Source organism: Pseudomonas anguilliseptica, from assembly GCF_900105355.1.
In the GTDB taxonomy this organism is placed as follows: Bacteria; Pseudomonadota; Gammaproteobacteria; order Pseudomonadales; family Pseudomonadaceae; genus Aquipseudomonas; species Aquipseudomonas anguilliseptica.
The window spans coordinates 4,587,362-4,700,182 of sequence record NZ_FNSC01000001.1; the positions used below are offsets into that span (position 1 = coordinate 4,587,362).

Sequence of the window (112,821 nt, forward strand, 5' to 3'; positions counted from 1 at the left end):
TGGGCACACTTCACCTGGGTGAGCAGCGGTGTACTGAGCAGCTTTCAGCTTGCGCAGGGTTTCCGATACGTCACGGGCGATTTCGTTGGAGTGGATTTCAACGGTCTTGATCACGCCTTCCGGGTTGATCAGGAAGGTGCCACGCAGGGCCAGGCCTTCTTCTTCGATGTGCACGCCGAAAGCGCGAGTCAGAGCGTGGGTTGGATCACCCACCAGCGGGAACTGAGCCTTGCCTACAGCTGGCGAAGTTTCGTGCCAGACTTTGTGGGAGAAATGGGTGTCGGTGGTGACGATGTAAACTTCGGTGCCGGCATCGCGGAACGCAGCGTAGTTGTTGGCAGCGTCTTCGATCTCAGTCGGGCAGTTGAAGGTGAAAGCGGCTGGCATGAAGATCAGTACCGACCACTGGCCTTTCAGGGACTGCTCGGTCACTTCGATGAATTTGCCATTGTGGAAAGCGTTGGCCTTGAACGGTTGAACTTGGGTATTGATGAGATTCATCTCGGGTTCCTTGTTGAGGGTTAGAAATTTACAGGGCGCATCTTAGCGCCTTATGCAAAAAAAGCTTATTGATTGCCGCCATGATTCCGATTGAGTAAGCCAATCGACGCACCAGCACCAGAATCTGTTTACGATCTCGCGAGCTAGAGCCAGACAAGGCAAAAACAGCCGAGGAAGCGGAGTTTACTGGTGTAAATGAGCATTCCGAGGCTGTTTTTAACGCTGAATGGCCGACGCGCAGCAGATCGTAAACAGATTCAGTTCAAGGCTGGGTCTATGACCAGCACCAATTTGCCGTTGACCTGATTGCTCGCCAGCGCAGCAAAGGCGGCCTCGGCATCTTTGAGCGCATAAGCCTGCTGAAGTTGCGGTTTAAGGCGCCTTTCGGCGAAAAGCGGCCAGACAAACTGCTGCAGATCGCGCAACAGATCGGCCTTGAACTGCTCATCACGATTGCGCAGGGTCGAGCCAATCAGCGTAATACGCTTGCCCAATACCACCGCCAGATCGAACTCAGCCTTGCGCCCACCGAGCAAACCGATGTTCACCCTGCGACCATCCACAGCCAGCAGATCCAAGTTAAGCGCGGCGTAGTTGCCGCCCACAGGATCAAGAATCACATCGAACGGAGCAAAATCACGCAGCGCCTGCAGCTGTTCCTCACCGCGCAGCACACCGCCCTGAGCACCGAGACTTTCGCAGTAGGTCAGCCGTTCAGCTGAACCGACACTGACCCAGCACGGGCTGCCAAAGACTTTACATAATTGAATGGCCGCCGAACCCACGCCGCTGGCGCCGGCATGCAACAGCACCTTCTGCCCAGGCTTCAACGCAGCCAGCTGGAACAGATTGAGCCAGGCCGTGGCGCACACCTCGGGCAACGCCGCCGCTTCAGCCAGCGTCATGCCTTCGGGCACCGGCAAGGCGTGCCGCGCATCGACCACCACCTCCTCGGCCATACCGCCACCGCTGAGCAGCGCGCAAACCCGGTCGCCAACTTTCCAGTCACAACCGGCGCCCACTTCACTGACGATACCGGCGCACTCCAGCCCAAGCACCTCGCTGGCGCCAGGCGGCGGCGGGTAAAGCCCAGCCCGCTGCAACAAATCCGCACGATTCAACCCGGCAGCCGCTACACGGATGCGAATTTCCCCTACATCACAGGCCGGCGCTGGGTGTTGCGCCCATTCCACACGGCCTTCAACGCCTTGCAATGCCTTCACGCTGCCTCCATAGTGCATTTGAACCGAGCCCGGCGCTGACCACCGGGCTTTTGCATTGCGCCGATGGAACCTGGCGCCCTTAAAGACGGCCTAATATGCGTTATCAACTGCCCACACGTCGAATTAGCATGAAGCGATCCCTACTCAGCGTCACCCTCGCCTTTTCGTTTGCCCTGAGCGCCTTGCCGCTCGCGGCAAAAACCACCAGTGACGACTCCTGGGAATACCTGCAGCCTGATCGCGAGCAGGTCATCGCCAGCCTCAACGTCGTGGAATTATTGAAGCGCCATCACTACAACAAGCCGCCATTGAATGACGAGCGCTCGGAAAAGATCTATCAGGGCTACCTGAAGATGCTCGACCCCTCGCGCAGCTACTTTATTGCTTCCGATATCTCCGAGTTCGATCAATGGCGCACGCGCTTTGACGACCTGCTGAAAAACGGCGACCTGCAACCTGGCTTTGCCATCTATAAACGCCACCTGGAGCGTTTGCAGAGCCGCCTGCAGTTCACCCTGAACATGCTTGAAAAAGGTGTCGACAAGATTGACCTCGATAGCGACGAAAGCCTGCTGATCGACCGCGAGAACGCCCCCTGGGTCAAAGACCTTGCCGAGCTCGATGACCTGTGGCGCAAGCGTGTCAAAGACGAAGTCCTGCGCCTGAAAATCGCCGGCAAAGAGCCCAAGGCAATCCAGGAACTGCTGACCAAGCGCTACAACAACCAGCTCGCACGCCTCAAGCAGATCCGCGGCGAAGACGTGTTCCAGGCCTATATCAATGCCTTTGCCATGTCCTACGACCCACACACCACCTACCTGTCACCGGACAACGCAGAAAACTTCGACATCAATATGAGCCTGTCGCTCGAAGGTATTGGTGCCGTGCTGCAAAGCGACAACGAACACGTCAAGGTCGTACGCCTGGTGCCGGCTGGCCCGGCAGAAAAGAGCAAACAGATCTCCCCCGCCGACAAGATCATTGGTGTGGCCCAGGGCAGCAAGGAAATGGTCGACGTGATCGGCTGGCGCCTGGATGAGGTGGTCAAGCTGATTCGCGGGCCGAAAGGTTCAACTGTGCGGCTGGAAGTGATTCCAGCGAGCAATGCGCCAAACGATCAAACCAGCAAGGTGGTCTCCATCACCCGTGAAGCGGTCAAGCTGGAAGAGCAAGCCGCGAAGAAATCCATCCTCAATCTCAAGCACGACAACCGCGACTACAAGCTCGGGGTCATCGAGATTCCAGCCTTCTACTTGGATTTCAAGGCCTTCCGTGCCGGCGACCCGAACTACAAAAGCACCACCCGCGACGTCAAACGCCTGCTCAAAGAGCTGGAAAAAGAGAAAGTCGACGGCGTGGTCATCGACCTGCGCAACAACGGCGGCGGCTCGCTCCAGGAAGCCACCGAGCTGACCGGTCTGTTTATCGACCAAGGCCCTACCGTTCTGGTGCGCAACAGCGATGGCCGCGTCGATGTACTGGCCGACGAAAACACCGGCATCTACTACAAAGGCCCGCTGGCCGTGCTGGTCAATCGCCTGTCGGCCTCGGCTTCGGAAATATTCGCCGGCGCCATGCAGGACTATCACCGCGCGCTGATTCTCGGTGGCCAGACCTTCGGCAAAGGCACCGTGCAGACCATTCAACCGCTCAACCACGGTGAGCTGAAGCTGACCCTGGCCAAGTTCTATCGCGTCTCCGGGCAGAGCACCCAGCACCAGGGCGTGATTCCCGATATCCAGTATCCAGACATCATGGACACCAAGGAAATCGGCGAGAGCGCCCTGCCCGAGGCCCTGCCGTGGGACAGCATCAAGCCGGCGATCAAACCAGAGCTGGATCCGATCAAGCCGTTCCTTGCCGAACTGCAGAGCCGCTTCGAGAACCGCACCGCACAGAACCCGGACTTCACCTCCGCCCGTGAACGCCTGCAACTGGCGCAGAAGCTGATGGAAGAAAACACCGTCAGCCTCAACGAAACCAAGCGCCGTGCCCAGCAGACTGATATCGAAGGCCAGCAGTTGAGCATCGAGAACAGCCGCCGCAAAGCCAAAGGTGAAGCGCTGCTGAACAAGCTTAAGGAAGAAGACGAAGACGCCCTGCCGGCGGAAGATGAAAAAACCAAGCCGGAAGATGACGCCTACCTCGCCGAAAGCGGGCGCATTCTGCTCGATTACCTCGGCTTGAATACGCACCTGGCCAAGCAGTAAAACAGCGAGGGTCATCAAACTGTCGTGAAATGCGGGGACTGGTAGCAATGCCAGTCCCCGTTTTTTATGCACAGAGAGCCGCCATGATCGTCACCGAGCAGTTCAGCGCGTTGGACAGCATCCTCGCCAATGGCGACCTGCATAGTTTGTTTCAACCGATTTTTTCGCTCTCGGAGCGGCGCATTCTTGGCTACGAAGCCCTCAGCCGCGGCCCGTCCAACAGCGCCCTGCACTCGCCGATCAACCTGTTCGCCGTCGCCCGCAGCGCCGGCCGCCTGAGTGAACTGGAACTGCTCTGCCGCAAAAATGCCTGCCAGCGTTTCAGCCAGCTCAAGCTTGAAGGCAAGCTGTTTCTCAACGTCTCGCCAGACTCGCTGCTGGAGCCCAAGCACCAGCCGGGGCGCACCCTGCAACTGCTGCAAACCCTGGGCATTCCACCGAGCCAGGTGGTAATCGAGCTGACCGAGCAATCACCCACCGACGATTTTGCCCTGCTCGACACCGCCCTGCATCACTACCGAGCCATGGGCTTTTCCATCGCCCTGGATGACCTCGGCGCTGGCTATTCAAGCCTGCGTCTGTGGTCAGAACTGCGCCCGGATTACGTGAAGATCGACCGCCACTTTATCGACGGCATTCATAAGGATGCGGTCAAACGCGAGTTTGTCGGTTCGATTCTGAAAATGGCCAAGGCCTCGCGCGCCCAGGTAATCGCCGAAGGCATCGAACTGCCTGAAGAACTCGCCGTGCTCGCCGAGATGGGCGTCGACCTGCTGCAAGGCTATTTGCTCTGCCGGCCGCAGGAACAGCCGCCGCGTGACGCCATCAATCTGTTGCCCAGCGCCACAGCCAGCAGCCCGCTCAGCGAAGAGTCCAGCGATCTGCGTGGCCTGCTCAACCCGCAACGTGCAGTAGCCCTGAGCACCCCCACCAGCGAAGTGCTGGAGATGTTCCGCGCTCAGGCCAACCTGAACTCGCTGGCGGTGCTTAACGAGGCGCAGCAACCCGTCGGCATCGTGCATCGTCACTCACTGGCTGAAGCCCTACTCAAGCCTTTCGCCAACGAGCTGTTCTCCCGCAAACCGATCCGCCGCTTGATGAGCGATGACTACCTGGCGGTGGAATCCAGCCAGTCACTGCAGCAGGTCAGCCGCCTGCTCACCAGCCGCGCCCGCCAGCGTATCGAAGAAGATTTCATCATCATCGAGGATGGTGGTTATATCGGGCTCGGCCGGGTAATTGACGTGCTCAAGCTGATCACCGAGCTGAAGATCCAACAGGCCCGCTACGCCAACCCGCTGACCCTGCTACCGGGCAATGTGCCAATCCAGCAGTGCCTGACCCGCCTGCTGCAGCAGGGCCGCGAGGCCGTGGTCTGTTATGTGGATATCGACAACTTCAAACCGTTCAACGACATCTACGGCTACGCCAAAGGCGACGAAGTGCTTTTAAGCCTGGCGCAGTGCCTGAATGAGCGGGTCGACCCAACGCGGGACTTTGTCGGCCATATTGGCGGCGATGACTTTCTCTTGGTACTCGGTTCGCAGGACTGGCGCGCGCGACTCAATCGCTTGCTGGAAGACTTCCAGAGCCAGTGCCGACGCTTCTACCGTGAAGAAGACCTGCATGCAGGCTGCTTTGTCGCCCATGACCGTAGCGGTAAACGCCAGGAATATGCGCTGCTGTCCCTGTCACTCGGGGTGGTGCATGTACATCCCGAACAATGCGCACAACTGGATGCCAGCCTGCTGGCGGCTATGGCCTCAGAGGCCAAGCGGCACGCCAAGGCGGTGCCCGGTTACAGCCTGCATATCATCGACACCCAGGCGGATACGGCGGCCTGAAGGCGTAAGTTAAACGGCTGAGTCAGGGGCCGCTGAGGCGGCTGGAAAGCGCGGCAAAATGTTCCGCCTGCCGCGCATCGACGGCAACACCTACAGCACCACTGCGGTACAACTCAGCCAGGCGATAGGCAGCGGCTGGATGCCCTGCCTGCGCAGCCAACGCCCACCACTCTATGGCCTTCGGTGCATCGGCAGCGTGCTGAGCATCACCGGACAGACTTAACACACCAAGCTGGTAAGCGGCCCTGGCATCGCCGGCTTTGGCTGCCAAACCGAGTAAACGCCGCCCTTCATTGTGCGCGCCCAGACCCTGACCGCGAAACAGCAGGATATGCCCGTAGAAGCTTTGCGCCCGGGTATCACCCAGCGCGGCCATACGGGCGAACTGCCCTTCCAGCCAACGCCAGGCCTGCGGTTGCTTAACCAGCCAGGCCCAGTGGAACAAACGACGCGCCAGCAGGTAGCCGATACGCGCACGCAGCGCGCCGAACATCAGGCGTCTTCCGGGTAGCTGAACTCGAACACGCGGGCCACTTCGGCGGCATGCCAGGATGCCGCGGCAATGCCATCGGACGCACCACTGAAGCGCCCCAGGCGACTGACGCATTCGAAGAAGCCGGTACGCGGCAAACGGCTGGCGCCCTGGCTGATTACCAGCGCACTGCGCAGCGGACGCTCGGCACGCGCATCCAAGGCCGCCAGGTGCTCCAGCGCGGCGGCTAACGTCTGCATGGCAGGGCTAGGCAAGGCCAGGCGTTCGATCAAGGCTCGATAAGTCAGCAGATGACACTGACGCTGGGCATCTTCAAGCTCACCGAGCAACGCCTGCCAATGCTGCCGACTGATGCTTACGCTCAAGGCTGTGCCTCCCACCCATCGACCCCAAGATGCCAGGCCAGCGCGCGCTGGATGGCAGCATCCGGCTGGCGTTCGCCGCTCTCGATCATGCCCAGATAATGTGGGCTGATGCCAACATTACGTGCCAGTTGTTCGGCACTCATGCCCTTGGCTTCGCGCAGCGTCGCCAGTTGGCTCAGCGCCGGCTTGCTGGCATCCACCGCCACAGCGGCAACCTCAGGCGTGCGCCCTGCGGCCTGCAGCAAGGCTTGATACTGCGCCCAGGGCAGCACCGCATAGTCCGGCTGGCCATCGCGCTCGATCACGTGCACATTCATCTGTAAATCTCCATGCAGAGCACTTCCATCACTCTCAGCAACTCCAGAACAGACGGCCATCTTAACAGCCCAGCACGATAAAGCGCGTGATCTATACTGCCTCAAGGTTATCAAGCAGCAGTTAGGGGCAGGCTTTGCGCACACTGATAACAATGCTGTTAATTGGCTACAGCGGCTGGGCCTGCGCAGATGAGTTGCGCTGGGGCTTTGCCACGGCTGACGGTATGCCCTATGTCGATGTGCACGAGCAGCAATTACGCGGTGGGGTTATCTACAAACTGGGCCAGCTGGCCAGCCAGCAACTGGGCTATCAAGCTGCGTTTGTCGAAACCCCGAACAAGCGCATCGATGAATATATGCAGCGCGGCCGCATCCATGTGATCTGTAACAGCAACCCGCAATGGATAGACAAACCCGAGCGCTATCAGTGGTCCGTGCCCCTCTACAGCGAAGAGGACGTGCTGCTACTGCACCGTCAGCACGCCCCGATCAACAGCCTGCAAGAACTTCATGGCAAAACCCTTGGCACCCAGCTGGGTTATGTCTAAAAAAGCGAACTGATGGAGGCCTTCGCCAAGCAGCAGATCATTCGTCCAGATCTACGCGACCACGGAGCCGGGCTCAACCTGCTACGTAAACAGCGCCTGGATGCGATCATCGATATGCGCCGGCCACTGAACTTCCAGCTGGCCAAGCGTGTGGATGCGCCGCTGCAGATCAACCCCTGGGTAATTGATCGCTGCGACATGCACTGCACCTTCAGCCCGCAATTGCCGGTGAGTGCCGAACGACTGGACAAGACGCTGCAGCAATTACGCGACCAGGGTCTGATCGAGCAGATGCTCAACGACATCTGAAACTGCGCCGCGCTACTCCACACGCCCCTGCAGCGGCACGAGCGATTCATCCACATCGGGCAAACGCTCGACTGCCTGCAACACTTCGGGAGCCTGATCCGCTCGCCACTGCTGAAACGCCGCCAGCTCTTCCTGCTAAGTACGTAACACCCAAGCCAGCACAGCCAGATCATCAACCAGGCCAAATCCCAGTAACCAGTCAGGGATGGCATCCAGCGGCGTGACGAAGTACAGCAACGCTGCCACCACCGCCAGTAACGCCCGAGAATCGATTGCCCGATATTCACCGCGCCACCAGGCCAGACAAAGCGCCTGCAGCTGCTTCAGCTGATCGGCCAATCCAGCAGTTTTTCACGCTTTCGAGCGACCGATAACAGCAACGCCGGTAACCGTCCGGCCTTGAGGAAACACTTGGCCAAAAACTGGTAACGTGCGAAATTTTTCGGTGTTTTCATCGCCCTCTCCCGGCAACCCCGCGTGCCCGCTGGGCTGGCCATGGTTATCCACTAAAGCTGTGGATAACCTTGTGAACAGTTTCTCGATAACCCTGGCAAACGCCCAGCCCATGCGGCCTCGCCACAGATCGGACATTTTTTGCCCACACAACAAAACTTCATATAAATCAATAATTTAAAAATGGCAAAGGGTTTCTTCAAGAGAGTTACCCTAACCCGTCACGGCCAACTTGGGAAATGTGCATAACCGTAACACCACACGACCTACACAGGCTGTTTAAGACCCTCCAATCAGGCAAAAAGTGCCGATTGCGATCCGTAGAAACGACAACGCCCCGTCGAGACGGGGCGCTGCAGGAAACGCTAGAAATTACTCTTGAGTGGCTGCATCTTTGATCGCAATCAGCTCCAGATCAAACACCAGCACCGAATTGGCTGGAATCGCCGGAGTAGGGCTCTGCTCGCCGTAAGCCAACTCACTTGGGATGTACAGCTTGTACTTCTCGCCGACGTGCATCAACTGCAGACCCTCAACCCAGCCAGGGATCACGCCGTTAACCGGCAGATCAATCGGGCTACCGCGCTCAACCGAGCTGTCGAACACGCTGCCATCGGTCAGTTTGCCTTCGTAGTGAACAGTCACCACGTCAGTGGCTTTCGGCTGAGCGCCGTCGGCCTTCTTCACCACTTCGTACTGCAGGCCGGAAGCGGTGGTGGTCACGCCGTCACGCTTGGCGTTGTCTTCGAGGAACTTCTTGCCGGCTTTGGCCGACTCTTCGTTCAGCGCAACCATGCGCTCTTCGGCACGTTTCTGCAGGAAGGCAAAGGCTTCAATCAGCTCTTCGTCTTTCAGGCGCTGTTCTTTCTTGCCAATGGCGTCTTCGATGCCTTGAGCAACGGCGTTGGAATCCAGGTCATCCATACCTTCCTGAGCCAGGCTTTTGCCCATGTTCAGGCCGATACCGTAGGACGCTTTCTGTGCAGGGGTTTCTAGGGTGATTTCGCTGGTTTGCGAATCGCAACCTGCGAGAACCAAACCTACCAGGGCGACCGCCGCTGCTAAACGATGCTGTTTCATGCTTGTTCCTTGTCCGGTGTGCCCTAGGGCTAATGGTGTGAAAGCGCGAGCTTAGCAGGCTGTCGCGATCACTGACTACCGTGTTAGGAGGCAGAAAATGCGTATAAGTTCAGATGTTTAGCGGATTATTCAGAAAGGATTTTGCGAGGTATTGCGATGTGTCACAGAGGGGATGAAGCGAGGATAAAAATGGCGCAGCGGACGGGACTCGAACCCGCGACCCCCGGCGTGACAGGCCGGTATTCTAACCGACTGAACTACCGCTGCGCGTAACTTCAAAAAGCGAGTTGGTGGGTGATGACGGGATCGAACCGCCGACCCTCTGCTTGTAAGGCAGATGCTCTCCCAGCTGAGCTAATCACCCTTCACTCTCGAAGTGGGGCGCATTCTAGAGAGCGATCCGCACCTTGGCAAGCACTGTTTTGAAAATTTTTTATTGATGTAGCAAAGGCTTAGCGCAGACTTGGCCTCAGGCACCGCTCAAGGGAATAATGCGCCCCCAATGCAACGCACAGGTTGCCCAACGGGTCATAGCGCTGCGGCCAACCTGAAACAGCACCCGCATAGGGTACTGATGACTTGTGATACCTGCCGCTGCCGGCAGGTCTGTTAATGGAGATACACCCTCTTATGTGGTTTCGTAACCTGCTGGTCTATCGCCTCACCCAGGACATCCCGTTTGATGCCGAGGCACTCGAAACGGCCCTCTCAGCCAAACCGGCCCGCTCGTGCGCCAGCCAGGAGCTCAGCACCTATGGCTTTATCGCGCCCTTTGGCAAAGGCGGCGATGCGCCACTGGTGCATGTCAGTGGTGATTTCCTGCTGATCGCAGCACGCAAGGAAGAACGCATCCTGCCCGGCAGCGTGGTGCGCGATGCGCTGAAGGACAAGGTCGACGAGATCGAAGCCGAGCAGATGCGCAAGGTCTACAAGAAGGAGCGCGACCAACTCAAGGACGACATCGTGCAGACCTTCCTGCCACGCGCCTTTATCCGCAAATCCGCCACCTTTGCCGCCATCGCGCCGAAACAGGGTCTGATCCTGGTCGACTCGGCCAGCGCCAAGCGTGCTGAAGACCTGCTGTCGACCCTGCGTGAAGCCATCGGCTCGCTGCCGGTGCGCCCACTGACCGTGAAGATCGCACCAAGCGCGACCCTCACCGACTGGGTCAAGGTGCAGCAAGCAGCTCCGGACTTCCACGTGCTGGATGAGTGCGAACTGCGCGACACCCATGAAGATGGCGGCGTGGTGCGCTGCAAGCGCCAGGATCTGACCAGCGACGAGATCCAGTTGCACATGAGCGCGGGCAAGCAGGTCACCCAACTGTCCCTGGCCTGGCAGGACAAGCTGACCTTCGTGCTCGACGACAAACTGGTAGTCAAGCGCCTGCGCTTCGAAGACCTGCTACAGGATCAAGCCGAACAGGACGGTGGCGACGACGACCTCGGCCAGCAGGATGCCAGCTTCACCCTGATGATGCTGACCCTGGTGGACTTCCTCCCGGCTCTGTTCGAAGCCCTGGGCGGCGAAGAGATTCCGCAGGGGATCTAAACCATTGCACAGCCGCAGAGAAACAGACCACTGGTCCTCTGCGGCTTGCCCTACCCCTGCCAATGTGTAAAATACTGCACAGCGTGAGGACGACCTCACCACTCTACGAGTGATCACCACGGGACGGCCCCTCTATCTGTTTTGGAGGTTTGTATGTCCTGGTTCATTTTGCTGTTGGCCGGCCTGTTCGAAGTAGGCTGGGCTGTTGGCCTGAAATACACCGACGGCTTTACCCGCCCTCTCCCCACTCTACTGACTGTTGCGGCGATCATCGTCAGCCTGGCACTGCTTGGCCTGGCCATGAAGGAGTTACCGCTGGGCACCGCCTATGCGATCTGGACCGGTGTCGGCGCTGTAGGTACGGTGATTGCCGGCATCATGCTGTTTGGCGAGGCGGTGACGCTGCTGCGTATCGCCAGCGTGGCACTGATCGTTTGCGGCCTGATCGGGCTAAAACTCAGCCACTAGCCACTCAAAACGCACAAAAAAGCCCGCCAATTGGCGGGCTTTTTCATCTCTGCGGTTTAACGCAGCTCACCTCGCAACTCAGCCACCTGAGCCTGCAGCAACTCACGCTTGGCCAACTCGGGCGCTACCGGCGTACCGGCCACCAGAGTGATACGTGACCACAGGCGCTTGAACAAGCCCTTGTGCGGATCGCGACTAAAGAAGCTACCCCACAAGCCCTGCAGCGCCATGGGAATCACCGGTACCGGGTTGGCCTCGACGATGCGCTCAATGCCGTTCTTGAACTCATTCAGTTCGCCATCGGTGGTCAGTTTTCCCTCAGGGAAGATGCACACCACTTCGCCGTTACGCAGGTATTCGGCGATTTTTTTGAACGCGGCGTCGTAGATCAGCAGGTCTTCGTTGCGCCCAGCAATCGGCACGGTGCCAGCGGTGCGGAAGATAAAGTTGAGCACCGGCAGGTTGTAGATCTTGTAATACATAACAAAGCGTACCGGCCGGCGTACCGCACCACCGATCAGCAGCGCATCGACAAACGACACGTGGTTGCACACCAGCACCGCCGCACCCTCATCAGGAATCGCCTCCAGCCCCTTGTGCTCCACCCGGTACATCGAGTGACTGAGCAGCCAGATCATAAAGCGCATGCTGAATTCGGGAACGATCTTGAAGATGTAGCTGTTGACCGCGATGTTCATCAGCGAAATGGTCAGGAACAGCTGCGGAATCGACAATTCGGCAACGCTGAGAAACAGGATCGAGACAATTGCCGAAATCACCATAAACAGCGCATTGAGAATGTTGTTGGCGGCAATCACCCGTGCCCGCTCATGCTCCACCGTGCGCGACTGGATCAACGCATACAGCGGCACGATGTAGAAACCACCAAACAGACCAATACCGAGAATCGAGCCGAGAATCCACCAAGCCTGGCTATAGCTCAGCACAGACAGCCAGTCGTGGTTTTCTGCGACCTCAGGGAAGCCACCGGAGAACCACCAGAGCATGATGCCGAACAGGGTCAGGCCGATCGAGCCGAACGGCACCAGGCCGATTTCCACCTTGTGTCCACTCATGCGCTCACAGAGCATCGAGCCCAGTGCGATACCGACCGAGAACACAGTAAGAATCAGCGTTACCACGCTTTCATCGCCGTACAACCACTCTTTGGCATAGGCCGGAATCTGCGTCAGGTACACTGCACCGAGAAACCAGAACCAGGAGTTACCCACCAGCGAGCGCGACACGGCTGGGCGCTGGCCCAGACCGAGCTTCATGATCAGCCAGGACTGACGCAGGATGTTCCAATCCAGCTTGAGCTGCGGCATGGCCGCCGACGCCACGGGAATGCCGCGGCTGGCCAGATAGCCAAACACTGCCACCAGCACCACACAGGCAGCGACGATATGCGCATAACCGCTGCTGGCCATGATGATGCCCGCACCAATGGTGCCGGCAAGGATGGCCAGGAAGGTGCCCATCTCGACCAGTGCGTTGCCGCCCACCAGCTCCTGTTCTTCAAGGTGCTGCGGCAAAATCGAATACTTCACCGGGCCGAACAACGCCGACTGCGTGCCCATGGCAAACAGCACCGCGAGCATCATGGGCAGGTTGCCGAGCAACACGCCGACAGCACCGAGCAGCATGATCACGATTTCGGCGAACTTGGTCTTGCGGATCAGCGAATCCTTGGCGAACTTCTCACCAAACTGGCCGCCGAGGGCAGAGAACAGGAAAAACGGCAGGATAAACAACAGCGCACAGAGGTTGATCAGCAAGGCCTTGTCAGCCCCGGAACTGATCTTAAACAAAATGGCGAGAATCAGTGATTGCTTGAAGATGTTGTCGTTGAAAGCACCCAACAGCTGGGTGATAAAAAACGGCAAAAAACGCTTTTTACCCAGCGATGCGAATTGTGATTGTTCGGTCATCGTCCGTGTACCTGTCTGCAGTGGCCAAGCGGGTTGTCAGGCATTTGACTGCAAGAACACCTCACAAAGCCACAGCGAAACCTGCCTTTTGCTGCATTTTCTACAAATCCAGGCGGCAAAAAACCTGCTTACAGGGGCAACTGACCCAACAACCAACGCACGATAAAAAACACCAGCAGGCCGCCGCCGATGGTAGCCAGCAGATGCCGGGTCAGCGCGGCGATGGCAATAGTCGCCAACCCTGCCAACAGGTAGGCATTGTCCAGACTGAACGCCCAGTGCTGGCCATCGGGAATCAGCATGCCCGGTACTACGATGGCGCTCAGCACAGCGGTCGGCACGTAATGCAGGCCCTGGCGCACCAACGGCGGGAAGCGCAGATCGGGAAAGGCAAACAGGCTGTAGCGAATCGCAAAGGTGATCAGCGCCATACCAAGAATTAGCAACCAGATAGCCATCACGCACCCTCCCCGACAGTCACCGGCATTGTGCGTTGCTCCAACCATACGCCGACCGCAATGCCACTCAGCGCAGCCGCCATTAGCCCCAATTTATAGGGCCAGGCATGGCACAGCAGCGCCACCGCACCGGCTACCAAAGCGGCAGCAATCTGCGGCTGGTTGCGCAGCGCCGGCACCACAATGCCGATAAAGGTCGCCAGCATTGCGAAGTCCAGCCCCCAACCCGCGAGGTTCGGCACGCTCTGGCCAAACAACGCACCGACCAGCGAGCTGGACACCCAGGACAGGTATAACGCCAATGCCACGCCGGCGTGATACCACTGGCCGTGTTCGGTCATGCCCCGCGCCAGATACCGGCGCTGCACCACGGCAAAGGTTTCATCGGTCAGGCCGAACGCCAACGGCACCCGCCAGCGCTGCGGCAGCTTGCCGACATAAGGCTGCAGCGCCGCGCAGTAGAGCACATGGCGCAGATTGACCACCAAGGTGGTGAGCAGAATCACCACCGCGCCGCTGCCCAGGGTCAGCAGGCTGATGGCAATAAACTGCGCTGAGCCGGCATACACCAGCAGGGACATACCCAGCGCCTGCCCCAGACTCAGCCCGGCCAGGCTGGCCAACGCGCCATAGATCAGACCAAACGGCAGAATGCCGACAATCATCGGAATACTGTCGCGAACTCCATAGATAAACTGCTGTAAACGGCTCATGCGCCCTCCTTCGCTACATAGCCTGACGCATCGCTGCCGCGGCGTCTTGAACAATCTTGCGCAGCATTGCGCCGTAGACTGACCTGCCGCAATACAGCCCAACACCCACTGGCTAGACTGCCAGCATTGCCCGCCCAGGATCGACTCATGCCGGAAGCCCTCGACACCCTGCTGAACTTCGCCAGCGCCCTGGCCGCAGGCCTGCTGATTGGTGCCGAGCGCGGCTGGCAGGGACGCAATACCGAGGACACCCAGCTGGTCGCAGGGATTCGCACCTTTGCCCTGAGCAGCTTGCTCGGCGCCTTTGCCATGCTGCTCGGTGAGCATTTCGGGGTTATCGCCTGGGCGGTGATCTTCAGCGGTTTCGCCCTGCTGGTGGTGGCCTCCTACTTTGGCGAACTGCAACGCCTGGGTGATATGGGACTGACCAGCGAGGTGGCGCTGCTGATCACTTTCCTGCTCGGCAGCCTGGCCATGGCCGGTTATGCCGGGCTGGCGGCGGCCGGCGCGGTGGCGGTTGCACTGCTACTAAGCCTCAAGCAGTCGCTACACGGTGCCCTGCAGCGACTCAGCGAGGCGGAACTGTCAGGCGCACTGAAGCTGCTATTTATTTCCCTGGTGCTGCTGCCGGCGCTGCCCAACCAAGGCTACGGTCCGTGGCAGGCCTTCAACCCCTACGCCATCTGGTGGATGGTGGTGCTGATCGCCAGCATTGGCTTTGCCGCCTATGTGGCGATTCGCCTGATAGGCATGCGTCATGGCCTGCTGATTACCGCATTGCTCGGCGGCATGGTGTCGTCCACGGCGATGACCGTCACCCTGGCGCGCCTGGCCTCGGGACGAAATCTGCAAGCGATTCTGGCCTGCGGCCTGCTCGCCGCCTCGGCACTGATGTTTCCGCGGGTACTGCTGGAGGTCGGCCTGGTCAACGCCAGCCTGTTGCCACAGCTGGTCTGGCCGCTGGGCATCGCCACTCTGGTGTATGCCGCTGGCGCGCTGCTGTACTTCCGCCGCGCCGGCACGGAAAACGAAGAGCAAGCCGAACCGCCACTGAAAAACCCCTTTGAACTGGGCCCGGCGCTGCGCTTTGCCGCGTTACTGGCGTTGATTCTATTGATGGTCGAAGCCGCACAACACTGGCTGGGTGATGTCGGCGTTTATCTGGTGGCATGGCTTTCGGGGCTGGCCGATGTGGATGCCATTACCCTATCGCTGGCGCGCAGCGCCAAGGGTGAACTGGATGCCCAGGTCGCCGTGCAGGGAATTTTTCTCGCAGCGCTGAGTAACAGCCTGGTCAAAGGCTTTCTGGTCGCCCTGATCGGTGGCCGCAAGCTGGCATTGATGACCCTGCCGGTGATGGCTGCCGGCCTGCTGGTCGGCGCGGCGGTTTTACTGCTGCTTTGAAGAGTCGGCGCGCAGAAAACCTTCCAGCAACTTATGCACCCGCTCGCTCAACTCGCGATTGGCCGCCTCGGGCAGACTGCGCGCCAGCTCGGCCACGACGACCTGCTCCACCAAGGGGCGCAGTTGCAGCAACTGCGCGCTGAGCCGCTCAAGATCAGCGGCATGCGGCAAATCACTGTGCAGCAGCGGGTTAACCAGCTGCTGGGTAATCACCGTGACAATGCCCATGGCCACTTGTTGCACCTGCCCGCGAATGGCTGCCAGCTCATCGAGTAGCGCCGGCAAAGGAATACCGGCGCGGTACAACTCAAGCCCTGCGGCAAACAGTTTGGGGCTGGGTACGCGCAGATGGTCGCCGGCAAACTCCAGCAGACCGAGGGCCAGGGCCCGCTCAATGACCTGGTCATCCAGCACCTCACCGAATAACGCCTGCAGCTGCGCAAATGACAGCTGCTCGGCCTGCTCCGGCTGCCCAGGCCCTTGGATGGCCTGCTCCAGCCCCAGCACATGGGCCAAGTCGCGACCCTGAGCCCAGGCTTCGAACAGCTCGCGAATACTGGCGATGCTGTAACCACGTTCCAGCAACTGGCCGATCAGCTTCAGCCGCGCCAGGTGCTCGCCGTTGTAGATCCCCAGCCGGCCTCGCCGCTCCGGCGGCGGCAATAGTCCCTGATCCTGATAAGCGCGCACATTACGCACGCTGGTCTGCGCGGCCTGGGCCAGATCATCGACGCGATATTCGACGGACACCGCCTCCACCACAGGGGCGGCGCTGCCTAATAAACGCTGGAGAAAAGCAGAGGCTGTTTGCATGGCGGCGATCATAGCCGCACGAGCAACCGGCCAACAACCGCCCCAACCAAGGGCTGGACTTGCCCTACCCAACGGCTCAATCGACCCTGCACAACCCGCGCAAAGCCCTGTTGCAGAAGGCTTTCAGCTATCTAAGTAACACCGTAACAGGACCTTCAATGAGTTCAGCCGATGACTAGGCAGAGACGTCCCGAGCGTCCAACAATAACCGTGACATCAAATGATGTAACGATCGCCCAGACAATTCGGAGACGCTGCATGCCCATCGACCTCGCCGTTATCACCCTGCATTACTCACTAACCCCCGTTCTGCATCAAGCAACCGTATGAACGCGCCAGCAGTGCTGCCAGATAAAGAGCTGCAGGCCGAACAGCTGTGGGTTCATGGCGATGGTGTACAGCTGGCGGCCTATCGCTGGGGTAATCCGAACGGCCCGACCCTGCTGCTGGTGCACGGCTACCCGGATAACCATGAAATCTGGCTGCCATTGGTACGCGAGCTGGCCGCCGACTATCAGATCATTGCCTACGACGTGCGCGGCTTTGGCGCCTCGGATACTCCACGCAAGCGCCTGGACTATCACCTGGCAAAGCTGGCCAATGATCTGGAAGCGGTGATCAAGGCCCTTAGTCCCGAGCAACCGGTGCATCTGGCGGCTCATGATTGGGGATCGATTCAAGCCTGGGAAGCAGTCACCGAACCACGCACGCAACCTCTGCTGGCCTCCTACACCAGCATCTCCGGACCTTGCCTAGACCATGTCGGCCACTGGATGCGCGACAAACTCAAGCAGAAGACTCCGCGCGCACTGCTGCAGGTGTTCGGCCAACTGCTCAGCTCCTGGTACATCGCCCTGTTTCACACGCCATTACTGCCCGAGCTGACCTGGCGCATGGGACTGGACCGCGCCTGGCCGGGCCTGCTGCGTAAGATCGAAGGCCTGCGCAATATGCCGATCAGCAGCAGCCAACGCTCGGACGGTGTGCACGGGGTCAAGCTGTATCGCGCCAACTTTATCCGCAGCCTGTTCACGCCACGCCTGCGTCATACCCAGGTGCCTGTGCAACTGATCGTGCCGACCCGCGACCGCTTCGTCCGCCCGCAACTGTTCGACCAGTTGCAGCATTGGGCGCCCAGGCTACAGCAGCGCGAGGCACATGCCGGGCATTGGCAACTGCTGGCTGAGCCACAACAGCTGGCCAAGTGGCTGCGTGAGTTCACCACCCATATCCACAGCGAGGCTGGCAGCACCGAGCCTGCCAGCCAGAACCTGGCAGGACGATAAGGAGAATCGAGATGAGCGAACAGCACCGCCTGGAACAACGCAAAGTACGCTTCGACTTTGCCAACACGCCACTGCACTGGGTGCCGAACGAGCCGGAAGCCTCGCACATCATGAACAGCCTGCACCTGATCCTGCCGGCAGGAGAATTCTGGTTCTGCCGGGTCTACAACAAGGCCCTACCACTGGTAACCGACCCACAGTTGCGCGAGAACGTACAAGGCTTCGTCAAACAGGAGGCGCAACATGCCCACGCCCACGACAGCGCACTGACGCCCTACCTGCTGCGCAATGGCATTGATCCGACGCCCTTTTCCAGACCAATCCACTGGCTATTCGAGCGTGTGCTGTGCGACTTTCCCCTCGGCAACAACGCCATCAGCCGCGCCCTGCAGCCCTGGTGGCTGCGTCAGCGGGTCGGCCTGATCGCCGCAGTGGAGCACTTCACCTGCGTGCTGGGCGACTGGATCATCACCACCCGCAGCCTCGGCCATGCTGACCCGGTAATGCTCGACCTGCTGCGCTGGCACGGCGCCGAAGAAGTCGAGCACCGCAGCGTGGCCCACGATCTACACGTACATATTGGCGGCAGCCTGCTGATGCGCTGGGTGTATATGCTGATTGCCACGCCGGCGCTGATCTTTCTGTTCAGCAGCGGAATGAAAATCATGATGCACCAGGACCCGGTCACCCGTTACCGGCCAGGCTTTCTACGCCTGTGGTACCACCTGGGCAAGCGTGGTCTGTTGCCGCGCATGGGTAGCATCGGCCGTTCGGTGGTGCGCTATTTCAACCCCAGCTATCACCCGCGCAGCGAAGGCGATATCCGCGTGGCGCTGGATTACCTGGCTAACTCACCGGCGGCGCAACGCGCGGCAGCTGAACAAGCCCAGGTCAGGGCCTGACAACTCGCCAACGAACAGAAGAGCGCTCTACTCGGCCGCCTCATCCTCCAGCACCCTCATCCCGGCCGCCTGCTCGAGTAGTTCGGCAGGCAGGCTTTTGCTGGCGCGGGCGCCGAGCAGCTTGAGGTTTTCCACCCGACTGATGATATTGCCGCGCCCCTCGCAGAGCTTGTTGCGTGCGCCGGCATAGGCTTTGTCCAGCTGCTGCAGGCGCGCACCCATTTCATCCAGATCCTGAATAAAGGCGACGAATTTGTCGTACAGCGCACCCGCGCGCTCGGCAATCTCGCGGGCGTTCTGGCTCTGCCGCTCCTGCCGCCACAGGCTGTCGATCACCCGCAAGGTGGCCAGCAACGTGGTCGGGCTGACGATGACGATATGTTGATCAAAGGCCTCCTGAAACAAGCCAGGGGCGGCTTGCAACGCCGCCGCAAAGGCCGCTTCGATCGGCACAAAGAGCAGGACAAAATCCAGGCTGTGCAGGCCTTCCAGGCGCTGGTAGTCCTTGAGCGACAAGCCCTTCAAGTGACTGCGCAGCGACAGCACATGCTGCTTGAGCGACAGCTGCCGGCTGGCGTCGTCCTCTGCGGCAATATATTGCTGGTACGCGGTAAGGCTGACCTTGGCGTCCACCACCACCTGCTTGTCGCCCGGCAGCTGGATCAGCACATCCGGCTGGAAGCGTTCACCGTCGGCGCTCTTCAGGCTGACCTGGGTCTGGTACTCACGCCCCTTCTCCAGGCCGGCGTGCTCCAGCACCCGCTCCAGCACCAGCTCGCCCCAGTTGCCCTGGGTTTTCTGGCCTTTGAGAGCACGGGTCAGGCTGGTCGCCTCATCGCCCAAACGCTGGTTGAGTTGCTGCAGACGCTCCAGCTCTTTGCCCAGAGAAAAGCGCTCACGGGCTTCCTGCTGATAGCTTTCCTCCACGCGCTTTTCGAAAGACTGAATGCGTTCCTTGAGCGGGTCAAGCAACTGACCGAGCTGCTGCTGGCTGGTTTCGGCAAAGCGCTGCTCGCGCTCATCAAAGATTTTCCCGGCCAGTTCGGCAAATTGCGCGCGCAGTTCATCGCGCGAGCCTTGCAGGTCGCTCAGGCGCTGTTGATGGCTATCCTGCTGTTCTTTGAGTTCGGCGCTGAGGGCCGCCCGCTGAGCATCCAGGCGGCGGATTTCAGACTCCTGCTGTTCGCGCTGGCGAGCCCAGGCCTGGGCTGCTTCGCGGGCAATCTGGCGCTCCTGTTGCAGCAAGTCGGCCTCACGGCGCAACGCCGCCAACTCGGCCTGCTGATCAGCCTTGATCTCGCTGATCTCGGCGACTTCCTCGCGGCAATCATCCAGCTGCGCCGCGAGGCCGGTCTGCGCTAGCTGCGCATTACTCAAGCGTTCCTGTAGCAGGCTGAATTCCAGCTGCTGACTGGCCAAACGGCGTTGCAGCGACCAGGCCATATAGAGAAGAGGAAGTGCTGCGGCGGCAAAACCGAGCAGCGCAGGTGCCAACGCGACGGACAGATCGATAGGCATAAGCAACTCCGCAGAAAAGTACTGGCAGTATAACCAGTGTTCTTACAAAGCGGCCCATTGCGTCAGAGCCTGCTCAAAGTATCGCGAGCGAGTGTCATGCAAGGCGCTACGTTAGTAACAGCCCCCGGCTGGTCAAGCAGACGAGAAACGTAGCGTAGCGGAGTAACAGCCAACGGCTGGTCCTTAGGGTGAGCGCAGCGAATCAAGCGAAGTGTACTTTTGTACATGAGCATTACTCGTTTCACTCGCCCTTCGGGTCGCCTGAAGCGCGTTAACCGCAGCGGCTTACCGAGCCTGTTTAACGCGCCAGGGCCGACGCGCAGCAGACTTTGAGTTGGCTCTAAAGCTGTTTAAGCAGTTGCTGCGCCTCTGGCGAACCCTGCCCCGCTGCCAGCTCCAGCCAGTGGCGGGCCTGCTGCGGTTCATTGTTGCGCGGCTGACTATAGAGTTGGCCGAGCTCCAGCTGGCCCCCCATATCACCGGCGCGGGCGGCCTGGCGCAGCAGTTCAAAACCGATGCGCCGATCACGTGGGTTGCCGCAATCACGGCAGAGCATTTGCCCAAGCCGACTCTGTGCCTGCACTACGCCCTGCAAGGCAGGTTGCTTGAGCAGGTGGCCAGCAAAGCGTTTGACGCTGGGGGCATGACCGAGTCGAGGGCTGCCCAGTAGCCAGAGTGCCACACGGGTGGGCAGGCGAGGAGCAGTGGTTGCAGCGATAGGTAGTCGAGTGATTGCGCGAGGCATAAAAAGCAGCGGTAGCCGGAAAGGCGCGCAACTCTACTCCTTTTTTCGCCAAGGTAAAGCCTTGCAAAAAAGCCTCAGACGGCGACCTAGAGCAAGCGCTCGGGTTAATCCACAGAAGCTGTGGATAACTTCGTGGATAACATGGGAGCAAGCGGCCTCAGCGCCTATGGTGTGGGGCCCAAGGTCAAACTGGTGATTTTTTCACCAGCGCAAAAAATCCATATATTTCATTGACTTATAAAATCAATAAAAAGAATCAAGGGTTTACGTCAAGCACTGCATCCTGCTTGACAAGGCGCATCGCAATTGTGCACAAGTCGCTGCGTCACGCCGTCGCACTGCCCTTTTTCAGGGCAAAGCGCCCTGAAAAAGCCGCACTGTATAGGGTCTGATGCCGTTTCGCTCGCGGCTGCGCCGGTGCCTGTTTTAGCACGAGGCAAGGCACGAGACACGAGGCTTGGTTGTTCCAAATGAGTGTCGAGAAACGCAGTATCGCGCTAAAACAGGCTCGGCCCCTATGCCGGGCGCGGTAGGCGGCCATCCACCTGATAGGCATCCAGGCGAAAGACTCTAGGGGTGTCCGGAACCTGGGCATTCTTGAAGGCGACATAGTCGTCGGTGGTCTCGCACAGCCAGCTCAGCAGGTTACGCGGGCGCTTTTCTGCCAGCGCGCCTGGAACGAATAGCGCAACGTTGTTGCCCTTCTGCGGGCAGCGCGCCGAACGGTACTCGAACGCCTCAACCCCCGCCCCGCGCATGGCTGCACCCAATGCCTGGCAATGCTCATAAGCGCTGGCATGACAGAGTTCGGCCTGGAAATCCGCAAACGGCGGATGCTGCAACTGAATGCCGCGCTCAACCTGATAGCGCGCCTCGAAGGTGCAATGCTCGGAAAGGATGCGCCCACTGGGGGGCGCGATGCTCATGCCATCCCAGAGCAGAAAGCGGTAATACGCCGCCTCGGCCATGGCGGTGTCGATGCGCAGCGCGCCATAGAACAGGCTCGGCTCGTGCACCGAACCAAAGCGCGAGCCCCAGCGCAGCGGCGGATAACGGAACGGGGTTTTCAGCAGGTAATGCAGCGGCTCGGCATTCTGCGGCAGCGGCGGTTTGCTGGTTTCCAGCAACTCCTCAAGCAACGCCTGTTCGGCAAGGGTATCGACCAATTGCAAAGTGGCGACCTGGGCCTGACTCTCGACCAGACGCACCAGGCGCCCACGCAGCGGTTTGATCTGAGCCGGGCCTTGGCAGTGTTGCCAGATATCCATGGTGGCGTTGTCCTTAACTTTTATTATTGTTGCTACTGCGTTTCAAGCTTGCTGTTTTGAAGCTGTTTAGGGCCTCGCGAGCTAGAGTCCTGTTTTTAACGCTGCAGGGCCAACGCGCAGCAGGTCATAAACAGGTTCTAGCCTTTGCCACGAATCGCATCGAGATACTCCACCACCCTTACCAACCCCTGCACCTGCATCATCAGGGATAAGGGCGGCGCATCCAGATGGCGGTTGTCGGTGCGCAGAAAATGCTGCATATCCAGCAAATTGCCGCCAAACAGGGCAAACAGCGAGCGGTATACACGGACCAGCAACAAGGCCAATTCACCGGTTTTGCTGTGCACGCGCAGGCCACCCTCAGCCCAACGCGAGATCGCTGTGCGGTGTACACCAATGATGTCCGCCAGTTCCTGCTGGGTCAGGCCCAGCTGTTCACGGGTATTGAGCAGCGCTTTGGCCAGCACCGCATCGGCGTCGGCAACCGGTCGAATCAATGCGCTCATCACGGCCTCCTACTTTCATAATGTCTGTTTACAGCAAAAATACCACTAAATGCTGCAATTACACAGAACAGAATAACCTCTGATTGGCAGCCTGCCAGACATGGGTTAACGTCCAGCCACGCAACTCCCTCACTATGGATCAGTGCTTATGCCCAGCCGGCGCACCTGGCTGCGACTTATCAGTTGCCTGATTTTACTGCTCGTCCTGCTCAGCGCTTATGGCTACCTGAGCCTGAGCCGCCTGCTCGAACGCGAGCAGATCGAGAACTTCGAGTGGCGAGGCCTAGGCCTATCCACCCAGGGTATCCAGCTTGACCAGCTCAGCCTGCAGCACCCCAGCGGCGTAGTGCAGCTGCAACAGCTGCAATTGCGCTGGAGTGGATTCAGTCTGGCGCTGCCCTTCTGGCAGCAGGTACAGATCACCGGCCTGCAACTGAATCTGCCCTCTCAACCCGAGCCAACAACTGACGACAGCACGGATTTTGCGTTTCCACTGGAGCAACTCGCCGCAGTTATCAGCTTATTGCCGCAACACCTGCAGGTCGATGCACTGCAGATCGAGCTACCTTGCGCCGAAACACGCTGCCAACTGCTGGGCGATCTGCTGCTGTTTAAAGACGCTGCACAGCTTGATGCTCAGCTCAATTTGCAACATCAACAGGACCAACTGAGCTGGCACGCGCAATTGCAGGGCGACGCCACAACAGCAGCGCTGCAGCTGAGCCTGGCGATCAATCAGCAAGCGCAACTGCAGCTCAGCAGCAGCCTGCAACAGAGCGGCACCGGACAACTCTGGCAAGGTGACTTCAGCGGCGACTTGCAGCAAAGCGCGGTGCTGCAAAGCTGGCTAGGCCAGTGGCTACCCAGTGCCGCAGGCACACTGCCTGAGGCTCCGACGGCAGCGCAGCTGAAGGCAAGCTGGCAATTGCAGCTTGCCCCTGGCCCCCTTAATTTGGCGCAGCTGCAGCAGGCCAGCGGCCAGTTGCAAGCCAGCGCCAAGCTGCCTGAGCCCTGGCCAATTCCCGCTCTCGGTCAATTGCAGGGCAGCTTCGATTTGTCCGCCCAGGCGCTGGATGGCCAGTGGCTGGCCGATAGCCTGAACGCCGACCTCAACCTCAAGCAGATTGCCAATGACCTTATCAGCGACGTACCGGCAGAGCTGTATCCCGAAACGCTGCAGCTGACGATCCAGGCCACTGAAACGCCCAACAACCTGGCTGCACAGCTGGTTGATCGCGCCCTGCCCCTGCAACTGCTGTTAAAGGGCCAGGGGCGCAGCCAATTTGAACTGCAGGGTACGCTGGCCCTGGCCAATGGTTTGCCCTGGGCCTTGCAGCTGCTGGACGGCAGCCTTAACGCGTCCACCCCAGCATTTCAGCTGGAGGGCTGGAAGATCGGCGCGCTGCAGACGCAGTTGCAACTCGACGCCTATCTGGATCCGCAGCAGTTGCATCTCGCCCTTGGCAAAGGCGCACAGCTCAGCCTGCAACATCTGCGCAGTACGGATGTGCAGGCCCAGCAACTCAAAGCCAGCAGCAGTGGACTGCAACTGCAGGCCCAACTGGCAGCAGGCGAGCTGCTCGACTGGCAGCTAGAAGGTCCTCTCGATTTCAGTGCACAACTGCAACATGAGCAATTGCAGCCCCAGCACTGGTACTGGCAAGGCCCTTTGACCGCCAACCCACTGCAGGCGGAGCTGGACGGCACACTGCGCAACGATGCCGGGCTGCAACTCAAGCTGCAGGCGCAATACTACAGCGCCAAGGGCCTGAGCCTGCAAGCGCAACTGGCGGAACTGTTTCTGCGCAGCGGCAACCCGTTAAAAGACAGCTTCACGGCATGGCCAGCCCTACTGGATCTGAACAACGGGCGCCTGAATGCCAACGCCAGCCTGACCCTGGCCAGCGATCAACAGCTGCCCACGGTCAAACTCGACCTCACCGGCAAGGGCCTGGGCGGGATTTATGACCGCACCACGCTGGAGGGTTTGGACAGCCGTATCAGTGTGCGAGTCGACCCCAAACAGCTGCAGCTTGAATTGAGCGAGCTGCGCCTGGCTCAGGCCAACCCCGGTATACCGCTAGGCCCGGTGCAGCTCAGCGGCAGCTACAGCGCCGCGTTGCAAACACCGACCCGAAGCCAGCTGAAGCTGCACCAGGCCGAAGCAGCGCTGATGGGCGGCACGTTAGAACTGGCAGCCGGACAATGGAGCCTGGCCGCCGAGCCGATGCTGTTTCCCATACAGGTGCAGGGCCTGGAACTTGAGCAGCTGTTTATCCTCTACCCCACAGAGGGGCTGGCAGGCACCGGCACCCTCGATGGTCGTCTGCCGCTGCAGATCAGTAGCCAGGGTGTGACCATCGAACAAGGCCAGCTGACAGCACGCGAACCCGGTGGGCGTTTGCAATTTCACTCCGAACGTATCCGCGCCTTGGGCCGCAGCAACCAGGCGATGCAGCTGGTGACTCAATCGCTGGAGGATTTTCGCTTTACGACTCTGAGCAGCCAGGTCAACTACGATCAGCAAGGCAAGTTGGCGCTGGCCATGCGCCTGGAGGGACAAAACCCGGCCATCGAACAGGGCCGACCGATCCACTTCAATATCAACCTGGAAGAAGATATCCCTACTCTGCTGGCCAGCCTGCAACTGACCGACAAAGTCAGCGATATCATCAGGCAGCGCGTGCAACAGCGTATGCTGGAACGCAATGCCAACACGGCCCCGACAGAGCGATGATCAAGGAGAAGCGCCATGCGCTTGCGTAGTTGTTTCGCCGTCCTGCTACTGGGGCTGCTCAGTACGGCCTGCACCCCGACCGTACAGCTGGCGATGCCCAATGAGCCGATCAACATCAACCTGAATGTAAAGATCGAGCACGAAATCTATATCAAGGTGGATAAAGCCCTGGACAGCATGTTCAGCGAATCCAGCGGATTGTTCTAAGGAGCCCGAGCATGAACCTCTATAAACGCCTTGCCAGCCTGTTACTGCTGCTCAGCCTGAGCCTGCCGGCCGTAGCCCTGAACCTTAACGAAGCCATGTCCGCCCTGGGCGACGCAAAAGCCAGCGGCCAGTTGGGCGAAATGCCCAATGGCTATCTCGGCGTGGTGAGTAACGCTGGCCAGGCCGCCGAAATCGCCCAGTTAATCAACCAGGCGCGCCGTACCGAATACCAGAAGCTGGCGGCGCAGAACGGCATCCAGCTCAGCGATGTGGAAGCGATTGCCGGGCAGAAAGCCATCGACAAGACACCGGCAGGGCAATACATCCAGCTTGAAGGTAAGTGGCAGCGCAAATAACTTCGTCAGCGAGCCTAGCCAAGGGTCCGGGAGGGGCTCAGTTACCTCCCTGACCCCTTGGCCAGTTCAACCTGCAGCCAATCGACAAAAACCTGCGTCAGGCGCTTGCGCTCAGGCAGCACCAGGTAATAGCCCATCGTTGAATGCGCGACTTCATCGCCCAGACGGCACAGCAGGTTCTGCGTCAGCAGTTCATCGACCAGATGGCGCCAGCCGATGGCCACACCCTGCCCGGCGATGGCCGCCTGGATCAGCAGCGTGTAGTTATCGAAACGCAGGCTGCCGGGGCTGGGTGTTTGCTGCAGGCCGAAAGCGCGAAACAGCTCGGCCCAGTCGAACCAGCGCGAGCGGTTTTCCGGGCGCAGGTGCAACAGCGGCAGACTGGCCAGCGCAGTAGCCGGCAGCGGTAATTCACGGCCCTTGAGCAGCTGCGGGCTGCACACCGGGAACACCTCTTCGCGAAACATCAGCTGCGCCTCGGCATGCTTGAAGCGCCCATCGCCGAAGTTGATCGCCACATCGATCTCCGCCGGCAACGTGCCCTGATCACGCTCGCTGGTAATCAGGCTGACATCCACCTCCGGGTGCAACTGGTGGAAGCGCTGCAAGCGCGGCATCAACCAGTAGGCGGCAAAAGCAAAGTCAGTGGCCACCTGCAACACCTCATGCTGCTGTTGCGCGATGACCGCCAGCAGCCCGGCATCCAGACTCTGCAGGCCGTCCTGCACGTAATTCAGCAACAGCTCGCCGGCATCGGTGAGGGCAATGCCCCGACACACCCGGTCGAACAGGCGCGTGGCCAGCTGCTGCTCCAGCCGTTTGATCTGCTGGCTGATCGCCGGCTGGCTGGTGCCCAGCTCGCTGGCGGCGGCGGTAAAGCTCAGCTGGCGGGCAGCGGACTCGAATACCCGCAGCACATCCAGCGACACCCCATCGATGCGTTCAAACATAAGCTCAGGTTATCCAATGCATCTGCTGGCAGCAGGTTTACCCAGCTTTTGCTAAGCCGGATGATCGAGCCAGCACTGTCGCATAAATCTTTTATATGGAATACCGGCTGCCATGAAACGCCCGGATATCCTCTTTATCATGGCCGCGCCGATTCTGCCGCTGCACGATGCCGCCTCACCAATCCAGATGCCCAACCTGATGCGCCTGGCCGCCGACGCCGTGGTGTTCGATGCCGCCTACTGCAACAGCCCGCTGTGCGCGCCGTCGCGCTTTACCCTGGTCAGCGGCCAGCTGCCCTCGAAGATCGGCGCTTACGACAACGCTGCCGACTTCCCCGCCGATGTACCGGCCTACGCCCATTACCTGCGCCGCCTGGGCTATCGCACCGCGCTGTCGGGCAAGATGCATTTCTGCGGCCCGGACCAGCTGCATGGTTATGAAGAGCGCCTGACCAGCGACATCTACCCCGCCGACTACGGCTGGGCGGTGAACTGGGATGAGCCGGACGTGCGCGCCAGCTGGTACCACAACATGTCGTCGGTGCTACAGGCCGGGCCGTGCGTGCGCACCAACCAGCTGGACTTCGATGAAGAGGTGGTGTTCAAGGCCCAGCAGTATCTGTATGACCACGTGCGTGGCGACGGCGAGCAGCCCTTCTGCCTGACCGTGTCGATGACTCACCCGCATGACCCCTACACCATCCCAGCCGAGTTCTGGGAGCTCTACCGCGACGAGGACATCCCGCTGCCGCGCCAGCACATCGAGCAGGCCGAGCAAGATCCGCACTCGCAACGCCTGATGAAAGTCATCGATCTGTGGGACAAGCCGCTGCCCGAGCAGAAGATCAAGGACGCACGCCGCGCCTACTTCGGTGCCTGCAGCTACATCGACAGCAACATCGGCAAGCTGCTGAAAACCCTCAAGGACTGCAACCTGAGCGACAGCACCATCATCGTGTTCTCCGGCGACCACGGCGACATGCTGGGTGAGCGCGGCCTCTGGTACAAAATGCACTGGTTTGAAATGGCCGCCCGCGTGCCGCTGCTGGTGCATGCGCCCACGCAGTTTGCTGCGCGCCGGGTAAGCCAGAACGTCTCGACCATGGACCTGCTGCCGACCCTGGTAGAACTGGCCGGCGGCACGCTGCAAGCCGACCTGCCGCTGGATGGCCGCTCGCTACTGGCGAACCTCGAAGGTCACCAGGGGCATGATGAAGTGATTGGCGAATACATGGCCGAAGGCACCATCAGCCCGCTAATGATGATTCGCCGCGGCGAGTGGAAGTTTATCTACTCCGAAATTGATCCCCTGCTGCTGTTCAACCTGCGCCACGACCCGCAAGAGCGCGAAAACCTGGCTGAGTCCGCCGAGCACCAAAGCCTGCTGGCCGACTTTATCAACCGGACCCAGGCGCGCTGGGACATGCCAGCCATTCATCAGGCCACTCTGGCCAGTCAACGCCGTCGACGTTTTGTCGCCAACGCCCTGACCCAGGGCCGCCTGACCAGCTGGGACCACCAGCCAATGGTCGACGCCAGCCAACAGTACATGCGCAACCACATTGATCTCGACGACCTCGAACGTCGCGCCCGCTTTCCGCAACCCTGATTGCAAGCCACTGCCGCGTTGAAAAACTAATAACTAAAGAGAGGGGCATGCCATGCACAGATTCAGCACAGCACTTATCGGCGGCCTGTTACTGGCCGCCGGCAGCCACGCCTTCGCCGAAGACGCCAGTTGCGCCACAGTGAAACTCGGCGATCCGGGTTGGAGTGATATTGCCGTAACCAATGGCATCGCCAGCTTCCTGCTCGACGGCCTGGGCTACAAGGCTCAGCCGCAGACCCTGGCCGTACCGATCATTTTCGCCGGGCTGCAGAAAGGTCAGGTGGATGTGCTCCTCGGCAACTGGATGCCCGCGCAGCAGAGCAACTACGACAAGTTCGTGACCACCGGTGAAGTCGAGCAGGTGGTGGAAAACCTCAGCGGCACCGAGTACACCCTGGCCGTTCCCACTTACGCCTATGAGGCGGGGGTGAAGACCTTTGCCGACCTCAACCAGCATGCCGACAAGTTCAGCCGCAAGATCTACGGCATCGGTTCCGGCGCACCGGCCAACGAATCCATCCAGAAGATGATCGCCGCCGACGAATTCGGCCTCAAGGACTGGAGCCTGGTCGAATCCAGTGAACAGGCCATGTTGGTGCAGGTTGGCCGCGCAGTGAAACGCGAGCAATTTGTGGTGTTCCTCGGCTGGACCCCGCACCCGATGAACGTGCAATACGACATGCGCTACCTCAAGGGTGGCGAGAAGTACTTCGGTGCCAGCGGCAGCGTTAACACCCTGGCTCGCAAAGGCTATGCCGCGCAGTGCCCGAATGTCGGCAAGCTGCTGAACAACCTGAAGTTCACCCAGGAGATGGAGAACGCCATCATGGATCAGGTGCTGAGCAAACAGGCCAGCAACGATGAGGCGATCAAGGCCTGGCTCAAGGTCAATCCCGCGGTGGTTGCCGGCCGGCTTGAGGGCGTCACCAGCCGCACTGGCGGTGATGCTCTGGCCGCTGTTAACGCCAAGCTTTGAACCGGCCGACTTGATGCCCTAAAGTAGGCGGGCCGCTGCTGTGCAGCGGCCTTGTCCATCGCCCGCACAAGAAGCACACGCATGCCCTTGCTCCGCCTTCAGACCCTGTTGCCCTTTCTGCGCTGGCTGCCGCATTGCAGCAAACACAGCCTCGGTAAAGACCTGTTGGTGGGACTCAACGGTGCCATCCTGGCGCTGCCGCAATCTATCGCCTACGCCCTGATCGCCGGGCTGCCGCCGCAATATGGCTTGTACGCGGCCATCGTGCCGGTGCTGATTGCCTGCCTGTGGGGGTCCTCCAGTTTTCTGATCTGCGCCCCCACCGCCGCGATTTCCATCGTGCTGTTCAGCAGTGTCAGTCCGATGGCGACAACGGGCAGCGACCACTTTATTGCCCTGATTCTGCTGCTGACCCTGCTGGCCGGTGTGTGCCAATGGCTGCTCGGCCTGCTGCGCTTCGGCGCGCTGGTGAATTTCGTCTCACATTCGGTGGTGCTCGGCTTCACCCTGGGCGCCGCACTGGTGATCGGCATCGGTCAGTTACCTAACCTGCTCGGTCTCACCGTCACCAGCCAGGCCACCGCACTGACAAGCCTGCTCAGCCTCGGCGAGCACCTGGCCGAGAGTGACTGGCGCACCCTGGCCGTGGCAGTGTTCACCTTAAGCATCAGCCTGATAAGCAAGCGTTTATGGCCGCGCGCCCCGGCGTTGCTTATCGGTATCGTCGCAGCCAGCCTGCTGGTTATGGCCTGGCCGGAGCAGCTGGGTGGAATCGCATTAGTCAGCAGCTTCGAAGGCAGCCTGCCGCCCTTCGCCCTACTGGAGTTCAACCTCACCCATATCCTGCAACTGTTGCCCGCCGCCGCGGCCTGCGGTTTGCTCGGCCTGGTCACCAGCCTGTCGATTGCCAGCGCCCTGGCGGATAAATCCCAGCAGCGGTTCGATGCCAATCAGGAAGTCCGCGCCCAGGGCCTGTCGAATATCGTCGGCCCCTGGTTCAGCGGTTCGCTGTCGGCCGGCTCCTTCACCCGCTCGGCGCTCAACCAGCAAGCCGGCGCCTGCTCGCCCATGGCCGGGGTGTTCTCTGTCCTGCTGGTGGCGTTGTTCGCCCTGTATGGCAGCAGCCTGTTTGCCTATGTACCAATTCCCGCCATGGCGGCGAGCATTCTGCTGATCTGCTGGGGGCTGTTCGACCTCAACGCCGTCAAGGCCCTGAGGCGCGTGAGCCGCAGCGAGTTTCTGGTGATGCTGCTAACCGTGCTGGCAACCCTGGTGATGGAGCTGCAAAGCGCCATCTACGCCGGCGTGCTGGCCTCCCTGATCGTCTACCTCAAACGCACCTCCCAACCGTGCGTGCGTCAGTGGCAGGACGGTGAGCAGGAATGGCTGTGTATCGAAGGTTCGATCTTCTTCGGCGCTTGCCACTACCTGCAGCAACGCCTGCAACACAGTTGCGCCCCCTGGGTGATGATCGATGCGCGGCATATCAACTTTATCGACTACGCCGGCGTCACCATGCTGCACCAGGAAGCGCGCCGTCTGCGCAGCCAGCAGCGGCATCTGGTGCTGCACCACGCACGGCCACAGGTGATCGATGAAATCCACAAGCTGGAAGGCGCAGAGCGCTGCCCGGTGCAGTTCGCCAGCTAATCGGCAGTCAGCGCCAGTAAAATATCGGCATACAGGTGCAGTTGAGCCCCAGGGCTTCATCCTGTTCGAGGTCGCGGCAGCCCAGGTCAAGTCGCGCTGAATGCACGCCCACTAGCCCGGCACGTTTTGACAGACGGACCTGAGTACAATTCCGTTCTGACCGCGCAACTGGCCCAGACCAGCAATCTCAGGAGCGCCACGCATAAGCAGCCCCGTTGCCGAAACCATCCAGAAAAACTGGCGCAAACTGACAACCTGATGCAGCAGCGCTATGACATGCCCCGCGAGGAAGCCAGCAAACAGGTTGTGAGTCTCTTCGAAAGGCACCGCACCAGCCGGCGCCACGCCGCCTCACTTCAGGCGGTAACGCGCCAACTCAGCCGGCGTCAGCACGCGCATGCGCTGTGGCTCGGTGCTGTGGATCGCCTCAAGTAGCTCGGGCGGTATCTGCATTTCTTTAAAGTAAGCTGCCTGAGTCGCTCTGCTCGGTGCAAAGGCGGACGCCGAATGCACCGAATCACTGCCCGCATAATACGGCCGGTGAATGCCCACATGGACGAAGATACCTGTTACCGAGCAATCGCGCATAATTTGCAGCATTGGGTGCATGCTTCGACAACCCCGGCCTGCCCTACCCACCCGTACGTAACGCCGCTACCACCTGCCCAAGTGAGAATTTCCGTGGCCCCGATGTTCGAAATCCAGCACCACACTCCTGAAATCTACCGCCAGCAAACCCGCCGCAGCACCCTGACTATCGCGGCGATCTTTGTCACCCTGGCCATGCTGCTATCGAGCAGCGCCGTGCTGCTGTTCGGCACCCCAGGCGGCGACAACTTCCGCTGGAACCTCGGCGGAGTTATCGCCGCACTAGTGCTGACTGTAGCCCTGGTGCGCGTGCTGCTATGGCCACAGCCCTTTATGGCCGCCGCCGTGTACGGCTGGCGCCTGAAACGCAGCCTGATGCGCGTGACCAATCTGATGCACCACGTCAAAGCCGGTGTCGCTGCCTGCGACCCAGCTGCCATGCAGCTACTGCGTTTCTACCATCTGGGCCTGACCCAGATGCACCAACTGGATGGCAACTCCAGCGCACTCAGTGAAGCGGTGGCGGAAATCAATCGGCACAAGGAGCGCATGGAAGAGCTGGGCATGAAGACCGATCAACCGCGACTCGATGCGGACTGGCTTGCAGCTGTGAAAAAGATCCAGCCCCTGCCCCGTTAACCTGGCTAGCGCGAAGATGAACGAGCATCTCTGGTCAACGCTTTAGGCTGTGAACGCGAATGAACAGCTATAAATCCACTAACGGTTACATGCAGCAGTTTCTTTTAGCCACAGGTGGGGCAAGCAGTCCATGCCAGAGATCCTTACGAGCACGGATACTTGCACAGACATCGGGCTGCACACCTTGCCCGCACTGAGGTCGTAGTTTGCCTTCTTGATAAAGGTAATTGGCGCGAGGGCTAGTTGACCTACTGAACAACCGCGCCACACAAATTTGAGAGATGGCCAATGAAACCATTCAAGACGCCCACAACACATGGCTACCTCATCCAGTCCTGGCAACGTGCATGGCGCAACCTGAACCTACCGGCCCCGGCCGGTTTGTTCGAGCGGCTGCTGGCTGCTTATAACGAGCCGCATCGCCACTACCACACGCAACAACACCTCGTGGAATGCCTCGAACATTTCGACGCAGCGCTCGCCTTTGCGAGCGAGCCCGGTGAAGTTGAAATCGCGCTGTGGTTTCACGATGCAATCTACATACTGCGCGGAGCAGACAATGAACTGCGCAGCGCCGACTGGGCCATGCAGGAATTAGCGGCCAGCGGAGCCACAACGCAGGTTCAAGCGCGGGTGCATAACCTGATCATGACCACCCTCCATAACGCCATACCCAGCGATGCCGACCAGCAACTTCTCGTCGATATCGACCTGGCCATCCTCGGTGCCGCGCCTGCGCGCTTCAGCGAATACGACCGCCAGGTACGCGCCGAATACAGCTGGGTACCTGGTCTGCTGTACCGCATCAAACGCAAGGCAGTGCTCAAGCATTTCCTCACACGCGACCACCTCTACAACACAAGCCACTTCCGGAATCAATACGAACAACAGGCCAAGGCCAACCTGCAGACGGCGATTGGCTAGCACAGCCCAATGCTTACGCCCACCGCCCTGCTCCCACACAGCAAACAAGTAAACCCTGGCCGATGGGGAACAGCATAAAAATGACGGACTTGGAGAGTTTTTAGGACTGTTGTGAGTTAGTGAGGTGTTTGGCACTGGGAAGGAAACCGGTGGGATGAGCCGGGACGATGCGGGATAGGCTGGGAAAGCCAAGCCCGGTGCGGGGTTCCGGGTAGGCCCTGGTTAGTGCCAAAGGCGTGCAAAGCCATCGAAACGCGAAAACCTAAAATAGCCCACCCGTTCATCGAACAGGTCGACCATTTGCTTGATGTGGGTGAAGTAGCGGGAGAGCTTGGTCGCTTCTATACGCTCGTAGCCTGAGCGACTTTGCGTGATTCGGAATGCTGGTGCGTCGGACTTCTCGATAGCCTGGACGAGTGACTCAATTTGAAGGGCAATGTCGGATTGGGAGAGGTGGGTGTAGGTCTTACGATTGCTCATGGTGGGTACCTGGTTGATTGACTCACACCTAGTGGCCTGTCTGGTTAATCCAATAACTCATTCCGAATTACAGCCAGCTTTGCTCGATGCACGGAGCTGATAATCGACTCAGCCGTTTTGCTCCAGCGGAACGGCTTAGCCGAATGTTCGTTATGAGCCTCAATGAAGCGACGTATCGCCGCTCTCAGGTCAGCCACGCTGCTGAAGGCATCACGATAAAGCGCCCGTCTTTCCAGTTGCGCAAACCAGCCCTCCACGGCGTTCAGCCACGAGGCGCTGGTCGGTGTGAAGTGCAGCTTGAAACGGGGATGCTTCTCCAGCCATTCCCTGACGGCAGCGGTCTTGTGAGTCGAGCTGTTGTCCAGAATTACATGCAGGTCCAGCTCGGCGGGAGTGCTGCGGTCGATCTGTCGAAGGAACTCCAAAAACTCCTTGGCCCTGTGCCGCTGGGTGATACGGCCGATGACCTTACCCGTCAGGATGTCAAAGGCTGCGTACAGACTGGCCGTACCGTGGCGCTTATAGTCATGCGTCCGCCGCTCAATCTGCCCGGGCTTGAGCGGCAGCATGGGCTGTGTGCGGTCCAGCGCCTGGATCTGTGTTTTTTCGTCAACAGATAGCACCAGGGCGTTGTCGGGCGGATTCAAATAGAGCCCGACGACATCGACCACTTTGTCTGCAAAGTGCGGGTCGTTACTGATCTTGAAGGTTTTCAACCGGTGCGGCTTGAGGTCGGCAGCAGCCCACACCTGTGCGACCTGCCAGATGCTGACCCCAGCGTACTTGGCCATCAACCGTAGGCTCCAGTGGGTAGCTTCGCGCGGGACTCGCTGGGTCGTCAGCGTCAGGATTTCCTTGATCTTCGCTTCGTTGAGCTTGCGAGGCGCTCCACTGCGCCGCAGGTCACTCAGCCCCTCCAGACCGGTCTCCTGGTAGCGTTTACGCCATTTGAAGACCACTGGCGCAGAGACTTGCAGCTGCTCGCTGATCTCCTTGGGCGTGAGACCGTTGGCCAGCAGCAACAGAATTCTGGCCCGCTGGCCGATGCTCTGAGGCAGCGATCCCATGCGTAACCAGCCTTGCAGCATGTCGGCATCACTGGGACTCAAGAAGAATGGGGCTGCTGGCCGGGCCATATGGGAGCTCAATTCATGACGATAGAGCGCGCAGTATACTGGCCCGGCATTGGATTAACGAATTTTACAGACAGCTCACTAGTACGTGATGTGGATTTTTAACCGTTCTCCTTTTCCTCTGCTGGTAGTCCATGCTGAGGGATAGCGATGATGATTGCTATTATGAAGGTAGAACAGATAGTTAATAGCTATATCAATAGATGCAGCTTTACTCACTTCCGACTATCTCGGCGAGACAGGGCAATGGGGAGCAAGATTGCCAAGCCTATCGAGAGATTTTCCGCATCGCTTCTTGGGAGAGTTAGCTGAGAAACCGACCTCTAAATGCACAAGCGACATTACCAGTCGAAGCTAGTCATAGCGCATGATTATCAGTCCTATCCAGCCATACTTTGGACTATGACGCCGTGGTCGCAAGGAAAAATACTCAGTAACCGACTTCTTTCTGATGCTGAAAGGCCAGTACATAAACAGCGTCATCCGCCCGCTCATGCCGATAGAGCGCAACATAACCCGAATCACCGAACTCGATTATCAGCTCACGCAGTTCCGGCAGTTCTGGGAATGGGCGACCTACTTCCGGACCTTCTTCCAGTCGAGCGAGTTGTCGCTCAATCGCCTGGGCAGCACGCCGAGCTACCTGCGGACCTTTCTCGACAAGAAACTGACGGCAACGCTCCAGCCCGTGCGCAGCGCCTTCAGTGATAATCAATCGTGGCACTTGGGAAGCTCCGCCTCAGCATCGGTGCCCCAGGTATTTAGCCAGGTCCGAGTCTCTTGGCCGGTCAGATGCCGCCCCGTTTCCTGATACGCTGCCCACGACGCCAAGGCTTCCTGTTTAAAGCCCTCGCGGGCCTCTTCGCGCTCGACATACTGCGCTATCGCTTCGCGCATAATCCAGTGGGACGAACGTTGACGCAGTCCAGCCAGATGCTGAATGCGGTTTTTCAGCTCGTCATCAATCTTGATAGAAGTGGCCATAGCCGAACCCTCGTTATCTAAAGGTATTACCTTTTGATAATCTATCAGGTACCCAACACATCTGTCCATGCACCCAGGAGCGGATAATGTCACGCAGCACTGACATGGGGGGGACAAGTGGGGGGACAGATATTTATTTAAAAAATAAATATAAATAAATCAGTTGCTTACTAAGCAAAAAACACCGGCCACAAGCCAGTTTTTTATTATCCTGTGAAAAGCCTACTGCCCCTTGAACAGCACCCGCGGTTTGGTTCGTAGCGGGTCGAGCAAACCCGACAGGCCGTTATGGTCGATCTCCTGCATCAGCGCCAGCAGCCGACCGATTTCCCCCTGGGGGAAACCTTCACGGGCAAACCAGTTGAGGTAATTACCCGGCAGATCGGCGAGCAAACGGCCTTTGTGTTTGCCGAAAGGCATCTCACGGGTTACCAGCAACAGCAGATCTTCAGGTTTCATCGCAGGCTCGGCAGGGTTCAGCAATCAGGCACGGATTATGCCGTTCGGCCCGGGGCCAGGCCAAGGTGAGAAAACTCGGGTAAGCTGCGCGACCCTGTTTATCGACCCAAGGTTTGTCCCCGCATGATTATCAAGGCACTGCGCATCGGCCTCGGCCAGTTGATCATCTTCCTCGACTGGATAAGCCGTCCGGCCAAGCTCAAACGCACTCCTGAAGCTCAAGCTGCGGTCGAGCAAAGCGCCAGCAACCTCGCGCTGTACCAGTTCCACGCCTGCCCGTTCTGCGTAAAAACCCGCCGCACCCTGCACAAGCTGAATGTGCCAGTGGCCCTGCGCGACGCGAAGAACGACGCCCAGGCGCGTAGCGAGCTGGAACAGCAAGGCGGCAAGATCAAGGTGCCGTGCCTGCGCATCGAAGAAAACGGCCAGAGCACCTGGCTGTACGAGTCCAAGGCGATCATCGCTTATCTCGACGAGCGCTTCGCTGCTGCCTGATCAGGCAATCGGGGCCGCCTAGCGGCCCCAACACCTCAAGGCTGTACAGCCTGCAACTCGCTCGCGACAAACTGGCTGCCCTGTTGCTGCGCAACAAAACTCACTTTGTCACCCACCTTAAGCCCCTCCAGTTGAGCAGCGTCCTGCACCTGAAACACCATGGTCATCGGCGGCATGCCGAGATTGGCCAAGGGCCCGTGGCGCAGGGTGATTTTCTGGTTGGCTGCATCGATCTTGCGCACCTCGCCCTGACTTGTGGCCGTAGCGCTGCTGGTGGCCGGCGCGGCGCTGTGCTGGCTGGCTGGCAAATGCGGAGCTGGCCAGCGCGTAGGCCAAGGCGATAACACTCAGTAAATTTTTCATGGTCGATCCTCTTGCTTTAGTAAGGGGTTAGTTGGCCAACACACGAATGCGGCCAACCATGCCAGCCTGGTAATGGCCGGCGATCAGGCAGGCGAAGTCGAAGTCGCCGGCGCGGTTGAAAGTCCAGATGATCTCGCCACGCTGCCCCGGCCCGATATGGGCCATATAGGGCTCGTCATGCTGCATACCGGGAAATTTGGCCATCATCGCCGCGTGCGCATCCAGATCCGCCTGAGTACCCAGAACGAACTCATGCAGCAACTTGCCCTGGTTACGGTGCACAAAGCGGATGGTCTCGCCCTGTTTGATCTCCAACTGATCGGGGCTAAAACGCATCTGGTCGCTCATGCCTATTTCGATAGTGCGGCTGACCTGCTCAAGGTCACCGGCAATACCCCAGGGTTTCTGCTCTTTGACTACGGCAGCGCTGTGCTGCGCAGCGTGTTGTTCGCTATGGCCCAGCGCTGAGCCGCTAAGCAGCATGCCCGCCAGGGCGAATGCCAACGGCAAATAAGCTGTCTGTTGCATGGGTCTACCTCCTCAATGGCCAGCATGGCCGCTAGGTTTACGCACTTGCACTTCGACCGACTCGCCAGGCGGTTGCTTAAGCGGCATCGACTGCCCGCCGGCCTCGCTCGAACGCGCCGGTTTGGCCAGCTCCCCTTTCCACTCATAGGCCACAGTGCCGGCCGGGTGTTTGAACCAGCCCGGGTCGCGGTAATCGCCGGGCGCTTGATCCTTACGCACCTTGAGCACGGTAAACATGCCGCCCATTTCCACGGAGCCGAAGGGGCCGTCGCCGGTCATCATCGGCGCGGTGTTGTCCGGCAGGGGCATCTGCATTTCCGCCATATCGGCCATGCCGCGTTCACCCATGACCATATAGTCAGGGATCAGCTTGGCGACCTTGCGCGTCATCTCGCGGTGATCGACGCCAATCAGAGTCGGCACGTCATGGCCCATGGCGTTCATGGTGTGGTGGCTCTTGTGACAGTGGAAAGCCCAGTCGCCCTCCTCGTCAGCAAGGAATTCGACCTGACGCATCTGCCCCACCGCAATATCCGTGGTCACCTCCGGCCAGCGCGAGCCCAGCGGCGTCGGCCCGCCATCGGTGCCGGTCACTTCGAACTCATGGCCATGCAGATGGATCGGGTGGTTGGTCATGGTCAGGTTGCCGACGCGCAGGCGCACCTTGTCGTTATGCCGCACCACTAACGGGTCGATGCCAGGGAAGATGCGGCTGTTGAAGGTCCACAAGTTAAAGTCGAGCATGGTCATTATTTTCGGCGTGGCCGCCCCAGGATCGATGTCATAGGCGTTAAGCAAGAAACAGAAATCTCGATCCACTTCGCTGATCAGCGGGTGATGCGCCTTAGGGTGGGTGACCCAAAAGCCCATCATGCCCATAGCCATCTGGGTCATCTCGTCAGCATGCGGGTGGTACATAAAGGTGCCGGGACGGCGCGCGACAAATTCGTAGACAAAGGTCTTGCCTACCGGAATCGCCGGCTGGTTCAGCCCGGCAACGCCATCCATGCCATTGGGCAAACGCTGGCCGTGCCAATGGATGCTGGTATGTTCGGGCAGTTTATTGGTGACGAAGATGCGCACCCGATCGCCCTCTACCACTTCGATGGTCGGCCCCGGCGACTGGCCGTTATAGCCCCACAAATGGGCCTTGTAGCCTGGCGCCAGTTCGCGCACCACTGGTTCGGCCACCAGGTGGAACTCTTTTACGCCGTTGTTCATCCGCCACGGCAGGGTCCAGCCATTGAGCGTCACCACGGGGTTATAGGGCCGGCCGTTGTGCGGTTGCAGCGGCGGCTGGGTATCGGCGCTGCCCTGGGTCACCGCCTCTGGCACGCCGGCCAGGGAGACCCGGCTGACCGCCGAGGTGGCGACAGCTGCAGTAATCGCGCTGGCACCGAGAAAGAAATCACGTCGTGAAACCATGGGGAATAGTCCTTAATCAGTGCCCGGCGGGCTCGTCAGTGGCGGCCATAGCCGGAGTGCTCGGTGACAGGCTGGGCGCGCCCAACAGGGCCATATCCAGATCCGCCTTGGCGATCCAGAAGTCGCGTTGCGCCTGCAGGTAACCGTCGACCGCGAGAATTTGCTTGCGGGCATCGGCTAGCAGCTCAAAGGTGCTGATAAACATGCCGTTGTATTGCAGAACATTTTCCTCGGCGATCCGCGCCCGCAGCGGTAGCACCTCATCACGGTAATGCCGGGCGATATCATGGCTGGCCTGGTAACCCAGGTAGGCCTCGCGTACCTGGGAGCGCGCGTTGATTGCCGTGGCGGCCGCACGGTTAAGCATCTGCCGGTATTGCGCCTCGGCTTTAGCCACCTTGGCCCCGCTCCAGTCGAACAACGGCAACTCCACGCTGATCTCATAACCGCGCTGGGTCGGCTCTTCATTGGAGCGGTTATTCGCCACGCCCAGCTCCAGCACATTGATAAAGCGCGTGGTCTTGCTCAACCCGAGGTTCTTCGCCAGGCGTTCGGCGTCCAGACGCATGACTTGGATATCAAGGCGCTGCGCCATAGCCATGCGTTCGACATCCGGCAACTGCTCAGGCTTAGCTGGCAACTCAGGCAGACGCTCGGGCAGGCTGAAGTCGATCTGCTCACCCCACAGCCCAAGTAGACGCGTCAGTTGCTCACGACTCTGCACGCGGGCTTGTTGCGCACGGATCAGGTTGAGCCCGGCATCGGCATAGAAGCTCTGCTCCTGGGCACGCTGCAAGGTGCTGTAGTTGCCCACTGCGGCCAACCGCCGGGCCAGCTCAGCCGACACCTCAGCCGCCTGCATAACCTGCTGCATATAAACCAGGCTTTCCTGCGCCGTCACCGCACGGTACCAAGCCTTGCGTGTCTGGCTGGCCAACTCGAATAACGCCAGGCTGGTCTGCCGCTGCACTTGCTCGAAGCGCTTAGCCTCAATACCCGAGGTCAGCGGCATGGCGATCAGCCGCGCCAGGTTGATATGCAGGCCACGCTCGTACTCCACCTCGCTGCCCTTCTCCATACGACCGAAGGAAAAGCCAGGGTTGGGGATACGCCCGGCCTGCACACGCTCGGCTTCGCTGATACCCAGCGCATCGAAGCTTGCCTGCAAGTCGCGGTTATTCAGCAAGGCAACCTGCACGGCGGCATCCACCGTCAGCGGCTCGGCCAGCAACTCGGCGACCCGCTCGGCCACCTGACTACGCTGCTCCGGGGTTTTCACCCAGGTCACCTGTTTGTCCAACTGCGCCTGGCTGGCCTGCTCGACCTGAGTAAAACCGCCATCCTGGCTAAAGCTGGCGCAGCCGCTCAGTAGCACAACCAACACGCCAAGCCCGACGCGGTTCGTCATGCCACTCGTTTTAGTGATGGCCATGGTGCGCCTCCATTGGCTTGCTCAGCGGCTCAGCGGGCTGCTGCGCCGGGGTTACCTGGGTATCGGTCTCCTGGGCATACGGTTCCTGAGCATAGGTGCGCCAGCCGCCGATCCGGCCGACCAAATCATTGGCCTCGCGCCAGTCGTACGGCGGCTGCTCAGTAAAACCCTGATAGGCCTTAAGCGGCGATTGATAGTGCAGAGCCGGCGTAGCGGCCTGGGCGTCCAGCGGGTCGGGCGACTCGGCCCAGCTGCCGGCCGGCAGCAACCATGCCAAGCAGATAAACGCCTGCCGGCGGGCAAAGAAAAAACGCATCATCGAAGAGTCTCGCGTGCAGCGGCGTTGCCTGCACTGCGCAGGTACACACCGACTATAGCTAAATACGCGTTAAGCGGGCCTGGGCAACAACAGCGCCAGGTGCGTCACGCACGGTTTGGCTTAAGCGAGAAACAGGCGTGGGGGTCTTTCGGGGGTTTCGGCGATAAAGCCGACAAACTGATCCAGTCGCGCCAAGGACAGCTCGACCGCTTGCAGTGGGGAATTGCTGACAACCACCGTGCTCAGGGCCACCGCACCAACACAAAAGGCACAGAGGCTGCATAGGCTGTTATCGGCGGTAGACACGGACTTGCTGGAAGTGTCGCTGGCGTGATGTTCGCCATGGGCAGATGCCTTCGCAGGCTCAGCAATGACCATCGCGCCCGGATGATGCGCCGCCATTTGCGGATCAACCTGGGCCATCGCCCCGCTCTGCTGGGTTACCGCGCATAACTGCATGCTGATGGCGGCCATGCTCTGCGCCGGGAGGGCGAGCATTAGCATCCAGATCAGAGCGGTACGCAGGGTTTTACGCATGGTGCGAGTTTGTCTTCAGCACAGTTGATGGGTCGGATTATCCACCCAATGCATCATTTGTCTATGCCTGAGATGGGCAAACGCCCGCACAGCTGGCTATGATCGGGCCATGACCAGCACACCACCGCTGCGCCAACCCTGCCCTCCCGGCGCCTGCGACTGCGGCCGCGAGCGACTGCTGGAAAATCCCAGCAGCGATATGCGCATCCTGCTGCTCACCCGCAGCGAGGAAAAACGTCTGCTAGAAAGGCTGGAAAACCTTGATAGCCTGGCGGACCTGGAAAAGCTGCAGCGACGCATCTATGAGCAGCTCGGTGTGCGCGTCACCGTCGCCCCCGGCTTTAATGAGGTGCGCAGCATGCGCGGCATCGCCATCCAGATTGATGAACTGCCGGGGCTGTGCCGCAAAACCCGTCAGGCCATTCCTACCGCCATCCGCCGCGGCTTGGAAAAGCGTCCGCAGATTGCCTACGACCTGCTTAACGCCCATGACCTGTTTCGCGATATTTAAGGCGCTGGGTGAGAGGGTCGTGAACTGGTAAACAGGGCTAAACGCAGGTGACCTCATGTGCCGAAAACCGCGCGGTTGACAGGCTGGTAAAAATCAGCAGAATCGCCGCCCCTTTTCCACGGATGGAAGTCCTTCGTGCAACGGATTGTGATTTTGGGCAATGCTGGCAGCGGCAAGTCCACTCTGGCTCGCTCCTTGAGCAAATGCCTCAGTTTGCCCGTAGTGCATCTGGACACACTGTTCTGGGAGCCTGGCTGGGTCGAACCAGACGCGGCGCAGTTCCGTGAAAGGGTCCGCGAGGCGCTCACAACTGATGCCTGGATCTGTGAAGGCAACTACGCCCGACGCACCTTCGACCTGCGCTTGCCCAGCGCCGATCTGATTATCTGGCTTGATACGCCGCGCCTGACCTGTCTGAGGCGCGTCATCGTTCGTAGCGCATTGAACCGACCCCGCCCTGACCTTCCAGCAGGCTGTAGAGAAAAACTAGACCGGGCATTTCTGGATTTTCTTAAATTCGTTTGGCAGTTCGACCATGGCTACCGCCAAGGTATCGACGCAGTGCGCATGGCCATAGGGCCGACGGTGCCTACAGTGCATTTACGAGGCGTTCGACAGATTGCCGCCTTCCTTGATCGGCTGCCCGTAACACCTGCAACCCGGCCCAGCTCGATCAATTGACGACCAGAAGAAAGGGATTATTACTCGTGGCAAAACACTTCATTCGCCCGCTCGCGCTGTGCATTTTTCATCATCGGGGGAAAATACTGGTCAACCAATTCAACGATGCCGATGAGAACCGGACGCTTTTTCGTCCCATTGGCGGCGGCATTGAATTCGGCGAAAGGAGCCACGACGCCATCGTCCGCGAAGTACAGAAAGAACTGGGCCGCTCGATCAGCGATATTCGCCTGATTGGCACGCTGGAAAGCATCTTCACCTACGCAGGCAAGCCAGGGCACGAGATTGTCCAGGTCTACGATGCACGGTTTGACGACGCAGAGGTCTATGAACAACCCTGGCTAGACGGCCATGAAAGCGATGGCGCGCCGTTCAGGGCCTCGTGGCACTCCAGCGCCAGCTTCACCCCGGCATCACCTCTGGTACCGGAAGGGCTCTACGACCTGCTCAAGCGAGCATCGCTGTTGTGACAGCCCATCGGTAGCCGGGGCTGACCGTATGCCAATTAAGACAATGTTGGCATACGGCGCAATTTTCAAACTCAAGGGTCAGGCACATGGCATTCCGGGTAGCGAAAGCCTCCATTACTACCGCCCTGATGGAGGCTGGCTTGGAAGATGCTCGTGGCCCCAACCTGCTTGCGACCAAAGCATGCCCTGTGGTTGTGCGGATGATTGACGGCTTGGAGTACCTGTTGGTGTTCAAGCATCCGCTAGCGGGTTACCAACTGGTGAAGGGCACCATTGAATGGGCTGAGCGGCCTGCCCATGCAGCCGTGCGCGAGCTTGCTGAAGAATCGGGCATTTGCAATGCTCAGGCAGTAAGGGATCTAGGCAGCTGGAATGCCGGGTACGAGCAACAGATCTGGTCGTTTCAGCTTTGTGAGGTCGCAGAGTCGCTACCCCACCAGTGGCGCTTCAACACAGATGATGATGGCGGACATGTCTTTGAGTTCTTCTGGCATCCGTTGAGTGCTGATTTTCCCACGCCTTGTCACAGGCTATTTCAGGCAGCCTGGGCACAGATCAGAAAGCGGCTTTACGCCACGAACGCGGACACACATAAGCCCTTACAGATGCTCACAGCAGCTCATCGCTCTACCCAAAAACCGACCTGACTCACTACACCCACAACCTGCTGCGCGATGCATAGCACGAGTTACTGAGGCTGCTTGAGCCGTGGACAATTGGGGCACAACTCCACCCCTGGCAACACGTAGCGGATGCAGCACAAACGGCGCTGCCGCCAGGGCCGTATCTGGCCATCGGCGTGCTCGATATCGATATAGCGGATTGGCGCATACAGCGGGTTGCGCGAACCATCCGGGCGTTGCGCGGCGCTCAGTAGGCGCTGGCCATCGAGCAATAACTCTGCTTGCTCGCTGCGTTTTTGCAGTTGTCCAAGCCAGGCCTCGAAGTAGTTACCAGCATTGCTCCAGAGTACCTTCGCCGACACTCCGGTATGAGCGCAGAGCGCCTGGATAAAGGGCTGCAGATTGTCATCAAGCAGATGGGCGAAACGCTCAAAGGGATTTTGCGGCGGCGGCAACTGCTCGCAAGGCCCAGGCAACTTAAACACCAGCGGCAAGCCTTCGTCATCAACGATGATCGCCAACTGCTCCATCCGCAGCGGCATGCGCTGGTTCAGCAGCAGCGCCGCACTGATTACCGGCGGAAACAGGCGCATAAAGTACTGATTGGCCCAGATCGACGCCAAGCCGCGCTGGTCGGCCGTCGCGAATTGCGGACGGAAGCGCGCCATCAAGGTACTCAGCGTCTGCGGCTGGAGAAATTGCGCGCCACTGATGGCCTCGCGCGGATCATCCGCCGCCACAAAAACATTGCGGTAACGTGTCAGATCACCGCTGAACAGCATGGCCAGCCCGGACAACATCTCTTCTTCCACGGAGGTATCCGTTGAGGTCGCTAGAGCAGCGGTTGCAGGCAAAATCGGCGCCTCAGCAGCAGCGTTCTTCCTAGAAATATCCTTGCCGTGCAATGCCGTCATCCGTCAAAAGAACCAATAATAACGCTAACGATTAGCGTTTGCGAAATACTGATTCATTACTTAAGATGCAGCCCGCGCCCAATCTAGGGATGGTCTGAAGTAGCCATGTATTTCTGGCTGACTTCAGCCCCCGCCGATTTTGAAAGCGGCAAATCGATCAAAAACGATCAGATTACCCATTCATTTCTGTGTTTTTAGCCGCCGCGAGTAGCTCGCGGCAGCCATTTCCCGCATTACAGGCGCACCTCTCCTGCATTGGTCAGTAAATGTCGGCGTGCCATCCACAGGTTCGACAGCGCGAACAGCGTCATCAGTTGCGCCGTGTTCTTGGCCAAGCCACGGAAGCGTGTCTTTACATAACTGAACTGACGCTTGATCACCCGGAACGGGTGCTCAACCTTGGCGCGCACCTGGGCCTTGGCCTTCTCGATCTTGCGTTTGGCTTTGTACAGCGGGCTGCTCTTACCCAGCTTCTTATAGGTGCTGCGGCGGGCAGCAACCTGCCAGATCACCTCGCGCCCATCATGTTCGGGGCGCTTTTCGACGCCGGTATAACCCGCATCGGCGCGCACCACGTTTTCCTCGCCGTGCAGCAACTTGTCGACCTGAGTGACATCCGCCACGTTGGCCGCCGTGCCTACCACGCTGTGTACCAGCCCCGACTCGTCATCCACGCCAATGTGCGCCTTCATGCCGAAGTAGTATTGGTTGCCCTTCTTGGCCTGGTGCATCTCTGGGTCGCGTTTGCCGTCCTTGTTCTTGGTCGAACTCGGCGCATTGATCAGCGTGGCATCGACGATGGTGCCTTGGCGCAACGACAGGCCACGGTCGCCAAGATAGCCATTGATGACGGCCAGGATGCCGGCAGCCAACTCATGTTTCTCCAGCAGACGACGGAAGTTGAGGATGGTGGTTTCGTCGGGGATACGTTCCAGACTCAGCCCGGCGAACTGCCGCAGGATAGTGGTCTCGTACAGCGCTTCTTCCATCGCCGGGTCGCTGTAGCCGAACCAGTTCTGCATCAGGTGCACACGTAGCATCGCCATCAGCGGATAGGCCGGCCGACCGCCTTCACCCTTGGGGTAATACGGTTCGATCAGTGCGATCAAACCCTTCCACGGCACCACCCGATCCATCTCGATCAGGAACAACTCTTTGCGGGTCTGCTTGCGTTTGCCGGCGTACTCGGCATCGGCGAAGGTCATTTGCTTCATCGGAAAACTCGGCGGGTGGCGTCCGGGCATTTTGCCAAAATCAGGAAGTCTTATTCAGAGTTTCCCTAGAGCGGTTATGCACATGGATGATGTTGGACAGTCGAAAGCAGCCGTGCATCTGGCGATGCTGATAAACCTGCTTTCCATCGGCAGCCTGATGATGGTGATGCCCCTGAGTCCAGATCTGGTTCGTCACCTCGGCATGCAGGCCAGCCATGTCGGCTATATCAGTGGCGGCGCCACGCTCGCCTCTGCCCTGAGCATGGCTCTGGCGGCGCCCTGGCTGGATCGCCTGCCGCGCAAGCAGGCGCTGGTAATCCTTCTGACCCTGCGTTTCGCCCTGCTGATGGCCTGTGCCCTGACCAGCAGCGCCGAGCAGCTGATTCTGCTGTTTGTACTCTCCGGTTTGGTTGCCGGGCCCATGGGCGCGCTGCTGATGGCAAGCATGCTCGACATCATCCCGCCGGCCGAACGCGGGAGAAAACTCGCCTATATCGGCATGGGCTTTTCTCTGGCAGCCATTGTGGTGGTACCCCTGGCTCTGGAGCTGGCGCTGCGTTGGAGTTGGCAAGCGCCCTTTATCGTCTTCGGCGGCCTGGGCCTGGCGCTGGCGTTGCTGTGTCACCTGCTGCTACACGTTCAGACCAGCGCTTCGCGGCCCAGCGGCTCGGTATTGCCACTGCTGAAATCGCAGCTGTGCTTAGGTGCACTGGCGATCACCGCGCTACAGATATTCGGCCACTTTCTGCTGGTGCCGCATTTTTCCAACTACTTCCAGTTCAACCTGAATTTCCCCCGCGAGCAGATCGGCCTGCTGTTTCTCTGCGGCGGCCTGGCCAGCCTCGCGGCCATGCGCCTGGGCGGTATCTGGATTGATCGAGGCCAGGCGCTGACGGTGATTCTGCTCAGCAGCTTCGGTCTGGCACTGACCACGCTGTTGGGTTTCGCCGCGCCGATTGGCCTGTCGATTTACCTGGTCTTCGTGCTGTTTATGGCCGCCAGCGCGGTGCGCACCAACAGCAGCATGACCATTGCCGCCGCGATCCCGCCGCCGCACCAGCGCGCCGCATTTATGGCGTTTCAGGGCACCGTCAGCAACGTCGCAGCCGGGCTCGGCAGCCTGTTTTCGGCGCTCTACCTGAGCACCGGCGCAGACAACCAGCTTCAAGGCTTCAACCAATTAAGCGGCTTTTATGTGGTCGTCGGAATACTCACGGGGGTGGGTATGTGGTTGCTCCAACGCGGTATCCGGCGACGCGACGCCGCCAGCCACGCCGCAGGCATAACAACACAGGCGGGCTGAAACCGCCGATCACCAGTGATCAGCTGCAAACGCGTCAACACCTACTCAAATGGAACCTGTCATGTCTTTTGTCAGAAACATCAATCACCGTCGCGCCATCTCGGTGGGCGTACTGGGTGGCCTGCTGCCTTTCGCGGCGCTGGCCGACAACAGCGTCACCCTGGAAGACAGCATCGTCACCGCCTCGCAGACCGCGCACAGTCAGCTCAGCGCCCCGGCCAGCGTGTCAGTCGTGACCCGCGCCGAACTCGACAAAATGCCGGTTTACGATCTGGCCGACGCGGTCAAACGCCTGCCCGGCGTACATATCAATACCTCCTCGGCCTATGGCCGCAAGGAGATCAAACTGCGCGGCATGGATTCGGACTACACCCTGCTGCTGGTCAACGGCCGCCGTATTAACTCGCGCGACGCCCTGACCTCCAATTACGCCAACGATTTCGATTTGTCCTCGATCCCCATGGCAGCGGTTGAGCGCATCGAAGTGATCCGTGGCCCGATGTCTTCGCTGTATGGCGCCGATGCCCTGGGCGGCGTGGTCAACGTGATCCTGCGTCAGCCAACCAGCAGCACCAAAGCTGGCGTAGCCGCCAGCTATGAGAGCCCCCGCAAGGGCGATGAAGGTGACAGCCTTAAGACCAGTGGCTACCTCAGCGGTGCACTGATCGAAAACACCTTGCTCGGCAACCTGATACTCGAGTCCACCGACCAGGAAGCCTGGCAGTCCGAACAACTCACCCTGAGAGGCACCGATGCTGCGGAAAAACGCCGAGGCAACAATATCTTGGGTTCTCTCAGCTGGCTGATCAACGAACAGCAAAGCATTGATCTGGACATCAGTCACCGCGAAGAAGCACGCAAAGCGCGTTGGAACAACTACGGTGCATTGATCACCAATATCCAAGACATGGATCGCACCACACTCGGCCTGGCCCACAACGGTAATTGGGACAGCTTCAACTCCCGTGTGCGCTACTACTACGAAAAGGTCGAGCTGACCGACGATTCAGAGATCATGACCGCGCTGCGCAAACGCGTCGGTGAGGTGGAGCAGAACAACCACACCGTCGACGGGCAGATTTCCACCACCCTCGGTAGCCACCTGCTGACCGCCGGTAGCGAGCTGCGCCGTACCACCCTGGAGCATAACCAGAACCTCGGCAAGGAAACCGAAGTCGATCAGAAGGCCATCTACCTGCAGGATGAATTCTCCCTCGGCGCACTCGATATCACCCTTGGCGCACGCTGGGATGACCATGAAGTGTTCGGCGGCGCATTCAGCCCGCGCCTCTACGGCATCTACAACCTGACTGATAACTGGGTACTCAAGGGCGGCGCCGGCAAGGCGTTCAAAGCGCCAGACATCACCCAATCCGACGAAAGCTACAGCGTGCTGGCCTGCCGGGGCATGTGCCAAATCGTCGGTAATCCGGACCTGAAACCGGAAACCTCGCTCAGCTATGAGCTGGGCACCCTGTATCAGAATGAGCGCCTGCAAGCCGGCATCATGTTCTTCAACAACGAGATTGAAGACATGATCGTCAGCGATAGCTGGCGCGCCGGGTATCGTCCTAAGGTGATGACCTACACCAACGTCAGCAAAGCGCGCGTACAAGGCTACGAATTACAAGGCCGCTACGCCTTCACCGACACCGTGGCCGCACGTGCTAATTACACCTACTCCGACGCCGAAGATCGCGATACCGGCAAGCCGCTCAACTACAGTCCGCAGCACATCGCCAATATCGGCTTCGACTGGCAGGCATTACCAAAACCGGGTCTGAATCTGGACTACCAGTACACCGGCAGCCAGATGCTGGTCGTACCAGCCAAATCGGCCAGCTTCGAATCGGGCGCTTACTCCACCCTCAGTCTGGGCAGCAACTTCCAGGCAACCAAAGAACTCACTCTCAAAGCTGGTCTGAACAACCTGACCAACACCAAGCGTGATGACGTCGCTCAGTCCATCGACCACATTTTGATGGGCCGCACCGTCTACGTAGGCTTCAGCTACGACCTGTAACACCCGTACCCCGGCGGCACCTGTCGCCGGGGTTATCCGAATTCTGTCCAGTAGAACCATGAGCCAAACAACCCGTACCCTCCGCATCCAGCAACGCCACGTCCTGTTCGCCGGTAGCCTGTTGCTGCTCGGCCTGCTGGCGCTATCCCTGGCCACCGGTGCAGGACAATACGGCGCTGCGGATGTGCTCGGTTTTCTACTGGGCAACCCCAGCAGCCTGGCCGATGACAAACTAGCCATGGTGGTTAACAGCCTGCGCCTGCCACGCACTCTCGCTGCACTGCTGGTCGGCGCCAGCCTGGCGTTGGCCGCCACCCTGCTGCAAAGCGCCACCCGTAACCCATTGGCCGAACCTGGCCTGCTCGGCGTCAATGCCGGCGCGGTGCTCGGCCTGGTGGTCGGGCTGATCTACTTTGGCGTCGAGTCGACCCATGGCTACCTGCTCTGGGCCGGTGCCGGCGCGCTGCTGGGCAACCTGCTGGTGCTCGGCATCGGCGTCATGCTCGGCCAGGCCAGCCCGCTCAAACTAATCCTCGCCGGTATGGCGCTGGCGGCGGTATTTGGCGGCATCGCCAACTTTCTGCTGCTCTCCACTCGGGTGGCGCTGGAGCAGTTCCGCTACTGGAACCTCGGCTCATTGTCGGCCTCCGAGCTGTCTGCAGTGACCACAGTCAGCCCGCTGGCACTGCTCGGCTTGGTGCTCGCCGCCCTGCTCTGCCGGCAACTGACGCTGATGCAGATGGGCGACAGTCAGGCCCGCGCCCTGGGTATCTCGACTACCTGGGTGCGCGTTGGCGTGCTGCTCGCCGCCACCCTGCTGACCGCCTGCGCCATCGCCCTGGCCGGGCCAATCGGCTTTGTCGGTTTCCTCGCTGCCTACTGCGCCCGTCTGCTGGAACCGGTAGCGCTGCTACGCCAGCTGCTGTTCTCCAGCCTGTTTGGCATGCTGTTTCTGCTCGCCGCTGACATCCTCGCACGCTGGCTGGTGCAACCCTATGAGCTGCCTGTCGGCACTTTGCTGGCTGCGCTCGGTGCGCCGGCTTTGATCGCCATCGTTCTGCGTGGCGGCTTCCGTTCTCTATTGGCGGTGAAATAAACATGCCTAGCCATCAACCCTCCGGGCTCTGGCATCTGCGTCTGGGCCCACTCAATTTACTGTTGCACCGGCGCACCTGGCTGCTCAGCCTGCTGGTGCTGGCGGTGCTACTGACGCTAGTGATCGTGGCCATCAGCCTCGGCTCCGGGCGCATGGGAGTGTTCGATGTACTGGCCACGCTCAGCGGCCAGGGCAGCAAGCTCGACGACATCATGGTGTTCAAGATCCGCATGCCACGGGTCGCCGCGGTGGTGGTCGCAGGGCTGGCCATGGGCATGGCTGGTTGCCTGATTCAGACCCTGGTACGCAACCGCCTGGCCACCCCGGATATGGTCGGGGTCAACGAAGGCGCATCGCTGGCGGTGATCGGCTTTGCCCTCTACCTGACCCTTGGCAGCTGGCCCTGGTGGGCCTCGCCGCTGGGTGCGGCGCTGGCCGCTGTGGCGTTATTTGTTCTGTGCCGCCGTCCAGGTGAGCAAGGCTATCTGTTTATTGTGATCGGCATCGCCCTGTCGGAACTGCTCGGGGCCGTTGGCGATTTCATGATGGCCACTCAGCCGCTGGTACATCTGGGCAGCATCTACCTGTGGACCATGGGCCACTTCGCCGGGGCCAGCTACAGCACGGTCGCGCCAATTGCGCTGATTCTGCTCGCACTCTGCCCTCTACTGGCCTGGCTTAACCGCCCGCTGGCGCTGCTGCGCTTCGGCGAGGCGACGGCGCAGAACCTCGGCATCAAGGTCGCGGCGCTGCAACTGGCAGTGCTTGGCGTGGCGATTCTGGTGGCGGCGCTGGGCACCGCCATCGGCGGCCCGGTGATCTTTATCGCCATGGCCGCACCGATCATCGCCTCCTGGCTGGCCCGCGATCACCTCGCGCCGATCTGGCTGGCAGCGTTATGTGGCGCAGTGCTGCTGGTGGGCAGCGACACCCTGGTACGCCTGCTGGCGCAGCCCGAAGAAATTCCCACCGGGATCATGACCCGCCTGCTCGGCGGCGTTCTGTTGCTGATCCTGTTGCTCAAAGACCGCAAAGGCTCCGATTGATGACCCTGTTGTCGCCACCTGCGCAACTGCGCACGCACAACCTGAGCTTTGCCTACCAGGCCAAGCGCGTGTTGCAGGGCATATCGTTCGAGCTACCCAAAGGCAAGCTGATCGGCATTGTCGGGCCCAATGGCAGCGGCAAATCCACCCTGCTCAAGCTACTGGCGCGACAACTGCCATTGCAGGATGGCCAGATCGAACTCAATGGCACGCCGCTGCAGCGCTACGGGATGAAGGCCCTGGCCCGCGAGCTGGCCTTTCTCCCGCAGCGCCCGGTAATGGCCGAAGGCATTCGCGTCGAGCAGCTGGTGCAATACGGCCGCCATCCGCACCAGGGCTGGTTCAACCAGTGGAGCGCGGAAGATGCCTTGCAAGTCGCCCGTGCTCGCGACGCCATGCAACTGCAGGACATCTGGCAACAGGTCGCCTCCTCGCTGTCCGGTGGCCAGGCCCAACGCGCCTGGCTGGGCATGATCCTGGCGCAGAACACCGACCTAGTGCTGCTCGATGAACCTACCAGCGCCCTGGATATCGGCCACCAGGCCGAAGTCATGGAGGCGGTGCTGAATATTGTCGGCGAGGGCCGCACCGTGCTGATCGTGATTCACGACCTGGGCGTGGCCGCGCGCTACTGCGATGAAATCATCGCCCTGGATAACGGCCGCATCGCCGCTATAGGCCCGGCCCGTGAGGTGATCAACAAGGCCCTGATCGACCAACTCTATGACACCGACGTGGACATCCTTGCGGCGCCCGATGACGGCGCCCCGGTGGTGGTGCCGCGCCGGCGCAAACCCATCCACTCTGCACAGGACTAACCCGATGACTACTGTATTGCGCTGGAGCCTGCCCCTGCTGCTGGTCAGCCAACTGCTGAGCACGGCCGCCGTGGCCGACACCCGTCAGGTCGAAGACGCCTTCGGTAACCCGGTCACCGTGCCCAGCTCGCCGCAACGGGTAATTGCCTTGAGCGAATTGGATCTGGATGCGGCGCTGGCCCTGGGCATCACCCCGGTTGGAACGATTAACGGCCGTGGCCAGGCAGCGCCGCCGCGCTACCTCGACAGTAAAGCCCTGGCCGGGATCAAGGTGGTCGGCGATATCGACAACCCGAATCTGGAAACCCTGCTGGAACTGGAGCCCGACCTGATCCTTACCGGCCCGGTAAAACCCGAGCAACTGGCAATCCTCAATGAGATTGCCCCCACGGTGATCACCTTCGCCTGGGCCAAGCCCTGGCAGGAAAGCCTGCAACGCACCGCCAATGCACTCAACCAGAGCGCTGCCGCCGATGCGCTGCTGGCACGCTACAACGCCCGCGCCGCTGAAGCCCGCGAACGCTTGAAGGCTCACCAGGGCGAGACCTTCAGCATTGTGCGCTGGAACCCCAAAGGCCCGTCCTACATGTTCAAGGATGCCTTCGCCAGCAGCGTGATCAGCGACGTCGGCCTGGTTCGCCCGGGCTACCAGCAGGACCCCGGCCACACCCACTCCATGGCCCTGAGCCTGGAGTCGCTGCAACTGCTGGACGCCGACTGGCTGGTGATCGGCACCCTGAGCACCAGCGGTGAAGCCGTGGAAGCCCTGCAACAGGCCGAACATACTCCGGCGTTCAAGCAACTCTCGGCGATCCAGGGCAAACGCTTTGGCGCAGTCGATGGTTCGCTATGGACCTCGCTCGGCGGCCCACAGGCCGCCTTGCAGGTGATTGCCGATATCGAACAGCTGCTCAGCAAAGCCGACGCTCAGCCGCTGAAGAACTGAACGAATGTCTGTAGGTCGGCGCTGAGCGCAGCGAAGCCCAACGCGCCATGACGCGTTGGGCTTCGTCGCGTTGCTCCTCAACCCAACCTGCAACTATTCCGGAGCCGGCAAACGCTTGCGATCGAGCTTGCCACTGGCGGTTTTCGGCAAACTATCGAGCAGTAGGATGCGCCCGGGGATCATGTAGTGCGGCAGCCGCTGCTGCAGCGCGCGGCGAATGCTCATACGGCCCAAACCAGCGTCCTCGCGCAGTTCCACGTACGCCACCAGACACGCCTCATCGCCGCTGCCATGCAGGCGCACCGCCGCATCCTGCACGCCGTCGATACGCCTTAGACAGACTTCGATCTCGCCCAACTCGATGCGAAAGCCGCGCAGTTTGATCTGCTCGTCACGCCGCCCCAGATAGCGGTAGGCGTCTTCACCGACCCGCTGCACGCGGTCACCGGTGCGATACAGCTGGCGGCCTTGCCAGCTAATAAAGCTCTGTGCAGTCAGGTCATCACGCGCCCAGTAGCCGCTGGCCAACGACGGCCCTTCGATGCACAGCTCGCCCTCGCCGCCGATAGGTAACGCCTCGCCTGCCTCATCCAGCACCCAGTGGCGGTAGCCATCGAGGGACTGGTGCAGCAGCACGCCCTGCTCGCCGAGCGGCAATTGCACCTGCGCCATCAGCGACCAGACCGTGGCTTCGGTGGGGCCATAGCAATTCCACAGTTGGCCAACCAATGGCACCAGGCGCTCGGCCAGAGGCGCATCCAGCGCCTCGCCGCCGCACAACGCAGTCAGCCCGGCGCGGCCTGGCCAGCCGGCCTTGAGCAGCATGCGCCAGAATGCCGGGGTGGCCTGCAGGGTGTTGATTTCCGGATGCTCGGCCAAGAGCCTGAGCAGCGCATCCGGGTCCTTGTGCGCCGAATTGCCGACCACTTCCAGTGCGCCCCCGCCCCATAGCGGGCCGAGCATTTCCAGCTGGGAGATATCGAAGGCCGGGGTAGTGATAAACAACCAGCGGGTGGCGCTACCCAACTGCAGTCGGCGGCTGGCGGCGCTGAGGAAATTGGCCAGGGCGCGGCGGCTGATCACCACACCTTTGGGCCGCCCGGTGGAGCCCGAGGTAAACATCATATAAGCCGGCTGTTGCTCATCCAGCGCCGGCCAGCTTAGCTCGCCGCCCTCACCTTCGCGCAGGTGCAGGCTCGGCATGGCAAAGCTGCCCAGGCCCTCGGCATCCTGCAGCACCAGCGCCAGTTCGGCGTCGTCGGCAATGCCCTGCAAGCGCTCGAGGGGGAACTCCGGATCCAGCGGCACAAAGCACAACCCGTTATGCAGACAGGCCAGCGTCGCCGCCAACAGATCGGCGAGCGTTGCAAGTACAGGCCGACCCGCGCGCCAGGCGGCACGCCCCGCGCCGTCAGTTGCGCGGCAATCGCCGCCGTACGCGCGGCCAGGCGCGCGTAGCTGTAACGCTGGCCTGCCCAGCCCAGCGCCATGGCATCCGCCTGTTCGGCGAATACCTGCGCCAGGTGCGGACCCAGCAGTGGCACGCCGAGGTTGTGTTGCATCACCGTCATTGCTGTACCTCCATAGCCAACCTGGCCAATTCACCCAGGTGCTGACGTAGGCGCTGCAGCAACTGCTCGCTGAGATCACCACGCAGGCAGCCGATCTGCCGCAGGGTCAGGCGGCCATCAAAGATCCCGCCGTGCAGGCTGATCAGCTCTGCCGAACGATTGTCCGCCGCACTCGGCCGCCCCGGCGCGATGGGCAACGGCTGCCAATCACCCTGGCCACTGCGCGCGCTGCCCAGGTAGTTCAACGCCACCGGTGGCAGCGGCAAGGGGTTGGGTTCCGTCAGGCTGGCGCGCAGCGGCATATAACCGACGCCGTTGTCCGGCACCTGGCGCAGCTGTTCGGCGCACTGCGCAATCAGCTGCGCCCAGTCCGCCTGATCATCCAGCACCAGCGGGTACATGCTGGTAAACCAGCCCAGCGTGCGGCTGACATCCAGGCTCGGGTCAATCGCCTCGCGGCCATGGCCTTCCAGCAGAATCCACTGGCGCTGACCGAGGCCCATCTCGCTCAGCGTGCGGTTCAAGGCGGCCAACAGCAGGCTGCGCATCTCGCGGGCAAATACCTGAGTAGCGTGCTGGCTCAGTTGCTGGGTCAGCACTGGTTCCAGCTCGAGCAGATGCACCTGGGTCGGCTCGGCGCTGACCCATTCAGGCGCGATTCGGTAATCCATCGCAGCCATGCGTTCGCGCCAGAAGCGCAGCTGCGCACCGGCTTGCAACACATAGGCGGTCAGGCCCTGGCCCCATTGCCGGTAGCTGCTGGTCTTGGCCGGCAGCGCTTCGCCACGGTGCAACCGCGCCAGGTCATCGGCGAGAATGCGCCAGGACACCGCATCGACCACCAGGTGATGGCAGGCGATAAACAGTGCGCGGCCCTGCGGCAGGTTCTCCACCAGCCCCCAGCAGAGCGTGCGCCCCAGCATCGGCTCGAAGTGGCTTTGCAACTTGGTTAAGGCTAATTGCAAACCCGTTTCGCCCAGCTCGCGGTAGTCCAGTAATGCGGGTGAGCCCAGCGGCAGGTTCTCTAGATAACGCTGGCCACTTTCCGTTACCGCCAGGCGCAAGGCATCGTGATGCTGCAGCAGCTGTTGCAGATAGCTGCGTAACTGCGGTGCGCCAACGTCCTCGGGCAAGCGCAGCAGCACGCCCTGGTTCCAGTGCTGTGGGGTGGCCAGCGGCTGCTCGTAGAACCAGCGTTGAATCGGCTGCAAGGGAAACTCACCGATCAGCACGCCCTGCTCGGCCTGCACCGCGATATCTTTGCGCTTGCTGCCCAGCACCCGGCACAGGCGGCGCACGGTCTTGGCCTCGAACACTTCCTTGACCGAGCAGGCATAACCGGCATCGCGCAGGCGTGTGGTCAGCTGGATACTCAGGATCGAATCGCCGCCGAGCTGGAAGAAGTCGCTCTGCACACCGAGCGGCTGATTCAGCACGGCCTGCCAGATGGCGAGGATCTCGGCCTCGAGCGGGTTGGCTGGCGGCGTATGCTCGCCGCCAGCCGCCAGATCGATCTTCGGCAGTTGACGCAGGTCGAGCTTGCCATTGGGCGTCAGCGGCATCTGTTCAAGCAGCACCAGGCTGCTCGGCACCATATATTCCGGCAGGCGCTGCGCCACATCATGCAGGATCGCCTCGACCGCAGGCTGAGCTGCACCGGGCTTGAGCGCCGCGTAGGCGACCAGGGCCTGGCGCTGGCCATCGCGCAGCACCAGCACCTTGACCTGTTGCAACTCCGGGCAGCTAAGGCTCAGCTGGGTTTCGATCTCCCCCGGCTCAATGCGGTAGCCGCGCAGCTTGATCTGCTCATCCAGCCGACCGAGGTATTCATAGTCACCATTACCCAACAACCGCGCACGGTCGCCACTGTGGTACAGACGCAGCGTCACGCCGGCCACGCAGTGTTCGCGGAACACCGCCGCCGTGCGCTCAGGCTGATTCAGATAGCCGCGCGCCAGGCCGAGGCCGGCCAGACACAGCTCGCCCGGTACCCCGACCGGACAGAGGTTGCCCAACTCATCGAGGATCAGCGCCTGCATGCCGTCGATCGGCGAGCCGATGCTCAAACTGCTACCTGGCTCTAAGTGTTTGCATAACGCGGTCACCGTGGTCTCAGTCGGCCCGTACATATTGATCAGGCGTACCCTCCCGGCCCAACGTTCGACCAACCCAGCCGGACAGGCCTCACCGCCAAAGCCAATCGCCTGCACAGTCGGCAGCGCAGAGTCCGGCAAGGTGGCGAGCAAGGCGGTGGGGAAAATCATATGGCTGCTGGCGCTGCGCTCAATCTGCTCGACTAGATCTTCATCCGGCTCCCCCCAAACCAGACTCGCACCCTGGGTCAGCGGTAGCAGCGCACACATATTGCCGGCGTCGAAGGACAGCGACATGCAGTTGAACATGCGTGCCTCGCAGCTCAGTTGCAGGCGCTGGGCATGGTCCTGCAGCAGGTTGACCAGGCTACCCTGCTCGACCATCACGCCCTTGGGCAGGCCGCTAGAACCGGAGGTGTAGATCACCTGGGCAAGCTGCTGCGGATCATGGCCGAGCGCCGGGGTGGTCGGCAGCATGCCGTCCAGTTGCGCCTGCAGGCTGGCATCCTGCAGATCGACCCAGCGCACGCCAGTGTTCAATGCAAATGGCGGCTCGCCCTGGCCGACGATCAACTCGATGCCGGCATCGCCGAGGATGTGTTGCAAGCGTTCACGCGGGTAGGCCGGGTCCAGCGGCACGTAGGCGGCGTTGATTTTCCAGATGGCCATCACTGCCACGGCGAAGGCATTCTCGCGGCGCGCCAGGACGCCTAGCAGCGCACCCGGGCCGCAGCCCTGGCTAAGCAGCCAGTGCGCCAGGCGATTGGCTCGCGCATCCAGCTCGGCATAACTGACAGCGCTATGGCCAACACCCAGGGCCGGGCGCTGCGGATGCAGCCGCGCCATATCCTCGAACAGGCCCAGCGCCGTACGCCGGTTGGGATACTCACGGGGCAGCGCGGCCAGGCGCGCGGCGGTTTGCTGCACCAGTGGCTGATCGAGCAGTGGCAACGCCCAGATATCCATCTCGGGTTGTTCGACCACGGCCTCTAGCAGCAACAACAGGCGTTCGGCATAGCGTTCGATCGTGGCGTGCTCGAACAGCGCCGTGGCGTACAGCCAGTCAACCCGCACCGAGTCCATCAATTCGGTGACCTTGACCGAGATATCGGTCTTGGCCGGCAGCACCGGCGAGGTTTCCTCGACCGCCTGGCAACCGGGAATCAGGTCGTTGAAATCGACCCGCGCCTGGTACACCAGCATGATCTGGAAGATCGGGTTGATCGCCGTGTGGCGATCCATGCCGAGTGCCTCGCTAAGCGCCTCGAAGCGGTACAGCTGATGGTCGAAGGCTTCCAGGTCGTCCTTGCGGCAAGCCTGCAGGTAATCGCTAAAACTCTGCCGTTCGGGCAGCTGGGTGCGCAGCACCAGGGTGTTGACGAAAAAGCCCACCAGCCCTTCGATATCCGGGCGCTCGCGGTAGGCCAGCGGCGTGCCAATAACGATGTCGCGCTCGCCGCCATGTCGCGCCAACAGCAGCGCAAACACAGCATGCAGACCGATAAAGGGCGACGTGTTGTGCTGCTGGCAGAGCTGCTTGAAACGCTCCCACAACGCGTTGTCGATAGTCGAAAACACCAGCTCGCCACCACTGGCCTGATGCGCCGGGCGCGGTTTGTCCAGTGGCAGGCTGTGCACATCGGCGATGCCGCGCAGGCGCTCGACCCAGAAGGGTTTGAACTGCTCATGGTAATCACGGAACAGCGGCGAGTTGAACCAGCTGGCGTAGTCGATGTAGTTCAGCGCCGGCGCTTGCCAGTTCAATGGCTGGCGATTCTGGAAGGCCAGAAACGCGGTTTTGAGGTCGGCAAACATGTTCTTCACCGACCAGCCGTCGGAGATGATGTGGTGCTGGGTGATCAGCAGCACGTGCTCACGCGCACCGAGGCGCAGCAGGTGTACACGGGTCAGCTCACCCGTGGTGAGGTCGAAGGGCCGGTTGATTTCCTCGCGCACCCGTTGTGCCACCTGAGCTTCACGGGCTGGGAACTCGAGTGCGGACAAATCCTCGACGTCCAGTTGCAGCGGCCGCTGCAGCAAAATCTGCTGCTCGCCACGGCCCTCGGCATTACGCACAAAGCGCGTGCGCAGGCTGCCGTGACGCTGCGCCAGCGCATCGAAGGCGAACGCCAGCGCCGGCACATCCAGCTCGCCGCTCAGGCGGAAATACACCGGCATGTTGTACAGGTGCGAGCTTTCTTCGTACTGCTCGATAAACCACAAACCGCTCTGCGACGACGACAGCGGGCCGCTCTCGGCGTGTTGCGCCTGGATCGGCGCGGCAAAGGCGTTGGCGGCCGCCAGGCAGGTGATGATGGCGTCGCGGTTGGCGCGAATCTGCTGGCCCAACTCCGGGGTGATAGCGTCCTTGCTCGACTGGGAAACCAGCTGGCCCTGGGCATTCAGACTCAGCTGCACGCCCTGGCGGGCCAGCTGGTTCAGCAGGCCGATGATATTAGTGCTCATGCGTATCCTCTCAGTCGGTCAGGCTTGCGCCGCCGTCAAACCACGATGTCTTGCAGGGTGATGTGGCTGGCCAGACTGGAGGCCAGGAACAGCACGACGCTGGCGACCTCCGCCGGGGTGGCGATCTTCTGCAGCGGGATGCCCAGCTTGAACTGCTCGGGAAAGCCGGCGATGGTGCGCGTCGCTGCATCGGCGCTGTGCCACATGCCGCGCTGCATTGGCGTGTCGGTGGAGCCCGGTGACACCAGGTTGCAGCGCACGCCATGGGTCGCCAGCTCCAGGCCGGCAGTACGGATCAGGCTGCTCAGGGCTGCCTTGGACGCGCTGTAGGCGGCCATCTGCATGCGCGGCACATGCGCCGCGTTGCTGCTTACCGCCACTACTGCGCCACGCCGCCAGGCCTTGAAGCGCGGCATCAGCTGGCGCAGCAAATAGAACGGTCCGGAAACATTCACCCGCAGGCAGGCATCCCAGTCCTCCAGCGCCAGCTCCTCGATCGGTGCCAGACGCAGCACGCCGGCGACACTGGCCAGCACATCGATCACCCCATGGGCACCCAGTAACTCGTGGCAGGCCTGCTGCACCGCCTGGGCATCGCCGATATCCAGTACATAGCGGGTAAAGCCGTAATCCTGCTCGGGGAAGCTCAGGTCGAAGCCGATCACCTGCCCGCCCAACTGGGCAACCCCCTCCGCCACACTGCGGCCAATGCCCTGGCCGGCACCGGTGACCCAGATGGTCTGACCGCTGAAATCCATTTGTCTGTTTATTGGCATGACGCTTCCTTACCAGACCTGTTCCACCTGCGCTTCACTCTGCAGCACGCGGCTGTCGAGGAAGTGGCAGAAGTCCGCCAGACGCGGGTGATCGAAGACATCGGAAACCTTCACCGCCGTGCCGAACTCACTGGCCAGACGGTTGACGATCTGGATGGTCTGCAGCGACTGGCCGCCCAGTTCGAAGAAGTTGTCAGCGGCCTGAATCGCACTGACGCCGAGAATTTGCTGCCAGATGCTGCGCACCCGTTGCTGGGTCTCATCGTCCAGCGCCTGCTCGCGCGAGCCTTGCAGGTACTCAGTGTGCAGGCGCTTGCGGTCGAGCTTGTTGCTGGCGGTGCGCGGCAACGCCGGGTAGTGCCGGTAGTCGGTCGGCACCATGGCCGCTGGCAGCAGCTTGCTCAGCTCCTGGCGAATGCCGCGCAGGTCATCCCGCGGGCCACTGATAAAGGCCACCAGCCGACGCAGCCCGCCACCCAGTTCCAGGCCCTGTACGCAGGCCTCATCGACACCGCTCAAGGCCAGCAGACGCGACTCGACTTCGCCGGGCTGGATGCGATAACCGCTGATCTTGAATTCGTTGTCCAGACGGCCGAGGTAAACCAGCCGGGCACCCTCCACGCGCACCCGATCACCGGTGCGATAGACCGGCGTCTGCTGCGCGCCGATCAGCAGGCTGGCAAAGGCTTGCGAATCACTGCCCAGGTAGCCGTTGGCCAATTGCGCACCGCACAGCACCAGCTCGCCCTCCTCGGCCGGACGTTCGCCACGACCCAGCACCAGCGCCGTTACGCCGCCTAGCGGCTGACCGATTGGCAGGCTATCGCCGCCAGGTGCGAGGTTTTGCAGGTCGCAGGTGCTCGCCACCACCGTGGTTTCGGTTGGGCCATAGGTGTTGATCAGGCGAATCGCTGGCGGGGCCATGCGCTGCCAGGCCGTCAGTTGTTCGGGATAGACCGCCTCGCCGCCGATGATCACGCTCTTCAGCCCACTCGGCACCTGCACCAGGCCAGCACGCAGGGCCACCACCCATTCGTTCCAGAACGCGGTCGGCAGGTCGAGCACGCTGATTGCCAGTTGCTCGAGACCTTCGACAAAGGCGCTGATCGATTCCAGCAGCGCATCGGTACGCAGCACCAAGGTTGCGCCTGCGCTGAGGCTGACAAACACCTCCTCGATACTGGCGTCGAAGTTGAACGGGGCGAACTGCAGCATGCGATCGCTGGCAGCCACGCCATAGCGCAGGCGCGCCGCCTGGATAAAGTGATCCAGCGCGCGGTGGCTGATTTCCACACCCTTGGGCGTACCGGTGGAGCCGGAGGTGAACATCAGGTAGGCCGCGGCCTCGGCCTGACGTGGTGCGCAGAGGCGCGTGGCGCTGTGCAGCACGCCCGCCAGTTCGATCGGACCACTGTAGCTATCGGCCAGGCGATGGCGGAACGCCGCTTCAGTGACCACCAGTGCCAGCTGCGCGGTGGCGCAGATCAGCCGCTGACGCTCGCCAGGCTGCTCCGGATCGAGCGGCACATACACCGCACCGGCCAACAGCACGCCGAGCTGCACGACAATCGCCTCGGGGCTGCGGCTGAGCATCACCCCAACCCGCTCGCCCGGTTGCACGCCACGTTCACTCAAGGCAGCGGCGATGGTTTCGGCCTGTGCCTGCAACTCACCGTAAGTAAGCCTGCGCTCGCCCTGGCACAGCGCCAGGTGCTGTGGCTGGCGTTCGGCCTGGGCGCGAATGGCCAGCAGCACGCTGCCGACCTCGGCCATGGCGGTCTGCTCGGCGATCGGCGCGCTGAGCAAATGTTGCGCGCGGTACTGCGCGCTCCAGGCGCTGAGCAACTCATCACGCGGCTGTTGCGGGGCCTGCAACCAGGCAGCCAGCAGGCTGAACAACTCCTCCTGCAGCGCGCGCACCTGCGCCTGGCTGTAGCACGCCGGGTTGGCGTCGTAATCCAGCAGCGGCACACCATCAGCCCCCAGGTGCACTTCCAGGGTCAGATCTTCCACCGGGCCGGCGCTCAGGCTCAAGGTTCGCGCCGGGCAGTCGCCAAAGGTCTGCGGCCGGTCGAACGGCATGATATTGATCAGCGGGCCGAACAGGCGCTGCTCGCCGCCGACCCGGCCGAGGTCGCGACGCAGCGATTCGTAGCGGTAATGCTGATGCTTGCGGCTGCTGCGACGCAGCTTGCCGATGCTCTGCGCGGCCTCAAGCAGGTTGGCCTGATCGCTTAGATCGAGGCACAGCGGCGCGATGTTCATCTGCATGCAGGGCACGTTGAAGGAGGCCGAACCCATACGGTTCATCACCATCAACCCGAGCACCTGAGCGGCGCTGCCGCTGACCTGACGCAGCTGCGCCGATAACGCGGCCAACAGCAGATCCGGCCAGCCAATTTTATTGGCCTCGGCCAGTTGATTCAGCGCCTGCCACAGCGCCGGCGGGAACGCCGCCGAATGACGAAGGAAGGTCGCCGAAATAGGCGCGACACGCTCGCTAAAGCTGACTGCCTCAGGCAACGCACCGAGCTGTTCACGCCAGTAGTCGCGAGCCGCAGCCGTGCGCCCCTGGTTTTCACGCTCGGCGTCTTCGGCAAGTACTACGGCGTAGTCACCGAACTCGCAAGGTGCGGCCGGTTCACCGCGCGTTGCCGCGCCATACAACTGTGCAACGCGCTGATAGAGCAGGTTGCTGCCATAACCATCGAGGGCGATGTGGTGAATGCAGCCGTAGAGAAAATCCACCTGCTCGCCCTGCAGCAGAGTGAAGCGGCAGGGCAGCTCGCATTCCAGATCGAACGGCTGGCGAATCTCGCTCATGCCCCACTGCTGCACCCAGGCCTGAGCATCGACCCCGACCGGTATTTTCACCTGCGCCACGCTGAGCGGCAGCTCGGCAGGGTTGAACCACAGCTGCTCGCCATCGACCACGAAATGCCCGGACAGCGCTTCGCACTCGCTGACCGCCTGGCGCAACGCGGCGAGCAGCGGCGGCGCCTGGATCTTGCCGGCGAAGGCAATGCATTCGGCGGTGTTGAACATGGCACGGTCTTCATTCAGCACATAGCCGTGCCACAGGCCCTGCTGGGCGACACCTGGCGACCTCATGCGGCACCGCCATGCTGTTCGATCAGGCTCCACCAGCCGTTCAGCGTCGGCGTCTTGGCCAGGTCGGTAAAGCTCAGTTCCAGGCCTTGCGCGCGCCACTCGCTGAGCAGCGCCATCACCTGGATCGAGTCCAGACCGTAATCCATCAGGTTCTCGTCGGGGTCGAAAGGTTCGTCCAGCTCATCCAGCAAGCTCAGCAACCGCGCCTGCAAGGCGGCGCGGGTCCAGGCCGGTGCGGTGGCGCGGCCCAGGCCGAGTACGTCGGCACAGCCAATCACCTGGCCGCAGCGGGTAGCTACATAGTTAAGCGCCATCTGGTGGTCGGCCTGATTGAAGTCGGCCACGCCATCGGCCAGCAGGAACGGCTGGATGTCGCGCATAAAGGCGTCGCAGGCGGTCATCAGGCAGCCGATATGGGCGTAGATCCCGCCAATGATCAGTTGATCGCGACCCAGCTCAGTCATCATGTGCTCCAGCGGCGAGCGCTGAAAGGCGCTGTAGCGCCACTTCACCAACACCGTGTCGTCGGGCTCCGGGGCCAGCCCTGCGATGATCGCCTGACGCTCGGGATGCTGGGTAATGCCCGGGCCCCACATATCGTTAAGTAGGGCGCGCTCGGCATCGCTTTGCACACCCGGCTGTGCGGTATAAACCACCGGAATACCCAGCGCCTTGCACTGCATACGTACAGCGGCGAGGCGCTCAACCAGGGCACTGACAAAGGCGCTGTCGGCCTCCCAGAAGTCGGCGAAGTACGCCTGCATATCGTGAATCAACAGCACCGCACGGGCTGGATCAAGGGTCCACTTGACCTTGTTCGGCGTCCATTCGCTGGGGGGGTTGGTAGGGCTGCAGAGCCGGAATAGCCATGAAAATAAAATCCTTATGCAATAGAAGTCAGGTGCGCGGCGATACGCTGGCGCAAACGGGTCTTGTCGACCTTGCCGACGGCGGTCATGGGCAGCTGGTCGAGTTGCTCGAAACGGTCGGGCAGCTTGTAATCAGCCACACCCAAGCCGCGCAGAAATTTGCGCAGAGCGATGCTCTTGAGCGCCGGGTCACGGCTGACCACGAAGGCGCAGCTCTTCTCGCCCAGGGCCGTGTCAGGCATGGCCACCAGCGCCGCGTGGGTGATCGCGGGATGGGCCATCAGCAGGTTCTCGACCTCTTCGGCGGCGATCTTTTCGCCGCCGCGGTTGATCTGATCCTTAATCCGCCCGACCACCTCCAGGTAGCCATCGGCGCGCAGTCGCACCAGATCGCCGGAGCGATAAAAGCCCTCGGCATCGAAGGCCTGGGCGTTGTGCGCCGGGCTCTGGAAGTAACCGCGAATGGTGTAGGGACCACGGGTCAGCAGCGCACCGACCTCGCCAACCGCCACCGGTTTGTCGTCACGGTCGAGCACGCGCACTTCATCCGCAGGGCTCATCGGGCAACCCTGAGTGCCGTAGACATGCGCCTCGTCATCGTCGAGGCGGGTGTAATTGACCAAGCCTTCGGCCATACCGAACACCTGCTGCAAGCGGCAGCCAAGCTCGTTGCCGATGCGCCGTGCCTGCGCTTCGGGCAAGCGCGCGCCGCCGACCTGCAACAGCTGCAGGCTGGCCAGCTCCGCCCTGTGTTCGCTTGCGGTCTGCAGCCACAGCGACAGTGCTGGCGGCACCAGCGCACTGACATTCACCTGATGGCGGGCGATCAACGGAAAGCAGGTCGCCGGCCCCGGGTCGGCAGCCAGCACCACGCAGCCACCAGCATGGAACACCCCCAATGCGCCGGGCGAACTCAAGGGAAAGTTATGCGCCGCCGGCAGCGCGCAGAGGTAGCGTGTGTCACGGTCGAAATCACAGACCTCGACGCTGCGGCGCACGCTGTAGGCGTAATCGTCATGGGTGCGCGGAATCAGCTTCGGCGTACCGGTGCTGCCGCCAGACAGCTGGAAGAACGCCACCTGATCGGCTGGCGTCGGCGCATAGGCACGCTGCGCGGCGGCCGGCTGCAGCCAGGCGTTTAGTGACCGCGCAGGATCGGCATCGCCCTCGAGCAGCAGCGTATCTAGTTCAGGGATAACGGCCTGCAACTCATCGAGAAAACTATCATCGACAAACAGCGGATGCTGACGGCTGCCAATAAATAGCCGTGGACGCACCTGCCCGGCGTAGGCCATTAGCTCCAGGCGGCTATGGCTGAACAACGCGTTGACCGGCGCAATTCCCGCCTTGAGCAGGGCAAAGAAGACGATATAGAACTCAGCCTGATTACCCAGCTGGACCAACGCCCGATCACCCGGAGCGAAGCCCTGATTGGCCAAATGCTGAGCCAGATGAGCGGCCTGCGCATCCACGTCGGCGTAGCTCAGCTGGCGATCACCACAAATCAGCGCAATGGCTTCGGGCTGCGTCTGCGCCTGAGCTTCAAGCAGTTGTGTCAGCGGCTCACCGCGCCAATAACCGGCCTGGCGATAGCGCGCGGCAAATTCCGCTGGCCAGGGCGTGAACGGCACCAGACTCATAGCGCCTCCCGTTCCAGGCCGAATGCCGAGAGCATGGTGCCGAGCTTGTTGCCGGTTTCCTGCCACTCCGATTCCGGGCAAGACGCGGTAACCAGCCCCGCGCCGGCAAACAGACGGACCCGTGTGTGCTCGACGATTCCGCAACGGATCACCACCGCCCACTCGCCGTTGCCATCGGCATCACTCCAACCGACGATGCCGCCAAACACGCCGCGGTCGAACGGCTCCAGTTCGGCGATCAGACGTTTGGCCGCAGCCGTCGGAAAGCCGCACAGCGCCGGCGTCGGATGCAGCCGGCAAGCCAGGCTCAAGGCGGAAGCAGGCGTATCCAGCTCGCCAGCGATCTGCGTCGACAGGTGCCAGAGTCGCGCGGTCTGCAGCAGCGATGGCGCATCGGCCATGCTCAGGCTGCGGCACAGCGGGCGCAACTGGCGATCCAGCTCCTGGATCACCAGACGATGCTCATGCAGGTCCTTGGCCGATTGCAGCAGCGCCTGCGCCACCTGATTGTCGGCAGCCGGGTCAGCCAGCCGTTTGGCCGAACCTGCCAGCGGATTGGAGGTAAAGTGCCGCCCCTGCTGACGCAGCAACAGCTCAGGACTTGCGCCGATCAGTACACCGCCACCCGGCAAGTCCATGGAAAAGTGGTAGGCCTCGGGGTTCTGCTGACGCAACCCCTGGAATACCGTGGCGGCGCAGGGTGCGTTGTCGAACTCGAGCTGCAACAAGCGCGACAGCACCACCTTACTCACCTGACCGCCACGCAATACGTCTACCGCACGGCCGACAGCCTGTTTGAAGCCAGCTTGGTCCGGCTGCTCGATACATTGCCGGGCCTTGCCGCAGGGCAAACCGCAAACCCGGGTCGGCGGCGCGACTGGCAACAGGCGCGAAACATGGCGCGGGACAAACAGACTGGACGGCTGCTGCTTGTCGAAGGGAATCACCCCGACCACCATTGGCTGGCTCAAGCCAGCCACCTTGGCCTCGGTAAAGGCCGCCTCTACCGCCCGTTCAACGCCGTGGCCATCCTCACCAGCCGGTGTCTCGATGGCCTTGAAACAACCGCCGGCCTCAACCCCGCCTTCGGGTGAATAGAACCTATAAGTGGGTGCATAGATATCGCCCCACGGGGAGCCCCCCACGAGCGACACGCGTCAATGCATTCACTCCAACCTCCACATTTAACGCTAATATGAACAATTAGCATTTATAGAAAGGAGGCAAAACTAACCACTCGCAGAAGTTGCGTCAATTTATTTCTAAGGCTCTAGCACGAGGGGTACTGAGACGAAATGATTGGATTTGCAGCCATCCGCAGCGAACCTGCAGCTCGCGCGCGGCTTTGGTCGACAAGTGCAGCGATCCCGTCTGAGCGAATGAGCAAAGGTGATATTGCCAATCTGCCAACGACATCGCAGCGCTGACACAGGTCGGGAACTTCTACTTACCCCGCCCTGCCAGGATGCGCGTTGCCCCCTGGGTTTTCTGGCAGTACCAGAACACCCGGCTGACACCACGGGTGACGGCCACATAGGCCAGGCGCAGGCTTTCATCCTGCATGGCCTGGTCGTAGCTGTTGCTGAAAAAGCCCGAGTAGGCGTACAGCGCATTACGCAGCGGATGTGCTTCTGGCGGGTGACAGTCGTCGAGGATGATCGCCACTTCGGCCTGCAGGCCTTTGGCGCGGTGAATGGTGTAAGCCTTGACCGGCAGTTTCTTGTCCAGCTGCGCGGAGATGGCTTGCAACGGCTCATTACGCCGACTGAGCAGCAGCACGGCATTGCGTTCACGGCTGTTGCGCTCGGCGGCGTACGCGTACTGCTCGCGGATCTGCTTGAGCAGCTCCGGCAAACGCGCCTTACTGTCGAAACGCTGAATCAGGCGCACGCCATGCTCGCCCGGCTGCGTGATCTTGATGGCCTGGCTGGCTTTGGCCTGCTTGTGCTGCACGTCGCCCAGCAGCGTTTCGGCGTCACGGATAATCGGTTCAATCGAGCGGTAGTTATTGGCCAGGGTCAGCACTGCGCTGTGCTTTGCCCGTCCCTTGCCCGGAAAGTGTCGGTCGAAGTCGATAAACAGTTCCGGCGAGCTACCGCGCCAGCCGTAGATCGACTGCCAGTCATCGCCGATCGCCATCAGACTGACCGCAGCCCCCTGACCGGCCAGCGTGCGCTGCACGGCCTGTAGCCACTGCACGATCTGCGGCGAGATGTCCTGAAATTCGTCGATGAGCAGATGGCTAAATGGCGCCAGCAATTGTGGCGAAACACTCTGCTCACCGGCATTTAGCTGCGCCGTCAGCCGAGTAAAGGCGGCGTTAAACGTCAGCAGCCCCTGCTCTTGCAAGGCACGCTGGAAATAGGGCCAGAACAGCAGCAACGCTTCAAGGAACTCACGCACGGGCGCCGCAGTGTCGAGGCGTTGCGGTTGCATCGTCGACAGCTCAATGCCGATGCTCTCGGCAAATCCGGCCTGGGCGTAGAAGGCTTCATACAGCGGCACGCCGCTGAACTCGCCTACAAGTTTGAACAGATCAAGCGGGGCCTTGGGCAGGCGCTTAGCAGTGTCGGACGGTGGCGGCAGCTGCAGCAGGCTATGCACCTTTTGCCGAAACACCAGCTGCTCGGCATAGCACTGCTGGTAGGCCTACTTGAGCAGACGCTGCTGGGCAGGTCGCAGTCGCCCGGCGCTCAGCGGGTTATCCAGTTCGCGACTCGCCGCCTGCGGGTCATCCAGCTGTTCGAACCTGCGCGGATTGTTCAGCACGCTCTTGGCCACGCCGCCCATGGCCGCATGGAAGGTGCGCACGCACTGGCGCGCCTGCGCGGCATCGAAGGGGTAGTTGAAGAAGCCCAATACCTTGAGCAGCTGCTCGCGCAGCTCGGCGCAGGACGCATTGGTAAAGGAAATCACCGTCAGCTGTTCGGGCTTGATGCCCAGGTGGCAGAGCATAAACGCCACCCGCAGTACCAACGTGGTGGATTTGCCCGAGCCGGCCCCGGCGAAGATGCGCGTCAGCGGATGATGGCTGAGAATCATCGCCCACTGCTCATCCGATGGCGCACTGAGCAACCCAGCCGTCACAGCCCGCGCCACCTGCTCACGCATGGCCTGGGCTTGTGCGGCCTCGACCGTCAGCATGGCCGGACCGTAAATACCTTGAGTGCGCGGTTTAGCGGGCCGCTTCGTGTTAGCCGACGGGCCCTTGGCAGGCGCTTTTTTCGCCCGAGGTGCTGGCTTGTTTAGCTGCGCAGCCGCATTACGCTCGGCGCGCAGGTAGGCTGTGGTATGGGGGAAATAACGCGCCAGAGCGGCGGATAAGAGCCGCTTGTAACGTTGAACAGCAGATGGCATTCGCGACCCAGGCAGAAGATAGATCGTTGAATGATAAGTGCTTTTTACGGCGAGCTGGCGGCTGAGCGGTGAGAAAGCGCAACGCCTCTCACCGCTCAGTCCACCCGACGGGCTGTCAGTCAAGCATGCCGATATAGCGAGGGTGGCTGGCAACCCGTGCCAGCCAGGTGCGGATAGCCGGATATGGAGCCAAATCGAAGCCGCCTTCGTCCGCCACGTGGGTGTATGCATACAGCGCAATATCGGCAATCGAGAAGTTCTCCCCGACCAGATACGGCGTGCGCTGCAGCTGCTTCTCCATCACCTTGAGCGCCTTGTGCCCGCGCACATGGCACTCCTCGTACTCGCTGCAGCGCGCTTCAGGCAGGCCCTGGTAAAGCTGGATAAAACGCGCCACCGCGACATAAGGCTCGTGGCTGTATTGCTCGAAGAACTGCCACTGCAGCACCTGGGTGCGCAGGCGCGGCTCACTGGGCAGAAACGCGCTGCTGTCGGCGAGGAAGTTGAGGATGGCATTGGACTCCCACAGGCAGGTGCCGTCTTCCAGCTCCAATACCGGGATCTTGCCGTTGGGGTTCTTGGTCAGAAAGGCGTCGCTCTGGGTCTCGCCCTTGAGGATATCAATCGGGATCCACTCATAGGGCTGATCCAGCAGGTGCAGCATCAGCTTGACCTTGTAGCAGTTGCCCGAGCGATAATCGCCATAAACCTTGTACATATCCCCTCCTCCTAACCTGCTTAAACGCGTGGACTAGCTTGCTTGCGCCTGACGAATCACCTCGGCCAGACGCTTGAGACCTTCGCTCAGGCGCTCCGGTGCGACGTGGCTGAAGTTAAGCCGCAAATGCCCTGGATTGGCGTCCGGGTCGATAAAGAACGGCTCGCCCGGCATAAAGGCGACGTTCTGCGCCAGCGCTGGCGCCAGCAACGTGCGCGTATCCAGCGGCTGCTTGAGGGTCAACCAGAAGAACAAACCACCCTGGGGCACCTGCCAGTCGGCCAGGTCACTGAAATGCTCTTCCAGCACCGCTTGCATGGCATCACGACGGATGCGATAGAAGTCGCGCAGCTCGGCCAGGTGGCCGCGGTATTTCTCGCTGCCCAGCCACTGCAGGGCCTGCCACTGGCCAATGCGATTGGTGTGCAGGTCCGCTGACTGTTTGAGACGCAGCAGGTAAGGAAACAGATCCGGAGTGGCGATCAGATAGCCAACTCGCAAGCCCGGAAGCAGGGTTTTTGACACAGTGCCGGTGTAGATCCAGCTGGCCTTTTGCAGGCGGCTGACAATCGGCGTGGCGCTGCCATCATCGAATACCAGCTCGCGATAAGGTTCGTCTTCGATCAGGGTCACACCGAACTCGTCCAACAATGCCGCTACTGCATCGCGCTTGGCTTCGCTGTAACGCACCGCCGAGGGGTTCTGGAAGGTCGGGATCAGGTAGGCAAAAGCCGGCTTGTGGTTCTGCAGACGCTGACGCAGGGCATCAATCTGCGGGCCGTCAGCTTCCTGCGGCACGGCGATGCAATCAGCGCCGAACAGCTGGAAGGCCTGTAGCGCGGCCAGGTAGGTCGGCGCCTCCAGCAGCACCTCGGTGCCCGGATCGATAAACAGCTTGCTGGCCAAGTCCAGCGTCTGCTGCGAGCCGCTGACGATCAGCACCTGGCTGGCATCGCACGGCACGCCCAGAGTACGGGCCTCGGCAGCTATCGCCTCACGCAACGCCGGCTCGCCTTCGCTCATGCCGTACTGGCCCATGCTCGCCGGCATCTCGGCCCACTCGACCTTCGGCAACATCGGCTCGGCCGGCAGGCCACCAGCAAACGACATCACTTCCGGACGCTGCGCCGCAGCAAGGATTTCACGGATCAGGGAGCTTTTCAGGCGGGCAACACGTTCGGAGAAGGCCATGGATATCACCAGTAGCAAAGGCAAATAAAAATAGGTCAAACTGTTTGACTGAAATTCTGTTTGCCTGAAACTACGACGATCAACCCGAATACGTCAATAGGCTTGACCTTAATGCTTGACCTCAAGAACACAACCACCCAGCAAACCGCCATGGAAGCCTTCTTCTTCGGCTACCAGGCGTTTACCGCCAAGGCTGATGAAATGCTGGCGCGCCGGGGGCTGTCACGGGTGCACCACCGCATTCTGTTTTTTATCGCCAAATACCCAGGGCTGAGCATGAAAGAGCTACTCGGATATCTGGGTGTAAGCAAGCAGGCGCTCAACACCCCACTGCGCCAACTACTGGAAATGAACCTGGTGCAGAGCCTTGCCGCCGAAGACGACAAGCGTAAACGCCTGCTCGGCTTTACTGCCGAAGGCGCAAAGCTGGAACAGGCCCTGCGCCGTGAACAGGCCAAGCTGCTGCAGCGAGCGTTCAGCGAAGCCGGGGAAACCGCCGTCAGCGGTTGGTTACAGGTCAACCAAACCCTGCACAACAGTGCAAGTGAAGGCTGACAGAGCGCTCCCGACAAAACTGTACTGACGCTACGATCGAGCCACCTAAAACTGTACTGCTCATTGCCAGCATTGCTGTACCGCGACGCTTTGAGCATCTGCCCCTAGGCTGAGCAGCACTGTCCCTGAGTGCTGCGCCATGACCACCGAACTGCTGCTCGCCTTTATTGCCTTTGCCTTTGTCACCTCGGTAACGCCGGGGCCGAACAACACCATGCTGCTCGCCTCCGGGGCAAATTTCGGCCTGCGCCGAACCCTGCCGCACATGCTGGGTATCAGCCTGGGACTGATGCTACTGGTTCTATCGGTCGGTCTGGGGCTCGGTCAGCTGTTCGAACAGGTGCCACTGCTTTATACCGTGCTGCGTTATGTGGGCGCGGCGTATCTGCTCTACTTGGCCTGGAAGATCGCCAAAGCCGGCGCACCAAACGGCCAGGCCTCAGCCAGCGGTAAACCTTTTAGTTTTCTGCAAGCTGCTGCCTTCCAGTGGGTCAATCCGAAGGCTTGGATCATGGCGATCGGTGCGATCACCACCTACACACCGCAGGAAAATTTCGTGACCAATGTGCTGCTGATTTCAGCGCTGTTTGCCTTGGTCAATTGCCCGACGATGAGTGTCTGGACTGTCGTCGGTAGCCTGTTGCGCAACTGGCTGCAGGATGCACGTCGCTTGCGCGTGTTTAATATCGGTATGGCCCTGCTGCTGGTCGCCTCGCTCTACCCCATCTTCGCCGACACCGAACTGCTCTGATGCACGATCTGCCGCAAACCCGCCTACGGCCGCTGGCTGACACCTCGACCTCGGCGGTAGTCGCCGGCTTTATCGCCATGCTCACCGGCTACACCAGCTCGCTGGTGCTGATGTTCCAGGCTGGCCAGGCCGCCGGGCTGACTAACGGACAGATTTCCTCGTGGATCTGGGCGCTGTCGATTGGCATGGCGCTCTGCTGTATCGGTCTGTCGCTGCGCTACCGTGCGCCGATCATGATCGCCTGGTCCACCCCCGGCGCAGCCCTGCTGATCACCAGCCTGCCTGACGTGCCCTACAGCGAGGCAATTGGTGCCTATATCTTCGCCTCGGGGCTGATTGTGCTGATCGGTTTGACCGGCACCTTCGACCGCATCATGCGCCGCATCCCCGCCTCCATCGCCGCCGCGCTACTGGCCGGTGTGCTGTTCAAGATTGGCCTGGAAATCTGCGTAGCTGCCGAGCAGCAACCGGTGCTGGTGGTGGCCATGCTGCTGGCTTACCTGTTTGGTAAACGCCTGCTGCCGCGCTATGCCGTATTGGCGGCACTGATTGTCGGCAGCGTGCTGGCTGCGCTCTTCGGCCTGCTCAACTTCGAGCATTTCGAGCTGCAACTGGCGGTACCGGAATGGACCACGCCAAGTTTCTCCCTGGCGGCAGCCATCAGCATCGGCATCCCGCTGTTTATCGTCGCCATGGCCTCACAGAACCTGCCGGGCATGGCCGTGCTGCGCGCCAACGGTTATGACGTGCCTGCCAGCCCGCTGCTCACCAGCACCGGACTGACGTCCATGCTGCTGGCCCCTTTCGGCAGCCACGGCATCCATATGGCGGCCATCAGCGCAGCGATCTGCGCCGGCCCAGAAGCCCACGAAGACCCGAAAAAACGCTACACCGCCGCCATCTGGTGCGGCGTGTTCTACGGCATCGCCGGCATCTTCGGCGCAACCCTCGCGGCGCTATTTACCGCGCTACCCAAGGCTTTGATCCTGTCCATCGCTGCGCTTGCCCTGTTCGCCTCGATCATCGGCGGCCTAACCCAGGCCATGAGTGAGCCGAAAGAACGCGAAGCGGCGCTGATCACTTTTCTGGTGACGGCTTCGGGCATGACCCTATTCTCGGTCGGTTCGGCGTTCTGGGGGATTGTTGCGGGGCTGCTAACCCTGGCGATTCTTAATTGGGGGAAGCGGGACGCGTAGGTTGGCGCTGAGCGCAGCGAAGCCCAACAGGCGATGTGTGACTCGTTGGGCTTCGTCGCGTTGCTCCTCAACCCAACCTACCCAATTAATTAATAATGATCATGGATGGCAGCCCACAAAAAACGGGCGTATGCACAACGCATAAGCCCGTTTTTGTTACGGCCGGCGGAATCAGCCGCGCTGACGCTTCGGCAGCACGTCCTTGAGCTTGACGTGCATGCCGCGCAGGGTTTTCTCGGTGCTTTCCCAATCGATGCAGGCATCGGTGATCGACACGCCGTATTTGAGCTGGCTAAGGTCCTTGGGAATCGACTGGTTGCCCCAGCCCAGGTGGCTTTCCACCATCAGGCCGACAATCGACTGGTTACCCTCGAGAATCTGGTTGGCAACGTTGTCCATCACCAGCGGTTGCAGGGCCGGGTCCTTGTTGGAGTTGGCGTGGCTGCAATCGACCATGATGTTCGGGCGGATTCCGGCTTTGGTCAGTTCCTGCTCACAAACGGCAACACTCACCGAGTCGTAGTTCGGCTTGCCGTTGCCACCGCGCAGCACCACGTGACCGTAGGCATTGCCTTTGGTGGTGACGATGGACACGCCACCTTCCTGGTTGATGCCGAGGAAACGGTGCGGACTGGAGACCGACTGCAGGGCGTTGATCGCCACGGTCAGACCACCGTCGGTACCGTTCTTGAAGCCCACAGCCGAAGACAGGCCCGAGGCCATCTCGCGGTGAGTCTGTGATTCGGTGGTACGCGCACCAATGGCCGACCAGCTGATCAGGTCCTGCAGGTACTGCGGTGAAATCGGATCGAGGGCTTCAGTGGCAGTCGGCAGGCCCATTTCAGCCAGGTCACGCAGCAACTGACGACCGATGTGCAGACCGTCCTGGATCTTGAACGAGTCATCCATAAACGGGTCGTTGATCAGGCCTTTCCAGCCAACGGTTGTACGCGGCTTCTCGAAATACACCCGCATGACCAGATACAGGCTGTCCGACAGTTCGGCAGCCAGCGCTTTGAGGCGCTCGGCATACTCGTGGGCGGCCTTGATATCGTGGATCGAGCACGGGCCAACCACCACGAACAGGCGGTGATCCTTGCCATCGAGAATATTGCGGATTACCTCACGACCACTGGCAACCGTGCGCAGGGCAGCTTCGGTCAGCGGAATTTCACGCTTGAGCCGTGCGGGGGTGATCAGGGTTTCGTTGGAGGCAACGTTCAGGTCATCAATCGGTAAATCAGCCATCGTGCTATTCATCAGTCAGAGTCATCAGGTCACGGGGGCCGGCCGCCAGCGATCCCCGTGTGGCGGAGCACAGCAATATGAGCACAGCGGGGAAGCCGAACCTTAGCGCGTATAGGCCTGGCTCGACAATGGGCTAGGCGGCTTAGCCACGCCACTTGGACGATTCAACTAATTCAGGCTGGCGCGGGAAAACTCGGCAGCATGCTGGCTGATCCACTCCTGCGCCACCGTTTCGATCGGCAAACTGCAGCCCAGCTCCTGCTCGCGCTGATGGCGATAATGTTCGATCTGACAGACCTGCTCGACCATGCGTGCGCGAAACAGCGTGTCCTCATCAACAAAGGCGATACCCACCAGGTATTTGTCTTCCTGCTTGCGACACCAGGCCACCAGGCCCGGATAACACGCATGCTCGCCGAACAGCGGGATGCGTAACTCGATGGCTGTGCCTCGGCGAAAAGCGCGGTTGGAGTTGCAAGCCACACCGCCGAGGCTGATATTGTTGAGCCGCTCTTTGGGTACAAATGCCTGTTTGCGCAACACTAATTCAACCGGCATATCACTGGGATGACGCAGAAAGTGACGCATCTATGACCACCTCGGATGCCATCAATTTGATACCACATTGGCCAGTATAGTGACTGAACTGGAACTGACCGATTTAGATGCAGATCGCCATCTACTCGACTTGCCTGGCACTTCACTGCTGATATTTACCAGCATAGGTTGTGCCAGTTGCCGTTGGGCGCGACGTGAGCTGCCTAATTCGCCGCTGCCGATACAGCGCCTGGCCTGGGTCGACGCGGCCAACAGCGGCGGTTTAGTGACGCGTTATGAGGTATTTCATCTACCCGCGTTATTCGTGGTTCAGGATGGCCAATTTTATGGCGCATTGCAGAGCAGCCTGCATCCCGCCGCACTTATTCAGGCGCTGGAAACTGCCCTGTCGCGCCCCGCAGAGGAATTACCCTGATGAATGCAGCACCCCGTATCGGCATTATCGGCTCCGGCGCGATTGGCGGCTTTTATGGCCTGATGCTGGCCCGCGCCGGCTTTGATGTGCACTTTCTGCTGCGCAGCGAATTCACCGCAGTCACCAGCCAGGGCCTGCAGGTCAATAGCACCCTGCACGGCAAGCTGCACCTGCAACCGGTGCAGGCTTACCAGTCGGTTGCCGATATGCCACCGTGCGACTGGTTGCTGATTGGCGCCAAGACCACCAGCAATATCGAACTGGCTCCGCTGATCAGCCAAGCCGCAGCGCCAGGCGCCAAGGTGGTGCTGATGCAGAACGGCCTGGCCGTGGAAGACGAACTGCGACCGCTGCTGCCGGACTCACTGCACCTGCTCGGCGGCCTCTGTTATATCTGCGCCCATCGCAGCGCGCCGGGAGTGATCGAGCACCAGGCCCTGGGTAACGTCAACCTGGGCTATCACTCAGGACCGGCGAGCGATGCCGAGAGCCGTCAGCAGATCCTCGAACAAGGTTGCGCGCTGTTTCAGGCAGCGGGACTGGACTCCATCGCCATGGCTGAGCTGAACCAGGCGCGCTGGCAGAAGCTGGTATGGAACGTGCCCTACAATGGCCTGGCCGTGCTGCTGAACAGCGCCACCACGGCGCTGATGGGTAACGCTGACAGCCGCGCGCTGATTGAGGCGATCATGCAGGAAGTGGTGGATGCTGCCGGCGCCTGTGGCTATCAGTTACCCGCAGGCTTTGCCGGCAAGCTGCTAGCGGCCACCGACCGCATGCCGAATTATCTACCCAGCATGTACCACGACCATGCCCTGCAGCGCCCGCTCGAACTGCACGCCATCTACGCCGCGCCATTAGCCGCTGCGGCCCAGGCCGGCTGCGCCATGCCGCGTACCGAAATGCTTTATCAGACCCTGCGTTTTTTCGAACAACGCGCGTAATAGGAAACCGTCATGAGCAAGGGATTAGGCGACAAACTGGTGCTGGCGATTTCCTCGCGGGCGCTGTTCGACCTGCGCGACAGCCACCAGATTTATGAAAGCCAGGGCGTCGAGGCCTATCGCCAATACCAGATCGAGCATGAGGACGAAATCCTCCCCCCTGGCGATGCCTTTCCCCTGGTCGAGAAGCTGCTGCAGATCAACACCACCCTCAAGCAGCAGCGCGTTGAAGTGATTTTGGTCTCACGCAACAGCGCCGACACAGGCCTGCGCGCGTTCAACTCAATCCAGCACTACGGCCTGGGCATCTCCCGCGCGGCCTTTGTCGGCGGGCGCAGCCCCGATCCGTATTTGGCTGCATTTGGCTGTCACCTGTTTCTCTCCACTCACGCCGAAGATGTGCGCAGCGCGCTGCGGGCCGGCTTCGGTGCGGCGACCATCCTCTCCGGCGGCGCACGGCGAGCGGCAAGTAACGAGCTGCGTATTGCTTTCGACGGCGATGCCGTGCTGTTTTCCGATGAATCCGAGCGGGTCTATCAGCAGGCCGGCCTGGAAGCCTTTCAGAGCCATGAGCGGCAGTCGGCCCGCGAGCTGCTCGGCGGCGGCCCATTCAAACCCTTCCTCGCCGCCCTGCACCGCTTGCAACAGGAGTTTCCCGAAGAGCAGTGCCCTATTCGTACCGCACTGGTGACCGCACGCTCGGCGCCGGCCCATGAGCGAGTGATTCGCACACTGCGCGAGTGGAATATCCGCCTGGATGAGTCGTTCTTCCTCGGTGGTCTGGAAAAATCCGCAATTCTGGAAACCTTCGGCGCCGACGTATTTTTCGACGACCAAACCGGCCACTGCGAAAAAGCCAACAAGGTCGTACCCACCGGCCATGTGCCACACGGCATCAGCAACGAACCGCAGCTCTAATCCCCCGCGCGAGGGCGCTCAACCGCCCTCGCCGCTTAGCCCCCTATCTCCCTGCGTTATAACCATTCGTCCTCAAAACTTCGGCTTTCTTTGACTTATCGATGGCGCTGCTAAGCTCAGATCAGGCCCGCCAGTCAGGCAGTCAAGGAGGCCGCATGATTCGCTCGATTCTCTATGCCACTGATCTAGGCCTGTACGCCCCCTACATTCTGCAACACGCTCTGGCGCTCACCCGTTCCTTCAATGCCAGCCTGTATGTGGTGCACGCGGTGGAACCCATGGGCCTGTTTGCCGAGTCGGTGCTGCAAACCTATCTGGATGAAGAACGCCTCAAGGACCTGCGTGCCAACGGCCTGAGCACGGTGATGGCGAGCATCGAGCAGCGGGGGCTGGAGGGCTTTCGCGATGAGATCGGCGAAGCGCTGCATGATCTGGAGTTGATCAAGGCGGTACGCGTGGTACAGGGCGATCCACCGCTGGTGATACTCGATGAGGCGCAGCAACTCGGCGTGGATTTGCTGGTCCTAGGTAGCCACAGCCACGGCACCGATATGGATATTCCACTGGGGCGTACCGCCTCGCGCCTGGTGCAGTTGTCCGAAGTACCGGTGTACCTGGTGCCAATGCTTCAACACCGCAGCCGCGGTGACCTTTAAACAAGCGCTGCACTTTCTAATTTTTGGTCTAGATTTAATGCTTCAATCATCATTATGGTTATATAAAACGCCGGTAACCTGAACGGCTGTCTTTTTGCTTTGAGGGATTTCTATGAAGCTTCAGCAACTGCGCTACATCTGGGAAGTCGCGCATCACGACCTCAACGTTTCTGCCACGGCACAAAGCCTCTACACCTCGCAGCCCGGCATCAGCAAACAGATCCGCCTACTCGAAGACGAACTGGGGGTTGAAGTATTCGCCCGCAGCGGTAAGCACCTGACCCGCATCACCCCGGCCGGCGAGCGCATCATCAACACCGCCGGGGAAATCCTGCGCAAGGTCGAAAGCATCAAGCAGATCGCCCAGGAATTTTCCAACGAGAAGAAAGGCACCCTGTCGATTGCCACCACCCACACCCAGGCGCGTTATGCCCTGCCGCCGGTGATCAGTGCGTTCATCAAGCAATACCCGGACGTAGCCCTGCACATGCACCAGGGCACGCCGATGCAGATCGCCGAAATGGCCGCCGATGGCACCGTCGACTTCGCCATCGCCACCGAAGGTCTGGAGCTGTTCAACGATCTGATCATGATGCCCTGCTACCGCTGGAACCGCTGCGTAGTTGTGCCTCAGGGCCACCCGCTGACCAAACTGCCGAAGCTGACCCTGGAAGCCCTGGCCGAATACGCCATCGTTACCTACGTATTCGGCTTTACCGGCCGCTCAAAACTCGACGAGGCCTTCAGCCACCGCGACCTGACGCCGAAAGTGGTGTTTACCGCCGCCGACGCCGACGTGATCAAGACTTACGTACGCCTGGGTCTGGGCGTGGGCATCGTGGCCAAGATGGCGGTCGACCCCAAACTCGATCCGGATCTGGTGGTGCTGGATGCCGGCGAGCTGTTCGAAGCCAGCGTGACCAAAATCGGCTTCCGGCGCGGCATCTTCCTGCGCGGCTTTATGTGCGACTTTATCGAGAAGTTCGCCCCGCACCTGACCCGCGACATGATGGCCAAGGCCGTGCAATGCCACAGCAAGGTCGAGCTGGAAGAACTGTTCGAAGGCGTTGAACTGCCGCTGCACTGATCCAACCAGAAGACATAAAAAAGCCCGTCCAAGTGACGGGCTTTTTTATGGCCTGCCATCCATGGCGGCCACCCTACGGGCCATCGCTACGCGATGTTAAAAATGACTCCCGGTCATTTTTTATGCTCGGATATGCCTATTCGGTCGCCTTTAGCTCTTTGCCATGGGCGAAGTTCACCCACCAGCCAAAGGCCGCGGCGGTAAAGAACATGATGATGCTGTAGATCGCCGCCGGAATGGACATGGTCGCGTTGTTCAGCAGCATCGGGCTGAGTGCCAGGGCAATCGCCAGGGTGCCGTTGTGGATGCCAATTTCCATGCCGATGGCAATCGACTGGCGCTGGCTCAGCTTGCACAGGCGCGGCACCCAGTAGCCTACCGCCAGACTGATCAAGTTGAAGGCGAGCGCCGCCCCACCCACCAGCGGTGCGTAATCGACGAAGGTCTGCCAATCCTTGACCACCGCCAGGATGATGACCAACAGAAACAACGCGGAGATGATCTTTACCGGCTTTTCCATACGTGCGGCAAAGCCAGGGAAGCGGCTGCGTATCCAGATGCCGATGGCCACCGGGCCAAGCACGATGACAAACACCTGCACCACCTTGGTGAACTGCAACGGCAAGACCTGATCGCCTTCCATAAAGTAGGCCAGAGACAGGTTGACGATCAGCGGCATGGTCAGCACCGCAATCACCGAATTGACCGCCGTCAGGGTGATATTCAGCGCCACATCACCATGCGCCAAGTGGCTGTAGAGATTGGCCGTGGTGCCGCCAGGCGAGGCGGCCAGGAGCATCAGACCAACCGCAAGCGCCGGAGCCAGACCAAAGGCCTTGGCCAGGAAGAAACACACCAGTGGCAGCAGCAACAACTGGCAAGCCAGGCCGATCAGCACTGGTTTAGGGAATTTCACCACCCGGGCAAAATCCGCCAGGGTCAGCGACAAACCCAGGCCAAGCATGATGATGCCCAGAGCAATGGGCAGGAACAGAGTCAATAACGGATCAGCAGTCACGGCTTTTTACTCCTTGATCAAAGCGCAGGGCGATCTTGAACAGCGGCGTAGAACACTGCAGTGACTTTAGTGGCCAATCGTGTGAAAGAAATGGCGAGCTATAAAAAAAGCGCCCATATGGGCGCCTTTTTATTACTGAAGGAAATCAGATGGCGGTGGCGCCGCCATCTACCGCCAGCGCCTGGCCGGTGGTGAAGGCCGCGTTGTCACAGCACAGGTACAGTACAGCGGCGGCGATTTCCTCGACCTTGCCGATACGCCCGACCGGATGCATGCCGGCGACAAACTCGGCCTTCTTCGGATCAGACTCGGCGGCGCGGCGCCACATATCGGTGTCGATCACCGCCGGGCACACCGCGTTGACCCGCACCTTCTTCTTCGCATACTCGACTGCAGCCGACTTGGTCAGGCCGATCACGGCATGCTTGGACGCGGCATAGATACTCATCTTCGGCGCAGCGCCCAGGCCCGCCACCGACGCGGTGTTGACGATGGCGCCGCCACCTTGAGCCAGCAACAGCGGGATCTGGTGCTTCATGCACAGCCACACGCCTTTGACATTGACGCCCATGATGGCGTCGAACTCGCTTTCGCTGCCCTCAGCCAGCTTGCCCTTCTCGATCTCGATACCGGCGTTGTTGAAGGCATAATCCAGACGGCCGTAGGCGCCCAACGTACGCTCCATCAGCACCTTGACCTCGGCATCGCGGGTCACGTCGCAGCGCACGAACAGTGCATCGCCGCCGGCCTCACGGATCAGCGCCACAGTCGCCTCGCCGCCCGCCACATCGACGTCAGACACCACCACCTGCAGGCCTTCGTTGGCGAATGCCAGTGCAGTGGCACGACCAATACCCGCTGCACCGCCGGTGACCAGGGCAACCCGGCCGGAAAAGCTCAAGCTCATCTGCGTGTCCTCGCAAGGATTAAAAACTGCATTGAGTCTAATCAGCTCCATGGCTCCAAGGCAGCACTATCAAACTGCTGGTGATGACCTCATTGAAATGAGTGATTAACACCCCAGCACAGCTATCACTCGAATCGATTTACAAGCATTCGTCCCGCTGGCAAATCTTGCCCATCACGCAGCTAAGGAAACCCTGAAGAAGACTTCCTGAATTTGGCAAAATACCTGAACTCCACCCGCCGAGTTTTCCGATGAAGCAGATGACCTTCGCCGACGCCGAGTACGCCGGCAAGCGCAAGCAAACCCGCAAAGAGCTGTTCCTGATCGAGATGGATCAGGTTGTGCCGTGGAAGGGTTTGATTGCCTTGATCGAACCGCATTACCCCAAGGGTGAAGGCGGACGTCCAGCCTATCCGCTGATGGCGATGTTACGGGTTCATTTGATGCAGAACTGGTTCGGCTACAGCGACCCGGCGATGGAGGAGTCTCTGTACGAGACCACCATCCTGCGCCAGTTTGCGGGTCTGAGCCTGGAGCGCATTCCCGACGAAACCACCATCCTCAACTTCCGCCGATTGCTGGAGAAACACGAACTGGCTGCGGGCATCTTGGCCGTCATCAATGGCTATTTGGGTGACCGCGGTTTGTCATTGCGCCAAGGCACCATCGTCGATGCCACGCTGATCAATGCGCCGAGTTCGACCAAGAACAAGGACGGTAAGCGTGACCCGGAAATGCACCAGACCAAGAAGGGAAACCAGTATTACTTCGGCATGAAGGCGCACATCGGCGTCGATGACGAGTCGGGTTTAGTGCATAGCGTGGTCGGCACGGCAGCCAATGTTGCAGACGTTACTCAGGTCGACAAGCTGCTACACGGCAAAGAAAACATGGTGGGTGCCGACGCGGGTTACACCGGCGTAGAGAAGCGGCCAGAACATGAAGGCCGTGAAGTGATCTGGCAGATCGCAGCCCGCCGCAGTACGTACAACACGTTGAGTAAGCGCAGCGCGCTGTACAAAGCCAAGCGCAAGATCGAGAAGGCCAAGGCGCAAGTTCGCGCCAAGGTCGAGCACCCGTTCCGGGTGATCAAGCGTCAGTTCGGTTATGTGAAGACGCGTTTCCGTGGCCTGGCCAAAAACACCGCACAACTGGTAACGCTGTTCGCCCTGTCGAACCTGTGGATGGCCCGTCGACATTTGCTGACGAATGCAGGAGAGGTGCGCCTGTAATGTGGGAAATGACCGCTGCGAGGTGCTCGCGGCGGCCAGAAACACCGAAATGAGCGGATGACTTGATCGTTTTTGATCAGTTTTCCGCTTTCAAAATCAGCGGAGGCTGAAGTTGACCGGAAATACAGGGCTACTTCAGACCATCCCTAAGGGCTATCAACAGGCTTTCCGTTCAGTGAGTACCTGCCATGACTGCCCCACTCAATCGCCAGTTCCTGCTTGCCCAACGCCCGGTCGGCCTGCCCAGCCGAGAAACCTTCAGCTATGTAGAAACCAGCGTCGGCGAACCCGGTCCTGGGCAGATTCTGGTGAAGAACGCCTACCTGTCGCTGGACCCTGCCATGCGTGGCTGGATGAACGATGCCAAATCCTATATCCCGCCAGTCGGCATTGGCGAAGTGATGCGCGCCCTTGGCGTCGGTGAAGTGATCGCCTCGCAGCACCCGGACTTTGCCGTCGGTGATCATGTAAACGGCGCCCTCGGCGTGCAGGACTATTTCCTCGGTGAGCCCAAGGGCTTCTACAAGGTCGACCCCAAGCGCGCGCCGCTGCCGCTGTACCTCTCGGCACTGGGCATTACCGGGATGACCGCCTACTTCGCCCTGCTCGATGTCGGCGCGCCGAAAGCCGGTGAAACCGTGGTGATTTCCGGCGCAGCCGGCGCGGTCGGCAGCGTCGCCGGGCAGATCGCCAAGCTCAAGGGCTGCCGGGTGGTCGGCATCGCCGGCGGTGCGGACAAGTGCAAGTTCCTGGTTGGTGAGCTGGGCCTCGACGGTGCCATCGACTACAAGAACGAAGACGTGATCGCCGGTCTCAAGCGCGAATGCCCGAAAGGCGTGGATGTGTATTTCGACAACGTCGGCGGTGACATTCTCGATGCGGTGCCCACCCGTCTGGCCTTCAAGGCGCGAGTGATCATCTGCGGCGCGATCAGCCAGTACAACAACAAACAGGCGGTCAAAGGCCCGGCCAACTACCTCAATCTGCTGGTCAACAGCGCACGCATGGAAGGCATGGTGGTGATGACCTACGCCCCGCGCTTCGCCGAAGCGGCGCAGGAAATGGGTGGCTGGCTGGCCAGCGGCAAGCTGAAGTCCAAGGAAGATATCGTCGAGGGCCTGCAAACCTTCCCGGAAACCCTGCTGAAACTGTTCAGCGGCGAGAACTTCGGCAAGCTGGTGCTGAAGGTCGAGTAACACTTGTGGGAGGGGGCTTTAGCCGCGATGCCTCCTATCGCGGCTAAAGCGGAACGCCGCCCGGCCCCTCCCACAGGTTCATATGCTCTACGCCACAGCTGTCTCTAACGCATCCTGTCTAATCGGCCGCCAACGGCGCAGCAGCATATACAGAGTCGGGATCACAAAAAGAGTGAAGAAGGTGCCGACCAGCAGGCCACCGACGATCACCATACCAATCTGCTGACGGCTTTCCGCACCCGCGCCCGTGGCAATCGCCAGTGGCAAGGAACCCAGCACCATCGCACCGGTGGTCATCAGAATCGGCCGCAGGCGCTGCACCGACGCCTCGATCACCGCACCACGCAGTTCATGGCCCTGACGCAACAGCACGTTGGCAAACTCGACGATGAGGATGCCGTGCTTGGTAATCAGGCCGATCAGCGTCACCAGGCCGATCTGCGAGTAGATATTCAGGGTGTCGCCGAACAACGTCAGCGCCAGCAAGGCCCCGGCCATCGACAGCGGCACGCTGAACAGGATGATCAACGGGTCGGTAAAGCTTTCGAACTGCGCCGCCAGCACCAGGAAGATAAACGCCAGGGCCAGGGCGAAGATCAGCGCAATGCCGGCGCTGGATTCCTTGAAGTCCCGCGAAGTACCGGTGTAGTCGTACTGAGTCTCCGCCGGGAACACCGTGCGCGCCGTGCTTTCCAAATGTGCCAGGGCTTCACCCAGGGTGTAGCCGGAGCCGACGTTGGCACTTACCGTCACTGCACGCAGCTGGTTGAAGTGGTTGAGCTCGCGCGGCGCCACAGTCTCGCGCACCTCAATCAGGTTGGACAGCTGCACCATGCTCTCATCGCGGCCACGCACATAAACGCGGTCGAGATCCTGCGGGTTGCTGCGGTCCACGCCCTGCAACTGCACCAGCACGTCGTACTGCTCGCCGTTCTGCTTGAAGCGCGTCACCTGACGGCTGCCGAACAGACTTTCCAGGCTGCGGCCAATGGTTGCCACGTCAGTGCCCACAGCCACCGCCTGCTCGCGATTGACCGCTACCTTGAGCTGCGGCGCGTTGAGCTTGAGATCGCTGTCCAGGCTTTCCAGCCCCGGATAATCGCGTAGCGAATTAAGCAATTCATCGACATAACCCTGCAGCTCGCTGTACTCCATCGACGAGCGAATCACGAAGTTCACCGGCTGGTTACGCGCGCTTTGCCCAAGCGGCGGCCGGTTGACCGGGAAGGCCCGCACCCCGGCGATATCCTGCAGCTTGGGCAGTAACTCGTTGCGAATCTCGAACTGGCTGCGCGAACGGTCAGCCCAGTCTTCCAGCTTCATAAAGGAAATGCCCTGGGCCACCGTGGGGAAGCCGGCGATGACCATATAGCGGTTGGTCTCAGGGATGCTGGCGTAAGCGGCTTCGATCTCACGGGCATAACGCCCGGTGTAATTGATGGTGGCACCGTCCGGGCCGTTGAATACACCGATGATGGTGCCGGTGTCCTCGGTGGGTGCCAGCTCGGACTTAAGCCCGGAGAACAGCAGCACGCAGGCCGCCACCGTGAGCAACAGCACGCCTACCACCAGCCCCCAGGCACTCAGCGCCTTGGCTAGCAGGTGCTTGTAGCTGTAGGTCAGACCGTTGAGAAAATCCTCGATCAGGTTGTACACCCGGTTATGCCGCTCGCCGGCCTGATGCGGCTTGAGTAGCAGCGCGCACATCATCGGCGTCAGGGTCAGGGCGACAAAACCCGACACCAGCACCGCGCCGGCCAGGGTCCAGGCGAATTCGGTAAACAGCTTGCCCGTGGTGCCCTGCATAAAGCCGATGGGGGCAATTACCGCGGCCAGGGTCAGGGTCATGGCGATCACCGCAAAGGCAATTTCGCGACTGCCCTTGAGCGCCGCCTGCAGTGGCTGCATGCCCTCCTCGATATGCCGGTGGATGTTCTCCAGCATCACGATGGCATCGTCCACCACCAGACCGATGGCCAGCACCATGGCCAGCAGCGTCAGGGTATTGATGGTGAAACCCATCAGGCTCATCAGAGCAAATGCGCCGATCAGTGAAACCGGAATGGTCACCAGCGGAATGAGGGTAGCGCGTAGCGAACGTAGGAAGATAAAGATGATCAGGATGACCAGCCCCACTGCTTCCCAGATGGTGATAAACACGTTGTCGATCGACTCGCGGATAAACAGCGAGTTGTCGTTAGCTACCGCCATCTGCATGCCTTCTGGCAGAATTCGCGCACATCCGGCAAGGCCTCAGCCAGGCCATCGGAAATGTCCAGCGGATTGGCGGTGGCCTGCTTGATCATGCCCATCGACACGGCCGACTGGCCCTTGTAACGGACGATACTGCGCTCGTCCGCAGCGCCGATTTCGGCGTAACCGACATCCGCCAGGCGCAGCAGATAACCGCGTGAGTCGTCGAGGATCAGTTGATTGAACTGCTCCGGGATGTTCATGTCGGTTTCCGAGAGCACGGTGAATTCACGCTGCTGCGATTCGATGCGCCCGGCGGGAATCTCAACGTTCTGCCGACGCAGGGCGTCTTCCACGTCCTGCACGGTAAGGTTGTGCGCGGCGAGCTTTTCCGGGTCCAGCCAGATGCGCATGGCGAAGGTGCGCGCGCCGCGAATCTGCACTTCAGAAACGCCAGGGATGGTCTGCAGGCGATCCTTGATCACCCGCTCCAGCACATCGGTGATCTCCATGGCGCTGTAGAAGGCCAGCCAGATCACCGGCTGGGCATCGGCCTCGACCTTCTGCACGATGGGCTCGGCGATTTCATCCGGCAGCAGGCCGCGCACCCGGCCCAGGTGATCGCGTACATCGTTGGCGGCTTCATCGGAGTTACTGCCCAGGCGGAACTGCGCGGTGATCTGGGTGTTTTCCGAGCGGCTGATGGAGCTGACAAAATCCAGCCCGTCGATGCCCGACAGCACATCCTCGATCGGCTGGGCGACCTGCGATTCCATGATCTCCGGGCTGGCACCCGGGTAGGTGACATTGACCGTGACAATCGGCACATCGATATTCGGATACTCGCGCACGGCCAGTCGGTCATAGGCCATCAAACCGAGCAACACCACAATCAGCGACAGTACGGTGGCAAATACCGGCCGGCGGATGCAGATATCCGACAGGGTCATGGCGCTTGCTCCACCACCTTGGTGCGTACTGGCGCGCCGGCGCGAACCTTCTGCCAGCCAGCGCTGATCAGGGTTTCATCACCCTGCAGGCCTTCCAGCACCTCGACCTTACCAGCCAGGCGCTTGCCCAGCTTGAGCTCGCGCACTTCGACCTTGCCTGCCACCACCAGGTTGACCAGCAGCTTGTCGCCCACCGGCATGATGGCTTCTTCTGGAATCACCAGGGCATTCGGCCGCTCGGCGAGGATCACCGAAACCCGCACGAACTGCCCTGGGCTCAGGCGCCCATCGCTGTTGCTGATATGCGCGCGAATCGCCTGGCTGCGTCCGGCTTCATCCAGACGTGGGTTGATGGCGAAAATCTCACCGTTAAAGCGTTCGCCCGGGTAAGCATCCAGACTGACTTCAATAAGCTGCTTGAGGCGGATCTGGCTGACGGCTTTCTGCGGAATGCGGAAATCCACTTTGAGTGGATCAAGCACTTCCAGATTGACGATGTCCTGACCTTCGCTGAGGTAATCGCCGGGGCTGACGGCGCGTAAACCCAGCACGCCATCGTAGGGCGCAAGGATACGTGTCTTGTCCAGGCGTGCCTGGGAAAGCGCTAGGCTGGTTCGGGAGGCCTGCTGCTGAGCACTGGCTTCATCCAGCGCCTGAGCGTTACTGGCGCCGCGCTTGAACAGCATCTGCGCACGTTGAAAGTTCTTTTCCGCGAGGTTCAGGTTGGCCTGCGCCTGTGCCAGTTCGGCGCGGGCAATTGCATCATCCAGGCTGACCAGCAGCGCACCGGCTTCAACCCGCTGGCCTTCACGAAAATGCAGTTGCGCCACTCGCCCGGCAATTTCCGGACGGATCATCCACCGACTCGTCGGGGCGCAGCGAACTGAAAGTCACCAGTTCATCACGCACCAGGCTCCGCTCGGGCTTGACCACCTCAACCAGTGGCCCTTCATTGGCCTGCACCTGCCCACTGGCGAGCGAACACAACAGAACAGCTGTACCGAGCAGAGCAGGTACACGGGCAAACATATACAACCCCTAGTTCTTTGTAGAGGCCGAGTCTAACGGCCGAGCCGCACAGATCAGCCGTTAAAAATGTTTCCCGATATTGGCTGTCCGGTTACTGGCGCATGCCCCGACCGCTAACCAGCAAGCGGATGCACACGGCATACAGCACAGCGGTGGCAACCAACATAAAGGCGATGGCCACACCGATGCGGATATCGGAAACACCGAGAATGCCATAACGGAAAGCGTTGACCATATGCAGCACCGGGTTGGCCAGCGACACCGTCTGCCAGAACTGCGGCAACAGGCTGATCGAATAGAACACCCCGCCCAGGTAGGTCAGGGGAGTCAGCACAAAGGTCGGGATGATCGAAATATCATCAAAATTGCGCGCATACACGGCGTTGATAAAGCCGCCAAGGGAGAAGATGGTCGCCGTCAGCAGCACCACCAGCACCGTCACACCGAGGTGATGAACCTGCAAGTGAGTGAAGAACAGCGACAGCAAGGTGACGATAAACCCCACCGCCAGACCGCGCAGCACGCCACCGATCACGTAACCGGTGAGGATGATATGCGGCGACACAGGCGAGACCATCAACTCCTCGATGGAGCGCTGGAACTTGCTGCCGAAGAAGCTCGATACCACGTTGCCGTAGGAGTTGGTGATCACCGACATCATGATCAGCCCTGGCACGATGTACTCCATATAGGTGAAGCCACCCATGTCGCCGATCTGGCTGCCGATCAGGTTGCCGAAGATCACGAAGTACAGAACCATGGTGATTGCCGGCGGCAGCAGGGTCTGTGGCCAGATGCGGGTAAAACGGCGGATTTCGCGGTAGACGATGGTGCGCAGCGCGACCATGTTGGCGGTGAATTCGGAATTCAGATAAGCCGTGCTCATACCGCCACCTTCGCCAGATTCTTCTCGACCAGAGAGACAAACAGCTCCTCCAGACGGTTGGTTTTATTGCGCAAGCTGAGTACCTCGATGTTCTGCAAGGCCAGCTGGCGGAACAACTCGGTAATGCCCTGAGCCTTGTCCACCTGCACTTCCAGGATATGCCCGTCGAGCAGCTGCGCCGGGTAGCCAATCAGTTGCGGCGCGACCAGCAGCGACTCCTTGAGGTCGAGCAGGAAGGTTTCCACATGCAGCTTCTTCAGCAGGTCCTTCATGCTGGTGTTCTCGACAATCCGTCCGTGGTCGATGATGCCGATATTGCGGCACAGCTGTTCGGCCTCTTCCAGGTAGTGGGTGGTGAGAATGATGGTGATGCCCTGCTCGTTCAGGTCGGTGAGAAAGCTCCACATCGAGCGGCGCAGTTCGATGTCAACCCCGGCAGTCGGCTCATCGAGAATCAACAAACGCGGCTGATGCACCAGCGCGCGGGCGATCATCAAGCGGCGTTTCATCCCGCCGGACAGCTCGCGTGACGGCACATTGTGCTTGCCCCACAGGCCAAGCTGGTTGAGGTACTGCTCGGCGCGTTCCTTGGCGATTTTTGCCGGGATACCGTAGTAACCAGCCTGGGTTACGACGATGTCGAAGGCCTTTTCGAACTGGTTGAAATTGAACTCCTGCGGCACCACGCCCAAGCAGCGCTTGAGCGCCGAGGGCTGCTGGTCCAGGTCATGGCCGAACACATTGACCGTGCCGCTGCTTTTGGTCACCAGGGTGGACAGAATGCCAATGGTGGTGGATTTGCCGGCACCGTTGGGACCGAGCAAGGCGAAGAAATCACCTTCAGCCACTTCCAGGTCTATGCCGTGCAGCGCCTGGAAGCCGTTGCCATAGGTCTTGGTCAACTGGCGAATGGACAGAGCGGTACTCATAAAAATGCGCACACCTGATCAGATAAAAGAAATTCGAGAGGGCTGCGCCTACGCGCGAAGTGGCCCAAGTCTAGCGTCTGGAACCTCTCCACCACAGCATCTTTGCGCAAAACTGCCGCCCCCGCGACTGGGCAGCAGCCTACCAGCGCCAGGTGCAGATTAAACCCGGCAGTTGCCGATGGTGCTTATCAACCCTGTCGATAAATCATCCAGGCACGGCCTCAGCGGCGAAGTCGCCACTGATCAACAACGCGTCATCGGCAAACAGATGTGGGTAGCAAGCGGCCAGATGACCGAAGAACAGCTGCTCCGGCACATCGGCAAACTGGCCGTGGTCATGCAAGTATTCCATATAGCGTTCGCCCTGCTGATTGAACGGGTGAAATACGCTGTCACTCAGGCCATCGAACTCCAGCGGCGCCACCTTGAATACCCGACACAGCGCCAAATTGAACGCCGGCGTAGCCTTGACCCAACGGTCGTCGAGAAACAACTCGGTGTAGCCATGCATGGCGAACACTTCACTGCGGAGCATTTCCAGCAGCCGTGGAGTGGCCAGATGATTACGCACATCGGCCAGACCGATGCGCGCCGGGATACCGCAATGGCGGGCGCAGGCGGCGAGCAAAGTGGCCTTGGGCACGCAGTAACTCTCCCCTGCCTGCGATGCATGGCTGGCCTTCAGCGTGTCAGCGTCGCGGCTAAATACATAGGGGTTGTAGCGAATTTCATCACGTACCGCGTAGTACAGGCTGACGGCCTGTTCGCGCGGTTCTCGACTGGCGCCACGAAACTTTTCTGCGAACTCCACCAGCGCGGGGTGGTCACTATCGATGAAGCGGCCGGGCTCGAGGTATTCACGCATCGGGGTTTCTCCATAACTGAGAATCCAGTCTAACGACGCGGCTCCGGCCAATGTCACGACGATTCGGCCAAGCTCACCGCTCTTGTCGCCATCAATGACGACTACGCTCGTGATGGTGCGTACACACGCATTGTCATCATGGAGGATTCTGCATGCTCGCTCTCTGGTTACTCGCCCTGCTGCTCGGCACGGCTTTTCTCGCTCACCGGCGTACCGCTCCCCTACCCGCACTTGGCCTGGTGGCCGGCTTTCTGGTTTTGATGGGCATGTTCAGCCATGCCCCCGCCTGGCTGATGGGGCTGTTCTGGCTGTTTCTGCTGGCCGTGGGCTTGCCACTGCTGCTGCCCGAGCAACGCCGCAATCTGTTCACTGCGCCGCTGTTTGCCTTCGAAGGCATTCAGGAAGCCCTCGCGCGCATTGGCGGTAACGCCTGGCTGATGGACAGCGCACGTATCCTCACGGCCAATGCGGTGGATCTGGGCGAGAAGCCCTCGGTGCTCTCGGCCATTCTCAAGTACCACCTGACCGAACGCGGCCGCGAATGCATCAGCCACGCCATGGACGTACACGGCGGCAAAGGCATCGTCATGGGCCCGAACAACTACCTGGCCCGCTCGTGGCAAGGTGCGCCGATCTTTATCACCGTGGAGGGGGCCAATATCCTCTCGCGCAACCTGATGATCTTTGGTCAGGGCGCGATTCGCTGCCACCCCTACGTACTCAAGGAAATGGCCCTGGCCAGCCGCGAGGATCAGGACCAGGCACTGCAGGAGTTCGATGCACTGCTGCTGCATATCGGCTTTGCCGTCAGCAACGCCGCCAGCAGCCTGCTGCTCAGCCTCGGCTTTGGCGTTTTCAGCCAGGTACCTGGCGATCGCATCAGCCGCCCTTATTTCCGCGCACTCAACCGCTTGGCCGCGTCCTTTGCCCTACTCGCTGACACCAGCATGATGTTGCTCGGCGGCGAACTGAAACGCCGCGAACGCCTATCGGCGCGCCTGGGTGATGTACTCAGCCACCTGTACCTGGCTTCGGCGGCGCTCAAGCGCTACCACGACCTCGGTTACCCCGAGCATTCACAGCCCATGCTGCGCTGGGCTGTGGAGGAAAGCCTGGGCAAGGCCGAACAGGCGCTGGAAGAACTGCTCAGCAACTTCCCCAGCAAACTGCTCGGTTGCGCCCTGCGCCTGCTGGTACTGCCGCTGGGCCGCCGTCACAAAGGCCCAAGCGACAAACTGGACGCCGAAGTGGCTAGCATTATCGGCCGTAACAGCGGCGACCCCGCACTGGAGGAACTGCTCGAAGGCTGCTACCGCCCACAAGCTGAACAGGACCCCGTGGGGGCTCTGCAATATGCGATGAACCTGCTGCAGGACGTACAGGGCCTGCAGAAGAAACTGCACAAGGCCGTCAAGGCCGGCCAGGTACAGGAACTGCCAGGCCAAAGCCTGATCGATGCCGCGCTGACTGCTGGAGTGCTCAGCGCCGATGAAGCGCACAGCCTGCAACAGGCCGAAGCCGCACGCCGGGTGGTGATTGATGTCGACGACTTCGCCAAGGAGGAACTGACCTTGGGCTCCGGCAAGGTCCGTTAAACCGACGGGACAGCGGGCGACGCGAGCCTTATACTGGCGCGCCCGTTTTACCTACAGGATTGCCCCATGGCCAACACCCACATCGACCATCACCTCACTCTGCTGCAGCACCTGCGCACCATCCTGGTCGCCCTGGGCGAAGCCGAGCAGATTCTCGATGACAGCCACGCCATGTACCTGGAGCGCTACGACGAGCTGCTCAGCGACCTGCCGAGCGACCCGGAAGCCAGCCTCTACCTGGGCCAGGACCTGATCAGCCAGATATTCCAACGCTACCCGCAGATCGCCCACCTGGTACCGCGTGACCTGCTGTGGTTCTTCGGCGGTGATTGCCTGCACTTCATGCCGGACGAAGAAATCGAGATGTACCAGGCCCTCGAAGAACGCCGCTTCTACGCCGAAGAAAATGACGAGCCCTTCGACTGGAATCAGGAAAAACAGCTGCTGAGCATGCCCGCTCAGGGTGGCACACACTAAGCCACAGCCCAAAATAGAAAAGCCCGCACGGCATAACCGGCGGGCTTTTTTGTAGGCACTAAAAACAGCAGAAACGAAAACGCCGCTCAGTGAGCGGCGTTTTCGATGCTTTCTATCGAAAGAAAATGGAGCGGGAAACGAGACTCGAACTCGCGACCCCGACCTTGGCAAGGTCGTGCTCTACCAACTGAGCTATTCCCGCATACAACTTGGTACAACAAAAATGGCGTCCCCTAGGGGACTCGAACCCCTGTTACCGCCGTGAAAGGGCGGTGTCCTAGGCCACTAGACGAAGGGGACCTTGGAACTTTTCGGCTACCTGCCGGAGCAGATCACCTTAATTTGGAGCGGGAAACGAGACTCGAACTCGCGACCCCGACCTTGGCAAGGTCGTGCTCTACCAACTGAGCTATTCCCGCATACAACTTGGTTTTCAGCAGCACACTTCATAAAGAAGTGGCGTCCCCTAGGGGACTCGAACCCCTGTTACCGCCGTGAAAGGGCGGTGTCCTAGGCCACTAGACGAAGGGGACGCAGCCCGGAAACTACAACTTCTATCCGGCTCCTACACGTTTTGCCGTGAGGCATTGCGCTACGAAGTGGCGCGCATTCTATGGAGCCTTGAAAGGCCCGTCAACCTCTGTGTAAAAATTTTTATAAATCAACGACTTCAGCTGCGAATGTGAGGCAGCTCTATCAGCCTCCCGACTAAGGCACTACACTCGGACGAAAACTGGTGATCGAGAGGCTCCCCCCATGTCCCCACTCGTGATTACCATATTGATTGTTTCTGGCATCATCGCGTTGATCGCCATTGCCTACATCAATCATATGGTCGAGAACAACAAACTGGAGAAGGCGCGCATCAAGGCTGACCTCAATGATCGCCTGCGCCGCTGCACGGACCTCGCCGAAGCCCTCCCCGGACAGTTGATGACCCCGGCACTGAAGCTGATGCTCAGTCGCCTGCAATTGCACTTCAGTGAACGCATGCTGCCTTTGGAAAAGGGCAATAACGCCCTCAAGGCGCGTATTGAAGAACTGCGCAAACTGATCGCCCAAGGCGAATCGATTGCCGTAAGCAATCCGCCGCAACCCATCCTCAATGAAGCCAAAGCCAAGGAAGTGCGTTTTCAGCTGGAAAACCTTCATGGCCAACTGACCCGCTGCGCCAAAGACGGGATTATCCCGGCCAACGAGGCCAAGCAATGGCTCAAAGAAGTGCGCCATATGCTGACCCAGGTGCATATCGAATTTTTCGGTAACCTCGGCCAGCAGGCCTTGCAGCAGAACCAGCCAGGCCAGGCGCGCCTGGCGTTCGAGCGCGGCGTGCAATACCTGCGCAAACAACCCGACCCCACCCCTTACCAGAACGCCCTGAAGAAATTCGAAGAGCAACTAGCCCGCGCCAACGCCATGGTTCTTGAAAGCAGCAAGCCCGCCCCCGACCAACCCAGCGAACTGGACGCAGGCCTTGAATCTCTCGGCGATGACGAGTGGAAGAAGAAGAACATCTACGACTAACCCTGCCAGCGCGCGACTTGCGCGCTATCGCCCTGCCTACGAGTGCCGTGCATGAGCCTGACTGTTTATGGTGCCCCGCTGTCGCCCTTCGTCCGTAAGGTTCGCCTGTTTCTGGCTGAAAAGAACATGGACTATCAGCTGGAAATCATCCTGCCGTTCGGCCAGCCGACCTGGTATCGCGAGCTGAGCCCGCTAGGGCGTATTCCGGCCATGAGGGATGGCGATTTCACCCTCGCCGACTCCAGCGTGATCTGCCAATACCTGGACGACAAACACCCCGAGCGCCCCTCCCTGCTTGGACAGAGTGCCGAACAATGCGCGCGGGTACGTTGGCTGGAGAAGTATGCCGACTATGAACTGGCTCCGCTGTGCACCTTCAGTGTATTTCGCAACCGCGCACTGAAGCCCAGCATGGGCCAGAGCTGCGACGAAGCCGCAGTGCAGAAAGCCCTGCACGAAAAGCTGCCGGCGCATTTCGACTACCTGGAGCAGACCCTCGGCTCAGCCGACTATCTGGTCGGCGATAGCCTGACCCTGGCCGACCTGGCTCTGGCTTGCCAGCTGATCAATATGCAACATGGCGGCGAGCAACTAGATGCACAGCGCTGGCCCAACCTGAGTGCGCACTATGCGCGAATCACCGCGCGGGACTCGGTGCAGACTGTGTTGCCCGGCGAGCTGAAGATGCTCGCCAAGATGGCCGCCAAAGCCTGAGTAATCGCTGCCCCCAATAAAAAGCCCGGCAATTGCCGGGCTTTTTACCTTACGTTGATGAGCGGCTCAGCAATCCGTCAGCTCGACAAACACCTCAATCAGCCGCTCGATACCGGCCTGATCCGCTGCGCTAAACCGCGCCAGCGACGGACTGTCGAGATCCAGCACACCGAGCAAGCGGCCGTCCTTGAACAGCGGCACCACCAGCTCGCTATTGGATGCACTGTCGCAAGCGATATGCCCGGCAAAGGCATGCACATCATCGACTCGCTGGGTCTGCCCAGTCGCCGCAGCGGCGCCGCAGACACCGCGACCGAACGGAATCCGCACGCAGGCCACTTTACCCTGAAAAGGCCCAAGCACCAGTTCCTCGCCACGGGCCAGATAGAATCCCACCCAGTTCAGGTCGCTCAGCTCCTGAAACAGAAACGCCGAAAACTACGCTGCATTGGCAATAAAGTCGCGCTCCCCGGCCAACAGCGCCTGAAGTTGCGCCACCAGCAGTGGATAGCCGTCGAGCCCCTGCCCGCTTTGTTGTAGATCAATCATCGTGCTTGCTCAGTAGTTGCAGCCCCACCCAGTCGCGGGCGAATTGATAGGCGCAGCGCCCATTACTATTGCCACGCCCCAAGGCCCAGCGTATCGCAGCCTTTTCCAGCTCATCGTGCCACTGCCAAGCCAAGCCGGCCTGCGCGGCATGCACCCCGACCCAGTGGCGGACCACGTCGAGGAAATGCTCCTGAGTGAAAGGGTAGAACGACAGCCACAGGCCAAAGCGGTCGGACAGCGCAATCTTGTCTTCCACCGCCTCATTGGGATGCAGTTCACCATCGACTCGCTGCCAGTTTTCGTTGTCGCTCTGCTTCTCCGGCAGCAGATGGCGACGGTTGGAGGTGGCATACAGCAGCATATTGTCCGGCGCGCGCTCCAGGGAGCCATCGAGCACGGTTTTCAGCATGCGGTAATCGCCCTCGCCGGCCTCGAACGACAGGTCATCGCAGAACAGCACGAAACGCTGCGGTAGCTCGCTCAGCTGCTCGACAATTCGCGGCAGATCGGCCAGATGATCACGCTCGATCTCAACCAGGCGCAGCCCCGCTGCCGCATGCTCGGTCAATAATGCCCGCACCAGCGATGACTTACCCGTACCGCGCGCGCCCCAGAGCAACGCGTGGTTGGCCGGCAATTCCTGGATAAACTGCTGGGTATTGCGCGCCAACTGGGCACGCTGACGATCTACCCCGATCAGATCATCCAGACTCACATCCAGACTGACCTGCAGCGGCGCGAGAAAGCCGCTGCGGCCATCGCGCCGCCAACGTGCCGCCAGGCTCTGCTGCCAGTCGATAACCGGACGCTGTACCGGCAATAAGGGCTCTAAGCGGGCAAGTACAGCCTCAGCGCGCAACAAAAAATCACTTAAGGATGGTCTGAAGTAGCCCTGTATTTCCGGTCAACTTCAGCCTCCGCTGATTTTGAAAGCGGAAAACTGATCAAAAACGATCAAGTCATCCGCTCATTTCGGTGTTTCTGGCCGCCGCGAGCACCTCGCAGCGGTCATTTCCCACATTACAGGCGCACCTCTCCTGCATTCGTCAGCAAATGTCGACGGGCCATCCACAGGTTCGACAGGGCGAACAGCGTTACCAGTTGTGCGGTGTTTTTGGCCAGGCCACGGAAGCGCGTCTTCACATAACCGAACTGGCGCTTGATCACGCGAAACGGATGCTCGACCTTGGCGCGCACTTGGGCTTTGGCCTTCTCGATCTTGCGCTTGGCTTTGTATAACCCGCTGCGCTTATCGAGCTTCCTGTAGGTGCTGCGGCGTGCCGCCACCTGCCAGATTACCTTCCGACCTTCATGCTCCGGACGCTTTTCGACACCGGTGTAACCTGCGTCAGTACACACCACGTTTTCGTCGCCGTGCAGCAGTTTGTCTACCTGGGTGACATCCGCCACGTTGGCTGCCGTGCCTACTACGCTGTGCACCAGACCCGACTCGTCATCCACGCCGATGTGCGCCTTCATGCCGAAGTAGTACTGGTTGCCCTTCTTTGTTTGGTGCATTTCCGGATCGCGCTTACGGTCCTTGTTCTTGGTCGAACTCGGCGCATTGATCAACGTGGCATCGACGATGGTGCCCTGGCGCAGTGACAGACCACGGTCGCCCAGGTAGCCGTTAATCACGGCCAAGATGCCTGCAGCCAGCTCGTGTTTCTCCAGCAAGCGACGGAAGTTGAGGATGGTGGTTTCATCGGGAATGCGCTCCAGGCTTAAGCCGGCGAACTGGCGCAGGATGGTGGTCTCGTACAGCGTTTCCTCCATCGCCGGATCGCTGTAACCGAACCAGTTTTGCATCAGATGCACACGCAGCATCGCCATCAGCGCATAGGCGGGCCTGCCACCTTCGCCCTTCGGGTAGTGCGGATCGATCAGGGTGACCAATCCTTCCCACGGCACTACTCGATCCATCTCGATCAGGAACAACTCTTTGCGGGTCTGCTTGCGCTTGCCTGCGTACTCGGCGTCGGCGAAGGTCATCTGCTTCATCGGAAAACTCGACGGGTGGAATCCGGGTATTTTGCCAAAATCAGGAAGTCTTCTTCAGAGTTTCCTTAAACGCGAATCCACAACACACTCCAGGGTTTTCGAGCCGTTCTGCCACTGCCGCCCAGCAAAACAGATGGGCTATGCTTGGCAAGCGACTCAACACGAGAACAACCGGCCCATATGGATATAGCGCTAACCCAACGCCTGTCATTCAAACAGGCCGGCCTGACCGTATTGGTAGCCTTTATCCTCGGCACGGCGCTCAGCTTGATACAAGTGGGCATCGATTATGCCAGCGAAGATGCCTCCATCAACCGCGAGATCAACGCACTGATGGAAATCAGCCACAACCCGGCTGCACGCATCGCCTACAACATCGACGCCGAACTGGCCCAGGAACTGGTGCTGGGGCTGCTGCGTTCTCCAGCGGTGATCAGCGCACAGATCATCGACAACAACCAGCTGACGCTGGCCAGCGTCAGTCGCCCGGCCATGGAAAGCCGCTACAGAGTCATTAGCGATTTTATGTTCGGCAAGCGCCGGCACTTCGAAACAGCCCTGTTCGTCAGTCACTCGCCCAATGAAGCCCTCGGCAAACTGAGCCTGGAAGTCGATACCTACGCCTTTGGTAGCCACTTCCTCAACCGCTCGCTACTGACCCTGCTGACCGGCTTCGCCCGCAGCCTGCTGCTGTCGCTGATCCTGCTGGTGCTGTTCTATTTCATGCTGACCAAACCGCTGACCGGCTTTATCCGCGCCCTAAGCGAGCGAGACCTGCGCAGCTCCAACAACGCCAAGCTGCCCTATCCGCCCAACCATGAACGCGACGAGATCGGCGTACTGGTCGATGTGACCAACCACCAGCTGAGCAGCATCGCCAGCGAGATCGAGCAGCGCCAGCAAGCCGAAGCCCGGCTGACCCGCTACCTAGCTGAACTGGAAGACATGGTCTCGGCTCGCACCGAGCAGTTGGAGGCCGCCAACAGCCGCCTGCTCGACTCAAACCGCGAGCTGGAACAAGCCAAACGCACGGCCCTGGATATGGCCCAGGCGCGCTCGGCCTTCCTCGCCAATATGAGCCACGAGATTCGCACCCCGCTCAACGGTCTGCTGGGCATGCTCGCGCTGTCGCTGGACGGGCCGCTGAATAACGAACAGCGGCAACAGCTGTCGATTGCCCACGATTCTGGCAAGGTGCTGGTCGAACTGCTCAACGACATTCTCGACCTGTCGAAATTTGAAGCTGGGCAGCTGGAACTGGAACAGATTCCCTTCGACCTCGGCAGCATGGTCGAAGACACCGCCAATCTGCTGTCACAAAACGCCGCGCCGGGCGTTGAACTGACCTGCCTGATCGACCCACTGCTACCCAACCAATTGCTCGGCGACCCGACGCGGGTCAGGCAGATCGTCAGCAATCTGCTGTCCAATGCCTTGAAGTTCACCCGCTTTGGCCGCGTTGATATCAGCGTAAGCTCCCAGGCCAGTGGCGTCAGGATCATTGTCCGCGACACCGGCATCGGTATTGCTGAAGATGCCCAGGCGCGGATTTTCCATCCGTTTGCCCAGGCCGGAGTTGGCATCACCCGGCAATTTGGCGGCACCGGCCTGGGTCTGACCCTGACGCGTCGCCTTTGCGAAGCCATGCACGGCCAGTTGAGCCTGGAAACACGGGAAGGCTTCGGCAGCACCTTCTGCGTCGACCTGCCGCTGCCTGGCCAGACCAGTACTAAGCAACTTCCCCTGTTACACGGGCGCGTTATCGGATTCAGTCCGGCCAGCTCGGGGCTAAGCGAACAGCTGGCAAGCCTGCTGCCGAGCTGGGGCCTGCAGTATCAGCACCTGGACGCCGATGCCGCGCTGGGCACGCTTGATGCCGACCTGCTGATCAGCGATTGCCCACAGCGCCTGAATGAGCTGCGCACACTCTGCAACCTGCCGATCCTGTTGGTCAGCGCCTACGGCAACTTTCTCAGCAGCGAGCAGGTGGAAAAACTCTCACCCATCGAACAACTGGCCCGACCGCTGTCACGCCAGGCGCTGCTGCAGGCCCTGCGCCACACCCTCGGTCAGGGGGAGGCGCACGCCGCCGAACAGCACAGCGAGCCGCAGCGCAACCGCCAGGCGCGCGTACTGCTGGTGGAAGACAACCCGGTCAATCAGCTGGTAGCCAAGGGCATGCTGGGCAAACTCGGCTGCGAGGTGCTGCTGGCCAATCATGGTGGCGAAGCCCTGACCCTGCTGGAAACCCAAGCTGTCGATCTGATTCTGATGGACTGCAATATGCCGGTCATGGATGGCTATGAAACCACCCGGCGGATTCGCCAGAAAGCAGAGTTCGCCGAGCTGCCGATCGTCGCCCTGACGGCCAACGCACTATCCGATGAGCGCGAGCGCTGCCGCGCTGCGGGAATGGACGACTACCTGGCCAAGCCCTTCCGCAAGGATGAGCTGGCGGCCCTGCTCGATCAGTGGTTAAGCGCCATAAACTGATCAAGTAGCACGCCCACCTGGCTACGCAACACGGCAACCTGATCAAGATCAACCCCGCGCTCACACAACAACTGGCTTTTCAGCGGCAGCACCTGTTCACGCAAGGCGCCGCCGGCTGGAGTCAGCGCCAGATGCACCTCACGCTCGTCACTGGCCGACCGCTTACGCTGCAACAAGCCTTGCAGCTCAAGGCGTTTGAGCAGCGGCGTCAGCGTGCCGGAATCCAGTAACAGGCGCTCGCCCAATGCCTTGACCGTCGGCAACGCCGGCGGTTGCGGTTGCTGCTGCCACTCCCACAGCACCAGCATGGCCAGATACTGCGGATAGGTCAGGCCGAGCTGATCGAGCATCGGCTTGTAGGCGCGGATCACCGCCCGTGAAGCGGCGTAGAGTTTGAAGCACAGCTGGTTATCCAGCTGTAGCCCCTCGTCCACGTGCAGGCTGGCCTGGATCATTTCAGCAGTGCTTCGATCTCTGCAGTCAGGTCTTCAGGCTTGGTGGTCGGGGCAAAGCGCTTGATCACCGTGCCGTCGGCACTCAGCAGAAACTTGGTGAAGTTCCACTTGATGCCCTGGCTACCGAGCAGGCCCGGCGCGCTCTTCTTCAGGTTGACGAACAGCGGGTGGGCATCGCTGCCGTTCACATCAACCTTCTTGAACAGCGGGAAGCTCACACCGAAGTTCAACTCGCAGAATTCGCTGATCGCTCCCTCATCGCCCGGCTCCTGCTTGCCAAACTGGTTGCAGGGGAAGCCCAGCACCACCAGACCTTGATCTTTGTACTGTTGCCAGACGTTTTCCAAGCCTTTGTACTGCGGAGTGAAACCGCACTTGCTGGCGGTGTTGACCACCAATACGGCCTTCCCACCGAAATCGGCCAGGGTCTTCTGCTCGCCCTTGATGGTGGTAACCGGAATATCGAAGAGTGCGTTGCTCATGCTGGTCGTCCTGATAAGTAAGAGTGGATGCAAGATAGCGAGCAATTAAATTGCATGCAATTTAATTAAAGCAAAATAAGGCCCGCTGATAGCGGGCCTGTGCAATGGCATTAAGCCTTAGGCACCAGCTTGAGCGATGCCGAGTTGATGCAATAACGCAGCCCCGTCGGCGCTGGCCCGTCGGGGAACACATGCCCAAGATGAGCATCACACTTGGCGCATTTGACTTCGATGCGGTGCATACCGTGATTGAAGTCATCCAGGCTACTGATAGCTTCACTGCTGACCGGCTGGAAGTAACTCGGCCAACCGCTGCCGGAGTCGTACTTGGCATCCGAGTCGAACAACTCAGCCTGGCAGCAGGCGCAGCGGTATATACCCGGTTCCTTGCTGTCGTGATACTGCCCGGTAAAAGCGCGTTCAGTGCCGCCCAGGCGGCAAACATGAAACTGCTCGTCGGAAAGCTCTTCGCGCCAGGCTTCCAGGGGTTTTTCCAGCTTGTCCATGGTCAGAATCCTCAATAAAAACGCCAAAAGCGATATTCAATATCACGTGACAACGACCTAAATGGAGCCACGAAGACGCACAGGTGGCGGCCATGGATGGCACAGCACAAAACGCCAGGAGCGCTTTTGCGCGCAGCCCCGAAGGGGTGAAGCACATGGATGTGCTGAGCACAAAAAAGCCCAACCAGTACCTTTGCCAAGGTCGGGCTGCCACGTATCATTCGACCCCAGTCTGTCACCGGCGTTACAACCTGCCAAGGCGCGTCATATCGCGACTGCTTACAGGGTAATTCAGCGACGTTTCTCCATTCGGGATCACTTACATGCAGTTCAGCAAATCGAACAAGCTCGCCAACGTCTGCTACGACATCCGCGGGCCGGTGCTCAAGCACGCCAAGCGCCTGGAAGAGGAAGGTCACCGCATCCTCAAGCTGAACATCGGCAACCCGGCACCGTTTGGTTTCGAAGCGCCTGAAGAGATTCTCCAGGACGTGATCCGCAATCTGCCCACCGCCCAGGGTTACAGCGACTCCAAGGGCCTGTTCAGCGCACGCAAGGCGGTGATGCAGTACTACCAGCAGAAGCAGGTGGAAGGCGTTGGCATCGAGGATATCTACCTGGGCAACGGCGTGTCCGAGCTGATCGTAATGGCCATGCAGGCGCTGCTCAATAACGGTGACGAAGTGCTGATCCCGGCACCGGATTACCCGCTGTGGACTGCAGCCGTGGCTTTGGCTGGCGGCAAGCCGGTGCATTACCTGTGCGACGAGCAGGCAGGCTGGTTCCCCGATATCGCCGACATGAAGGCCAAGATCACCCCGAACACCAAGGCGCTGGTGCTGATCAACCCGAACAACCCCACCGGTGCGGTGTATTCCAAAGAAGTGCTACTGGATATCGTCGAACTGGCCCGCCAGCACAACTTGGTGCTGTTCTCCGATGAGATCTACGACAAGATCCTCTACGACGAAGCCCAGCATATTTCTACAGCCTCGCTGGCACCAGATATGCTCTGCCTGACCTTCAACGGCCTGTCGAAGTCCTACCGCGTGGCCGGTTTCCGCTCCGGCTGGGTAGCGATTTCCGGGCCCAAGCACCGCGCACAGAGCTATATCGAAGGCATCGACATCCTCGCTAACATGCGCCTGTGCGCCAACGTGCCGAGCCAGCATGCAATCCAGACCGCACTCGGCGGCTACCAGAGCATCAATGATCTGGTGCTGCCGCAAGGCCGTCTGCTGGAGCAGCGCAATCGCACCTGGGAGTTGCTCAACGACATTCCAGGGGTCAGCTGCGTCAAGCCGATGGGCGCGCTGTATGCCTTCCCGAAGATCGACCCGAAAGTCTGCCCGATCCATAACGACGAGAAATTCGTCCTCGATCTGCTGCTCTCGGAAAAGCTGCTGATCGTCCAGGGCACCGCCTTCAACTGGCCGTGGCCAGATCACTTCCGCGTGGTCACCCTGCCGCGGGTGGATGAGCTGGAAATGGCCATCGGCCGCATCGGTAGCTTCCTCAAGACTTACCAACAGTAATCGGAGCAACCCATGAGCCAGGGCAAACGCTATCTGCTGACCGGAGCCAGTTCGGGCATCGGTGCTGCCCTGGCCCGCGAGTTGGCGGCCAAGGGTTACGACCTGGCGCTGGCCGCACGCCGCGAGGACAGCCTGCACCTGCTGGCCGCCGAGCTGCAGGCGCGCTTTCAGCGCAAGGTGGTGGTGTTGCCGCTGGATGTAACAGATTACGCGGCCTGTCAGGACGCCGTCGGCATGGCCGCCAATGCACTCGGCGGGCTCGACGGGATAATTGCCAATGCCGGTATTGGTCTCGCCGGTCAGGCCGGGACCGGACGCTTTGATCGCTACCGGCAAACGCTGGAAACCAACCTGCTAGGTGCCATCGCCTGCCTGGATGGGGCCACTCAGCTGTTCCTTGAACAGGGTCACGGCCACCTGGTAGCCATCGCCTCGGTGGCCGGCAAGCGCGGCCTACCCGCTTCTGCGGGTTATTCGGCCAGCAAAGCCGGACTGATCAGCTACATGGAGTCCCTGGAGCTGGAACTGTACCGCACCGCCCTGGATACCACCCTGATCCTGCCGGGCTACATCGACACACCGATCAATCAGGGCACCGGCCCGCGTCCTTTTCTGATCGACGTTGAACGCGGCGCCGCACTTATCGCCCGCCATATTGAAAAACGCAGTAGCAGCGCTTACGTCCCCGGCTGGCCCTGGGCATTGATTGGCCGCCTGCTGCCCTGGTTACCCACCACACTGATTGCCAGAGCGCTCTAAGCATGGACCTGCAGATCGACGACTTCTACAAGGATGCCGCCGCTGGCATGCTGACCCTGTACCAGGCGTTCCCCAGCAAAGTCGCGCTGTATGTCGAAGACCTGATCGGCCGCGAAGAGCCGGACGAGTTCGGCCTGCCCACGCCACGCCATCAAAGCTGCCTAGGCGCCCTGCTGTGGCTGGCCGAGGAAGGCTATATCCGCTTCGACTCGACCATCGGTTACGACGCCCTGGATCAAGCCGTACTCAGCGAAAAAGGCTTTCTGCGCCTGACTCGCGGTGTGCCCCACGCCCTGCGCGAGGGCGATGCCTTGCCGCCCAGCGTGCGCCGCGTACATGCGACCCTGGCCTTTCAGCTGCGCGAAGCACTGGGCCAGCGCCATGGCGAACGCGTCGCCCGCCTGCTGTTCGAATCCAGCCTGAACAGCGCAAACGACATAGTTTGAAATAGTCGCCAGGTTGAAGTGCCTGGGGGGCGCCCTTATATAGCCGTCATAACCAATAGTGGCCGTTGAAAACCAGGCGAAGCAGCCAACACAGGGTTTTCAGCGGCCTGATAGATCTTTCCCGTGAGGAGTCTCAATACACCATGATGCGCATTATGCTGTTCCTGGCCACCAACATTGCGGTGTTAATCATCGCCAGCATCACCCTGAAGTTGCTTGGGGTCGACCGCTTTACCGGCCAGAACTATGGCAGCCTGCTGGTTTTCTGCGCCGTGTTCGGTTTCGCCGGCTCGCTGATTTCGCTGCTGCTGTCCAAGTGGATGGCGAAGATGAGCACCAAAACCGAAATCATCACCCAGCCACGCACCCGTCATGAACAGTGGCTGCTGCAGACCGTGGAGGAGCTTTCCCGCGAAGCCGGGATCAAGATGCCGGAAGTGGGTATCTTCCCGGCCTATGAGTCCAACGCCTTCGCCACCGGCTGGAACAAGAACGATGCCCTGGTAGCTGTCAGCCAGGGCCTGCTGGAACGTTTCTCGCCTGATGAAGTGCGCGCCGTACTGGCCCACGAAATCGGCCACGTGGCCAACGGTGACATGGTCACCCTGGCACTGATCCAAGGCGTCGTGAACACCTTTGTGATGTTCTTCGCACGGATCTTCGGCAACTTCGTTGACCGCGTAATTCTGAAAAACGAAGGTGAGGGCCACGGTATCGGCTACATCGTGGCAACCATCTTCGCCGAGCTTGTTCTGGGCATCCTGGCCAGCATCATCGTTATGTGGTTCTCGCGTAAGCGCGAATTCAAGGCTGACGAAGCCGGTGCACGCCTGGCCGGCACTGGCGCGATGATCGCCGCCCTGCAACGCCTGCGCGCTGAACAGGAAGTGCCTGTGACCATGCCTAACAGCCTGACCGCCTTCGGCATCAACGGCGGCCTGAAAGGCGGCCTGGCTGGCCTGCTGATGACTCACCCGCCACTGGAAGTGCGTATCGAAGCCCTGCGTCAGCGCGGCTAAGTAGCAGAAGCAAAAAGGGCGACTCTTGAGTCGCCCTTTTTTGTGGCTGTGATTCAGTCTTTACGCAGCCGATAGACCCGCTCATCCAGGCGTTCAAGGCCGCGCTTGAGAAACTTCCAGTTGTCACCCAGCAATCACCGCACGCCAGCTCCTCGAGCTGCCAATCGGGCGTAAACAGCCGCTGCACCTCATCATCCGCAACGGCGAAGGGCGGGCCGTCCATCCGCGCCTGCTCATAGTCCAGACTCACCAGTACCCCCTGACAGCCGCTGGGTAGAAGTTGCATCAAATAGGCCACATAACGCGCGCGCATTTCTGGCGGCAATGCAATCAGTGCCGCACGATCATACAGCGCGGCGCAGCCGGCAAGCTGCTGCGCCGTCAGGGCAAAGAAATCACCGCAATAGATCTCTACAGCGCCAGCCCGATACAGCCTGAACGCACCGACTTCATTGACCTCCGGCTGCAGCTCGTGCTCGGCGAAGAAGTCCTCCACTGCACGCTGCGCCAGTTCAACACCGACGACTTGATAGCCCTGCCCCGCCAACCAGGCCAAATCCAGGCTCTTGCCACACAGCGGCACCAGCACCCGCGCGCCAATCGGCAAACCCAGCGCCGGCCAGTACTGCTGCAGATAGGGATTGACCTCAGGCAGATGAAAGCCGATCTCACTGCGTGCCCAACGCGCCTGCCAGAATTCTGCGTGCATATCGCCTCCAGTAGATAATCAGCCAAAGATCCTGCCGTAACACAGCCAATAAGGCCAAGGAATTCAGTCCGTATAAACCCATCTATTAAAACGATACAAACACCCAGACTTTTGCGCTTATATGCACAGATTGGCTGATGGAAAATGCAAGCAATCCATCAGGAGTCTGTCATGTCATTACCCAGCCTGTTTATCTCCCACGGCTCCCCCATGCTGGCCTTGCAACCCGGTGCCAGCGGTCCAGCCCTCGCCCGCTTAGCCAGCCAATTGCCCAAGCCACGCGCGATTGTGGTGGTTTCGGCGCACTGGGAAAGCCGCGAGTTGCAGGTAGGCAGTGCGGCACAACCGCGAACCTGGCATGACTTTGGCGGTTTTCCTGCCGAGCTCTACCAAGTGCAATACCCAGCGCCTGGCAACCCAACGCTGGCGGCGGAAATAATCCAACTGCTGGCCGCAGCCAACTTGCCAGCACAGCTCAACGCTGAGCGACCGCTGGATCACGGCGCCTGGGTACCGCTGTCGTTGATGTACCCGCAAGCCGATATACCCGTGGTGCAGGTCTCGCTACCTAGCCAGCAAGGCCCAGCCCTGCAACGCCAGGTCGGCCAGGCTCTGACCAACCTGCGCGCACAGGGCGTACTGTTGATCGGTTCCGGTAGCATCACCCACAACCTGGGCGAACTGAACTGGCAAGCCGGACCGGAACAGATCAAACCCTGGACCCAAGCCTTCCGTGACTGGGTGGTGAACACGCTGGCCGAGCCGAACAACGCCGCCCTCGACGATTACCGCCGGCAGGCCCCTTACGCCGAACGCAACCACCCCAGCGACGAACACCTGCTGCCACTGTTCTTTGCCGCAGGCGCTGGCGGGCAGTTCAGGGTCGAGCACAGCGGTTTCACGCTTGGCGCGCTAGGCATGGATATCTACAGCTTCACGTAAGCCATACGCCCAACACGTAACAGCAATAAAAAGCCCCGCACTAGGCGGGGCTTGTTTATTCAACGAAGAATCAATCTTCGCGATAACGACGCAGCTTCAGCGGTTTGCCACCGACGCGGGTGTCTTTCAGCTTGGCCAGCAGACGCTCCAGACCTTCTTCCGGCAGCTCAACCAGGCTGAAGCTTTCGCGTACCTGGATGCGGCCGATAGCTTCGCGAACCAGGCCGCCTTCGTTGAGGATGGCGCCGAGCAGGTTCTTCGCGGCAATACCATCACGCGCGCCCAGCGCGGTGCGGCAACGGGCACGGCCTTCGGCCAGCGGCACCGGAGCACGACGCTCACGGCTGCCTTCACGATCAGGACGCTCAGAACGGTCACCGCGCTCACTACGCTCACGCGGGCCACTGCTACCAGGAACCAGTGGCTGGTCACGTTCAACTTCAGCCAGGGTCAGCGCTTGGCCATTGGTGGCCTTGCGCAGCAGGGCTGCGGCCAGAGCACGCGGACTGCAACCAATGTCAGCAGTCAGACGATCGAGCAGATCACCGTGGCTGGCTTCGGCATCAGCCACCAGCGGCGCCAGGCTGTTGGTGAGCTTCTTGATGCGCGCGTCCATCACTTGCTGAGCGTTCGGCAACTTGACCTCGCCAACCTTCTGCCCGGTTACACGCTCAATCACCTGCAGCATGCGGCGCTCACGCGGCGTTACCAGCAGCAGCGCGCGACCGGTACGGCCAGCACGGCCAGTACGGCCGATACGGTGTACGTAGGATTCAGGGTCATACGGCATATCCACGTTCATCACGTGGGTGATACGCGGCACGTCGAGGCCGCGAGCAGCAACGTCGGTGGCGATCACGATGTCCAGACGGCCATCTTTCAGCGAGTCGATCACCCGCTCACGCTGGTTCTGCGCGATGTCGCCGTTCAGAGCAGCGGCCTTGTAGCCCTTGGCTTCCAGCGCGGCGGCCAGGTCCAGGGTGGCTTGCTTGGTACGCACGAAACCGATCAGCGCATCGAACTCTTCAACTTCCAGCAGACGCAGGACGGCGGCGTGCTTCTGGTCAGCGTGAACCATCAGGTGCGCCTGCTCGATGGCAGTCACAGTCTGGGTTTTCGAGGCGATCTTGATGTGTTGCGGCTCGCGCAGGTGTTTCTCTGCGATGGCGCGGATCGAGTGCGGCAGGGTCGCGGAGAACAGCACGCTCTGACGGCTGGCCGGCATGGCTTCGAAGATCACTTCGAGGTCATCCATAAAGCCCAGCTTGAGCATTTCGTCGGCTTCGTCGAGCACCAGATACTGGATAGTCGACAGCACTTTCTCGTCGCGACGCAGGTGGTCAACCAGACGGCCCGGAGTGGCGACGATAACTTGCGCGCCCTGGCGGATGGCTTTCAGCTGCGGGCCCATCGGCGCGCCGCCGTAAACGGCCACTACGTTGAGGCCAGGCATCTGCTTGGAATAGGTTTCAAAGGCGGTGGCCACTTGCAGGGCCAGCTCACGGGTCGGCGCGAGGATCAGCGCCTGCGGCTCGCGCTTGGCCGGGTCGATCTTCGACAGGATCGGCAGAGCGAAGGCGGCGGTCTTGCCGGTGCCGGTCTGCGCCTGACCGATCATGTCCTGACCGGACAGGATCACAGGAATGGCCTGCGCCTGAATCGGCGACGGCTCTTCGTAACCAACAGCGGTCAGTGCAGCGAGAATATTGGAATTGAGTCCGAGTGCGGCGAAGCCGCCGGTTTCCTGGGTCATGGGTCTGCCTCTAGTGCATCCGCAAAGACCCATGTTCCAAAGCTGCGCATGCCGTGTAAGACCCGAAGGTCACCCTGGCAGCTCTGTAGGCGGGGATTTGCGAAAACATGGTGATAAATGAATCGTCAAGGATAGCCCGCTTTGCGGACTGGCTGCCGAAGTCAAGCTTCGGGCGATTTGCACTACCTGAACGTGGCCAAAAATTGACCGGCGCGCACTATACCGGAAAACCTGGCCGATGTGCCTGATTTTCTCTAAATAAGCCACAAATAGAGCCTGTGCCGTGCCGAATGGTCATCCTCTGGTAGCCTGCAAATGGCACGCTGCAGTAGCACAGCGCACACTTTCATAACCTGCCACAAGGACTCACCGCCATGACCCAAAGCACCAGCGGCCGCGTCAGCCGTGAAAAACGCGGCCAGATCATGTTGATCGGCCTGGACCGAGCGAGCAAACGCAACGCTTTCGACATGCCCATGCTTGATGACATGTGCCTGGCCTATGGTGAGTTCGAACGCGACAGCGAGGCGCGGGTGGCACTGGTATTTGCCCATGGTGAACACTTTACCGCTGGCTTGGACCTGGCCAATGTGGCGGCGCAGTTCGCCGCCGGCTGGAAGATACCTGAAGGCGGTTGCGATCCCTGGGGCGTGTTCGGCGGGCCACGGGTGAGCAAACCGGTGATCGTCGCCGCGCAAGGCTACTGCTACACCATTGGCATCGAGCTGATGCTCGCCTCGGATATCAACCTGTGCGCCAGCAATACCCGTTTCGCCCAGATGGAAGTGCAGCGCGGCATCTTCCCCTTCGGCGGTGCCACTTTGCGCATGCATCAGACCGCTGGCTGGGGCAACGCCATGCGTTGGCTGCTGACGGGCGATGAGTTCGATGCTCACGAAGCCTATCGCCTGGGCTTTATCCAGCAGGTGGTGGCCAGTGAAGAACTGCTGCCCAAGGCGCTGTGGCTCGCCGAACGCATTGCCGCACAGGCCCCGCTGGGTGTGCAGGCAACCCTGGCCTCAGCACGTCAGGCCGTGGTCGAAGGCCCGGCTGCCGCAGCCGCAAACCTGCACCCCACCGTTACCCGTCTGATGGCCAGTGAAGATGCGCAGGAAGGTGTGCGAGCGATGCTGGAACGTCGCCCAGGTGATTTGCAAAGGACGCTGAGTTTCATAATCCGCGAGCTGTTAAGAACCTGATTTACGGTATTGCGAGCTAGGGTCATGCAAGGCAAAAGCAGGCGAGGAAGCGGAGTTTACTGGCGTAAATGAGCATTCCGAGCCTGCTTTTAACGCAGCAGGGCCGACGCGCAGCAGACCGAAAACAGGTTCTCAGGTCGCCGGCCGCACTGCTTTGATCAACGATTCCAGCGAATAACCGAACTGCGGCGCCAATAGCGCATCACGGCGGCGCAGTTCGTCGAAGTCGATTTCCTGCTCCAGATCCGCCGGCACCAGCAACACCACATTGCCCTCCTTCACCGGGCACTCCCAGTAATGCCGATGGTAGAGACCGCGCAGCAGCGGCGCGCCAAGCGGCTTGCCGTCGTTGCCGGCCCACTGGTTGATGATCAGCCAGCCGCCGAGATTGAGCTGCTTCTGGCAGTTTTCCAGAAAGCGCCAGGCCAGATGCCCAGTCGCCGGACCGTGATCGGTATACAGGTCGACAAACAGCAGGTCGGTCTTTTCCGCGCTTTCCAGCAGTTCCAGCGCATCGCCGATACGGATGGTCAGGCGCGGATCATCGGTGAGCCCCATATGTTCCATGGCCAGACGAGGCACATCGGCGCGCAGCTCGATCACCTCGACATCATCCAGCGGCAGAAACTTCAGGCAGGCCTGGGTCAGGTTGCCGGCACCAAGGCCGAGAAACAGCGCGCTTTCCGGCTGCTCGTGGCACAGCGCGCCAAGCAGCATGGCGCGGGTGTAGTCGTATTCCAGCCAGCTGGGGTCCGGCATATAGACGCAGCTCTGCTCAATCGCCTCACCAAATTCGAGAAAGCGGTACGCGCCCATTTCGACCACCTGAATCACCCCGAAAGCATCGTGCACTTCGGCGATCAGCAGCGGATCCGGCATCTGCCCAACCGGAGGTAAACCTGGCATCCCGCACACTCCACCGTGACATCCCCGACCATTTCGGCCAGAGGAAAGGCGCTAATTGTCATTGAGGCACCCTCCCCCGGTCACGCGATAATTTGCCGCAGTCGGGGGCGCCGAGTTTATCGTTCTGCGACTACAACAATAAAAACGATTATCGAGGTTTACCATGTACGCCATTATCGGTGCCGGCCCCATGGGGCTGTGTACAGCACGTCAGCTGCACAAGCACGGTATCGACTTTGTCGGTTTCGAACTGCACGCGGATGTCGGCGGCCTGTGGGACATCGATAATCCGCACAGCACCATGTACGACTCAGCGCACCTGATTTCCTCCAAGGGCACCACCCAGTTCAGCGAATTCCCGATGCGCGCCGAGGTGGCCCCTTACCCGCATCACAGTGAGATGCGCCATTACTTCCGCGACTACGCCAAGCACTTCGGCCTGTATACGCACTACCAATTCAATACCCGCGTGGTGGAAATTCAGCGCCTGGACAAGGGCTGGAAGCTGATCAGCGAACACAACGGCGTACAGCGTGAATGGCTGTTCGACGGCGTACTGATGGCCAACGGCACCCTGCATACGCCTAACCAGCCAGCACTGCCTGGCACGTTTACCGGCGAGCGGATGCACTCCAGCGACTACCGCTCGGCAGCGATGTTCGACGGCAAGCGCGTACTGGTGATCGGCTGCGGCAACTCGGCCTGCGATATCGCCGTGGATGCTGTGCATCGCGCCGCCTCGGTGGACCTGTCGGTGCGCCGTGGCTATTACTTTCTGCCCAAGTTCACCCTGGGCCGCCCGACCGACACCCTCGGCGGTGCGATCAAACTGCCGCGCCCGCTCAAACAATTTCTCGACGGCCTGCTAGTGCGCGCGCTGGTCGGCAAGCCGTCGCAGTACGGCCTGCCCGACCCGGATTACAAACTCTACGAATCACACCCGGTGATGAACTCCCTGGTGCTGCATTACCTCGGCCATGGCGATATCAAGGCGCGCCGCGATGTGGCCAAGGTGGAAGAGAAACTCGTCACCTTTAGCGATGGCGAGCAGGCCGAGTACGACCTGATTCTGCAAGGCACCGGCTACAAGCTCGACTACCCCTTTATCGACCGCGCGCACCTTAACTGGCCAAGCAATGCCGGGGCGCCGCAGCTCTACCTCAACGTGTTCCACCCCGAGTACGACGACTTGTTTATGTTGGGCATGGTCGAAGCCTCGGGCCTCGGCTGGCAGGGCCGCGACGAGCAGGCCGAGCTGGTGGCGCTGTATATCAAGGGCCTGCAAGCCGGTAGCCAGGCGGCCAAAGACTTCCAGGCGCTCAAACGCGAACGCGCCGGCATACGCCTGGACGGCGGCTACCAGTACCTGCAACTGGAGCGCATGGCCTACTACGTGCACAAGGACAGCTATCGTCAGAGCATCGCGCAGCACAGCAATAGCCTGCGCGCCGGTTTGGCTGCGCGGCCCGCTGTCGCCAGCCGTCCTGCCGAAGGAAGCCTGTGATGGAACCGGTAAATATCCAGTTCGACCCCAGCAGCCTGGTGCTGATCAATATCATCCTTGCGGTGATGATGTTCGGCGTCTCGCTGGATCTGCGCCTGGATGACTTCAAGCGCATCGTTCGCGAGCCCAAGGCACCGGTCATTGGTCTGCTCGCGCAGTTCGTTCTGCTGCCAGCGCTGACCTGCCTGGCCTGCTGGGCGCTGCGCATCGAGCCGATGCTGGCCCTAGGCATGATGCTGGTGGCGGCCTGCCCCGGCGGCAGCTTCTCCAACATCATGACCTGGATGGCCCGTGGTAACGTCGCGGTCTCGGTGAGCATGACGGCGGTATCCAGCCTCGCTGCCAGCGTGCTGACACCACTGAATTTCGGCTTCTACGCCTGGCTCAATCCGCTGACCCGGCCCCTGCTGACGCAGATCGCCATGGAGCCGGTCAGCCTGTTGCTGTTGGTGCTGCTGGTGCTCGGCCTGCCACTGATCGCCGGCATGTGGGTTGGCCGGCGCTTTCCCGGCCTGTCACTCAAGGTGGAAAAGCCGCTACGCGTCTTTGCCCTGCTGGTGATGCTGGCCTTCGTCACCCTGGCCTT

At 60.5% G+C, this 112,821-nt stretch carries 105 protein-coding genes, 6 tRNA genes and 8 pseudogenes (2 of these 119 only partly in view); 52 read left to right on the top strand and 67 right to left on the bottom strand.

Features of this window, described 5'->3' with window-relative positions:
• A protein-coding gene (gene ahpC, locus BLW24_RS22350) for an alkyl hydroperoxide reductase subunit C (protein ID WP_090252986.1) crosses the window boundary here: on the bottom strand, window positions 1–501 show its 5' portion. 63 nt of this gene lie to the left of the window's left edge; 501 of the gene's 564 nt are visible here — the first part of the coding sequence; it begins with the start codon at window positions 499–501; its stop codon lies beyond the left edge, outside the window.
• A gap of 257 nt (window positions 502–758) precedes the next feature.
• The gene (locus BLW24_RS22355) at window positions 759–1,724 is read right to left on the bottom strand and encodes an NAD(P)H-quinone oxidoreductase (protein ID WP_090387844.1); all 966 of its coding nucleotides are present in this window, start codon (window positions 1,722–1,724) and stop codon (window positions 759–761) included.
• Window positions 1,725–1,852: 128 nt separating this feature from the next.
• Between BLW24_RS22355 and BLW24_RS22360 the strand changes: the two genes are divergently transcribed.
• A complete protein-coding gene (locus BLW24_RS22360) occupies window positions 1,853–3,934 on the top strand; it encodes a carboxy terminal-processing peptidase (protein ID WP_090387020.1) in 2,082 nt (693 codons plus the stop codon).
• Window positions 3,935–4,017: 83 nt separating this feature from the next.
• Window positions 4,018–5,778: a bifunctional diguanylate cyclase/phosphodiesterase gene (locus BLW24_RS22365; RefSeq protein ID WP_090387022.1), complete on the top strand. Its 1,761-nt coding sequence runs from the start codon at window positions 4,018–4,020 to the stop codon at window positions 5,776–5,778.
• A 22-nt stretch (window positions 5,779–5,800) separates the two neighbouring features.
• Here BLW24_RS22365 and BLW24_RS22370 read toward each other — a convergent pair whose 3' ends face one another.
• Genes BLW24_RS22370 through BLW24_RS22380 form a run of 3 tightly spaced genes read right to left on the bottom strand, consistent with a single transcriptional unit; the run spans window position 5,801 to window position 6,953 of the window.
• On the bottom strand, window positions 5,801–6,271 hold the full coding sequence (locus BLW24_RS22370; protein ID WP_090387024.1) for a hypothetical protein: 471 nt from the start codon (window positions 6,269–6,271) through the stop codon (window positions 5,801–5,803).
• Window positions 6,271–6,636, bottom strand: coding sequence for a hypothetical protein (locus tag BLW24_RS22375; protein WP_090387026.1), 366 nt, complete (start codon window positions 6,634–6,636; stop codon window positions 6,271–6,273). The genes BLW24_RS22370 and BLW24_RS22375 overlap by 1 nt, the downstream gene beginning before the upstream one ends.
• Window positions 6,633–6,953: a helix-turn-helix domain-containing protein gene (locus tag BLW24_RS22380; protein ID WP_090387028.1), complete on the bottom strand. Its 321-nt coding sequence runs from the start codon at window positions 6,951–6,953 to the stop codon at window positions 6,633–6,635. Before BLW24_RS22380 ends, BLW24_RS22375 begins: the two co-directional genes overlap by 4 nt.
• Before the next feature lie 152 nt (window positions 6,954–7,105).
• On the opposite strand from BLW24_RS22380, the gene BLW24_RS22385 reads away from it, so the two are divergent.
• Both BLW24_RS22385 and BLW24_RS22390 read left to right on the top strand, forming a co-directional pair.
• Window positions 7,106–7,501 carry a substrate-binding periplasmic protein gene (locus BLW24_RS22385; protein ID WP_090387031.1) on the top strand — a complete coding sequence of 132 codons (396 nt, stop codon included), beginning with the start codon at window positions 7,106–7,108 and terminating at the stop codon, window positions 7,499–7,501.
• A 12-nt stretch (window positions 7,502–7,513) separates the two neighbouring features.
• A complete protein-coding gene (locus tag BLW24_RS22390; RefSeq protein ID WP_090387033.1) occupies window positions 7,514–7,810 on the top strand; it encodes a hypothetical protein in 297 nt (98 codons plus the stop codon).
• Window positions 7,811–7,822: 12 nt separating this feature from the next.
• Here the strand turns inward: BLW24_RS22390 and BLW24_RS22395 are convergent.
• The 5 genes and pseudogenes from BLW24_RS22395 to BLW24_RS22410 form a co-directional block, all read right to left on the bottom strand.
• A pseudogene (locus BLW24_RS22395) lies at window positions 7,823–8,265 on the bottom strand (YkvA family protein).
• The gene (locus BLW24_RS27305; protein WP_420875048.1) at window positions 8,162–8,377 is read right to left on the bottom strand and encodes a hypothetical protein; all 216 of its coding nucleotides are present in this window, start codon (window positions 8,375–8,377) and stop codon (window positions 8,162–8,164) included. The pseudogene BLW24_RS22395 and the gene BLW24_RS27305 overlap by 104 nt, the downstream one beginning before the upstream one ends.
• A 258-nt stretch (window positions 8,378–8,635) precedes the next feature.
• Window positions 8,636–9,343, bottom strand: coding sequence for a BamJ family beta-barrel-assembly machinery protein (locus BLW24_RS22400; protein WP_090387036.1), 708 nt, complete (start codon window positions 9,341–9,343; stop codon window positions 8,636–8,638).
• A gap of 190 nt (window positions 9,344–9,533) precedes the next feature.
• Window positions 9,534–9,610, bottom strand: a tRNA-Asp gene (locus BLW24_RS22405).
• 21 nt (window positions 9,611–9,631) lie between these two features.
• A tRNA-Val gene (locus tag BLW24_RS22410) sits at window positions 9,632–9,707 on the bottom strand.
• Between the two features lie 266 nt (window positions 9,708–9,973).
• Here BLW24_RS22410 and rdgC point away from each other — a divergent pair.
• Together rdgC and sugE are read left to right on the top strand one after the other, a co-directional pair.
• Window positions 9,974–10,894, top strand: coding sequence for a recombination-associated protein RdgC (gene rdgC, locus BLW24_RS22415; RefSeq protein ID WP_090387038.1), 921 nt, complete (start codon window positions 9,974–9,976; stop codon window positions 10,892–10,894).
• Window positions 10,895–11,047: 153 nt separating this feature from the next.
• Window positions 11,048–11,362, top strand: coding sequence for a quaternary ammonium compound efflux SMR transporter SugE (gene sugE, locus BLW24_RS22420; RefSeq protein ID WP_090387039.1), 315 nt, complete (start codon window positions 11,048–11,050; stop codon window positions 11,360–11,362).
• Window positions 11,363–11,418: 56 nt separating this feature from the next.
• Here sugE and BLW24_RS22425 read toward each other — a convergent pair whose 3' ends face one another.
• The 3 genes from BLW24_RS22425 to BLW24_RS22435 form a co-directional block, all read right to left on the bottom strand.
• A complete protein-coding gene (locus BLW24_RS22425) occupies window positions 11,419–13,293 on the bottom strand; it encodes an MFS transporter (RefSeq protein ID WP_090387041.1) in 1,875 nt (624 codons plus the stop codon).
• A 128-nt stretch (window positions 13,294–13,421) separates the two neighbouring features.
• Window positions 13,422–13,751, bottom strand: coding sequence for an AzlD domain-containing protein (locus tag BLW24_RS22430; protein ID WP_090387043.1), 330 nt, complete (start codon window positions 13,749–13,751; stop codon window positions 13,422–13,424).
• The gene (locus tag BLW24_RS22435; protein WP_090387045.1) at window positions 13,751–14,464 is read right to left on the bottom strand and encodes an AzlC family ABC transporter permease; all 714 of its coding nucleotides are present in this window, start codon (window positions 14,462–14,464) and stop codon (window positions 13,751–13,753) included. Before BLW24_RS22435 ends, BLW24_RS22430 begins: the two co-directional genes overlap by 1 nt.
• A 147-nt stretch (window positions 14,465–14,611) precedes the next feature.
• On the opposite strand from BLW24_RS22435, the gene BLW24_RS22440 reads away from it, so the two are divergent.
• Window positions 14,612–15,868, top strand: a complete 1,257-nt coding sequence (locus BLW24_RS22440) for an MgtC/SapB family protein (protein ID WP_090387047.1) — start codon at window positions 14,612–14,614, stop codon at window positions 15,866–15,868.
• Here BLW24_RS22440 and BLW24_RS22445 read toward each other — a convergent pair.
• Window positions 15,854–16,681, bottom strand: a complete 828-nt coding sequence (locus tag BLW24_RS22445) for a MerR family transcriptional regulator (RefSeq protein ID WP_090387845.1) — start codon at window positions 16,679–16,681, stop codon at window positions 15,854–15,856. The genes BLW24_RS22440 and BLW24_RS22445 overlap by 15 nt on opposite strands.
• A gap of 326 nt (window positions 16,682–17,007) precedes the next feature.
• Here BLW24_RS22445 and BLW24_RS22450 point away from each other — a divergent pair, with 326 nt between their 5' ends.
• Entirely contained in the window at window positions 17,008–17,967 is a 960-nt protein-coding gene (locus BLW24_RS22450) for an alpha/beta fold hydrolase (protein ID WP_090387050.1), read from the top strand.
• Between the two features lie 11 nt (window positions 17,968–17,978).
• Window positions 17,979–18,869, top strand: a complete 891-nt coding sequence (locus tag BLW24_RS22455) for a metal-dependent hydrolase (RefSeq protein WP_090387052.1) — start codon at window positions 17,979–17,981, stop codon at window positions 18,867–18,869.
• Between the two features lie 27 nt (window positions 18,870–18,896).
• Here BLW24_RS22455 and BLW24_RS22460 read toward each other — a convergent pair whose 3' ends face one another.
• The 4 genes from BLW24_RS22460 to BLW24_RS22475 all read right to left on the bottom strand — a co-directional run bounded on the left by BLW24_RS22460 (window position 18,897) and on the right by BLW24_RS22475 (window position 22,906).
• Window positions 18,897–20,261 (bottom strand): DNA recombination protein RmuC, encoded by a 1,365-nt coding sequence (locus BLW24_RS22460; protein WP_167360453.1) that lies wholly within the window; start codon window positions 20,259–20,261, stop codon window positions 18,897–18,899.
• A gap of 466 nt (window positions 20,262–20,727) precedes the next feature.
• On the bottom strand, window positions 20,728–21,132 hold the full coding sequence (locus tag BLW24_RS22465; RefSeq protein ID WP_090387054.1) for a tetratricopeptide repeat protein: 405 nt from the start codon (window positions 21,130–21,132) through the stop codon (window positions 20,728–20,730).
• 515 nt (window positions 21,133–21,647) lie between these two features.
• Window positions 21,648–22,400, bottom strand: coding sequence for an RES family NAD+ phosphorylase (locus BLW24_RS22470; protein WP_090387056.1), 753 nt, complete (start codon window positions 22,398–22,400; stop codon window positions 21,648–21,650).
• A gap of 137 nt (window positions 22,401–22,537) precedes the next feature.
• Window positions 22,538–22,906, bottom strand: coding sequence for an antitoxin Xre/MbcA/ParS toxin-binding domain-containing protein (locus BLW24_RS22475; RefSeq protein ID WP_090387057.1), 369 nt, complete (start codon window positions 22,904–22,906; stop codon window positions 22,538–22,540).
• Between the two features lie 148 nt (window positions 22,907–23,054).
• Here BLW24_RS22475 and BLW24_RS22480 point away from each other — a divergent pair, with 148 nt between their 5' ends.
• The 3 genes from BLW24_RS22480 to BLW24_RS22490 are packed head-to-tail and all read left to right on the top strand — an operon-like array spanning window position 23,055 to window position 26,206.
• A complete protein-coding gene (locus BLW24_RS22480; RefSeq protein WP_090387059.1) occupies window positions 23,055–25,643 on the top strand; it encodes an intermembrane phospholipid transport YdbH family protein in 2,589 nt (862 codons plus the stop codon).
• A gap of 15 nt (window positions 25,644–25,658) precedes the next feature.
• Complete coding sequence (locus BLW24_RS22485) at window positions 25,659–25,850, top strand: YnbE family lipoprotein (protein WP_090252927.1); 192 nt, start codon at window positions 25,659–25,661, stop codon at window positions 25,848–25,850.
• A gap of 11 nt (window positions 25,851–25,861) precedes the next feature.
• Window positions 25,862–26,206, top strand: a complete 345-nt coding sequence (locus tag BLW24_RS22490; RefSeq protein ID WP_090387061.1) for a YdbL family probable chaperone protein — start codon at window positions 25,862–25,864, stop codon at window positions 26,204–26,206.
• 41 nt (window positions 26,207–26,247) lie between these two features.
• On the opposite strand, the gene BLW24_RS22495 is transcribed toward BLW24_RS22490, so the two are convergent.
• Entirely contained in the window at window positions 26,248–27,156 is a 909-nt protein-coding gene (locus BLW24_RS22495; protein ID WP_090387063.1) for a choline sulfate utilization transcriptional regulator, read from the bottom strand.
• A 112-nt stretch (window positions 27,157–27,268) separates the two neighbouring features.
• Here BLW24_RS22495 and betC point away from each other — a divergent pair, with 112 nt between their 5' ends.
• From betC to BLW24_RS22510, 3 genes are all read left to right on the top strand, one after another.
• Window positions 27,269–28,765 (top strand): choline-sulfatase, encoded by a 1,497-nt coding sequence (gene betC / locus BLW24_RS22500; RefSeq protein WP_090387065.1) that lies wholly within the window; start codon window positions 27,269–27,271, stop codon window positions 28,763–28,765.
• 52 nt (window positions 28,766–28,817) lie between these two features.
• Entirely contained in the window at window positions 28,818–29,741 is a 924-nt protein-coding gene (gene choX / locus BLW24_RS22505; RefSeq protein WP_090387067.1) for a choline ABC transporter substrate-binding protein, read from the top strand.
• 81 nt (window positions 29,742–29,822) lie between these two features.
• Window positions 29,823–31,391, top strand: coding sequence for a SulP family inorganic anion transporter (locus BLW24_RS22510; protein ID WP_090387070.1), 1,569 nt, complete (start codon window positions 29,823–29,825; stop codon window positions 31,389–31,391).
• A gap of 351 nt (window positions 31,392–31,742) precedes the next feature.
• Here BLW24_RS22510 and BLW24_RS22520 read toward each other — a convergent pair whose 3' ends face one another.
• On the bottom strand, window positions 31,743–31,991 hold the full coding sequence (locus tag BLW24_RS22520; RefSeq protein WP_090387074.1) for a hypothetical protein: 249 nt from the start codon (window positions 31,989–31,991) through the stop codon (window positions 31,743–31,745).
• Between the two features lie 90 nt (window positions 31,992–32,081).
• On the opposite strand from BLW24_RS22520, the gene BLW24_RS22525 reads away from it, so the two are divergent.
• Together BLW24_RS22525 and BLW24_RS22530 are read left to right on the top strand one after the other, a co-directional pair.
• Complete coding sequence (locus BLW24_RS22525) at window positions 32,082–32,618, top strand: DUF3087 domain-containing protein (RefSeq protein ID WP_090387076.1); 537 nt, start codon at window positions 32,082–32,084, stop codon at window positions 32,616–32,618.
• 288 nt (window positions 32,619–32,906) lie between these two features.
• Window positions 32,907–33,542 carry an HD domain-containing protein gene (locus BLW24_RS22530; RefSeq protein WP_090387078.1) on the top strand — a complete coding sequence of 212 codons (636 nt, stop codon included), beginning with the start codon at window positions 32,907–32,909 and terminating at the stop codon, window positions 33,540–33,542.
• A gap of 222 nt (window positions 33,543–33,764) precedes the next feature.
• Here the strand turns inward: BLW24_RS22530 and BLW24_RS22535 are convergent, their stop codons facing one another.
• The 5 genes from BLW24_RS22535 to BLW24_RS22555 form a co-directional block, all read right to left on the bottom strand.
• Window positions 33,765–34,022 (bottom strand): hypothetical protein, encoded by a 258-nt coding sequence (locus BLW24_RS22535; protein WP_338062091.1) that lies wholly within the window; start codon window positions 34,020–34,022, stop codon window positions 33,765–33,767.
• 44 nt (window positions 34,023–34,066) lie between these two features.
• A complete protein-coding gene (locus BLW24_RS22540) occupies window positions 34,067–35,158 on the bottom strand; it encodes an IS630 family transposase (protein ID WP_090375546.1) in 1,092 nt (363 codons plus the stop codon).
• Between the two features lie 427 nt (window positions 35,159–35,585).
• Complete coding sequence (locus BLW24_RS22545) at window positions 35,586–35,879, bottom strand: type II toxin-antitoxin system RelE/ParE family toxin (protein WP_090387081.1); 294 nt, start codon at window positions 35,877–35,879, stop codon at window positions 35,586–35,588.
• Window positions 35,867–36,139 carry a CopG family ribbon-helix-helix protein gene (locus BLW24_RS22550; protein WP_010487122.1) on the bottom strand — a complete coding sequence of 91 codons (273 nt, stop codon included), beginning with the start codon at window positions 36,137–36,139 and terminating at the stop codon, window positions 35,867–35,869. Before BLW24_RS22550 ends, BLW24_RS22545 begins: the two co-directional genes overlap by 13 nt.
• Window positions 36,140–36,361: 222 nt before the next feature.
• Window positions 36,362–36,598 carry a DUF3820 family protein gene (locus BLW24_RS22555; RefSeq protein WP_090387083.1) on the bottom strand — a complete coding sequence of 79 codons (237 nt, stop codon included), beginning with the start codon at window positions 36,596–36,598 and terminating at the stop codon, window positions 36,362–36,364.
• A gap of 123 nt (window positions 36,599–36,721) precedes the next feature.
• Between BLW24_RS22555 and BLW24_RS22560 the strand changes: the two genes are divergently transcribed.
• Window positions 36,722–37,093 (top strand): glutaredoxin family protein, encoded by a 372-nt coding sequence (locus tag BLW24_RS22560; RefSeq protein WP_090387084.1) that lies wholly within the window; start codon window positions 36,722–36,724, stop codon window positions 37,091–37,093.
• Between the two features lie 35 nt (window positions 37,094–37,128).
• Here BLW24_RS22560 and BLW24_RS22565 read toward each other — a convergent pair whose 3' ends face one another.
• The 6 genes from BLW24_RS22565 to BLW24_RS22590 all read right to left on the bottom strand — a co-directional run bounded on the left by BLW24_RS22565 (window position 37,129) and on the right by BLW24_RS22590 (window position 41,697).
• A complete protein-coding gene (locus BLW24_RS22565) occupies window positions 37,129–37,401 on the bottom strand; it encodes a copper-binding protein (protein WP_090387086.1) in 273 nt (90 codons plus the stop codon).
• Between the two features lie 82 nt (window positions 37,402–37,483).
• Window positions 37,484–37,984: a cupredoxin domain-containing protein gene (locus BLW24_RS22570; RefSeq protein WP_090387088.1), complete on the bottom strand. Its 501-nt coding sequence runs from the start codon at window positions 37,982–37,984 to the stop codon at window positions 37,484–37,486.
• A gap of 12 nt (window positions 37,985–37,996) precedes the next feature.
• Entirely contained in the window at window positions 37,997–39,409 is a 1,413-nt protein-coding gene (locus tag BLW24_RS22575; protein ID WP_090387090.1) for a multicopper oxidase family protein, read from the bottom strand.
• A 16-nt stretch (window positions 39,410–39,425) separates the two neighbouring features.
• Window positions 39,426–40,841 (bottom strand): TolC family protein, encoded by a 1,416-nt coding sequence (locus tag BLW24_RS22580; RefSeq protein WP_244161237.1) that lies wholly within the window; start codon window positions 40,839–40,841, stop codon window positions 39,426–39,428.
• The gene (locus tag BLW24_RS22585; protein ID WP_090387091.1) at window positions 40,828–41,160 is read right to left on the bottom strand and encodes a hypothetical protein; all 333 of its coding nucleotides are present in this window, start codon (window positions 41,158–41,160) and stop codon (window positions 40,828–40,830) included. The genes BLW24_RS22580 and BLW24_RS22585 overlap by 14 nt, the downstream gene beginning before the upstream one ends.
• 120 nt (window positions 41,161–41,280) lie before the next feature.
• A complete protein-coding gene (locus tag BLW24_RS22590) occupies window positions 41,281–41,697 on the bottom strand; it encodes a hypothetical protein (protein ID WP_090387093.1) in 417 nt (138 codons plus the stop codon).
• Window positions 41,698–41,806: 109 nt separating this feature from the next.
• Between BLW24_RS22590 and BLW24_RS22595 the strand changes: the two genes are divergently transcribed.
• The 4 genes from BLW24_RS22595 to BLW24_RS22610 all read left to right on the top strand — a co-directional run bounded on the left by BLW24_RS22595 (window position 41,807) and on the right by BLW24_RS22610 (window position 44,006).
• Window positions 41,807–42,208, top strand: coding sequence for a hypothetical protein (locus BLW24_RS22595; protein WP_090387095.1), 402 nt, complete (start codon window positions 41,807–41,809; stop codon window positions 42,206–42,208).
• Between the two features lie 135 nt (window positions 42,209–42,343).
• Window positions 42,344–42,889, top strand: coding sequence for a P-loop NTPase family protein (locus BLW24_RS22600; protein ID WP_090387097.1), 546 nt, complete (start codon window positions 42,344–42,346; stop codon window positions 42,887–42,889).
• Window positions 42,890–42,915: 26 nt separating this feature from the next.
• Entirely contained in the window at window positions 42,916–43,359 is a 444-nt protein-coding gene (locus BLW24_RS22605) for an NUDIX hydrolase (protein ID WP_090387100.1), read from the top strand.
• A gap of 140 nt (window positions 43,360–43,499) precedes the next feature.
• On the top strand, window positions 43,500–44,006 hold the full coding sequence (locus tag BLW24_RS22610; protein WP_244161238.1) for an NUDIX hydrolase: 507 nt from the start codon (window positions 43,500–43,502) through the stop codon (window positions 44,004–44,006).
• A gap of 41 nt (window positions 44,007–44,047) precedes the next feature.
• Here the strand turns inward: BLW24_RS22610 and fhuF are convergent, their stop codons facing one another.
• Together fhuF and BLW24_RS22620 are read right to left on the bottom strand one after the other, a co-directional pair.
• Window positions 44,048–44,794, bottom strand: a complete 747-nt coding sequence (gene fhuF / locus BLW24_RS22615; RefSeq protein ID WP_244161239.1) for a siderophore-iron reductase FhuF — start codon at window positions 44,792–44,794, stop codon at window positions 44,048–44,050.
• A gap of 335 nt (window positions 44,795–45,129) precedes the next feature.
• Window positions 45,130–46,110, bottom strand: coding sequence for an IS5 family transposase (locus tag BLW24_RS22620; RefSeq protein WP_090379286.1), 981 nt, complete (start codon window positions 46,108–46,110; stop codon window positions 45,130–45,132).
• Between the two features lie 82 nt (window positions 46,111–46,192).
• On the opposite strand from BLW24_RS22620, the gene BLW24_RS22625 reads away from it, so the two are divergent.
• The 6 genes from BLW24_RS22625 (at window position 46,193) to BLW24_RS22650 (ending at window position 53,342) form a co-directional block, all read left to right on the top strand.
• The gene (locus tag BLW24_RS22625; protein ID WP_090387104.1) at window positions 46,193–47,413 is read left to right on the top strand and encodes an MFS transporter; all 1,221 of its coding nucleotides are present in this window, start codon (window positions 46,193–46,195) and stop codon (window positions 47,411–47,413) included.
• Between the two features lie 61 nt (window positions 47,414–47,474).
• Window positions 47,475–49,436, top strand: coding sequence for a TonB-dependent receptor domain-containing protein (locus BLW24_RS22630; RefSeq protein ID WP_090387106.1), 1,962 nt, complete (start codon window positions 47,475–47,477; stop codon window positions 49,434–49,436).
• A gap of 58 nt (window positions 49,437–49,494) precedes the next feature.
• The gene (locus BLW24_RS22635) at window positions 49,495–50,532 is read left to right on the top strand and encodes a FecCD family ABC transporter permease (protein ID WP_090387108.1); all 1,038 of its coding nucleotides are present in this window, start codon (window positions 49,495–49,497) and stop codon (window positions 50,530–50,532) included.
• A gap of 2 nt (window positions 50,533–50,534) precedes the next feature.
• Window positions 50,535–51,578, top strand: a complete 1,044-nt coding sequence (locus tag BLW24_RS22640; protein ID WP_090387109.1) for a FecCD family ABC transporter permease — start codon at window positions 50,535–50,537, stop codon at window positions 51,576–51,578.
• Window positions 51,578–52,396, top strand: a complete 819-nt coding sequence (locus tag BLW24_RS22645; RefSeq protein WP_090387110.1) for an ABC transporter ATP-binding protein — start codon at window positions 51,578–51,580, stop codon at window positions 52,394–52,396. The genes BLW24_RS22640 and BLW24_RS22645 overlap by 1 nt, the downstream gene beginning before the upstream one ends.
• A 4-nt stretch (window positions 52,397–52,400) precedes the next feature.
• Window positions 52,401–53,342, top strand: a complete 942-nt coding sequence (locus BLW24_RS22650) for an ABC transporter substrate-binding protein (protein WP_276326453.1) — start codon at window positions 52,401–52,403, stop codon at window positions 53,340–53,342.
• Window positions 53,343–53,435: 93 nt separating this feature from the next.
• Here the strand turns inward: BLW24_RS22650 and BLW24_RS27310 are convergent, their stop codons facing one another.
• Window positions 53,436–53,939 (bottom strand): AMP-binding enzyme, encoded by a 504-nt coding sequence (locus BLW24_RS27310; RefSeq protein WP_420875046.1) that lies wholly within the window; start codon window positions 53,937–53,939, stop codon window positions 53,436–53,438.
• Window positions 53,913–54,826: pseudogene (locus BLW24_RS27315) on the bottom strand (AMP-binding protein); the annotation flags it as partial. The gene BLW24_RS27310 and the pseudogene BLW24_RS27315, both read right to left, overlap by 27 nt.
• Between BLW24_RS27315 and BLW24_RS27320 the strand changes: the two are divergent.
• On the top strand, window positions 54,707–54,958 hold the full coding sequence (locus tag BLW24_RS27320; protein ID WP_276326455.1) for a hypothetical protein: 252 nt from the start codon (window positions 54,707–54,709) through the stop codon (window positions 54,956–54,958). The pseudogene BLW24_RS27315 and the gene BLW24_RS27320 sit on opposite strands and share 120 nt — an antisense overlap.
• On the opposite strand, the gene BLW24_RS22660 is transcribed toward BLW24_RS27320, so the two are convergent.
• The 9 genes and pseudogenes from BLW24_RS22660 to BLW24_RS22700 form a co-directional block, all read right to left on the bottom strand.
• Window positions 54,910–59,472, bottom strand: coding sequence for a non-ribosomal peptide synthetase (locus tag BLW24_RS22660; protein WP_090387112.1), 4,563 nt, complete (start codon window positions 59,470–59,472; stop codon window positions 54,910–54,912). The genes BLW24_RS27320 and BLW24_RS22660 overlap by 49 nt on opposite strands.
• A 10-nt stretch (window positions 59,473–59,482) precedes the next feature.
• Window positions 59,483–60,248 (bottom strand): annotated as a pseudogene (gene dhbA, locus BLW24_RS22665) (2,3-dihydro-2,3-dihydroxybenzoate dehydrogenase).
• A gap of 9 nt (window positions 60,249–60,257) precedes the next feature.
• On the bottom strand, window positions 60,258–63,359 hold the full coding sequence (locus BLW24_RS22670) for a non-ribosomal peptide synthetase (RefSeq protein ID WP_090387114.1): 3,102 nt from the start codon (window positions 63,357–63,359) through the stop codon (window positions 60,258–60,260).
• On the bottom strand, window positions 63,356–64,141 hold the full coding sequence (locus tag BLW24_RS22675) for an isochorismatase family protein (RefSeq protein ID WP_276326456.1): 786 nt from the start codon (window positions 64,139–64,141) through the stop codon (window positions 63,356–63,358). Before BLW24_RS22675 ends, BLW24_RS22670 begins: the two co-directional genes overlap by 4 nt.
• 101 nt (window positions 64,142–64,242) lie before the next feature.
• Complete coding sequence (locus tag BLW24_RS22680; protein ID WP_090387116.1) at window positions 64,243–65,868, bottom strand: (2,3-dihydroxybenzoyl)adenylate synthase; 1,626 nt, start codon at window positions 65,866–65,868, stop codon at window positions 64,243–64,245.
• Window positions 65,865–67,022 (bottom strand): isochorismate synthase, encoded by a 1,158-nt coding sequence (locus BLW24_RS22685; protein WP_244161240.1) that lies wholly within the window; start codon window positions 67,020–67,022, stop codon window positions 65,865–65,867. Before BLW24_RS22685 ends, BLW24_RS22680 begins: the two co-directional genes overlap by 4 nt.
• 289 nt (window positions 67,023–67,311) lie before the next feature.
• Window positions 67,312–69,225: pseudogene (locus BLW24_RS22690) on the bottom strand (UvrD-helicase domain-containing protein).
• Between the two features lie 115 nt (window positions 69,226–69,340).
• Window positions 69,341–69,943, bottom strand: coding sequence for a glutathione S-transferase family protein (locus tag BLW24_RS22695; protein ID WP_090387118.1), 603 nt, complete (start codon window positions 69,941–69,943; stop codon window positions 69,341–69,343).
• A 33-nt stretch (window positions 69,944–69,976) separates the two neighbouring features.
• A complete protein-coding gene (locus tag BLW24_RS22700; RefSeq protein ID WP_090387120.1) occupies window positions 69,977–71,134 on the bottom strand; it encodes an aminotransferase-like domain-containing protein in 1,158 nt (385 codons plus the stop codon).
• A gap of 111 nt (window positions 71,135–71,245) precedes the next feature.
• Between BLW24_RS22700 and BLW24_RS22705 the strand changes: the two genes are divergently transcribed.
• The 3 genes from BLW24_RS22705 to BLW24_RS22715 all read left to right on the top strand — a co-directional run bounded on the left by BLW24_RS22705 (window position 71,246) and on the right by BLW24_RS22715 (window position 73,636).
• Window positions 71,246–71,689: a MarR family winged helix-turn-helix transcriptional regulator gene (locus BLW24_RS22705; RefSeq protein WP_090387122.1), complete on the top strand. Its 444-nt coding sequence runs from the start codon at window positions 71,246–71,248 to the stop codon at window positions 71,687–71,689.
• 139 nt (window positions 71,690–71,828) lie between these two features.
• Window positions 71,829–72,440, top strand: coding sequence for a LysE family translocator (locus BLW24_RS22710; protein WP_090387124.1), 612 nt, complete (start codon window positions 71,829–71,831; stop codon window positions 72,438–72,440).
• Complete coding sequence (locus BLW24_RS22715) at window positions 72,440–73,636, top strand: benzoate/H(+) symporter BenE family transporter (protein WP_090387126.1); 1,197 nt, start codon at window positions 72,440–72,442, stop codon at window positions 73,634–73,636. The genes BLW24_RS22710 and BLW24_RS22715 overlap by 1 nt, the downstream gene beginning before the upstream one ends.
• Before the next feature lie 171 nt (window positions 73,637–73,807).
• On the opposite strand, the gene BLW24_RS22720 is transcribed toward BLW24_RS22715, so the two are convergent.
• Window positions 73,808–74,884 (bottom strand): 3-deoxy-7-phosphoheptulonate synthase, encoded by a 1,077-nt coding sequence (locus tag BLW24_RS22720; protein ID WP_167360431.1) that lies wholly within the window; start codon window positions 74,882–74,884, stop codon window positions 73,808–73,810.
• A gap of 168 nt (window positions 74,885–75,052) precedes the next feature.
• A complete protein-coding gene (locus BLW24_RS22725; protein ID WP_090387130.1) occupies window positions 75,053–75,472 on the bottom strand; it encodes a PilZ domain-containing protein in 420 nt (139 codons plus the stop codon).
• Between BLW24_RS22725 and BLW24_RS22730 the strand changes: the two genes are divergently transcribed.
• The 5 genes from BLW24_RS22730 to cysB all read left to right on the top strand — a co-directional run bounded on the left by BLW24_RS22730 (window position 75,471) and on the right by cysB (window position 79,462).
• Complete coding sequence (locus tag BLW24_RS22730) at window positions 75,471–75,857, top strand: YbbN family protein (protein ID WP_090387133.1); 387 nt, start codon at window positions 75,471–75,473, stop codon at window positions 75,855–75,857. The two genes, BLW24_RS22725 and BLW24_RS22730, sit on opposite strands and share 2 nt — an antisense overlap.
• On the top strand, window positions 75,857–76,801 hold the full coding sequence (locus tag BLW24_RS22735) for a putative 2-dehydropantoate 2-reductase (protein WP_090387135.1): 945 nt from the start codon (window positions 75,857–75,859) through the stop codon (window positions 76,799–76,801). Before BLW24_RS22730 ends, BLW24_RS22735 begins: the two co-directional genes overlap by 1 nt.
• Window positions 76,802–76,813: 12 nt before the next feature.
• Window positions 76,814–77,719 carry a 5'-nucleotidase gene (locus BLW24_RS22740; RefSeq protein ID WP_090387138.1) on the top strand — a complete coding sequence of 302 codons (906 nt, stop codon included), beginning with the start codon at window positions 76,814–76,816 and terminating at the stop codon, window positions 77,717–77,719.
• Window positions 77,720–77,874: 155 nt separating this feature from the next.
• Window positions 77,875–78,375 (top strand): universal stress protein, encoded by a 501-nt coding sequence (locus BLW24_RS22745; protein ID WP_090387140.1) that lies wholly within the window; start codon window positions 77,875–77,877, stop codon window positions 78,373–78,375.
• Window positions 78,376–78,487: 112 nt separating this feature from the next.
• Window positions 78,488–79,462 carry an HTH-type transcriptional regulator CysB gene (gene cysB / locus BLW24_RS22750; protein WP_090387143.1) on the top strand — a complete coding sequence of 325 codons (975 nt, stop codon included), beginning with the start codon at window positions 78,488–78,490 and terminating at the stop codon, window positions 79,460–79,462.
• Window positions 79,463–79,598: 136 nt separating this feature from the next.
• Here the strand turns inward: cysB and BLW24_RS22755 are convergent, their stop codons facing one another.
• Both BLW24_RS22755 and BLW24_RS22760 read right to left on the bottom strand, forming a co-directional pair.
• The gene (locus BLW24_RS22755) at window positions 79,599–80,480 is read right to left on the bottom strand and encodes a bile acid:sodium symporter family protein (RefSeq protein ID WP_090387145.1); all 882 of its coding nucleotides are present in this window, start codon (window positions 80,478–80,480) and stop codon (window positions 79,599–79,601) included.
• A 145-nt stretch (window positions 80,481–80,625) separates the two neighbouring features.
• Window positions 80,626–81,387 (bottom strand): SDR family oxidoreductase, encoded by a 762-nt coding sequence (locus tag BLW24_RS22760; protein ID WP_090387146.1) that lies wholly within the window; start codon window positions 81,385–81,387, stop codon window positions 80,626–80,628.
• Window positions 81,388–81,638: 251 nt separating this feature from the next.
• Between BLW24_RS22760 and BLW24_RS22765 the strand changes: the two genes are divergently transcribed.
• Window positions 81,639–82,619, top strand: a complete 981-nt coding sequence (locus BLW24_RS22765; protein WP_090378610.1) for an IS5 family transposase — start codon at window positions 81,639–81,641, stop codon at window positions 82,617–82,619.
• Window positions 82,620–82,807: 188 nt separating this feature from the next.
• On the top strand, window positions 82,808–83,815 hold the full coding sequence (locus BLW24_RS22770; RefSeq protein WP_090387148.1) for an NADP-dependent oxidoreductase: 1,008 nt from the start codon (window positions 82,808–82,810) through the stop codon (window positions 83,813–83,815).
• 87 nt (window positions 83,816–83,902) lie between these two features.
• On the opposite strand, the pseudogene BLW24_RS22775 reads toward BLW24_RS22770, so the two are convergent.
• The 6 genes and pseudogenes from BLW24_RS22775 to BLW24_RS22795 all read right to left on the bottom strand — a co-directional run bounded on the left by BLW24_RS22775 (window position 83,903) and on the right by BLW24_RS22795 (window position 90,667).
• A pseudogene (locus BLW24_RS22775) lies at window positions 83,903–86,958 on the bottom strand (efflux RND transporter permease subunit).
• Window positions 86,955–87,815 (bottom strand): efflux RND transporter periplasmic adaptor subunit, encoded by an 861-nt coding sequence (locus BLW24_RS22780; protein ID WP_244161243.1) that lies wholly within the window; start codon window positions 87,813–87,815, stop codon window positions 86,955–86,957. Before BLW24_RS22780 ends, BLW24_RS22775 begins: the two are co-directional and overlap by 4 nt.
• Complete coding sequence (locus BLW24_RS26715) at window positions 87,766–87,987, bottom strand: hypothetical protein (protein WP_244161244.1); 222 nt, start codon at window positions 87,985–87,987, stop codon at window positions 87,766–87,768. The genes BLW24_RS22780 and BLW24_RS26715 overlap by 50 nt, the downstream gene beginning before the upstream one ends.
• A 91-nt stretch (window positions 87,988–88,078) precedes the next feature.
• Window positions 88,079–88,858 carry an ABC transporter permease gene (locus BLW24_RS22785; RefSeq protein ID WP_090387851.1) on the bottom strand — a complete coding sequence of 260 codons (780 nt, stop codon included), beginning with the start codon at window positions 88,856–88,858 and terminating at the stop codon, window positions 88,079–88,081.
• A gap of 11 nt (window positions 88,859–88,869) precedes the next feature.
• Window positions 88,870–89,802 carry an ABC transporter ATP-binding protein gene (locus BLW24_RS22790; protein ID WP_090387852.1) on the bottom strand — a complete coding sequence of 311 codons (933 nt, stop codon included), beginning with the start codon at window positions 89,800–89,802 and terminating at the stop codon, window positions 88,870–88,872.
• 205 nt (window positions 89,803–90,007) lie between these two features.
• Window positions 90,008–90,667 (bottom strand): transglutaminase-like domain-containing protein, encoded by a 660-nt coding sequence (locus BLW24_RS22795; RefSeq protein WP_090387150.1) that lies wholly within the window; start codon window positions 90,665–90,667, stop codon window positions 90,008–90,010.
• A 290-nt stretch (window positions 90,668–90,957) separates the two neighbouring features.
• Here BLW24_RS22795 and BLW24_RS22800 point away from each other — a divergent pair.
• Both BLW24_RS22800 and BLW24_RS22805 read left to right on the top strand, forming a co-directional pair.
• Window positions 90,958–92,262 (top strand): annotated as a pseudogene (locus BLW24_RS22800) (acyl-CoA dehydrogenase domain-containing protein); the annotation flags it as partial.
• Window positions 92,263–92,328: 66 nt separating this feature from the next.
• Complete coding sequence (locus BLW24_RS22805) at window positions 92,329–92,739, top strand: PA2817 family protein (protein ID WP_090387152.1); 411 nt, start codon at window positions 92,329–92,331, stop codon at window positions 92,737–92,739.
• A gap of 126 nt (window positions 92,740–92,865) precedes the next feature.
• Here the strand turns inward: BLW24_RS22805 and BLW24_RS22810 are convergent.
• From BLW24_RS22810 to BLW24_RS22825, 4 genes are all read right to left on the bottom strand, one after another.
• Window positions 92,866–92,941, bottom strand: a tRNA-Gly gene (locus BLW24_RS22810).
• Window positions 92,942–92,963: 22 nt separating this feature from the next.
• A tRNA-Glu gene (locus BLW24_RS22815) sits at window positions 92,964–93,039 on the bottom strand.
• A 43-nt stretch (window positions 93,040–93,082) separates the two neighbouring features.
• Window positions 93,083–93,158: transfer RNA gene (locus BLW24_RS22820), tRNA-Gly, on the bottom strand.
• Window positions 93,159–93,196: 38 nt separating this feature from the next.
• A tRNA-Glu gene (locus BLW24_RS22825) sits at window positions 93,197–93,272 on the bottom strand.
• A 223-nt stretch (window positions 93,273–93,495) separates the two neighbouring features.
• Here BLW24_RS22825 and BLW24_RS22830 point away from each other — a divergent pair.
• Together BLW24_RS22830 and BLW24_RS22835 are read left to right on the top strand one after the other, a co-directional pair.
• Window positions 93,496–94,263: a hypothetical protein gene (locus tag BLW24_RS22830; RefSeq protein ID WP_090387154.1), complete on the top strand. Its 768-nt coding sequence runs from the start codon at window positions 93,496–93,498 to the stop codon at window positions 94,261–94,263.
• A gap of 51 nt (window positions 94,264–94,314) precedes the next feature.
• The gene (locus BLW24_RS22835) at window positions 94,315–94,977 is read left to right on the top strand and encodes a glutathione S-transferase family protein (protein WP_090387157.1); all 663 of its coding nucleotides are present in this window, start codon (window positions 94,315–94,317) and stop codon (window positions 94,975–94,977) included.
• A 66-nt stretch (window positions 94,978–95,043) separates the two neighbouring features.
• Here the strand turns inward: BLW24_RS22835 and BLW24_RS22840 are convergent.
• The 3 genes and pseudogenes from BLW24_RS22840 to BLW24_RS22850 form a co-directional block, all read right to left on the bottom strand.
• A pseudogene (locus tag BLW24_RS22840) lies at window positions 95,044–95,526 on the bottom strand (GAF domain-containing protein).
• Window positions 95,519–96,424: an ATP-binding protein gene (locus BLW24_RS22845; RefSeq protein ID WP_090387159.1), complete on the bottom strand. Its 906-nt coding sequence runs from the start codon at window positions 96,422–96,424 to the stop codon at window positions 95,519–95,521. Before BLW24_RS22845 ends, BLW24_RS22840 begins: the two are co-directional and overlap by 8 nt.
• 122 nt (window positions 96,425–96,546) lie before the next feature.
• Entirely contained in the window at window positions 96,547–97,527 is a 981-nt protein-coding gene (locus BLW24_RS22850; RefSeq protein WP_090375570.1) for an IS5 family transposase, read from the bottom strand.
• 180 nt (window positions 97,528–97,707) lie between these two features.
• On the opposite strand from BLW24_RS22850, the gene BLW24_RS22855 reads away from it, so the two are divergent.
• Window positions 97,708–100,020 carry a response regulator gene (locus BLW24_RS22855; protein WP_090387161.1) on the top strand — a complete coding sequence of 771 codons (2,313 nt, stop codon included), beginning with the start codon at window positions 97,708–97,710 and terminating at the stop codon, window positions 100,018–100,020.
• On the opposite strand, the gene BLW24_RS22860 is transcribed toward BLW24_RS22855, so the two are convergent.
• The 3 genes from BLW24_RS22860 to msrB form a co-directional block, all read right to left on the bottom strand.
• Window positions 99,996–100,475, bottom strand: a complete 480-nt coding sequence (locus BLW24_RS22860) for a MarR family winged helix-turn-helix transcriptional regulator (protein ID WP_090387163.1) — start codon at window positions 100,473–100,475, stop codon at window positions 99,996–99,998. The two genes, BLW24_RS22855 and BLW24_RS22860, sit on opposite strands and share 25 nt — an antisense overlap.
• The gene (locus BLW24_RS22865; RefSeq protein ID WP_090387165.1) at window positions 100,472–100,957 is read right to left on the bottom strand and encodes a glutathione peroxidase; all 486 of its coding nucleotides are present in this window, start codon (window positions 100,955–100,957) and stop codon (window positions 100,472–100,474) included. Before BLW24_RS22865 ends, BLW24_RS22860 begins: the two co-directional genes overlap by 4 nt.
• Window positions 100,958–101,067: 110 nt before the next feature.
• A complete protein-coding gene (gene msrB / locus BLW24_RS22870; RefSeq protein ID WP_090387167.1) occupies window positions 101,068–101,463 on the bottom strand; it encodes a peptide-methionine (R)-S-oxide reductase MsrB in 396 nt (131 codons plus the stop codon).
• 323 nt (window positions 101,464–101,786) lie between these two features.
• Between msrB and BLW24_RS22875 the strand changes: the two genes are divergently transcribed.
• From BLW24_RS22875 to htpX, 4 genes are all read left to right on the top strand, one after another.
• Entirely contained in the window at window positions 101,787–102,998 is a 1,212-nt protein-coding gene (locus BLW24_RS22875; protein WP_090387169.1) for a pyridoxal phosphate-dependent aminotransferase, read from the top strand.
• 12 nt (window positions 102,999–103,010) lie between these two features.
• Entirely contained in the window at window positions 103,011–103,757 is a 747-nt protein-coding gene (locus BLW24_RS22880) for an SDR family NAD(P)-dependent oxidoreductase (RefSeq protein WP_090387171.1), read from the top strand.
• A 2-nt stretch (window positions 103,758–103,759) separates the two neighbouring features.
• Window positions 103,760–104,203, top strand: coding sequence for a hypothetical protein (locus BLW24_RS22885; RefSeq protein WP_090387174.1), 444 nt, complete (start codon window positions 103,760–103,762; stop codon window positions 104,201–104,203).
• 143 nt (window positions 104,204–104,346) lie between these two features.
• Window positions 104,347–105,222, top strand: coding sequence for a protease HtpX (gene htpX / locus BLW24_RS22890; protein WP_090387176.1), 876 nt, complete (start codon window positions 104,347–104,349; stop codon window positions 105,220–105,222).
• A gap of 53 nt (window positions 105,223–105,275) precedes the next feature.
• On the opposite strand, the pseudogene BLW24_RS22895 reads toward htpX, so the two are convergent.
• A pseudogene (locus BLW24_RS22895) lies at window positions 105,276–105,931 on the bottom strand (thiopurine S-methyltransferase).
• A gap of 171 nt (window positions 105,932–106,102) precedes the next feature.
• Here BLW24_RS22895 and BLW24_RS22900 point away from each other — a divergent pair.
• Entirely contained in the window at window positions 106,103–106,873 is a 771-nt protein-coding gene (locus BLW24_RS22900; protein ID WP_090387178.1) for a DODA-type extradiol aromatic ring-opening family dioxygenase, read from the top strand.
• Between the two features lie 70 nt (window positions 106,874–106,943).
• On the opposite strand, the gene BLW24_RS22905 is transcribed toward BLW24_RS22900, so the two are convergent.
• Window positions 106,944–108,626, bottom strand: coding sequence for a DEAD/DEAH box helicase (locus BLW24_RS22905; RefSeq protein WP_090387181.1), 1,683 nt, complete (start codon window positions 108,624–108,626; stop codon window positions 106,944–106,946).
• 374 nt (window positions 108,627–109,000) lie between these two features.
• Here BLW24_RS22905 and BLW24_RS22910 point away from each other — a divergent pair, with 374 nt between their 5' ends.
• Entirely contained in the window at window positions 109,001–109,825 is an 825-nt protein-coding gene (locus tag BLW24_RS22910) for a crotonase/enoyl-CoA hydratase family protein (RefSeq protein WP_090387183.1), read from the top strand.
• A 132-nt stretch (window positions 109,826–109,957) separates the two neighbouring features.
• On the opposite strand, the gene BLW24_RS22915 is transcribed toward BLW24_RS22910, so the two are convergent.
• The gene (locus tag BLW24_RS22915) at window positions 109,958–110,731 is read right to left on the bottom strand and encodes a spermidine synthase (protein WP_090387185.1); all 774 of its coding nucleotides are present in this window, start codon (window positions 110,729–110,731) and stop codon (window positions 109,958–109,960) included.
• Between the two features lie 163 nt (window positions 110,732–110,894).
• On the opposite strand from BLW24_RS22915, the gene BLW24_RS22920 reads away from it, so the two are divergent.
• Window positions 110,895–112,235: a flavin-containing monooxygenase gene (locus BLW24_RS22920; protein ID WP_090387189.1), complete on the top strand. Its 1,341-nt coding sequence runs from the start codon at window positions 110,895–110,897 to the stop codon at window positions 112,233–112,235.
• Window positions 112,235–112,821 carry the 5' portion of a bile acid:sodium symporter family protein gene (locus BLW24_RS22925; protein ID WP_090387191.1) on the top strand. Its footprint extends 349 nt past the window's final position, so the window shows 587 of its 936 coding nt (coding positions 1–587); its start codon is at window positions 112,235–112,237; the stop codon falls past the right edge of the window. Before BLW24_RS22920 ends, BLW24_RS22925 begins: the two co-directional genes overlap by 1 nt.

Bases quoted from the DNA above. Each gene is read 5' to 3' on its own strand.
- BLW24_RS22790 (WP_090387852.1), bottom strand. From the start codon at position 89,802: ATGAGTACCGCTCTGTCCATTCGCCAGTTGACCAAGACCTATGGCAAC.
- BLW24_RS22915 (WP_090387185.1), bottom strand. From the start codon at position 110,731: ATGCCAGGTTTACCTCCGGTTGGGCAGATGCCGGATCCGCTGCTGATC.
- BLW24_RS22760 (WP_090387146.1), bottom strand. From the start codon at position 81,387: ATGAGCTTGAGCTTTTCCGGCCGGGTTGCCCTGGTCACCGGCGGTGCA.
- BLW24_RS22680 (WP_090387116.1), bottom strand. From the start codon at position 65,868: ATGAGTCTGGTGCCGTTCACGCCCTGGCCAGCGGAATTTGCCGCGCGC.
- sugE (WP_090387039.1), top strand. From the start codon at position 11,048: ATGTCCTGGTTCATTTTGCTGTTGGCCGGCCTGTTCGAAGTAGGCTGG.
- BLW24_RS22540 (WP_090375546.1), bottom strand. From the start codon at position 35,158: ATGGCCCGGCCAGCAGCCCCATTCTTCTTGAGTCCCAGTGATGCCGAC.
- BLW24_RS22570 (WP_090387088.1), bottom strand. From the start codon at position 37,984: ATGCAACAGACAGCTTATTTGCCGTTGGCATTCGCCCTGGCGGGCATG.
- BLW24_RS22835 (WP_090387157.1), top strand. From the start codon at position 94,315: ATGAGCCTGACTGTTTATGGTGCCCCGCTGTCGCCCTTCGTCCGTAAG.
- BLW24_RS22455 (WP_090387052.1), top strand. From the start codon at position 17,979: ATGAGCGAACAGCACCGCCTGGAACAACGCAAAGTACGCTTCGACTTT.
- BLW24_RS22770 (WP_090387148.1), top strand. From the start codon at position 82,808: ATGACTGCCCCACTCAATCGCCAGTTCCTGCTTGCCCAACGCCCGGTC.
- BLW24_RS22470 (WP_090387056.1), bottom strand. From the start codon at position 22,400: ATGGATATCTGGCAACACTGCCAAGGCCCGGCTCAGATCAAACCGCTG.
- BLW24_RS22535 (WP_338062091.1), bottom strand. From the start codon at position 34,022: ATGAGCAATCGTAAGACCTACACCCACCTCTCCCAATCCGACATTGCC.
- BLW24_RS22365 (WP_090387022.1), top strand. From the start codon at position 4,018: ATGATCGTCACCGAGCAGTTCAGCGCGTTGGACAGCATCCTCGCCAAT.
- BLW24_RS22805 (WP_090387152.1), top strand. From the start codon at position 92,329: ATGGCCAACACCCACATCGACCATCACCTCACTCTGCTGCAGCACCTG.
- BLW24_RS22575 (WP_090387090.1), bottom strand. From the start codon at position 39,409: ATGGTTTCACGACGTGATTTCTTTCTCGGTGCCAGCGCGATTACTGCA.
- BLW24_RS22715 (WP_090387126.1), top strand. From the start codon at position 72,440: ATGCACGATCTGCCGCAAACCCGCCTACGGCCGCTGGCTGACACCTCG.
- BLW24_RS22440 (WP_090387047.1), top strand. From the start codon at position 14,612: ATGCCGGAAGCCCTCGACACCCTGCTGAACTTCGCCAGCGCCCTGGCC.
- BLW24_RS22650 (WP_276326453.1), top strand. From the start codon at position 52,401: ATGACTACTGTATTGCGCTGGAGCCTGCCCCTGCTGCTGGTCAGCCAA.
- BLW24_RS22765 (WP_090378610.1), top strand. From the start codon at position 81,639: ATGAAGCAGATGACCTTCGCCGACGCCGAGTACGCCGGCAAGCGCAAG.
- BLW24_RS22380 (WP_090387028.1), bottom strand. From the start codon at position 6,953: ATGAATGTGCACGTGATCGAGCGCGATGGCCAGCCGGACTATGCGGTG.
- BLW24_RS22830 (WP_090387154.1), top strand. From the start codon at position 93,496: ATGTCCCCACTCGTGATTACCATATTGATTGTTTCTGGCATCATCGCG.
- BLW24_RS22530 (WP_090387078.1), top strand. From the start codon at position 32,907: ATGAAACCATTCAAGACGCCCACAACACATGGCTACCTCATCCAGTCC.
- cysB (WP_090387143.1), top strand. From the start codon at position 78,488: ATGAAGCTTCAGCAACTGCGCTACATCTGGGAAGTCGCGCATCACGAC.
- BLW24_RS22860 (WP_090387163.1), bottom strand. From the start codon at position 100,475: ATGATCCAGGCCAGCCTGCACGTGGACGAGGGGCTACAGCTGGATAAC.
- BLW24_RS22905 (WP_090387181.1), bottom strand. From the start codon at position 108,626: ATGACCCAGGAAACCGGCGGCTTCGCCGCACTCGGACTCAATTCCAAT.
- BLW24_RS22465 (WP_090387054.1), bottom strand. From the start codon at position 21,132: ATGCCTCGCGCAATCACTCGACTACCTATCGCTGCAACCACTGCTCCT.
- BLW24_RS22660 (WP_090387112.1), bottom strand. From the start codon at position 59,472: ATGAGCACTAATATCATCGGCCTGCTGAACCAGCTGGCCCGCCAGGGC.
- BLW24_RS22625 (WP_090387104.1), top strand. From the start codon at position 46,193: ATGGATGATGTTGGACAGTCGAAAGCAGCCGTGCATCTGGCGATGCTG.
- BLW24_RS22705 (WP_090387122.1), top strand. From the start codon at position 71,246: ATGCTTGACCTCAAGAACACAACCACCCAGCAAACCGCCATGGAAGCC.
- BLW24_RS22670 (WP_090387114.1), bottom strand. From the start codon at position 63,359: ATGAGGTCGCCAGGTGTCGCCCAGCAGGGCCTGTGGCACGGCTATGTG.
- BLW24_RS22595 (WP_090387095.1), top strand. From the start codon at position 41,807: ATGACCAGCACACCACCGCTGCGCCAACCCTGCCCTCCCGGCGCCTGC.
- BLW24_RS22885 (WP_090387174.1), top strand. From the start codon at position 103,760: ATGGACCTGCAGATCGACGACTTCTACAAGGATGCCGCCGCTGGCATG.
- BLW24_RS22555 (WP_090387083.1), bottom strand. From the start codon at position 36,598: ATGAAACCTGAAGATCTGCTGTTGCTGGTAACCCGTGAGATGCCTTTC.
- msrB (WP_090387167.1), bottom strand. From the start codon at position 101,463: ATGGACAAGCTGGAAAAACCCCTGGAAGCCTGGCGCGAAGAGCTTTCC.
- BLW24_RS22400 (WP_090387036.1), bottom strand. From the start codon at position 9,343: ATGAAACAGCATCGTTTAGCAGCGGCGGTCGCCCTGGTAGGTTTGGTT.
- BLW24_RS22445 (WP_090387845.1), bottom strand. From the start codon at position 16,681: ATGCAAACAGCCTCTGCTTTTCTCCAGCGTTTATTAGGCAGCGCCGCC.
- BLW24_RS22490 (WP_090387061.1), top strand. From the start codon at position 25,862: ATGAACCTCTATAAACGCCTTGCCAGCCTGTTACTGCTGCTCAGCCTG.
- BLW24_RS22875 (WP_090387169.1), top strand. From the start codon at position 101,787: ATGCAGTTCAGCAAATCGAACAAGCTCGCCAACGTCTGCTACGACATC.
- BLW24_RS22580 (WP_244161237.1), bottom strand. From the start codon at position 40,841: ATGGCCATCACTAAAACGAGTGGCATGACGAACCGCGTCGGGCTTGGC.
- BLW24_RS22525 (WP_090387076.1), top strand. From the start codon at position 32,082: ATGTTCGAAATCCAGCACCACACTCCTGAAATCTACCGCCAGCAAACC.
- BLW24_RS22485 (WP_090252927.1), top strand. From the start codon at position 25,659: ATGCGCTTGCGTAGTTGTTTCGCCGTCCTGCTACTGGGGCTGCTCAGT.
- BLW24_RS22370 (WP_090387024.1), bottom strand. From the start codon at position 6,271: ATGTTCGGCGCGCTGCGTGCGCGTATCGGCTACCTGCTGGCGCGTCGT.
- BLW24_RS22645 (WP_090387110.1), top strand. From the start codon at position 51,578: ATGACCCTGTTGTCGCCACCTGCGCAACTGCGCACGCACAACCTGAGC.
- rdgC (WP_090387038.1), top strand. From the start codon at position 9,974: ATGTGGTTTCGTAACCTGCTGGTCTATCGCCTCACCCAGGACATCCCG.
- BLW24_RS22475 (WP_090387057.1), bottom strand. From the start codon at position 22,906: ATGAGCGCATTGATTCGACCGGTTGCCGACGCCGATGCGGTGCTGGCC.
- BLW24_RS22560 (WP_090387084.1), top strand. From the start codon at position 36,722: ATGATTATCAAGGCACTGCGCATCGGCCTCGGCCAGTTGATCATCTTC.
- betC (WP_090387065.1), top strand. From the start codon at position 27,269: ATGAAACGCCCGGATATCCTCTTTATCATGGCCGCGCCGATTCTGCCG.
- BLW24_RS22450 (WP_090387050.1), top strand. From the start codon at position 17,008: ATGAACGCGCCAGCAGTGCTGCCAGATAAAGAGCTGCAGGCCGAACAG.
- BLW24_RS22850 (WP_090375570.1), bottom strand. From the start codon at position 97,527: ATGAAGCAGATGACCTTCGCCGACGCCGAGTACGCAGGCAAGCGCAAG.
- BLW24_RS22710 (WP_090387124.1), top strand. From the start codon at position 71,829: ATGACCACCGAACTGCTGCTCGCCTTTATTGCCTTTGCCTTTGTCACC.
- BLW24_RS22795 (WP_090387150.1), bottom strand. From the start codon at position 90,667: ATGCGTGAATACCTCGAGCCCGGCCGCTTCATCGATAGTGACCACCCC.
- BLW24_RS27305 (WP_420875048.1), bottom strand. From the start codon at position 8,377: ATGGGCTGGGCGTTTGCCAGGGTTATCGAGAAACTGTTCACAAGGTTA.
- htpX (WP_090387176.1), top strand. From the start codon at position 104,347: ATGATGCGCATTATGCTGTTCCTGGCCACCAACATTGCGGTGTTAATC.
- BLW24_RS22385 (WP_090387031.1), top strand. From the start codon at position 7,106: ATGCTGTTAATTGGCTACAGCGGCTGGGCCTGCGCAGATGAGTTGCGC.
- BLW24_RS22630 (WP_090387106.1), top strand. From the start codon at position 47,475: ATGTCTTTTGTCAGAAACATCAATCACCGTCGCGCCATCTCGGTGGGC.
- BLW24_RS22510 (WP_090387070.1), top strand. From the start codon at position 29,823: ATGCCCTTGCTCCGCCTTCAGACCCTGTTGCCCTTTCTGCGCTGGCTG.
- BLW24_RS22910 (WP_090387183.1), top strand. From the start codon at position 109,001: ATGACCCAAAGCACCAGCGGCCGCGTCAGCCGTGAAAAACGCGGCCAG.
- BLW24_RS22435 (WP_090387045.1), bottom strand. From the start codon at position 14,464: ATGAGCCGTTTACAGCAGTTTATCTATGGAGTTCGCGACAGTATTCCG.
- BLW24_RS22745 (WP_090387140.1), top strand. From the start codon at position 77,875: ATGATTCGCTCGATTCTCTATGCCACTGATCTAGGCCTGTACGCCCCC.
- BLW24_RS22740 (WP_090387138.1), top strand. From the start codon at position 76,814: ATGAGCAAGGGATTAGGCGACAAACTGGTGCTGGCGATTTCCTCGCGG.
- BLW24_RS22900 (WP_090387178.1), top strand. From the start codon at position 106,103: ATGTCATTACCCAGCCTGTTTATCTCCCACGGCTCCCCCATGCTGGCC.
- BLW24_RS22360 (WP_090387020.1), top strand. From the start codon at position 1,853: ATGAAGCGATCCCTACTCAGCGTCACCCTCGCCTTTTCGTTTGCCCTG.
- BLW24_RS22735 (WP_090387135.1), top strand. From the start codon at position 75,857: ATGAATGCAGCACCCCGTATCGGCATTATCGGCTCCGGCGCGATTGGC.
- BLW24_RS26715 (WP_244161244.1), bottom strand. From the start codon at position 87,987: ATGTTTGCCCGTGTACCTGCTCTGCTCGGTACAGCTGTTCTGTTGTGT.
- BLW24_RS22495 (WP_090387063.1), bottom strand. From the start codon at position 27,156: ATGTTTGAACGCATCGATGGGGTGTCGCTGGATGTGCTGCGGGTATTC.
- BLW24_RS22780 (WP_244161243.1), bottom strand. From the start codon at position 87,815: ATGATCCGTCCGGAAATTGCCGGGCGAGTGGCGCAACTGCATTTTCGT.
- BLW24_RS22880 (WP_090387171.1), top strand. From the start codon at position 103,011: ATGAGCCAGGGCAAACGCTATCTGCTGACCGGAGCCAGTTCGGGCATC.
- BLW24_RS22640 (WP_090387109.1), top strand. From the start codon at position 50,535: ATGCCTAGCCATCAACCCTCCGGGCTCTGGCATCTGCGTCTGGGCCCA.
- BLW24_RS22865 (WP_090387165.1), bottom strand. From the start codon at position 100,957: ATGAGCAACGCACTCTTCGATATTCCGGTTACCACCATCAAGGGCGAG.
- BLW24_RS22725 (WP_090387130.1), bottom strand. From the start codon at position 75,472: ATGCGTCACTTTCTGCGTCATCCCAGTGATATGCCGGTTGAATTAGTG.
- BLW24_RS22585 (WP_090387091.1), bottom strand. From the start codon at position 41,160: ATGATGCGTTTTTTCTTTGCCCGCCGGCAGGCGTTTATCTGCTTGGCA.
- BLW24_RS22590 (WP_090387093.1), bottom strand. From the start codon at position 41,697: ATGCGTAAAACCCTGCGTACCGCTCTGATCTGGATGCTAATGCTCGCC.
- BLW24_RS22430 (WP_090387043.1), bottom strand. From the start codon at position 13,751: ATGGCTATCTGGTTGCTAATTCTTGGTATGGCGCTGATCACCTTTGCG.
- BLW24_RS22700 (WP_090387120.1), bottom strand. From the start codon at position 71,134: ATGGCCTTCTCCGAACGTGTTGCCCGCCTGAAAAGCTCCCTGATCCGT.
- choX (WP_090387067.1), top strand. From the start codon at position 28,818: ATGCACAGATTCAGCACAGCACTTATCGGCGGCCTGTTACTGGCCGCC.
- BLW24_RS22695 (WP_090387118.1), bottom strand. From the start codon at position 69,943: ATGTACAAGGTTTATGGCGATTATCGCTCGGGCAACTGCTACAAGGTC.
- BLW24_RS22520 (WP_090387074.1), bottom strand. From the start codon at position 31,991: ATGCTGCAAATTATGCGCGATTGCTCGGTAACAGGTATCTTCGTCCAT.
- BLW24_RS22620 (WP_090379286.1), bottom strand. From the start codon at position 46,110: ATGAAGCAAATGACCTTCGCCGATGCCGAGTACGCCGGCAAACGCAAG.
- BLW24_RS22425 (WP_090387041.1), bottom strand. From the start codon at position 13,293: ATGACCGAACAATCACAATTCGCATCGCTGGGTAAAAAGCGTTTTTTG.
- BLW24_RS22855 (WP_090387161.1), top strand. From the start codon at position 97,708: ATGGATATAGCGCTAACCCAACGCCTGTCATTCAAACAGGCCGGCCTG.
- BLW24_RS22550 (WP_010487122.1), bottom strand. From the start codon at position 36,139: ATGGCCACTTCTATCAAGATTGATGACGAGCTGAAAAACCGCATTCAG.
- BLW24_RS22390 (WP_090387033.1), top strand. From the start codon at position 7,514: ATGGAGGCCTTCGCCAAGCAGCAGATCATTCGTCCAGATCTACGCGAC.
- BLW24_RS22720 (WP_167360431.1), bottom strand. From the start codon at position 74,884: ATGGCTGATTTACCGATTGATGACCTGAACGTTGCCTCCAACGAAACC.
- BLW24_RS22635 (WP_090387108.1), top strand. From the start codon at position 49,495: ATGAGCCAAACAACCCGTACCCTCCGCATCCAGCAACGCCACGTCCTG.
- BLW24_RS22920 (WP_090387189.1), top strand. From the start codon at position 110,895: ATGTACGCCATTATCGGTGCCGGCCCCATGGGGCTGTGTACAGCACGT.
- BLW24_RS22480 (WP_090387059.1), top strand. From the start codon at position 23,055: ATGCCCAGCCGGCGCACCTGGCTGCGACTTATCAGTTGCCTGATTTTA.